Source organism: Guptibacillus hwajinpoensis, from assembly GCF_020524165.1.
GTDB classification, from domain to species: Bacteria; Bacillota; Bacilli; order Bacillales; family Guptibacillaceae; genus Guptibacillus; species Guptibacillus hwajinpoensis_D.
This window is the reverse complement of record NZ_JAIVKU010000005.1, coordinates 1-114450: the sequence shown is the minus strand read 5'-3', so window position 1 is coordinate 114450 and position 114450 is coordinate 1. Positions and strand designations below refer to the sequence as shown.

Below are 114450 nucleotides of genomic sequence, written 5' to 3'. Positions count from 1 at the left end.
AGATCCAGCTGCAGCGCCCAGACACTCGGTCACTTCGCCCTATAACTCGAACACAAAAACCGTGTTCAATTTATAGGGCTCCAGTGCCTGCCGTGTCTAAACGGGCGCTTCCGCTTTTCTTATAACCTACAAATCGTGATTGGGCAGTCTTCGCAGTGGATGGCGCAGCGGAGGAATTCGAGGTTGTGGATGGTGATTTTTCCTTGGGCGATGGAGATGATGCTGGCTTTTTTTAGTTCACTTAGGATACGGTTGACGCTTTCTCTTGTAAGACCACAGAAGTTACCTAGTTCTTGGTTTGTTAGTGGAATGTCGATGAGGATATCGTCTTGCTGATGGACGCCGTATGTATTGGATAATCGGATTAGGGTGGAGTAGAGGGCTCCTTTTTTACCGTGTAGCAATAGATCGCGGAACTTTGATTGGTTTTTCCTGAAATTTTCTCCCATGAATTTCATGAACTCGGTCGCAAGCAGGGCATCGTTTGTGAGTGTTTTTTCAAGGTGAGCTTGTTTAACGAAAGTAGCTTTTACCTCATCAACGGCCCATGCGTTAGCGGAGAAGTTAAGTTGGCCCGTGTATAGCGCGAGTTCACCGATGAGGTCCCCGGGCTGACAGATTTGAAGCGTTAGTTCTCTGCCTTCTGATGTAATTTTATTTAACCGCACGTTTCCAGTTTGAATCAGAAAAAGGCGATCTGCTTTCATTCCATCCATATAAAGTGGTTCGTCTTTTTGAAATGAAATGGACTCGCCTTCTTCCGCAATCCACATTTTCAGGGCATCAGAGTTGATCGGATCTTTTTTCATATTTAGCCTCCCTGGATCAATTTACGTACTATTATCCCACGTTACCTTTCTCCACTACAACCGTCATTTCCTTGTCGCTGACATATTCTATACAAATAGACATGAAAAAAACCGGCAATAGCCGGTTAAAAAATAAGAACGAGTGCGCCTACGATAAAGCAATAGATAGAGAAATAAATTAAATTTCCTCGCGCCATAATATTCATAAACCATTTTAATGAGTAGTAAGAAGCGGTAAGTGACAATAAAAAGGCTACGATGTATGGGATTAGCATATCACCAAATTGAAGATCACCTATGCTTAAGATCATGGAACCTACGCTTACTGGGATGAACAATAGAAAAGAAAAGCGGAGCGCTGTTTCTTGCTTCATTCCAAGTCCCATGGCGGCTACAATCGTTGCACCTGAACGACTAATCCCAGGAATCAAAGCAACAGCTTGAGCTAATCCTACAATGAATGCATCTTTGAAGTTAAGAGCGGATTCGCCTTTTGATCCTCGAAGGTTACGAATCAGCCAAAGTGCGATCCCCGTTATAATTAAGGTTGCTCCGACAACTTTAAGTCCCTTTAATTGCTCACCAATAAAATCGTCGAACATGATGCCAAGAACAGCTGCAGGAACTGTTGCAACGATCAGATATACGATGAACATGAATTCGCTTTTCGATTCTTTTTCTCGTGTAACGACATAGCGTACACCGTGAGATGTTAGACGAATGAGATCATTTCGGTAAATAAGAAGAACTGCAAGTAAAGAGGCGAAATTCATTAATATCTCGAAACTTAGCCCTTTGATTTCTAGTCCAAATAGTTTTTGTGCTATGACAAGATGTCCACTTGATGAAATCGGAATGGGTTCGGTGAAGCCTTGTAATAAACCAAGAAATGCGTATTTAAGTAATTCCAACAGTTCCATGAGTATTGTTCCTCCAGTAATTGTTACAAAATAAATTGACACATGTAACCATTAAACACCAGTCCTTCCATTTTTGTAAAGGGAAATTTTGAGTCAAGTTACATAAAAGAGTATTCGGTGATAAATGCTGATAAAGGGGGCAAATCTAGATAAGTGGAAGGAGGCAGATGTATGGGCGGAGAAAATCGTCAGTTTACACCTGGGCAAAAAGCGCCAAATAATGGTGTATACATTGAAATTGGAGAAACAGGTGGAATGGTAAAAGATCCAAAACAAATTGAGCTACGTGCCGGTGAGGCGTTTCCTGAATGTTCAAATCAAAATCGGAAGTGGTCTAGGGAACCTAAGCCGCACCATTAATTGGAATAAGAGACAACATACAAAAAAACAAGCGCCGCTAGAGGCGCTTGTTTTTACTGTTCAGCAGGATCGGAGATAAGTCCTTCTCCAACTAACATTGCTGCTACAGCTAATATCACTCCGAAAAGTGATGCGGGTCCGAATTCGTAATGGCCGCCTTGCATCGATGCAAGTACGTAGAACATCATATTACTAAGTAGAAAACCCCAAACAATTGCCCAAAGATAACGCACGAAATTCACCTCATTTGTAAACGTATTCTATCGATTATCATACCACAAAACGATCGTATTCAGCATCTATCAATTTTAATTCAGTGAATAAAATAGCCACGATAAATAAGTAGCGAATGCTGTCCAAAGAAAATAAGGAAGCAATAACCATCCAGCAAAACGGTTTTGTCTTCCAGCAAGGAAGATAAGAAGGAGCGTAGTGATTGTGATGAACAGTGCATCCATAAACGTCGCAAAAAGCGCGTGGAGATTAAATTGTAAGTAACTGAATACCTGATTCAATATGTAGTTAATCCCAAGCAGCGACATGTACTCACTATTGTGACGACCGAAGCCACGTTCTTGATAAACGATCGCTGTCGATAACGCAATGAATCCGAAGAGAATAGCCCAAATGATGCCAATCACGGAGCCATCAGGAGTCCAATCTGGCTTTGCCAGTGTACGATACCAATCCGAATCAAAGGGGAAAAGGAAACCAGAAATACTAAAGAAAAGATAAACAATAATAAAAACGAGAAAAGTTGATTTTTTCATTTTATCACCACCTCCATTTCCATACCCATATCATTCCATATTGATGCAAGGGTATAGTTAAAAAGAAGGCAACATATACTGGTTGAGGGACTTTTCTACTGTTTTGAGGAAATAAGAAAAGAAGGTGAAATTCCCGATATATAGGCACTTCACCCTTTCTTCCATATGCAACTTGCATAGGTTATACAGAAAGTGATAAAAGGGCGAGGGGAGAGTATGTGTATTCGTAAACGAGCCTATCAATTAGACGGGGAGTGGACGATCGTTCTTGTCCCTGAACGGCCTAACGGGTTTGGCGTTTTTATCATCGGGGGGTTAACGCATTTTGTAGATGCTGAAACAAGTTTTTGGTTGCAGAATCACACGCGTCACGGTATGATCACTGACTTCCTTGAAGCGGGTTACACGGTTTATACTAGTAACTTGTATGGAAGGCACTGGGGCTCACCAAAAGCTGTGAAATTGACGGAAAGAATTTATAACCTGGTTCATAAACAGGAAATTCTTAACCCAAAAATTCATGTTGTTGCCGAAGGAATGGGGGTTCTAGCTGCAGGTGCTTTTTTAAACAATCGCGAGTCTATTATTCGTTCAGCAGCGCTGTTAAACCCTTGTTTTGATGTCAAAAGTCTTGTTCACCAAGAGCAAATGAATCGGCTTTTTTATAAGAGGTTAGTCAAAGAAATGGCAAGAGCATACGAAATTGAAAATGAACAAGTGATTTCGAAAATACAGCAAAAAGAAATAATCACGTCTTTTTGTCCCATTAAAGTATGGCATCATTCGCTTAAAAGTCCCTATTCGCTAGAACAAATTCGCACCTATGAACGGGTTCAGAGGGAAGCAGGGTATCCCATTGAGCTTGCGCTTTTAAGCGACAGTTACCAATCACTCGGTAAAAAAATGATTCGCTTCTTTCAAGAGTATGAAGAGCTGTAGCGAACTATCGCTTGAGCTTTGTAATGTCCATAGCAGGATGATGTCCGTATAAGATCAGGTCTTTAAGGATTTCAGCACCAAGCATACTGTAAACCGTACCGTTCCCTCCATACCCAAGCATAAAATAGACCCCGTCGTATTTAGGGTGCTTACCGATGTACGGAAGTCCGTCTTTCGTTGAACCAAAAATAGCGCTCCATTCATAAGCAATTGACGCTTTAATGGAAGGAAACAGTTCGTGCAATTTAGTTAACAGCTGATGTCCCTTTTGTTCCAATTCTTCTTCATTGTTCAAATCTGTATCCAAGCCTCCAATAAGGATTCGGCTATCTTCAGTCGTTCTTAAATAATGATAAGGGCGAGCGGTTTCCCAAATAAGTGATCGATTGTGCCAGCCAGGAAGATGGTGAATCGGTTCTGTCGCAATCGTATAAGTGCGCTCCAATAGGGCGCCTTTTGTTTTGGCGAACTCCTGCGTACCATAGCCGGTGGCATAGATGACGTGTTTGGTGCGTATTTCTCCTTTTTCAGTCTGAAAGATAAGATCTTTCTTATTAAATTGATGAGAAAGTACTTCGGTATGTTCAAAGATGCTGACCCCGTGATCTGCTGCATGACTGGCGAGAGCCAGGGCAAATTGATAGGGGTTCACTTCTGCTTCTGTTTTTGTATAGATTCCCGCTGGTGCGGTGAATGAATAGAGGTTTTCAATGGCATGACGATCTAAATAATCAGCATTAAAACCATGCTCCTTTAAAGCTTCATACTCCTTTTTTAATTTTTTAATATCGTGTTCATCGCTTGCGAAATAAAAACTATCTTTACGCTTGAAGCTAGTCTTGTCCTTTAAAGTGGCATTGTATTTATCAAGTTCATCAATGGCTTTCAAACAAAGCTTATAGAAATAGACAGCTTTTTCTTTGCCAAACCGGTCGATAAGGTCGATTAGCATCGCATCATTCGAAAATTGGAGGAGTCCTGTGTTTGCGGAAGTACTTCCAGAGCCAATTGTTCTTTTTTCAATTAATACTGTATCAAGATGATAGTCTGCAAGCATTCTTGCCATAATCGATCCTGACATACCGCCACCAATAATTAATACGTCACATGTGGTCGCGGTTGTAAGTTCTGGGAACGTTCTTGCATTCGTCACAGTTGTTGGCCAAAATAACTGGCCATGATGAAGTTTCATGATAACGTCTCCTTTTCATTCTGCCGCGTTGATAACGTTATTAGAATGAACGCCATGCGCCAAAAGTATTCTTAATGAGTTGAGGTGGGAAGATGAAGAAAGTGTTTATTACAGGTGGCTTAGGGTTTATTGGTTATCACTTAACAGAATTTCTTCTAAACAAAGGGATAGAAATTGTAGCGATGGATGGGAAAGTTGATAAAAGAAGGAAAGCGGAGTATGAAATGAAAGAAATGATGCTTCTTCGAAATGCGAATTACAAACAAATCAATAGTCGAATCGAGGAAGCTTCCCTCGATCAACTAATGAAGGATTGTGATACGATTTTTCATCTTAGTACACCGAAGCTTCTAAATGAAAAGCGTGGCGCAAGAATGATAGAAGAAAGTCTAAAATGTACGCGAAAAGTGATGCAAGCTGCAGGTGGAAAAGTGCTTGTATATGTGTCAAGTACTGAAGTATTTGGTACACGTTATGGAAGCATTACGGAAAGGACACCACATCATCCGCGCTCCAATGCCGGAAAACTAAACTCAGAAGAAGAACGAATTGTTTTAAATCGTACGGGTGAAATCGTTAAAGTTTTGCGCCTTCCACTTGTTTATGGTCCATGGCAGCCGTCTTATTATGCTTTTCAATACTCTCTTTTACATCATAAGCTTCCAAAAAAGTATGAAGAGGAAGGAATCAATTTTCATTTTGATGCCGTTTATGTAGAAGATGTCTGTCGCGCCATTTATCAAGCAGCCACAAGGCGTGAGCACTCAGAAACGTTCAATCTAACAAGTGGGAGAGAAGGAGAATGGCAAAGTGGAGTCGAATGGTGTATAGGAGAGTCAATAGAGTTAGATGGTGATAAAAGATTACGGTGTGGCGTTTCGAATAAAGAATGTGAAAGCAAGCTTGGTTTCGCCAACATCACTTTAATTGAAGAAGGACTTCGACTACAGCGACTGCATACTCAAAAGATGATGGCATTCGATCCTTCAATCTACTTAACGTGATTTTACTGACTGAGAAGGGAAGATTCTAGATGATTGAAAAAACACTTGGAAATTATGATGTACACGATTCCTCTCATGGCCTTCAAGCTTTAAAGGAAACCCGTGAAAAACTTCTTTCAATGGTAAGTGACATTGAATTTCAGGAACTTCATTACGGATACTCAAGTTTTCCTACAGTTGGAGCCTATTTACTTCATATTGCACAAATTGAGCTTTGGTGGGTAAAAAATGCGCTTATGGGTGAAAGTGTAACGGAAGAAGAAAAAGAGCGGTACTATTTCCAAGAGAAACAAGTAATTGCTGCACCTGATGACAAAGAGCTTTCCTGGTTTTTAGCTCGTCTTGCTGAAGCGCGTGACTACATACGTGCTTATTTTAACCAACTCTCAGATGTAGAATACCGTAAGCCAGGACCGGAAATTACGATAAATGGAGAAACGCTCCGTTATTCTCCTGAATGGATTATTAGTCATCTCATTGATCACGAAGCTTACCATAGAGGACAGGCTGCAATGGTATTAAAAATGGTTTCCGGGCAGCGAGAAGCATGGGAGCATTTCAATACACCGTATTTGTCGTTATAATAGGGGATGAGCCTTTTAGGCGAAAGTGAATTAGGAGTGAATGAAATGGATCAAAACATGAAATTTATGCAAATTGCAATGAAGTATTTACCTGAGGCGAAGCAATCGCTTGGTGAACAAGACATTGAACTTGATCTTGAAAAAATGCAGCCGCTACTTCAGCTCTTTCTTAAAGCGATGGAAGATGCTTATGAGCTAGGAAAGCAGGATGCACAGGAATAAGGAGAGAATGAAATGGGCCGTAAAGCTTTCTGGATCTGGTTTGTCCCACTAGGTGGCTTATTGATAGGCATCTTGATCGGCAGTTTTAGTTTAATGGTCATCTCTGGCATCTTATTATTTATTAGTGCAGGAAGCATGCTGTTTCTTTCCAAATGAATTGAAAAGACGTGGATGCACGTCTTTTCAATTATTTTACGAATAAGTTAAGCAAAGAACCCATTTGTTTCACCATAGGCGTGATTTGTTGAACAGTATTCATCATTTTAGGAAAGTCGTATTGCCCGTTTTGTTTTTTAAAGTGATTCATAAATGGCTGACCACCCGGATATCCTTGATAAGGGCCGTATTGGTAATAAGGATGGGGATAGTAAGGCTGCCCACCAGGATAATAATTTTGTCCCTGATATGATGGATAAGGCGGATAAGCTGAGAACGGCTGTTGTTGATAAGGATGATAGCCAGGCTGTTGGTAGAAATAAGGCTGTTGTTGGTTATACGGATACATCCATCTATCCTCCTTTAATTCAAGTTAACTTATGAATAGCTTATGAATCTTATGTATAAATGGTGTGGGGAGCAGTCAGGTAGACAAACAAATTGATATGGATTAAAATTAGTACCAGCTACTAAAGATTGGTTTTAAGTAAGAAAATATCCTATAAAGGGGAAATTCAAGATGAACGCTGGTTTACTAGGTGTAGGACATTATGTACCAGAACGTGTATTGACTAACCATGATCTAGAGAAAATGGTTGATACGTCTGACGAATGGATCCGCACACGTACAGGAATCGAAGAAAGAAGAATTGCGGACGATGATATGAATACATCGGATATGGCTTATTTGGCTTCAAAAAAAGCCCTTGAAGATGCTAATATAAAAGCGGAAGAGTTAGATCTTATTTTAGTTGCGACCGTAACTCCAGACTATCCATTTCCATCTGTCGGATGTTTGCTTCAAGAGAAACTTGGTGCAACAAATGCGGCTGCAATGGATTTAAGTGCAGCATGTGCAGGTTTCATGTACGGCATGATTACAGCTGGACAGTACATTAACAATGATACTTATAAAAACATTCTTGTAGTTGGCGTTGAAAAGCTTTCTAAAATTACGGATTGGGAAGATCGAAACACAGCTGTCCTCTTTGGTGATGGGGCTGGGGCTGCAGTCGTTGGCCCTGTTACGGAAGGCAGAGGGATTCTTTCCTTTGAACTTGGGTCAGATGGTGCAGGGGCCAAGCATTTATACCAGGAGCCAAATGGTTTTATGGCCATGAACGGCAGAGAAGTGTTCAAGTTTGCAGTAAGACAAATGGGCCAATCAGCTATTAACGTGATTGATAAAGCGGGGCTAACAAAGGAAGATGTTGACTTCTTAATTCCCCATCAGGCAAACATTCGCATTATGGAAGCATCAAGGCAGCGACTTGAACTTCCAATCGAAAAAATGGCCACAACGGTGAAAAAATATGGAAATACATCTTCATCAACTATTCCAATTGCGCTATCAGAAGCGATGGAAGAAGGTCGAGTGAAGGATGATGATGTTGTTATTCTTGTAGGTTTCGGAGGCGGTTTAACTTGGGGAGCCGTTGCCCTCAAATTAGGACGTTAAAACTGTAGTATTGAAAAAGGAGCGCTGGTAGAAATGAAGAGAAGAGTTGTTATTACCGGGTTGGGGACGGTTTCCCCACTTGGCAATTCATTAGAGGAAACGTGGACAAATGTATTGAATGGTGTTTCGGGGATTAACCCCTTGACTCGTTTAGATAAAGATCAGTTTGCTGCAAAAGTATCAGGGGAAGCACTCGAATTTGATCCTGAAAAATATATGGATCGTAAAGAAGTTCGGAAAATGGACCGTTTTACACAATTTGCGGTAGCTGCTTCTCAGATGGCTGTTGAAGATGCAGGTTTGAAAATCAATGAAGAAAATGCCGATCGAGTTGGCGTTTGGATTGGATCAGGTATTGGCGGTATGGAAACGTATGAATCTCAATTCCGTACGTTTATGGATAAAGGCGCTCGTCGCGTTAGTCCATTCTTCGTTCCAATGATGATTCCAGATATGGCATCAGGACAAGTATCCATCATGCTTGGAGCAAAAGGAATTAATTCATGTACAGTTACTGCATGTGCTTCAGGAACAAACTCAATTGGAGATTCGTTTAAAGTGATTCAACGTGGTGATGCAGATGTCATGATCACTGGTGGATCTGAAGCTCCGATTACAAGCATGAGTGTCGCAGGGTTTGGCTCGATGAAGGCACTTTCGACAAATCCGGATCCAGCTTCCGCAAGTCGCCCATTTGATGCAAACCGTGACGGTTTTGTCATTGGAGAAGGTGCGGGAATTCTTGTCATTGAAAGCCTAGAATCCGCAGAAAAACGCGGCGCGAAGATTTATGCAGAAATCGTAGGATACGGTTCTACAGGTGATGCTTATCACGTTACGCAACCTGCACCTGAGGGAGAAGGTGGCGCAAGAGCTATGAAACAAGCGATTGATGATGCGGGTCTTTCTCCGTCTGATATTGGTTATATTAATGCGCACGGTACAAGTACAGATTACAACGACAAATTTGAAACTGCTGCAATTAAGTCGGTATTTGGAGAGCACGCCTATAAGCTTGCGGTTAGTTCGACTAAGTCGATGACTGGTCATTTGCTTGGTGCTGCAGGTGCTGTCGAAGGTGTCTTTTGTGCGAAAGTGTTAGAAGAAGGGATTCTTCCACCAACGATCAATTATGAAACCGCAGATCCAAACTGTGACCTTGACTATGTGCCGAACAAAGCAAGAAAAGCGGAAGTGACTGCTGTTATGAATAATTCTCTCGGTTTTGGTGGTCACAATGCAACATTGGTGTTTAAGAAATTCGAGAAGTAACGAATGTAACCTCTGGGGATGACCCAGAGGTTATTTTTTTGTTTATAGCTGAAATGTCTTTGCGACAAAACGAACACAAAGGGCATGTTCTTTTGAAATGCCTCCAGCGCTTGTCGACCCTAACCGCCCACTTTCGCTTTTCGTGTCTAGCTACGACTCGCAGAAACTGCGATATTTCACACTTTCACCAGAACACAAAGGGCGTGTTCTAGTTCAAGCGCTCCAATATCTCCGTTTCTAAACGCTCGTCTCCGCTTTTCAGTGTTCTATTAATCTTTTCTTAATAATATAGTGATTATGGAATAATTTAACTTGGTCCTGACTATACTGTTTTTACAAACAGTAGCGAAGTGAGGGGTAGCCAGATGTTGTATTTGCGAGATGTTTGGGTGAATTGGTTTGAGGGTGAAGAGAATGGGTATAACGTTTGTGATTTTCATGAATGGCGTAAAGATGATTTCATTGAACTATTGGATCAGGTGCCTGTCATTAAGGTAGAGTCTGTTTTGTATCACTATATCGAAAATGATTTAAGTGAGCTTCCAGAGAGTTTACTTAGTGATGTCTTTCAGCAAAGCTATATTCGAAAGAACAATGAACGATCCCCTTTAGAATATTGCTTCCTGGCTACGGATGGCAGAGGGGTTATCGTGATTGATACATTAGGATATAAAATTCCGATCCGCAAGAGCCGTGTGATTCCAAGACAGGAAAAGGCGGTTTATGAAATGGTTGCCGATATTGAAGCTACACGTTATCCATTTGAAACGGACCAACCGATGAAAGAGCATCATATTCTTTCTCCAGGTCCAGACATCATGATGGGACTGACACGAAAGGAAAGGCAACTAAAACAGCTCTTGTTTATGGCACTCGATCAACTTTATTCAAGTGGAAATTCAGCAGAGATTCGATATTGGTTCACTGAGTGTCAACCGAAAAAATATGTGCAGATTCAAAATATGGAAATGGACGAGGCATGGGAAGGGCTTTACAGAGAAGTGAAAGCGGGTTGGTCCGCAAAACATGAGCAAATCTGTGAACGAATCATTAAAGGGCAACCGTATTTTGAGAAAATATGGGAGCTTGAAAAAGGGACACATGTAAATTAAATAAAGAAGGCTGCCGTGGAAACGGCAGCCTTCTTTTTATTCATCTTATCTTCTTTTTCTCTCAAGACCCATCGCCCGTTCTGCTTTTACTAGCATTTTAGAGGCTTTACGGTTAGCTTTTTCAGCGCCAAGATCAAGAATATCATCTAATTCTGAAGAAGTAATTAGCTCATTGTATCGTTCTTGAATTGGTCTTAGTGTTTCAGCAATTACCTCTCCTAGCTCTGCTTTAAAATCTCCATATCCTCGTCCTTCATAAAGTGATTCAATCTCTTCAACACTTTTGCCGGAGCAAAGCGAGTAAATGGTTAACAAGTTTGAAATGGCTGGTTTTTCTTCTTTGTCATAACGGACTACGCCATCTGAATCTGTTACGGCACGCTTCACCTTTTTAACAATTGTAGAAGGCTCATCAAGCATTGAAATGAAGGCGTTTTGATTGGAATCAGATTTACTCATTTTTTTTGAAGGATCCTGAAGTGACATAATACGTGCTCCAACTTTTGGAATGCGAGCATCCGGCATCACGAAAATGTCGTTATATTTACGATTAAATCGCTCAGCAAGATTACGCGTTAGTTCGATATGTTGCTTCTGATCATCACCAACAGGAACTATTTCTGTGCCATATAGAAGAATGTCAGCAGCCATTAAAGGTGGATACGTTAGAAGTCCAGCGCTGACAGCGTCTTTGCCTGTAGACTTATCTTTAAACTGTGTCATGCGCTCAAGTTCGCCGATATAGGATACGCATTGTAGCATCCAAGCGAGTTGGGCGTGAGCAGGTACTTCAGATTGAATAAACAACGTGGATTTTTCAGGGTCAATTCCTGATGCCAGGTAAAGGGCAGCAAGGCTCCTTGAATTTTGTTTTAATGCTTGCTTTTCCTGAGGTACTGTGATCGCGTGTTGATTAACAACACAAAAGTAGCACTCATTATCGTCTTGTAAATCAGTAAAATGTTTCATTGCCCCCAAGTAGTTTCCAATTGTTAAAGTTCCACTCGGTTGAATTCCGGAAAAAATAACGCTCATTGTGTTGTGCTCCTCTCTAAAATAAATAAAATTGAATACAAAAAAGTCCATTCATCCCTTTATTGCTAGGGACGAATGGACCGTGGTGCCACCCTGCTTATCCAGTAAGACTGAATCACTTATGGTAATCAATACCGCTAGTGGTAACGTGAATGCTCACGCCAATGCCTACTTACTCGTTTCAGCAATGGGGCTCAGAAGTCCATTCCAAACTGTGTGATACCTGTTCTCACCATCCACAGGCTCTCTAGAAACACAACAATTTGTACTACTCTTCCTCATAGCCGTTCTGTATCCTTATTGTTTACTATTATAGCGTAAGGATTTGTTTTGATGCAACAAGTTAGCTACTTATAATTGCAATGGAAATCAAGATTGTCACAACCGTACAAAAACCACCGGCGATTAACAGCGGATAGGTAATTGGGTTATCATAATCTAGCTTATATTTGATCTCAGAATGATCTTCCTCAATCATTTGTCGTTTTGCAGTACTTCGAAAGTAACGTTTGAATGAGTAAACAATACCGTCGAAAAAGCCGGTTTGAATAACATGAAGAGCCGCACCAATAAGCAACATACCAAGAGCAATCATGAAGAGAATATCTGAGACAGGCTGTAAGCCAAACCCTCCATCGGATGAAATTGATAGGATCATTGAAGCAACAATGGCCAGAATAACAAGCACACCTGACTTGATTATAAGTGATTTCATAGTAACCCCCATTTTTCTTTCTATTGTTTAGTATAAAAAAAGAATGAGCCAAGAACAATATATAGCAGTGACAAATATGGAGCACATTTACATATCATTCATGTTTCAGAATATTTCGCGATATGCATACAATATACACGAACGTATACTATATACTTTCAGGTAAGGGGGCTAGATAGATTTTCATACATTTCTCTGTAAAATTTTAAAGAGTACCCGTAAACCAGAGAATTTATACCAGGACTAAAGAACTATTTTCTGTTATGCAAACGTAATGGTGACGCGGTTTTTGTAAATCAGTGTAAAAATTATGTATGCAAAATAGTTAGAAAACTTGTATAATACGAGTTGTGGGCGAAACAAATCAAAAAATATCTCGTAAATTGTTAGATAATTTGATGAATTTCGTCATGCGGATTACTAGCTTTTATAGCTACATATTTTAAGGGAGGTCACACAGCATGAAGAAATCAAGATGGACGCTTGTCCTATCTCTTGTGCTTGTTTTGAGCGTATTCCTGTCAGCTTGCGGCGGCGGCGGCTCAAACAACGGGGGGAACAGTGGCGGTGAAGGTGAAGGCGAAGGCGGTTCTGCTGAACAAGTACTTAACTTAGTAGAAACAGCAGAAATTCCTTCAATGGATACAACACAAGCTACTGATAACACATCTTTTAAAGCAATGAACCAGGTTTTCGAAGGACTTTATCGTCTTGACGAAAATAACGAGCCTACACTTGGTATGGCTGCTGAAGAACCAAAAGAAGAAGAAAAAGACGGTGAAACTGTTTACACATTCACAATCCGTGACGATGCTAAATGGTCTGACGGATCCGATGTAGTAGCAGGAGATTTCATCTATGCATGGCATAAAGCACTAAACCCAGATACAATTTCTCCTTACGCTTCTATGTTTGGTACTGCAGGAATCAAGAACGGTAATGCCATCATTACTGAAGGTGATCCTCTTTACGGTAAAGTAGAAGAGCTTGGAGCTAAAGCAGTAGATGATAAAACACTTGAAATTACTGTTGAAAATCAAGTTCCTTATTTCAAATCGTTGCTAACTTTCGCAACGTTCTATCCACAACCGGAAGCATATGCTGAAGAGCAAGGCGATAAGTTTGCTCTAGAAGCTGATACAATGCTTTACAATGGACCATTCGTATTCTCTGAGTGGAACCATGGTGAAGGCTGGACTTACGAGAAGAACACTGAATATTGGGATGCTGAAACTGTAAATCTTGAGAAAATCACTACGAAGATTGTACAAGACGTTGCAACAACAGTTAACCTTTACGAAACAGGTAAGATCGACCGTGCTGGTCTTTCAGCTGACTTCGTAGATCAATTCAAAGACAATGAAGAGTTTTCGACTCTAGTAGATCCTACAATGTACTTCATGCGTTTAAACCAAAGCAATGAAGCACTAGCTAACAAAGATATTCGTAAAGCACTATACCTTGCATATGATCGTGAAGGACTTGTAAATGTTCTTCTTAACAACGGATCTATTGCTGCTAAATATTTCGTGCCGAAAGACTTTGTAAAAGGTCCTGAAGGTGATGACTTCCGCGAATTCGCTCCAGACGGTTTCTATGCTGATCAAGGCGAAGAAGAAGCGAAAGAAGCTTGGAAAGCTGGACTTGAAGCACTAGGTACAGATTCCGTTGAACTAGAATTCCTAACGACTGATAACGAGCTTGCTGCGAAAATTGCAGAATATGCAAAAGATCAGTTTGAAACGAAGCTTGATGGTCTTACTCTAACAATCAACAAGCAACCTTGGAAGCAGTTCCTTGAGCTTGAAGATTCTGGTGACTTTGATATCTCAACTGGTGGTTGGGGACCTGACTATCCAGATCCAATGACATTCCTTTATATGTTTGAAACAGACGGTGCATACAACCGCATGGGTTACTCAAGCGAAAAGTATGACGAGCTAGTTTCAGGAGCTAAGAAAGAAACAGATGAAGCGAAGCGTTGGAAAATGATGCAAGATGCTGAGAAAGTTCTAATGGAAGAGGACGTAGCAATCGTTCCTACTTACCAAAAAGGTAACGCAATCCTTCAAAAAGATTACGTGAAGAACTATTATGTTCATTCCTTTGGTGCTGACTCATCATACAAATGGATCAAGATTGAGAAATAATTTAAGATTTTCAGGAGAGTATATGTCATCCTGACATATGCTCTCTTTTTTACCTGTAATAAGAAATATGTCGAAATGTAAGCTAGAAACGAAATAGATAGAAAATTTTTTCTAGTGAAATTCCATTTTTCGACTTATAATAAACAAGCAGGTATCTTTTGAGGAGGTTGGTTGTAGTGGGACGTTATATTGGCGGAAGAATCATCTCAATGTTGATTACCTTCCTAATTATTGCTTCGCTAACATTTTTTCTAATGAAGCTTCTCCCTGGTACACCGTTTAATAACCAGGATAAGTTAACAGAAACACAAATTGTTCAGTTAAATGATAAGTATGGTTTGAACGATCCAGTTCCTGTACAATATTTCAATTACATGAAGAATTTATTATCAGGTGATCTCGGCGTTTCCTTCCAGCAGGATGGTCGTGAAGTCTCTACTATTATTGGTGAGCGTATTGGTCCATCTGCTTATCTAGGATTACAATCCTTGGTAGTGGGTACTATTATTGGTCTTTTCCTAGGAATCATTGCAGCATTAAAACACAATTCGTTCCTTGATTATGGAACAATGGTTATTGCCGTTCTTGGTATTTCAATTCCAAACTTCGTTATCGCTGGTCTAATGCAATATTGGCTTGGTGTTAAGTGGCAGCTATTACCGGTAGCTTATTGGGATGGCTTTGCTTATACCATCATGCCAACGATTGCAATTGCTTCGATTGTTGTCGCAACGATAGCTCGTTTTATGAGAACTGAAATGTTAGAAGTTCTTGGACAGGACTATATTACAACAGCGAAGGCAAAAGGCTTAAGTAGCACAGCGGTTGTTATTAGACATACAATCCGTAATGCTTCTATACCTATCATTACCATTATGGGACCACTGGTTGTAGGTCTAATGACAGGTACTCTCGTAATTGAGCAAATTTTTGTTATTCCAGGACTTGGTGAGAAATTCGTTAACTCGATTTTAACAAATGATTTCCCAATTATAATGGGTACAACGCTATTCTTTAGTTTACTATTCATTGTTGTTATTTTATTAGTGGATATTATGTATGGCATTATTGATCCACGAATTCGTTTAGCGGGAGGTAAGGGTTAATGAGTATGAAACAAGAAAAACTACATGACATCTCAGACGACATGTTTCAACCCGCTAAAATTGATTCATCTGAAAATGAACAAATAGCTCGCGAAAGTACCGGGTTTTGGAAAGATGCATGGAGAAGATTGAAGAAAAATCCTGGTGCGATCACTGGTCTTGTCATTATAGTTGCTATCATTTTGTTAGCTATTTTCGGACCAGGAATGAATGAACACTCATATTCAGAGCAGGAGTTAACACGAGCAAAACTTCCGGCTAGAGTACCAGTTCTGGAAAATATCAGCTTTCTTGGAGTGAATGGTGTCGATATTCGCGGAACCGATCAGTATGAAGCAAAAGGCTATGAAGACGAGTATTTCTGGTTCGGTACCGATGAATTCGGACGTGACCAGTGGACTCGAGTATGGCAGGGAACGCGTATTTCACTATTCATTGCAGCAGCAGCAGCATTTATTGACTTTGTAATCGGGGTAGCTTACGGAGGAATCTCAGCTTACTACGGTGGACGAGTTGATAATATCTTACAGCGTATCATTGAAGTGTTAGTTGGTATACCAAACTTAATTTTGATTATCCTTTTTATTCTAATATTTGAACCTGGAATATTCTCAATTATCCTTGCCCTGTCTGTTACTGGATGGATAGGAATGTCACGAATTGTTCGAGGACAAGTATTAAAGCTTAAATCACAAGAATTTGTCCTTGCATCACGTACTTTAGGCGCAACGAGCGGTCGAGTCATTGGGAAACACTTAATTCCTAACGTACTTGGTCAAATCATTATTACAACAATGTTTACAATTCCGAATGCGATCTTCTTCGAGGCGTTTCTAAGCTTTATCGGTTTAGGATTACGTCCACCAGAAGCTTCGCTAGGTTCGATTATTAATAACGGATTTAAGAGTCTACAAATTTATCCGCATCTTGTGCTATGGCCTTCCATTATCATTTCATTGATTATGATTGCCTTTAACCTACTTGGTGATGGCCTGCGAGATGCATTTGATCCAAAGCTACGTAAATAGGGGGAATTCGAATGGAAAAGATTCTAGAAGTAAACGATTTGCACGTCTCCTTTGATACGTTTGCTGGAGAGGTACAAGCAGTTCGTGGAGTAAACTTCCATTTAAATAAAGGTGAAACATTAGCGATCGTAGGAGAGTCTGGTTCAGGTAAATCTGTTACATCAAAAGCAGTTATGCGCTTGATTCCAAATCCACCAGGACGCATTAAAGAAGGTGAGATCAAGTTCGGTGATCGTGACCTTGCTCAGCTGTCCGAAAAGGAAATGCAAAAAATTCGTGGATCAGAAATCTCGATGATTTTCCAGGATCCAATGACATCTCTTAACCCAACCATGACGATTGGAAAACAAATCATGGAAGGGCTAGTGAAACATCAAAATATGAGTAAGTCTGAAGCAAAAGAACGAGCAATAGAGCTTTTAAAACTTGTTGGAATTCCAAACGCTGAAGGTAGAATTAATGAGTTTCCTCACCAATTCTCTGGTGGTATGAGACAGCGTGTGGTTATTGCAATCGCCCTTGCATGTAACCCACGTGTTCTTATTGCGGATGAGCCAACAACCGCATTAGACGTAACGATCCAGGCACAAATTCTTGAACTTCTTAATGATCTTCAAGAAAAAATGGGTACATCGATTATCTTTATTACACACGACCTTGGGGTTGTTGCAAATATTGCAGATCGTGTAGCTGTAATGTATGCTGGAAAAATCGTTGAAACCGGAACAGTTGATGAAATTTTTTATAATCCTCAACATCCTTATACGTGGGGATTGCTTGGCTCAATGCCAAGCCTTGATTCAACAGACGAAGAGCTGATTGCGATTCCAGGTTCACCTCCAGATCTACTTGATCCGCCTAAAGGCGATGCTTTTGCACCGCGTAACCCTTACGCGATGAAGATTGATACCGAGATGGAGCCACCGTTGTTTAAGATTTCAGATACACATTATGCAGCAACGTGGCTATTGCACGAAAAAGCACCTAAAGTAGAACCACCTGCAGCGATCAAAAAACGGATGCAGGGTATGGCTCCAAGTGAGCCGATTATTGGCGCGAAAGATGGTGGAAAGAATGTCTAGTCAAGAGAAACTACTAGAAATTAAAAACCTGAAGCAGCATTTTAAAGTAGGTAAAAGTACTGTAAAAGCCGTTGATGGGTTAACATTTGATATTTATAAAGGTGAGACATTCGGTCTTGTTGGGGAGTCTGGTTGTGGGAAATCAACAACTGGACGTACGATTATTCGTCTTTACGATGCAACGGATGGGGAAGTTCGTTTTAATGGGGAAGATGTACATGGTAAGAAGTCTGCAAAAGAGCTTAAGAAGTTCAATCAAAAAATGCAGATGATTTTCCAGGATCCTTACGCTTCACTAAATCCGAGAATGACCGTTTCTGATATTATCGCTGAAGGTATAGATATTCACGGTCTTTCAACATCTAAAAAAGCTCGTATGGACAAAGTAGTTGAGCTACTTGAAACAGTAGGTCTAAACAAAGAGCATGCGAACCGCTATCCCCACGAATTTAGTGGTGGACAAAGACAGCGTATCGGAATCGCGCGTGCCCTTGCAGTAGATCCAGAGTTTATCATTGCGGATGAACCGATTTCAGCACTGGATGTTTCCATTCAAGCACAGGTTGTTAACTTGATGAAGAAGCTTCAACGTGAAAAAGGGTTAACGTATTTGTTTATTGCGCATGACCTTTCTATGGTGAAATACATCAGTGACCGTATTGGGGTAATGTATCGTGGGCAAATCGTAGAGCTTGCTGAAAGTGAAGAGCTTTACCGTAACCCGCTCCATCCCTATACGCAATCATTACTTTCTGCGATTCCACTTCCGGATCCAGAATATGAGCGTTCCAGAAAACGTAAAGTTTATGATCCTGAAAAACATCTTCCTAAAGATGGAGAAGAACGTGTCCTTCGTGAAGTGATGGAGGGTCACTGGATCGCATGTACAGAAGAAGAGTATCAAAAGTATCAAGTTACGGTGTAAACCGCTAAGGACCGCATTTCAATTGAAATGCGGTCCTTTTATCGTTCTTTTTTGTTTTTAAATTTTGTCACAAGATAAGCGCTATAGAGAACAACAGGGACAATAAGAAATCCTTTTATGTAAAGGGATAAGTCTTTAGGCAGCGAATAGTCTACTAATATGAGAGCACATAGAATAAAAGTAGAAACGAGTAAACTAATTTTTAATTTTGACATAAGAACTCCTTTGAATTATGCAGTCGGTCGTTATAGCTTAACGAAAATAAAGAGGAGGGAGCACATGATTTTCTACCCATTTAATCCTGAATTTGATCATAAATCACTAAAATTAATCAGGTCTGAAAATGGTGGAAGTAACGATAAGGAACCTTCACCTTATTCTACAATATACCTGTTTGAAGAAAAAGACCAAACAGTCGGTTATTTATGGTTTGAAACAGGTAAAGCACAGGTTGAATTAATGGAGTTTTATTTTAAAGGAGAAGAAGAAAAAAGGTGGGGTCTTTACGATTTTATAGTGAAGTTAGCTAAGAAACAGAATGAAGAAAGATTAAGAATGCGTATTCCAGCTACTAGCTTAGGAGAGAAATTTCTAAAAAAATGGGAAGGGAAGGTGGTGGAAAGGGATGAAAGGGAATTACGGATCGAGATCCCTTTCCTGCGCGAACTGGCATAATAAAACTTACACACTTTGCTGCCATTTCGTTTGATTGTTCAAGCTTTTTTCAACTAGCTGGTCAAGTGATGAAAGTTCTAGGCTTGCCTCTTCTTCGGACATCACTTTATAGTGGTGATTGCCACCCGGCTCTTCATCAGCTTCATCAGCCATTGCAACAACTTCTTGAAGGGCATTGCGATTGACAGTGCCAAGGAAGTAGGAATCTGTATGAAAGAGAATGGCAACGGCAATTTCTTTCGCTGCAACAGGATTTTCACCTAAACGAATCAACATTTTATGTGCTCGTTCGGCACCTTTAATTGCGTGAATGTCGTTTTGCTTATATAAGTTATAGTCCCACTTTCCATTACGGTACCACGTATAGTGGCCGATATCATGAAGCAAAGCCGCTTTGGTAGCAAGATCAGGATTTACTTCTAGTTTGTTTGCAAAATGATAAGCGTGTTTGGCCACAGTAATCGCATGAGCCAGTCCTGCTCGCTTAAGGTATTTGCGTGCAAATGGAAGTTGGAATATATCTGATAAGGTTACGTTTCTCATGGTAATGGCCTCCTAACCGACTTAAATTTATTTTTCTAATCATCATACCAGCTAGTGAAAAATAAATCAATTATGAACGTTCAAGAAAAAGACTTTAGAAATTTTACTGGAAGTTCTTTCAAAGACTGTATATTCATCTTATAATAGAGAAGGCAAACTAATAAAGGGGAGAGAAGCTGTGCGTATTTTTAAACTTGGGTTGAAAAGCCTGTTCGCGTCGGTGTTGTTATTTTCTGTGTTCGGACAAACTGTTTTGGCAGAAGATGCACGATCCGCGACAAATCTTAAAGGTTTTGAGGTAGAAAAAAAAGAATTAACACTTCCAGATCGCCTTCCAAGATTCGTTTATGATTCTGGACTCGATTTTAAGTATCCAGATGCTGTAAGAGGTATTTATGTAACAGGAAATTCCGCTGGTGGAAGTCGATTTAGTAAATTGACGAAATTTGTGAATTCAACTGACTTAAATGCGATGGTCATCGATTTTAAAGATGATTTTGGTAACCTTACATATGAACCTAAGAAGGACTCTCCATTAGCAGAATATGAGATTGGTAAACCTTATATGAAAGATCCACGCAGTGTATTGGAAGAAATGGAGAAAAACAACATTTATCCAATTGCGAGAGTCGTAGTATTTAAGGATACAGTTCTTGCAGAAGCGAGACCAGAACTTTCTTATAAAGAAGGCGGATCAATTTGGAAAAATGGACGTGGAGAAGCGTTTGTAAATCCATTTAAAGAAGAAGTTTGGGACTATAACGTGCAAATCGCAATTGAAGCTGCGAAAATGGGCTTTAAAGAAATCCAATTCGACTATGTTCGTTTCCCTGAAGGATTTGAAACACGTGAAGATACACTGGAATATACGATGGGTAAGTATGCCGATATGGACATGGACAATGTGCAGAAACGAGTTCAGGCTGTAACCGATTTTGTTGCATACGCGAATGCAAAACTTGAACAGTACGATGTTGATGTATCCGTTGATATTTTTGGATACTCAGCAACGATTCCTGAAGCGCCTGGAATTGGACAAAACTTCTCGAAAATTTCTAGCAATGTCGATGTGATTTCATCAATGATTTATCCAAGTCACTGGGGATCTTACTTTGGCATAGCTAAACCAGATCTTGAGCCTTATAACTTAGTTAACGAATATGCAAAAGTTGAGAATGAAGTGTTAGGAAAGCTTGATGATGCGCCTACAAGCCGTCCATGGATTCAGGATTTTACTGCAAGCTATTTAGGCAGCGGTAACTATCTAAACTATGGTAAAGCAGAAGTCGAAGCGCAAATTAAAGCCCTGAAAGACAATGGTATTAATGAGTTCCTTTTATGGGATGCAAGTAATAGTTATACAAAGAATGTTGATTATACACCTTAATTTATTCGTCTGAAGACCGCAAATATGGCGGTCTTTTTTCATTAAGAGTGATCTTCTAATAAAGTCTTCCAGTTTTTTTGACTGTTATGCAGTGGTTTTTGATAAGTATTCTTTTTCTTATTAAATAAGAGATGACCAAATGTGTTTAATACGATTGCCACAAAAGCAGTAAAGCTAATGATTAGAATGGCTAACAAAAGAAATTCACTATAGAAATTCATGTTCACCCTCCTTATCCATCATTTAGTTTAAGTGTACGAAATGTTTACTTATGAAAGAAGAGGGGAAAATATCGAATAGCCCGTCTAGCACTATCTTACTGGATAAATGTGTTATACTTATAGGGAAGAATTCATTATAAGGGAGTAGATCAATGAACTGGTATGAGAAGCTGAAGCAATATTTCCCCATTGAAGAGATGAAATCAAAAGAGCATATGGACTTGCTATTGGAAGAAAAGGGTGACATTTACATTAAGGACGAGGGACCGCACCATGTTCTAATGTATGCCGATCTTCCTGATTTCATATTCGTGGACTATATTTTCGTTTCCAGGGATGCCAGAGGTCAGGGGCTAGGAAAGAAATTAATTGAAAAGCTGAAAGAAAAGAAGAAGCCAATTGTCCTTGAAGTAGAGCCAGTTGATTATGAAGAAACGGATACCGAAAAAAGACAGCGCTTTTATTTGCGAGAAGGTTTCAAACATGCAAAGTCAATTGGGTATCGAAGAAGATCTCTTGCTACGAATGAGATTAATGAAATGGAGATCTTATACTGGTCACCAAGTGAAGCTGGTGAGAAAGAAATATATGAAGCCATGAAACATACGTATCAAGAGATTCACACCTATAAGGATCAACAGCTATACGGTGCATCTTATCAGCCTGTAGAAGAGGTACTAAGCCTTAAAGAAGAGAAGGAACTTATTGAAGAGTAAGAGAATGGTTTTCGATCAGGAGGGAAACTTCTTATGAAGAATCGTGAGAAGAAAAAGCAAAAGAAGCGCGAATGGTTGAAGGATTTATTGAAAAGACGCTGGAAAACCTGGAAACCGCAGTCTTCGAAAGAGCCCGCCTCAAATACGAGAACATCTGCTTAACGCTAGCAATTAAAAAAAACCGAAAGCCATTAACGGCTTTCGGTTTTTTCAATGGATTCCATTTTTTTCTCTAATCGTTTTTGACGGCGAAGGTCAATCAAGTAATACACAACGGGAATGAAAACAAGCGTAATAAAAGTAGCAACGCTTAACCCGAATACGATCACAATGGCCATAGGCTGTTGAATTTCCGTTCCTTCTCCAAAGCCTAATGATAACGGGACAAGGCCAAGAATCGTTGTTAAGGCTGTCATCAGGATTGGTCGTAAACGAATAGGACCGGCTTCTAGTATCGCTTCTCGCGTATTCATTCCTGTCTCACGAAGTTTATTAATATAATCAACGAGAACAATTGCGTTATTTACAACGATTCCAGTTAAAATTAGCATTCCAACGAGCGATCCAACTCCAAGAGGCTGGAAGGAAATGAGTAAGCCGAAAATTATACCGATGGCGGTTAACGGGACAGAGAACATGATAATGAACGGATAGAGAAAGGATTCAAATTGTCCTGCCATCACCATGTAAACAAGAACGATGGCGAGAGCGAGTGCGCCGGACAACTTAAAGAAAGCATCATTCATTTGTTCATCCTGGCCGCCAAACGTAATTTTATATGAATTACCTGGTAGTGGAACATCTTTCACGAGCTTTTCTCGAATTTCGTCGGTCACTGTTCCAAGATCTCTCCCTAACAAACTAGCCGTGATTTCAACTTGTCTCAGTCGGTCTGTACGAGTAATTTCGGAAGGACCTAGACCTCGTTCAATATCTGCTACAGCAGAGAGAGGGATTTTTTCACCAGTCTGTGTTTCAATTAAAAGACTGGAGAGCGAATCAAGTGAATCTGTATACTTATCTTCCACTGCGAGGCGAATATCGAGCTGATTACCATCTCGAGCTAGGTTGCTCGCTACAAGTCCTTTCGTGGCATTTGAAATTGCTGTTGAAATCTGAGAACTTCCAATTCCATAACTAGCTGCTTTCTCCCGATCGATCAGAATTTGAACTTCAGGATTGTTGGATTCAATACTCGAAGTTGGTTCTCTTACACCATCCACTTCTGAAATGCTCGTCATCACATCATCTGATAGCTCTTTTAAGACATCAAGGTCTGGTCCGATAATGTTAATGGAAATGGGATCAGCACTAAACCCTGAGTCACTAGCCGATACAGATATATCGGCATTAGGTATCCTTTTCAGTTCCTTTCTAATATCTTCTGCTACTTCAAGATCGGACTGATTTCGCTCATTAATAGGCACAAGAAGCACGCTATAAGTAGCTCGATTTGTCTGACTTCCCGCACCAACACTAAAATTATCGGTACCGCCTGCTGTTAAATAGGATAGGTCAACTTCAGGAATGGACTTTAACACGTTATCAATTTCTTCCGTAACATTTTCAGTTGCTTCTAATGAGCTTCCCGCAGGAAGATTCGCTGAAATGTTCACGAAACTTTGATCCTGCGCAGGTAGAAATTCAGTTCCAATAAAAGGAGCTCCTGCAGCCGAAATAGCTAAAAGCAAGACGGTAGCGCCAACCGTTTTTTTAGGATGGGTTAATGTTTTATCCAATACGCGTCTGTACCAATTGTTCACACGATCGAATTTTAATTGGAAAATGGATTTTGATTCGTTTCGATTCATTAAGAGTGAAGAGAGCAATGGAACGATAATAAGAGCTGTAAATAGTGAGGCCAATAGGGAATAGGTAACAGCAAGTGCCAGTGGCTTAAAGAGCTGAGCAGCAAGACCCGTTACAAAAACAATTGGCAGAAAGACGACAACAGTCGTGAGTGTCGAAGCGATAATGGCGCTACCCACTTCTTTCGTTCCTTCAACAGCAGCCTCCTTAAGGGATTTCCCCTCTTGCCTTAGTCGATAAATGTTCTCAAGAATAACGATCGAATTGTCGACCATCATTCCAACCCCAAGAGCCAGTCCTCCGAGTGTAAGAAGGTTGATGGTTTGACCTGAAAAGTACATTAATATGAACGCACCTACGATTGAAATCGGGATGGAAAGACCAATAATCAACGTGCTTCGTATATTTCGTAAAAACAAATAAAGCACTGCAGCAGCTAACAGACTTCCAATAATAATGTTCCACACAACCGCTCGGATTGATTGGTTGATAAATTTGGCTTGATCAAACACTGTTTTAATTTCCATGTTTTCTGGAAGGGAAGGCTCTATTTCTTCAAGCTTGTCATTGATTTGGTTAACAACCTGAACGGTATTGGCGCCTGATTGCTTCTGGATTGAAAAGCCAATTGCAGGCTCCCCGTTTAAGTAGCTTTCTTGAACAGCAGGCTTCATTTTCTCTTCAATTTCAACGAGCTGATCTAGTTTTACCGTACCGTTCTTCGTTGGCACAGCCAAGTTTTTGAGATCATCTACAGATTCAAACTCACCAGTTACCCGTAGCGGAAGATTTTTATTTTCGGTTTCGATGGATCCACTAGGTAAGTTAAGGTTTTCTGATCCGATAAGCTGTTGCAAGTTGGTCAGCGTAACCCCGTATTGACTAAGTTTATCTGGATCAGCCGTTAATCGAATTTCTTTTTCAAGCTGTCCTTCAATATTAACGGCAGCAACACCTGGAACGGAATCCAGTGATGGTTTGATTTGATCTTCAATCACTTTTTTGACAGCAGTAAGGTCTTCTTCTGATCCAGCGACACCGAGCTGCATAATTGGAATATCACTTGGATTAAATCGTAAAACTTTTGGGATGGGAACTTCAGATGGAAGAGAGTCCCGCACAGCGTCAATTTGTTCTCGCATGTTCAGGGTAGCAAAATCCATATCTGTTCCCCATTCAAAGGAGACGAGAATCAATGCTCCGCCATTTTGCGAAACAGAGGAGATGCTTTCAACATTTGGAAGAGTACCCATTACATTTTCAAGAGGAGAGGCAAGTAGATTCTCAACCTCCTCCGGTCCAGCGCCTTCATACGTAACGGTTACCGCAGCAACAGGAAACGTTAAATCCGGAAAAAGGTCGACTGGCATGTTTCGAAGTGAAACGGTTCCGATAATGAGAATGAAAATAATGACCATCCCCATGGCGATGGGGCGAAACACGGAAAGCTTAGCAATATTCATATGGACTCAACTCACTTCTGTACCTGGATTTCGGATGCCTCATTTAAGCGATCTTTCCCTTTAGTAATCACTTGATCCCCTTTTGAAAGGCCGCTTGTAATTTGGATGTTTTCGTTCGTTTCTGTGCCAAGTTCAACATTTACTTGTTTTACTTTTTTACCTTGAGGTATGTACACAAATGTTTCTTCGTCACCATAGACGATCGATTCTTTCGGTACAATGATGGCATTCTCAATGACATCCGTTTGAATAGTGGCCGTTGCTTTCATCCCGCCTTTAATTTTCAAGTCTTTATTATCAAGAGGGATTTCAATGAGAAACGAGCCCGTTTGTTCATTAGCGGTCGGGGGAATCGCATTTAATTTTCCATCAAATGTTCCGTCCACTCCATCGAACGTAATCTTTACATCTTGATCCTTTTTTAACTGCGATATTTGAAAGCTATTAACTTGAAATGTCGCTTTAATTGGATTTAAATTAACGACAACAGCAAGAGGCGTACTTGGAACAGCCGCTGCGTTTTCTTCTGCATTAATTTGAGAAACAATCCCGTTAATAGGAGATTCAATCGTTGTTGCATTTAATACATCTTGAGCTTGATTTAAACTTGCTTTTGTTTCAGAAAGCTGTGTTTCTAACTGTGTCACATTTCCAGCAGACATAGAAGGTACCTGTGTTGCTGCCTGAGATAATTGCGCTTGCTTAATCGTTACTTCAAGGCTTTCTTTTAACACATCAGCTGCCGTCACCTCTTCAGAATCCAACTCACTTAGAAGTTCTTTCGAGCGCTCAAGAGATTGATTTAATTCTGACTGAAGATTTTTCAGTTCCTGTGCACTTTTTTCAGCTTGTCCTGATAGCTCTTTCGCTTGGTTAACAGCTTTCTCCAGTTCGTTCACAGCATTTGCAAGTTGATTGACATTTTCTCTTGCTGTTGAATCGTCCAGTGCAGCGATCAAATCCCCTTTTTCAACCGTACTTCCAACGGAAACGTTAATTTCTGTTACTTTAAGGGGAGAAGGGGCAGCGAGAGGGATCGTTACACCAGGTGTAGCTTGTCCGGATAATTCAAGATCGTTTGAAAGATCTTTTTGTTCGACTGATGCCACTTCTACCGGTATTGGTTCATTCGACGTTTCTTGGTTAGTAATCTCTTCTGTTGTACAAGCGCTTGCAAAGACAAGCATACTGGCAAGAAAAACGGCCTTTTTCATATTATTCACCTCAGAATTAGTGTATCTCTTACGAATCGTATCATGTGAACAAAACTTTTTTAGCGTGAAATTTAAACATTTTTAAAACAATACAGGTTTGGATACTCGGAAATGGGGAATATAGGAGTTAGGTTTAACTAATTGTATAGCTATTGTATAGCTTTTATGTAATTTTTGTCATCCCCTATTTATTTGATAAGAATTGTAGTATAATACAAATTGTGAAAAGATAATTTTTCTAATGTGGATTTGACGTTTACTTATAGAAAGGAGCAATTCCTTATGGTAACACTCTATACATCTCCAAGCTGCACATCTTGCCGAAAAGCAAAAGCGTGGTTGCAAGAGCATGATATTCCTTTTACAGAACGAAATATTTTTTCTGAGCCTCTAACGATCGAAGAAGTGAAAGAAATTTTACGAATGACGGAAGATGGAACAGATGAAATTATATCAACTCGCTCTAAAACATTCCAGGAATTAAACTTAAATCTTGATACGGTTTCTTTGCAGGAATTGTTTGAATTGATTAGCGAGCATCCAGGGCTACTTCGCCGTCCAATTATTTTGGATGAAAAACGACTTCAAGTTGGTTATAATGAAGACGAAATTCGTCGTTTTCTACCAAGAAAAGTTCGTACATTCCAACTTCAAGAGGCACAACGTCTCGTTAACTAATAAAAAACTTCTACAGCTCAGCCTGTAGAAGTTTTTTTTGTGGCGTTTTTAGCGTTATTTAATGTAGGGTTGAAAGTATATGATGTTTCCTTTCATTTTTTTTGCGATCCATCCTCCAATAATCACAATTAAAACAAAAGCAAGTTCAGTGATCATCTCCATCGAAGGATAGGTATAGAAGAACGTTTTTAGTTCAGCCGCGCTAGTTAACATTCTGGCAGATGTAAATGCTAAAATGCCAGCACCGAGGTAAATTAATATCGGAAAATGATCAAGGGCATGCATGATCATGCGACTGCCCCATACGATAATAGGGATAGAGATCAATAATCCGAAAACGACGAGCGGTAATTTTCCTTCTGATGCGCCTGCTATTGCGAGCACATTATCAAGTCCCATGATGAGGTCCGCTACCACGATTGTACGAATCGCTCCCCAAAATGAAAACGTCGAATGAATCGTTTCACCGCTATCACTATCGATCACCAGTTTAAACGAAATGTAGAGAAGAAAGAGGCTACCGACGATTAGTAAGTAGGGGAGCATCAATAAATAGACAGCGACTATTGTTAGTGCTATTCTAAGTCCAACAGCAATCGCTGTACCCATCATAATGGCTTTGCTCCGATGAGATGGAGGGAGATTACGACAGGCTAATGCAATCACAACTGCGTTATCACCACCCAGAACAAGATCAATTCCGATAATAAAGAAAACCTGAGTAATCGTTTCTAAGTCAAACAAGGAATCCACTCCCGAGTAGCGAATTTTTAATCTCATGACAGGAGCACTTTTGGGCAAGCTATACACATAAATAAATATATCGTGTATATGGTTTAATATGAGTGAAAAAATCAAACGATTTTTTATTTCCATTCTTTGATGGTTTATCATAGAATGGTATTACAAGAGAAAAGTGGTTAATGAGAGCCGCTTAAGGGAAAGAGAAAATTAGGAGTATCCCAGAGGGAATAGCCTTCCGGTTAACTAAACAGGAGGGAGAGAGTGCACATGGAAATCGAACGCGTCAACGCGAATACACTGAAATTCTTTATTACGTATAGAGACATTGAAAATAGAGGATTCGATCGAGAAGAAATTTGGTACGACAGAGAAAGAGGAGAAGAATTGTTCTGGGAGATGATGGATGAAGCTCATCAAAGAGAACAATTTTCACTCGAGGGCCCTCTCTGGATTCAAGTTCAGGCCCTTGAAAAAGGTCTTGAAATCATTGTCACTCGTGCTCAAATGTCAAACGACGGATCAAAACTTGAACTACCGCTATCAGAAGAAAAGCAGCTTGATCTTCCGCTTGATGAGAACATGGATAAAATTCTTGATGATAAATTTGCGCTTCAGAATAATTATGAGCCAGAAGACGAGCCTGAACCTCTTGAAGGAGAAGAGCTTTCCTTTATGATCGCGTTTAGAGATTTTGAAGACGTCATTTCTTTATCGCATGGATTTGATCCAGTTGGAGTTGAAAATGGCCTGTACCATTTTGAGGATCGTTACTATCTCCACGTTGTCTTTGATGATACATTGATAGAAGAAGATCAGGACAACCGATTAAGTCAGCTGTTGGAATATGGCTATGAGACAGACCTGACCATTCACCGCATACAGGAATACGGTAAGGAGATTCTCTCTGAGGAAGCTCTAGAACAACTCCGCGGACACTTCCCACTCTTATAAATTGATGCCGATTTCCAATGGGAATCGGCCCTTTTTATCTGTCACGTTCAAAATCCAGTTGCCATACAAAGAAGGAATATGGTTCTTGAAAGCGAATAGAGGTTAAGGAACAATGGAGAGAGAGGTGTTGTGATGTTAACAGCTGAAACAATGAATGGAACACTGCTTAACCTTGCAGATCGCCAATATCATCTAAAGGAACTCATACAGCTTAAGCGATCTACTTCGTATTTTTGTCCCGGATGTCGACAGCCTGTCGTCATGAAACTAGGTAATAAGCGGACCTGGCATTTTGCTCATCAAGGATCTCCTCCTTGTGAGGCTCTTTGGGAACGCGAGTCGAATTACCATCTTACTGGAAAACAGCAGCTTTATGAATGGTTGAAAAAAGATAATGATGACGTTAAAGTAGAGCATTTCCTAACAAAAACCAATCAACGCCCCGATTTATTTCTTCCCCATTCCAAAACCGCACTCGAATTTCAATGCTCTTCCATTCAAGCCACCTTACTTTCTGAACGAACTTCTTCTTATCATGACGCGAATATCGAAGTACACTGGATATTAAGTGCAAAGCGTTTGAAACGATCATACCAATCAGTTTATACGATCTCTTCTATGGATTGGGCTTCAGCCTCTCATCAGCACCGCTTTCCAACCCTCTATTATTATTGTCCCCTTGAGCGCACGTTTGCAACTGTCCTTCTTCATCATAGTTTAACGCCAACTAAATTTATATGTTCCACTTTCTATCTCCCTACTTTAACAACTTCCTTCAATCATCTTTTTAAAAAACTCCCTGTTCTAAAAGAAACGCTTCATTCTCATCCAATTTGGCTAAAGCAAAAATTAAGCTGGCGTCAAAACCCTCATGGTGAAAAGTCCTATGCTTTTTTTTATTTACGTAAACTCTTTTATAGCAAAGGTTATTCGATCCGTTTCTTTCCTTCAGAAGCGGGAATACCATCTGAAAACAATTACTGGATTGAAACGCCTTCTTATTTATGGCAAACGTGGATTCTCATTTGCTACCTTCCCACTATTCCGTATAATCGAAGTTTCCCATTTCATTCCTTAGTCCAAGCATTTGAACGTGTGACTAAGTCCGGTTTATTTATAACGAGATCAACTCCTATGCACATAAATGGGGTAAGTGATGCCCTTCGTGGTTACGTTAAGCAATTAGTTCGGTTAAAAGTGTTAAAAGATTGGGATAATGAACGGTATGAAAAGCTTTATCAACCGTTGATTCATCGTCAGTCAGAAGAGAGCTTGCAAATGGATAGCATAATAAGTAAAAAGCTTATGTAAACCTGCAAGGTTTGTCGAGCGAAATTGTAAGCATCATATGGAGAATATGGTACGATAATGAATGTGAGGAAATCATTTGATGGAGGTGTCGATTCATGGAAGAGAATAAAAACGCTCTACCTAAACGAGACGAAATTCCGGTCGAAGATACGTGGGCATTAGAAGCGATTTATGAAAGCGATCAGCAGTGGGAAGAAGAATTTAAAGAAATTAAAGCGCTTCTTCCTGAAATGAAGCAATATAAAGGTAAACTTGCGGAGTCAGCTGATAAGCTGTATCGCGCTCTGAAACAGCAGGATGAAATTACAATGAAGCTTGGTAAGCTGTATACATACGCCCATATGCGCTATGACCAGGATACAACGAATTCGCATTACCAGGGGCTAAATGACCGAGCAGCGAATCTTGCAACGCAGGTAAGCAGTGAGTTAGCGTTTGTTGTTCCTGAAATTTTAAGCGTACCTGAAGAAACGATTAAGCAATATTTGAATGAAAAGGAAGAGCTGAAGCTTTACGAGCATGCCCTTGATGAAATTAATCGAGAGCGGCCGCACGTTCTTTCAAAAGAAGAAGAAGCGATTCTTGCAGGAGTTAGCGATGTAACAAGCAGCTCGAGCAATACGTTTGGAATGCTGAACAATGCAGATATGAAGTTTCCAACGATTAAAGATGAGAATGGGGAAGAAGTGGAAGTAACGCACGGCCGCTACATTCGTTTTCTCGAAAGCAGTGATCGTCGCGTCAGACAGGATGCATTTAAAGCTGTCTATGACACGTATGGCAAATTTAAAAATACGTTTGCCTCTACTTTAAGTGGCACAGTAAAAAAAGATAATTATTATGCAAAAGTGAGGAACTATGATTCAGCAAGACAGGCAGCGCTTGATAGTAACAATATTCCAGAAGATGTCTATGACAATCTGGTAGAAACGGTTCATAACCGCCTTGATTTACTACATCGATATGTCAACCTTCGGAAAAAAGCGCTTGGGCTTGATGAGCTTCATATGTATGATTTGTATACACCGCTTGTCCCTGAAGTGAAGATGGAAGTTTCTTACAACGAAGCGAAAGAGTATATTTTAAAGGGATTAACACCACTTGGGGAAGAATACAAAGGTATTCTTGAAGAAGGTTTTGCCAATCGCTGGGTAGATGTTCAGGAGAACGTGGGCAAACGTAGTGGAGCTTACTCTTCTGGAACTTACGGCACGCGTCCTTATATTTTGATGAACTGGCAAGATAATGTAAATAATCTCTTTACGCTAGCTCATGAGTTTGGTCACTCGGTTCATAGTTATTATACGAGAGAAAACCAGCCATATCCTTATGCCAATTATTCGATCTTTGTAGCAGAAGTCGCTTCTACGACGAACGAATCATTGTTAAACCATTATCTACTTGAAAATACTTCAGATAAAAAAGAAAAACTCTATTTATTAAACCATTATCTAGAAGGATTTAGAGGTACAGTGTTCAGACAAACGATGTTTGCTGAATTTGAGCACATGATTCATCAAAAAGCACAGGATGGTGAGCCGCTAACGCCTGATCTCCTTTCATCTCTTTACTATGACTTAAACAAGAAGTATTTTGGTGAAGATCTTGTCATTGATGAAGAGATTGCGCTAGAGTGGGCGAGAATTCCTCATTTCTATTACAACTACTACGTATTCCAGTATGCGACAGGATTCAGTGCAGCTGCGTCACTCTCAAATCAAATTCTTGAAGAAGGCGATGAGGCTGTCACGAGATATATTGATTTCTTAAAAGCAGGTAGCTCGGACTATCCAATTGAGGTATTAAAGAAAGCTGGAGTGGATATGACGTCATCTAAACCAATCAGTGATGCGTTAGATGTCTTTGAATCCATCTTAAACGAAATGGAAAATTTACTGTTCGAAGACTAATAAAAAGGCCTTCTCCACGTTGGAGAAGGCCTTTTTAGCGATTGAATCCTTTAAACTGATTACGGGAATTGAACATGCTAACGGTAAAGAGAATGGAGGCGAATAGAAGGGCTGCTCCGATTGGAATCGGAAGAAACTTAAGTAGTCCCATTATAAACATGACAAAGCTAATCACGATAAAGACAATACCAACTAAAAGATAGAAGCGCATCATTTTCCCTCCTCGTGTTATACGTATGTCATGAATTGAACGTTATACCGGGTCGTAGAAGCAAAAAAGAATGGCACCGATGTGGCACCATTCTTTTTTTAACTTATCCGTTTTTCACTGTACGCCAGAAAGAGCCGTGTTTGGCAGGAACTTTCTCAACCTTTTGCTTTAGTGCGAGCTTCTTCATCGCTGCGTCAGCTTCTTCACAGCTCATGTCATACACGACAGCGACTTCTTTTGTTGCAACGAACTGATAGCGGTCCATAAACGCATCTAAAGACGGAAGCGGTTCTGGCGTCGGCTTTGTCTTCAACATTTCTGTCAGAATTCGAACATACACCTCATACTCATATAGGCCTGTAATTTTAAGACCTTCTTCTTCAATATTTTCATTAAAAAAGACGAGCGTTGGTAGTTCATTCACTTCCATCTCAGATGAAATTTTCAAATCGCACTGAAAAGCTTTGACGGCTGCCTGTGAATGAAGGTCTTTCTTAAATTCGTGAACGTCAAGACCCGTTTCTTTTGCGGCTTGAACGAGATTTTCTTCCTTCGTCATATTTTGTTTTTGTATAAAGAGTAGTTCTCGCATTTTACGAAGGAAGTTAAAGCCAGGTAGCTTTCCCTGCAGCTCTGCTGCCTTAATCGCGATGGATGCGATATAAGGGGTATCCATAGGGTCCTCATACCATAAATCGCCGTCACAGGACATGCCAGAGCGGCTTGCAGTTCGTTCCCAGCGTTCAGCTACATCGGCGTGGGTAGTAATTCCTTCATTTTTTCGTTTGAACGAGTTAAATGTTTTAATATTGCCTCCAACAAGGTGTCGGATGCGAAACGTATGTCCATATTCAAGCTGGAGTTTTTTTATCATAGGCTCTAGACCCCAGCAGTCAGGACAGAGCGGGTCGATAAATGAATAAATTTCGATTGGTTTGCCCTTTTGAGTCTGGGCTGAACAAGCTACATCGGATTGTCCATTTGGATTGTAAGAATCGCAATAGGAACCAGTAACATTCGGCGTCAATTCGATTCTCCTTTCTCTTCCTGATCACCCGAGTTAACCATGTGATGGGCAGTGAACGTTAAACGTGTTAATAAATGTTCTCGTAACTCTTCGTCTAGTTGTACCTCATCCATCGCTTCTTGCATGCATGAAAGCCATGCAGTTGCGCGTCTCGGCGTAATTTCAAATGGGAGGTGTCTCGCTCTAAGCATAGGATGTCCATGTTCTTCTGAATATAGAGGAGGACCTCCAAGAAATTGAGTTAGGAATTGCGTTTGTTTTCGAGCTGTTTCAGTTAAATCTTCTGGAAAGATTGAGTTTAATTCGGGGTGCTTCGCAACCCGATTATAAAAAGCAGTCACAAGCTGTTCTAGCTGCGCACCGCCGATATGATCGTACATGTTTTGCTTCATAATGATTTTCCCCTTTGGCAGGTAGAACCTTATTTCAATTTCATTTTAGCAACCTCCCTACATAACAGCAAATAATCCGATTTGAAATCATTGCCATACAAAAAAAGAACAGGCTGTTTAGGCCTGTTCTTGTGAGGCGAGAAAGAAGCGTAGAATCTTGTTTTTCGCTGCTCGCTTTGGGATTTGATGCTGCTGTAGAAGGTCATTGAAAGCACGTTCTCCGGCTTCAAAGCCGCTTACTTCAAATTCAAGCTCAAAATCTTCTCGTTTCAAATATTCGCTATGATCAAGAACAAGCAGTCCTTCATCCAAAGCGAGTTCTGCGCGATGTGTTGTTAACCGTCCTAGATGGAGAAGCTTATCTTGAATACCAAGTTCTAGAAGTTGCGATCCGACTTCTCCTTCAGGTAAAGCACCATTTTTCTTAATCGCCTGAAATGTTTCAAATGAGATGGACTGATGTGTTTCAAGTAATCCTTCTTCTGCGGGTTGTTTTAACGTTAAGACGAGCGAATCTTTTTTATTTCGAACACGTAATGCAGCTCCTTTTTCTCTTATCAAAAAATCAGCTGTATCAAAATAATCATTTGTTTGTGTTTTAATGTCATTTTCTAACTGATAGGTCGTAAGCAATGAAGAATATTCTTCTTTTGTAAGCATATTTTTAAATTCAATTTCGAGTTCTTGTGCCAAATACGAGTCCTCCATTTTCATTGGATATAAAAGAATTATGGCATATGTCTTGAATCAGAACAACAACGATGAAATCCCCCATTGCATTATGATAAACTATTAGGTGATACATAATGGAAACACAGAGAGGAGAGGTATTTGTGCCACAACAATACTACATCATAACAGGGGAATTAACTGATCACACACTTACCTTTGGTTTGAATGAAAATGTGGATTTAAGCGTTTATACAGCAACAGGCAATATGCTAGTGGATTCAGACTCTTTATCATTTGTTTATTTACTTGACGGAGGAGAAGGGTATACATACATTCGATTCCAGGAAGAAGTTTGGCCAATGCTTGCAAATGTTCTTAAACAGGATGTGAGCGTCACTGTTACTTCTGAAGAAGGTTCTACATTAGAACTTGTCGATATAAAAGAGGAACTTGGCTACCTCATTGAGAATATTAAAGGTAATTCAAACTATGGAGAAGAGATGAATCAAGCTGTTGAGAAAGCCTTTCTAACAGCCTCATAATAGATATTGTCGTTGGTGGTGGTTGGATGAAAAATTGGGAAGAATTTTTAGCCCCTTATAAACAAGCAGTCAATGAGCTGAAAATAAAATTAAAAGGTCTCCGTGAGCAGTTCGAAAAAGCGGATGATCATTCTCCTGTTGAATTTGTAACGGGACGAGTGAAACCTATTTCAAGTATCCTTGATAAGGCAAAGAATAAGAAGATTTCTCTCGACCGGTTGCAAGAGGAGATGCATGACATTGCAGGGGTGCGCGTCATGTGCCAGTTTGTGGAGGATATTAATAAGGTTATCCATCACCTTCGGGGAAGAAAAGACTTTGATATCATTGAAGAGCGTGACTATGTGACGAACCAAAAAGTGAGCGGATATCGTTCTTACCATGTGGTGGTGCAATATCCGGTGCAAACGATCCATGGGGAGCAAATGCTTCTCGTTGAAATTCAAATTCGGACACTAGCGATGAACTTCTGGGCAACGATTGAGCATTCGCTTAATTATAAATACAACAAGAAAATCCCGGAGGACGTAAAGAAGCGCCTTCAGCGTGCAGCTGAAGCAGCATCTAAATTAGATGACGAAATGTCTGAAATACGCGGTGAGATTAAGGAAGCCCAAAAAGTGTTTATGCAAAAAAAAGAAAACGAACAAAAGAAAGCTGAAAACTAAAGTAGACGAGGTGCCTATAGTGAAATTTGCGGTAAAGTCCAAAGGGGATCAAACCTCCAACCAACTTCAGCAGCGGATTAAAAATTATTTGCGTGATTTTGACCTGGATTATGATGAAGCAGAACCAGATATTGTGATTTCAGTTGGTGGGGATGGAACGCTACTTCATGCTTTTCATCATTACCAGGACCGTCTTGCGGAAACAGCGTTCGTTGGTGTTCATACCGGGCACCTCGGTTTTTACGCTGATTGGACTCCGGAAGAAGTTGAAAAGCTGGTTATTCATATTGCAAGAACTCCGTTTCAGATTGTGGAATATCCATTGCTTGAAGTGACGGTTCGTTATTTGAATAGCTCGAAAGAAAATCGATATCTTGCCCTTAATGAATGTACGGTAAAGAGCGTGGAAGGGTCACTCGTCATGAATGTGGAAATTAAAGGCGATTTATTTGAAACGTTTCGTGGTGATGGACTATGCATTTCAACGCCATCTGGGAGTACTGCTTATAATAAAGCACTCGGAGGAGCAATTATTCACCCGGCGCTTCCATCGATCCAGCTTTCTGAAATGGCGTCAATTAATAATCGCGTCTTCCGTACGGTTGGCTCACCACTTGTTCTTCCTCAGCATCATACTTGTCTTTTAAGACCTGTTAACGACGCTGATTTTCAAATTACAATCGATCATCTTTTCCTCCTTCAAAAAGATGTGAAGTCGATTCAATATCGAGTGGCTGAAGAGAAAGTTCGTTTCGCACGTTTCAGGCCGTTTCCATTTTGGAAAAGGGTGAAAGAATCATTTGTGGATGAAGTTTATTAAAGGCAGACAGTACTGTTCAACATTTGAGCGGTGCTGTTTTTTTTACTAAATGAAAAATGAGGTGTGTATGATTGGCAGTTAAAATGACCTGGTTGGTTTTAAAAAAAGAAGAAGGAATGGGTTTAAGAGAATTTCTTTTAAGGGAGAAAAACATGTCTCGAAGCATGTTAACGGATATTAAATTCAAAGGAGGCGAATTATTGGTTAATGGAACCCACCATAATGTGCGCACCATTTTAAGTGAGGGGGATGTGGTCGAAGTCGTTTTTCCAGAAGAAAAGGTAAGTGAAACGATGAAACCGCGACAAATGCCGCTACGGATTTGCTATGAAGATGATCACTTTTTGCTAATTAATAAGCAAGCGAATCTTCCCACCATACCGTCTCGCCATTCGACAGAATCCCTTGCCGAGGGTGTGCTCTATTATTATGAAACAAGAAAATGGAAGAGAACCATTCACGCTGTCAATCGACTTGATCGCGATACGTCAGGCCTGGTTTTATTTGCGAAACATCGTTATGCCCACGATCTCCTTTCACAGCAGCAGAAGAGCAAAGAAATGAAGCGATCTTATCTAGCGCTTGTTCATGGTGAAGTCGAAGGACAAGGAAAGGTAGAAGCACCGATCGGAAGAAAGGACGGCAGTATTATTGAACGAACGGTTCGTCCAGATGGGCAGTACGCATTAACGGACTATCACACAATCAAACAATACAGCGGTTTCTCTCTTCTTCAACTTTCTTTACAAACAGGACGGACGCACCAAATTAGAGTGCATATGTCTCATTTAGGTCATCCACTGTTAGGAGATGATCTTTATGGGGGAACGAAGGAGCTTATCTCAAGACAGGCGTTACATAGTGCCAAGCTTGAATTTTATCATCCTTTCCTACAGAAAAAGCTCCGATTTGAAGCGGAGCTTGAGGATGATATGAGAACTCTTACTGAAATGAAGTGAATTTCTCGGCGACATAAGGCATAGAGGATGGAACCGACGTGGTTTTCAATTCCGGGTAGCTAAGCGCTGTTAATTTCCCACCAAAGACGCAGCCGGTATCAATGTTCACAGTATGATTGACCCATCTTGGTTCTAAAACGGGGGTGTGACCATAGACAATGAGGGCACTACCCTCATATTGACTTGCCCAGTCTTTCCGGATGGGCATCCCATTTGGATGGGATTCACCAGTAATGTCGCCGTAAAGAACGAATGTTTTAACCTTTTTTCCTGCTTGTCCAATGTATTTCTCTGGTATGCCAGCGTGTGCAGCAATTAATTCACCATCATCAAGGGACAAATAAAGCGGTGCATTCTCATATAAAGAAATAAACGCTTCTTTTAACGTCGTTCGCTCTTCCTTAGAGAGCGCTTCAAGCTCAGCAACCGTAGTCTCAAGGCCATGGGTTTGTTGGACGTTTCTGCCAATCAGAAAGCGATAGAATTTGTTGCAATGATTTCCAGGGCAATAGAACGCCTGACCCGTTGTCACAAGTTTTGAAACAATCTCAACAACGGCAAGGGAGTTTTTACCACGGTCTGTGATATCTCCTGGGAAAACAAGTTTTCTTCCATTAGGGTGAAGGGGAACACCATTCTTCCAATTATAGCCAAGACGCTCCGTAAGAGTCTTCATTTCATCATAACATCCATGGATATCACTAATTATGTCGAACAATTCTCTTTCCCTCCTTCTCTTTTCTAACTTTTCCCTAAAGTTAGAATGAGTATCAGCATTCACATAAAAAAATAACCTGCCCTAGGGCAGGTTATTCAAACATATACGTTTTCGTTCGTGAGCGTACATTTAATACAAGTCCAACTGCAATCATATAGGTTAAGAGGGCACTTCCTCCATAACTGACAAACGGTAATGGAATTCCTGTGATGGGGAGGATCCGAATCGTCATGCCAATATTTTGGAATACCTGGAATGTCAGCATTCCGATAACTCCTGCACAAAGGTAACTTCCAAATGACTCATTGCTTTCAAGAGCTGTATGGATCATACGGTAAATAAGCATAAAGAAAATGGAGATTGTGATGCTTGCTCCAATAAAACCAAATTCTTCACCAATAACGGCGAAAATAAAGTCGGTATGTGCTTCAGGAAAATAAACCGTTCCATCTGCGTAACCTTTTCCTTCAAGCTTACCAGAGCCAATTGCAAGAATGGCTTTCGTTGCTTGATACCCAGCGTCAGCGTATTCTTCAGGCGCTAGCCAGCCGTAAAAACGGGCAAGCTGATACTCATCAAGTAAGTAAGCTTTAAAAAAGGCAGGAAACTTAAAAAAGATAAACACTAATGCGGAAACTCCAGCAACACCTATTAAACTCAAAAGTGAAAGAAGTCTCCAACGTACACCAGATACTAGCGTAATACTAACGACAATAGCGGTAAATACCATTGCGGTCCCTAAGTCAGGCTGAGCCATAACAATAAGTAAAGGAGCTGCGGCAATGCCGAAAATCTTTGCTAATAAAATCAGGTCCGTTTGAATGGTTTTTGTTGGATGTTTTTCATGATGTGAAACAGATGCTGAAGCAATGGTGATGATTAAGAAAATTTTCATAAACTCAGATGGTTGCACACTTCCTAGACCCGGAAGGACAAACCAACTCTTAGCACCATTCCGAATTGGCGCGATTTGATAACTTCCAATAAATTCTGGACTTACTGCTAATAAAATCAGAAGAAGAATACCAAATCCGTAGAGATACCAGGAAAGCTGTCTAAAGCGATCAAAATCAATGACCAGTGTAAGAGAAAGCACGAACGTACCTACGAAATACCATGTAAGCTGTCTTCCTGCAAAGTTAAAGTTTTTTAATTCTCCGGGTAGTGAAGCCTGCGCGCTGTAAATGGCAACAGTACTGATACACATCAGAAGAAATACAAAGAACAAAAGTGTGAAATCTATTTGTTGCCATGGTGTTTGATTGTCATTGTTCATGATATAATCCTTTCTAAAGAAAAGCGTTCCTTCTTTTAATCACATTTCCTATCTTATCTGAAATCCTTCCGTTTGCAAATCGGTTCCTGTATTTATTTTTGACAAAATAACTACACACCGACTAAGATAGGAAGGTAATTTTACTTTCTTATAGCATAAGTACAGAGATACAACCGCTTAAGCAAAGCTTATCGAAACTTTACGATAAATGATATAGCCATATTTGAGCATTTGTAACTTTGTTATCAAAAAACAACAGGGAGGTGTGCAGAGTGGCTTACCAGGAGCAAGATACGCAAGCTTTGTACGACGCACTCATACATCACTTAGATCAAGAAGAAATAGACGCATTTCGTGAGTTATTTCTTGATATTCACCCATACGAACAATCACAATTTTTCTTAACAGTATCCGAACAGATCAGGCTACTCGTGTACACCTATTTATCGCCACGCGAAATGGCGGAGATTTTCCAAAACTTCGACATTGAAGAACAAGAAGAGTACATCTCAGAAATGGAACCTGCTTATGCGGCGAAGATGCTTGCTGAAATGTATGCGGATGATGCCGTTGACGTTTTAAATGAGTTAAATCCAGAACAAATCGCAAGCTACTTAACGATTATGGATGATGATGCAGCGGACGAAATTAAAGAGTTGCTTCATTATGAAGAAAAAACAGCTGGTAGTATTATGACAACCGAATTTGTGTCGATTCGCGCTCACCAAACGGTAAAGCGTGCGATGCAAATTTTAAGACAGGAAGCCCCTGAGGCTGAGACGATCTACTATATATTTGTATTAGATGAACAAAAAAGGCTCGTGGGCGTTATTTCTTTACGTGATTTAATTATTGCGGAAGAAGATACGTTAATTGAAGAAATTATGAATGAACGCGTTGTTTCCATTTCAGTTGGAGAAGATCAGGAAGAGGCCGCTAGAATTATGAGAGACTATGACTTTCTAGCCCTTCCTGTTCTTGATTTTCAAAACCATTTACTCGGAATTATTACGCACGATGATATCGTTGATGTTATTGAAGAAGAAGCATCAGAGGATTATTCAAAACTCGCGGCCATTTCAGATGATCGTTCGTTTGATCGTAACCCATTTTCATCAGCGAAAAAAAGACTTCCCTGGCTCATTATCCTTCTATTTCTTGGGATGATGACAGCAAGTTTAATTGGTCAATTTGAAGTGACGCTCGATAAAGTACCGCTTCTAGCCGTCTTTATTCCTCTTATTGCTGGTATGGCAGGGAACACTGGTACGCAGGCGCTTGCAGTTGTTGTTAGAGGACTTGCAACGGGAGATTTTGAAGAGAATAGTAAGTGGGCTCTTATTGCTCGAGAAGCAGGAACTGGTCTTATTACAGGTGCAACGTCTGGTATTCTCGTTACAATCATTATCTTTTTATGGAAAGGAACCTTTTTACTTGGCTTATTGGTTGGCTTTTCGTTATTATTTACGTTGATTGTTGCAACGCTTGCTGGTGCACTTGTCCCATTATTGATGCACAAACTGAACATCGACCCTGCCGTTGCCTCAGGGCCATTCATCACGACTATTAATGACATTATCAGTATACTTATTTATTTTGGAATGGCGACTGCATTTATGAGCCAGCTTGTCTAACGCATAAATGCAGACGTTTGAAGGAGGAAAGAAATGGAACACGGTGCATCCGTATCATCACTCGTAATTGTTGTTGTTATCGCATTTTTAATACCGTTTATCTTACACCGCTTCAGATTGAACTTCTTGCCCGTTGTAGTGGCAGAAATTATTGCTGGGATCTTTATTGGTCAGAGTGGATTTAATCTCGTTCAAGGGGATACGTGGCTTGATACGTTATCAACGCTCGGCTTTATTTTTCTTATGTTTCTAAGCGGTCTGGAAATTGATTTCACGGTTTTTGCGAATAAAAAGAAAAAAGTGAAGCTCCCGAGCGGTAAGTTTGAACCAAACCGTGTTCTTGTGTCGTTCATTGTCTTTGTTCTTGTGTTCGTTGTATCCTATCTCCTTTCTTTATTATTTGTGGTTCTGGGATACACCGACAATGCGTTCTTCATGACGCTGATTATTTCCACCATTTCACTTGGTGTTGTTGTCCCGACATTGAAGGACGCTAATATTATGAAAAGCAGCATCGGGCAAACGATTCTTCTTATTGCCGTTATTGCGGATCTTGCTACGATGATACTATTGGCCATTTTCGTTTCCCTTAATTCAGGTGGAGAAGGGAATATGTGGCTGCTTCTCATTCTTTTCGGAGCTGGGATTCTTCTTTATTTCCTTGGTGCCTATTTCAGACATCTTTCCTTTATTGAAACGATGTCAAAAGGGACGATTCAAATTGGAACAAGGGCCGTATTTACCTTAATTATTGTATTGGTAGGGATTTCTGAAACGGTTGGTGCTGAAAACATTTTAGGTGCCTTCCTTGCAGGGGCACTTGTTTCGTTACTTTCACCGAATACAGAGCTTGTGCAAAAGCTTGATTCATTTGGATATGGGTTTCTCATTCCTATCTTCTTCGTTATGGTAGGAGTCGAATTAGACATCTGGTCCCTATTCCAGGATCCTAAAGTGTTAATTCTTATTCCATTACTATTGATCGCGCTTTTTGCTTCAAAATTAGTACCAGTCGTCGTATTGAAAAAATGGTATGACACCAAAACGGTGCTTGGATCTGGTATGTTGCTAACGTCGACACTTTCACTCGTTATTGCAGCTGCTGAAATCGGTGAGCGTATTAACATTATCGATGATCAATTGTCATCAGCGTTAATTTTGGTGGCAATTATCAGCTGTATTTTAGCACCGATTCTGTTCAAGAAATTAATGCCGAAACCAGAAGAAAGTTCTCATGCAAAGAAGCTGGCGATTATTGGGGCAAACCAAATTACCTTACCGATTTCGCTTGAGCTTAATCCTGCGAACTATGAAACATCGATTTATCATACGAAGCAGGAAAAAGTGGACTCTGAGAAACAAAGTAGTCACTTTAAAGTGATCGAACTATCTGATTATAGTATCGATACCTTAAAAAATAGTTCCGTTTTTGATGCAGATATTCTCCTTATTTCTTCAGGAGATGATGAGACGAATTCAGACATTGCGGTATTTGCAAAAGAATATGGAACCGAGCGTGTCATTGCACGAATTGAACTTACTGAAATAGCGGATCAGTTAAGAGCACTAAACATTGATGTCTTCTCTGTCTTCTTCTCCACAAAAGCCCTGTTAAAAGCGCTCATTGAATCGCCGGGTGTTGTGAACATCTTTACGAGAGAAGAAAACGCGCTTTATCAAATTAATATGAACAATGTGGAATACAATGGTGTTCCTCTCCGTAGCTTCCCGTACCTTGGAGATACGATCATCGTTCGTATCTTCCGTGGGAAAGATTCGATCGTGCCACACGGGGACACAGAACTTCGTATTGGTGATCGCTTGATTGTAACAGGAAGCAGCGAGAGTGTCGATGAAGTGCGAACGTTGTTAAGCTATTAATGCTAGCCCCTTTCTCATAGTGAGAGAGGGGTTTTCTTATGTTTGTGGGATTAGAGAATAAATGTATCGGACAAGGTGATACTTTTTATCATAGGTGACAAAAAGGAGGAGAAGGAATGAATAACGAAATTCCAAAAGTCATTTGTCCCGTTTGTGGAAGGTCCACTGAAATGGAACAGTCAATCACAGCTCAGTCAAATCAGAACATCATTTTTGAATGTCCTGCATGTGGATATGAGAGACGAAATATTCAAACAAGCAAAGGGTGAAAAATCCTCATGGTGCATGTTTGTCAAACCATGTTATACTTAGGACGTGGTGCTAATAACTAATAATAAATTCGAGGAGGAGCATGGATATGAACCTGTCTCTTGAGAACCGTACATATGTTGTGATGGGCGTTGCAAATAAACGAAGCATTGCCTGGGGGATTGCACAGGCATTAAGCAGTGCCGGTGCACGATTGATCTTTACTTACGCAGGTGAGCGTCTTGAGAAAAACGTTCGAGACCTTGCAGGGACGCTGGATCGTGATGATTCCGTCATTTTACCTTGTGACATTACAAATGATGAGGAAATTGAAGCGACATTCACTCAAATTAAAGAAGAAGTCGGTGTGATTCACGGCCTTGCTCACTGTATCGCATTCGCGAAAACAGAAGAACTAAAAGGGGAGTACCTTGAAACAACGCGTGAAGGATTCTTGCTAGCGCATAACATTAGCTCATATTCCCTCACAGCTGTATCGAAAGCAGCTCGTCCACTCATGACGGAAGGTGGAAGCATCCTAACGATGACGTACCTTGGTGGCGAACGTGTTGTGAACAACTACAATGTCATGGGTGTTGCAAAAGCTTCCCTTGACGCAAGTGTGAAGTACCTTGCGAATGACCTTGGAAAAGACAACATCCGTGTGAACGCGATTTCTGCTGGACCGATCCGTACGCTTGCAGCAAAAGGAATTGGCGACTTTAATTCGGTTATTAAAGAAATTGAAGAGAAATCTCCAATGCGTCGCACGGTAACGAAGGAAGACGTAGGAAACACAGCACTATTCTTAATGAGTGATCTTTCAGGAGGAATTACTGGTGAGATGATTCATGTAGATAGCGGATATAATATTATCGCGACTTGATGATAGGAACATTTCCATAAAGAGTACCCTAACGAATGGACAGGAAAAGTCTACTTGTTAGGGTATTTTTCTTTATTATAAGGACTAAATAAATAAAAAGGCTTTATTACCTGTTAAAAAGCCGTCTCCGTTCACCTCCTCTTTGCATTTATTATACAAGGAACTAGCAAAAAGCTAGCTCTACTATAATTTTAATAGGAGGAAATATTTATGGGTTTTAGACCTATTCGTAGATCTGCATCTACAAATTCATGTCAAGCAGAAAATGTTGCAGCATTCCCAACTCCCACTTCACCAAGCTTAATCAAGGTACCCGTTGTATTAGATGCTTTTAATATCCAAATTCCGATGCATGCAAATATCGACCTGCCGGCTGATGTTCTTGAAATCAAGGATATCAAGAAAAGAGTGTTCTTAGATCAGTGTAAATTGCTTTCTAATGCGACTACCCCAACAAACCAGACAAATGATACTGGCAAATTATATATCAGTGGTTTTGTAAGAAAAAATATTAGATACGCAATTAACCCTACAGTATTTGGTGATGACAACCAATTAAACTCAGGAATTCGTTCACTTACTGTTAACGTGCCATTTGATTGTGTTGCCGATGTTGAACTTCAAACTGCACCAGTTGTAGGACCATTCTTAAATAATCGTCAAGAATGGGAGTATGCAATCTCTCGAGATCTTCCAGATGGTTATCCTGAAAAAGACTCGTTAATGGGTACAGATCTATCTCAATTCCATCAGGAAGCTACACAGTATTTCAATGAACTCCCATACTGCGAACTCAATCGTGCCCACATTCTTCAAATTGATGAATCGCTAAATCGTCAACCTGTAACGAATGCTGCTGGAGATGAAGTACTTGGAGAAGGAACATTTACTGCGATCTCTGAAAAAATGGTTCTTGATCTTGATATCACGCTGCTTCAAAAGCAAGTAGTTAACAGAAACTAAAAAAATATATTTAATAAGCTGATCCTATATAGGATCAGCTTATTAAATTGTTAGGGATTCCAACGATTATAAGTACAATAAAATGATACTCGTAAAAAAGGCAGTTGACTAAAAATTCGTCCAAACGACTGTAAGATTGAAGCATAAAATAGTATGAAAAGAATATAAAGGGGGGACAAATTGATGGAAATAGAACCAAGAATTCGAAGTGCCACTATTAACGAACTTATTCCTGAAAAAGTTCAAATCCATGCGATCGATGGAAGTGGCAAGATTGTCAAAATTCCAGTCTTACTACAGAGTATTAAAATTCAAATACCTACTCATGCAAATATAGAGTTTCCAAAAGAAGAACACGTGTTAGAGATAAAAGATATTAAAAAGCGAGTGTTTTTATCTCAATGCAAACTTTTGCATTTAGGCAATGAAGGCACACTTTTTATAAGTGGGTTCGTCCGTAAAAATATCCAATATGCCTCGAATCCCATCAGTTGTAAGCGTAATGAGATTCAAACAAATATTAAGTCACTAACGGTTAATGTTCCATTTGAATGTTATACCAAGATTGATTGTTTCTTAACCGATCCAGTTGGCCCATTTTTTAATACTAGAGAAGAGTTTAATTTTATGATTTCCACTCCGCTTCCATCTGGTTATCCAGAAAAAGACGAGTTACTTTCAGATGATTTATCTCAATTTGCCCAGCAAAGCACGCAATATTTTAATGAGATACCCTATTGCGAACTCGTGAAAGCGGAAATCATAGAAATTGATCAATCTCTTAACCGAAAACCTGGTAAGATCATTAAACCATCGCATGAAAAAGAGATCCTCTTAGAATGTACGTGTGTGGCAAAAGAAGAAGTGAGTCCAAAAAAGAGAGGGAAAAGACGTAAGAAAAAAAGGTCTTTGTTCGATGATGGCGTGACTGTTCGTGTTGAGCTCCCTAAAGAAAAAGTCGAAGTGGTTAAAGTTGAAAAAGAATGCTTGCATTGTAAACAGAAAAAACAAAAGAATGACACGTCCTTTGAGGGCATTTTCACAGAAATGTCCGAGAAAATGGTTTTAGATCTCTCAATAAATTTACTGCAAAAGCAACTTGTTAAATTACCATAAGAGAGGAATCTTTAGATTCAAGACTTTCAAGAAAAACACCTTTTCCAAAGGTGTTTTTTTCATTGAAACAGTACTAAAAATGGTTATGTGTATTCACTCATTTACCTATACCTCGTCCAAGTTCAAACATACACTACTAATAAGCTACGGTGTAGAAGCGAGGTGAGATAAATGTGCAAAAAATGCAGAAGTCTTTTTCATGATTGTCATAAAGAAGAAGAAGTAGAAATCATCTGCAAATGCCAAGTGGTTAAAAAGAAATGCGGTTGTCGAAAAAAACAGGACAAACATCTGGTTTGTAAGTGCAAAGAAGTGGATCATTGTTCTTGTTCTCATTGTCGAAAACATGACAAGCATTTTGTATGCAAATGTAAACTGGTCAAAGAAACGCATCATCAGTGTTGTTGCCATTCCTGTGATTCTAGTGAAGAATTTATTATTTGGGAGTATTAATCTTCCTCATTCCTACCTCCCATGAGAATTGCTATAAACGCCCTCCTCTCAAAATATCTACTCTATAGAGCAGACTATGTAAAAGGTCTACTCTATAGGGTGTTTTTTATGAATAAGGAAGCTAGTTATTAAGGTGGAATATATTGTTTAATAGTATCAATTTCTAGATGTAAAGCGGTAGAAAATAACCCAGGTGATAATTTGGTACATTTAGATTTAAGAATATATTTAAAGATGGTATCAATTAAGACTATATAAAAATATTCTAAAAAAAAGAAGCAAACCAACTAAAAGTTAGATTGCTTCTGGGGAAGAAGAAATAAATTTGGATTTGAGATCTCATTATTTTGCTTTAAGTGGAACGAGGGCTTTCAAATCACGACAATCAATATACAAAGTGAAGTTACTGCCGATCCCATTTGGAAAAACGCTAATTGGAGATACGAGATTACTTACTAAGAATTTTGCGCAGCAAGAACGGTCTCTAAATCCAATAAATGTGGCTTCAATAAATTCTGGGAAACCATCAATTAAAATAAAGAATCTACTTCCTTCACATTCGTTTTTTAATTTCGCACAAAGACACTTTCCACAACTGCTTCTCTTAGAATGATTTGTGCAATGATCAAATAAACTTGACATATGTTAACCTCCTTTTTTTCAATTACTATATCTTATCCTAATGAAGAGATAATGGTTTGGATGAGCACCTAAATTCTAAAGGAATATTACCAATTATATTTCATAGAGAAAGGAGTTCCATGATGGAAAAATTAAAGATCCTGTTTATAACGAGAGATTTTTCTAAGAATATTGAAAAAAGCAGTTATTATTTATCACGTGAATTAAGTAAACATACTGACTTAACACTTTGGCATAAAAGAGGGCACATACAGGCCATTCTTTCTCAATTATCACAAGAACCCGACTTTATACTTTTAAATGACTTCAAGCCAGACTACTGTCCAGAAATTAAAGGTCTTAAAAGTTTAACTGTGCCTTATGGAATAATTATGCACGACCTGCATTATAAAGTGTCACAAAGAAAGAGGTTTATTTTAAAAGAAAATATTCAACACATTTTTTCTATTTGCAGAGATTCCTTTCTAAGCTGGTATCCTGAGTTTGAAGACCGAATGGTATGGTTTCCTTTTCATGTACCAGAAGATATTTTCAGAGATTATGGTGAAAACAAAATTTATAATGTTCTAATGATGGGGGCAATGGATCCAAGATATTACCCATTACGGGTAAAGATGGAAGAAGAAATGAGGAGTGTGAATGGGTTTGTTCATCTCAAACATCCAGGGTATGGAGTTATAGATGACGGTAAGGTCTTAACAGGGGAGATTTATGCAAGAGAAATAAATCGTGCTAAACTATTTTTAACATGTGATAGTTCTTTACATTTTCCTCTATTAAAATACTTTGAAGTATTAGCTTGTAAAACTTTATTGTTAGCACCTTCAAACCAAGAACTTCAGGATCTTGGCTATAATGATGGAGAAAACTTTGTATCGATTAACGAATCCAACTTTAAAGAAAAGGCGTTTTATTATTTGAGTAATGAATTGGAAACCCAGAGGATTGTAAATAATGGATATGAAATGGTTCATAAGAATCACTCTACAGAATTGAGAGTGAAACAATTGATCACACGCGTGAAGGAAATCATAAACGATCGGTAGCTACCAATCGTTTATGATTTTTTTAATACGCAAATGTCCAATTTATTTATTATGTACTCTTTTTGAGTATTTAATGAATATGTTCAGTACTTTTTGAATGAGATTTCATATTATATTAAAGAGCTAAGACAAGATTGGATTAAGGTGATGATTTTATGAAAGTTGGTGTCATTGGGACAGGGAAAATGGGTGAAAACCACATAAGTATGTATTCAACATTAATGAATTCCTGTCAGTTGATAGGAGTATATGATATAGATTACAATAAAGCGCTTGAAATTGCTGGGAAATATAACTTAAAGGCGTATCGGGAATTGAGTGACTTATTAAATAATGTAAATGCGGTTAGTATTACCACGCCTACTCATACTCATTTTGACATTAGTATCGAATGTATAAAACATCATGTACACATTTTAGTCGAAAAGCCTATCACGACATCTCTTGAGCAAGCAAGTGAATTAATTCAACTAGCGCACGATTCTGGAGTTATCCTTCAGGTAGGTCATATTGAGATTTTTAATCCGGTCGTTAAAGAGCTTGAAAAAATACTTTCCAATGAAAAAATTCTAGCCGTTGATGTACACAGATTGAGCCAATTAGATAATCGGACGGCTAATTGGGACGTAGTCTACGATTTGATGATTCATGATATATACATTCTTCAACATCTTTTAAATAAAGAGATTCAACAGATTTTTGCTTTAGGTCAAACATACAATAATGTAATCAAGCATGCTATCGGCCTCCTGGAGTTTGAGGGCGGAATTATTTCACAGTTAACTTCAAGTCATGTTACAGAAGATAGAGTAAGATCGATGAGAATCATAACAACGAAAGCATTTATAAAGGTAGATTTTTTAGAGAAAAAAATAGAGATTTCTCGTTCTCCGAAATTTTGTTCAGATCAATTGAAATCTTATTATAATCAACAAAGTCTGGTAGAAATCATATCAATTCCAAACGGCAATGCGCTTAAATTAGAATTGCAGGATTTCATTGATTCAGTCTCAACTAATAGAGAACCAAAAGTTACCGGAGAAGACGGTCTCAATGCTCTAAAAGTAGCGGACAAGATTAGTCGATTAATCTTGAATGGCGACTCTAAATCTAAAAATCATTAGGTGGGGATAGAGATGATTGATGATTCGGTTTATATTGATACAAGCTGCAAACTAGGACGAAATATTGTCATTGAGAAAGACGTTAAAATAGGAAGTAATGTAAACATTGGCCATAATACAGTGATTTTGGAAAATACAATCATTGGAGATAATGTGCAAATTGGTTGTAATAATGTGATGGGTTGTCAACCTAGTAAGAACACAAGAATTATAAATGATGTTAAAAATCAAGATTCTCTCATTATTAAGGCAGGAAGTATTATTGGGAATGGCGTTGTACTATATGCTGGTACGACAATAGGTGAAGATGTTTTCATTGGTGATCAAGCAAGCATAAGAGAGAATAGTAACATTGGTAATTCTACCGTGATTGGTAGAAGTGCCAAAATTGAATGTAGAACAAGTGTCGGATCTATGTGCGTTATTCAAACTGGAGCATATATTACTGCCGATATGGTTCTTGAAGATAATGTATTTATTGGCCCTGAAGTGTCTACGTCAAATGATAAACACATGAGACGTTCATTAACACCTCTCAAAGGTCCTTATCTAAAAAGCGGAGCTAGTGTAGGGAATAATGCTACATTGCTTCCTGGAATAGTGATTGGAAAGGATTCGGTTATTGGTGCAGGTTCTGTTGTAACAAAGGATGTTCCGGATTCAACTGTTTTTATAGGTAATCCAGCTAAAGAAATTAATTCTATAAAGGGAAGAGGGAAGAAATGACAATCCCTTTGATCGATCTTTTATCGCAATATCGCTCGTTAGAAAGTGAGATTGACAGAGCAATTAAAAGAGTTTTAGAAAGTGGAGTATATATAAATGGTGAGGAAACAAAGTCGTTTTGCACTGAAATCTCTGACTATACAGGTGCGGATTTTGCAATTCCGACCGCAAATGGGACAGATTCTTTGATTCTTTCAATGCAAGCCTTAAACATAGGTGACGGGGATGAAGTCATTACATCCCCCTATTCTTTTTTTGCAAGTGCCGAAGCTATTGCTCGAGTAGGTGCAACTCCAGTTTTTGCAGATATAGACCCGCTAACTTACAATTTGTGCCCTGAAAAAGTCGAGAAAAAAATAACAAACAAAACGAAGGCAATCATTCCAGTTCATATTTTTGGTCAACCTGCAGAGATGGACGCATTTATTACATTAGGAAAAAAATACAATTTATTTATTATTGAAGATGCTTGTCAAGCATTAGGAGCTCGGTATAAAAATCAGCAGGCAGGAACGATTGGAGTGGCAGGTTGTATTTCATTTTTTCCTACTAAAAATCTTGGTGGTTATGGTGATGGGGGTTTAGTTCTTACGAATAATGAAGAACTTGCACAAAACGTTCAATTACTTGCATCACATGGATCTTCTGAGAAATATTATCATGAAGTAATTGGTTATAATAGCAGATTAGATGAGATACAAGCTGCTATCCTAAGAATTAAACTAAAAAAATTAGATGAGTGGAATCAAAAGAGAAGAGAAAAAGCAATGATTTACTCCAGTGCATTTAACACTTTAGAAATCACAACACCTTTTACTAAAGAATACGTACAACATGTATTTCACTTATATATTATACAATCCAAGAACAGTAAGAAATTATCCGCTTTTCTTGGCAAACGTGGGATTGCAACAGGTCATTATTATCCATGTCCACTTCATTTACAGAAGGCGTTCCGTTCTTTAGGTTATAAAAAAGGCGATTTACCAGTAGCTGAAAACCTTGCGAACCAGTCGTTAGCTTTACCCCTTTTTCCTGAATTAACAAATAATCAACAGCGAAACATTATATCTTGTATTCAAGACTTTGAAGGTTAAATTCGAGGTTATCAAAATAATATGATGAGGGTTTCATTTCGTGTTTGGATTGGAATCTAAAAAAGATTTTCTGACAGAAACACTTTGTGCCAGAAAATCTTTTTTTGTCATAATGATATTTGACTACGATCGATTAGTTGAGATTGATTTGAGGAGTAAAAGTTTTTACTGACGGTTGTAAGCATATTCCGAAATTTGTATTACTAGATTCGATCATTTGTTTAATTAATTCAGTTATATCAAAGTAGTATTCGTTATTAGATGATGTTTCAGCCTTTAAAGTCATAATGCGGCTTGAAAGTTGAGGAATGTATCCCTGAATAATCATGTTATCTGACAATTCATTAAGTAGAAAATGACAATGTATAACAGGGTTTCTCGCTACTGGTGAATTGGGTAAAGTAAGAGTTAATTTTGCTGATTTCATTTTGAAATTCTCAGTAATCATGTCTTTTTTTATAATGATGCGTTTTGGTCTTCGCTCAGATAATATGAATTTATTGGTTTGTTGTTGACTATTCATTTGATCCACAGGAACGGGGTTTTTTACTATTGATCTCGAATTTAGTTTTTTAGATTTTAGATAAGGATTAATTTTCTTCACCATTTCTTCAATTCGATGGACATAAGTATGATGCTCACGTACATACGATTTTCCTTTCGATGAAATAGCTCTCCTTTTTTTATTATGTTTAAGATAATAGTTAGCCAACTGAACGGTATCTTCTGGATTCATGCTCGTAAGGAGGTGTTCCCCTACAGTGAAATGGCGGTGAACAGCTGGAGAATCTGTGGTTAATAAAAAACTACCGCATGCCAAACTTTCGTAAGTTCTTTGTGTGAGTAGCCCATCAGCGTTCTGTATGCCAAGAACGATTTTTGAAGAACTATAAACTTTTGATATATCTTTATAATCAATTGGACCGCGCAAGCATTTTTTAGGTATTTCAAATGAAAGCTGGTTACGGTGTTCAATCCAACCAGGTCCCCATACGTTTACTTCGAAACCATTCTCAATGAGAGGATGTAGTAATTTTTTCAAAGATTTTATTCTATAAGATTCTTCTGTATCGATCCAAGGTTTGTAAGTAGCGATTAATGAAATATCAGAACTAAATTCTTCAAGTGGAATATGCGTTTTTTGCCAATCTGGATGACATGCAAAAGGCAAGTAAGATGAAGGGATTCCAATACGATGATACATTTCTACAGAATCATAATCATGGGTAAACATGTAATCTGGCTTACCAGTATTTACAATGAATTTGGACCAAGTTTCTGTGTGAAGAGGGTCTTCGAACGACCAGTGTACATAAAGAGCACCACTATTATTGCAATAATTTCTTATCGTTTTAAAATTTGACTCTGTGTGAGCATTGTTCCACCCACTAGTTAGTATGACATCAGGCTCAAACAATTCTAATTTACTTTGTAGAGAATTAGAATCTTCATATTTATCTGAAGTCCGAACTGACATCCCTGCTTTAACCAATGCGTCTGCAATCATATCAGTAAAAAGCGATTGATCTAAGTAGAACCACTTCATGCAAGATCACTCATTTCTTTTAATCAATTTTCTTTTCTTTAAAAAACGATCGGAGAAAATATCCGATCGTTTTTATGATTTTGATGGTTTCCAAGTCGTTTTCCCACAGGACTTACAACCTGATTTATGTTTAGTAGGATTGATTATGGTTTTACGAGTGCGTCTTCTTCTCTTAACTTCTCGATAAAGTGCTTGTAAATCAGCCTTTTTCATTCATATCCTCCTCATTCGAGCTTTTCCATTGAATAATACATACTATTCATGCTCGAACGTAAGGTGTTGAGATGTTTAAGGCTATCTATAAAATGGGTTAATAACTGATTTCTTAGCAGTTTCTCGATTGAATTTAAATGGATTAAAGGGTTCAGGGGTGAAAAGGGATTGTTTAGATGGAAAAGGAGATATGGTTTTATGTTCCTTACTTGAGTCGTTTGGGGAGCTCTTTCTCTGTTTAAACGAAGAATATTCATCTGGAAGAGAAGGCCACTCAGAAATGGTCGGTGCTGAAATTTGATAAGAAGAAAAGAGAGGATTAATTTTTTCAAGTACAGATGTAAGCAGATGCTCATATTGATCGATCGATAAATGATCGATCGGTGTAAAGAAGGGTTTCATATAATATTGAATGGTCAAATAAGAAAGCCACTCCATTGAAGTTTCAATATGTTCGGGGTGAATTGAACACATTAATGAAGAAAATGCATCAGGTAACCATATGTTTTTGTGAATTCTCTTTTGTAAATCTAAGCTTTTCTTGTTCATTCCTTTTAGATGATACGTTTTTTCAGGCGTAATTAATGAGAGTGGGTATTCATATTTATCGGAAATGTTGACGTAAATATTTAAATCTGTAACAGTAGCATGATCGCTCGCTTCTATACCAGTGTGAGTTAGTAATGAAAAGAAAAATAATGCTCGGTCGTTAGCATCAATATCCAAATAGACTTTTTTCGAACTTAGTGATCCTGTTAATCGATTATCTTGCAATGAAATCCCCCAATAGGGTAAAAGAATTTTAAGTGCCTCTAAGTCATTCCTATTCAGGTGACAAATCTCTTTATCTACCCACATTAAACGATTCAATTCCTTCACTCCCTTAAATTTGATATTTGCGCCTGCTATCCAAATTTGGGCCACTCCTTCTGTTGCATTTCTGTGCTAATTCCATAGTATGTAGGGAATCAACCTATCATGTGAAAGAAAGGAAGGAACGATATGGGTCACAAACCACATAAGAAACACACCGTTCCAACAGCTACGAATAGCTTGCAGGATGAGTGTATTCGCGTTCAAAAAGTATACGACTGGGTGACCGATCAGCTTTCTGTAAGAAAGACAATTAAATTTACAGATCATCAGCTAAAGAAGATCGAATGTGCTATGGAAGATCCTAGCCGCCGTCCCCTCCGTATTGTTTGTAAAACACCAGAAGCACCTCCATTGTTCCCACTCTCAGACAGTGAGCATACAGAAGATGACTTCTTCTGTGAACAAATTGGAGAAAAACGTGATGTAAGCGTAGCGATCCCTGGTGGGGGATTTGCCGATGCTCAACTCGTTGATCTTCTCTTTACAACGGATGTAAAGGTGAAGGTTGTTGACCGTCATGGTAAGGTAGTCACAGATTTGGATGTAAATGCATCTGTTCTTGAGTCATTTGTCTTGTGTTTCCCGAATGGAACAGATCTTTTCTGTCGAATTACTAAAATTGTTTGCCGCATTCCTTCAGGAACAGTACTATTAAACGCCCCAGCACCAGATTCCTTTGATCTTGAAGTCGTTTTCTGTGTTGATATTCAAGTAGAAGCAGAAGTAAAACTTGAGGTTCTTGCGAAGTTCTGTTCACCTCGTGATAATGATCTTATTGCACCTGACTCAATTGATGAATGTCCTCCTATTGAATTTCCTGAACAGTGTCCAGATATATTCCCTCGACCAAATTGTGATTGTTCACTATCTGGTGAAGCGAGTGGCGAAACGGACTCTGAAGATGAAGGTAAAGCAACATTACTTGTGAATATTTGCGATGATTGCAGCCTGTCAGGTAGTTCGATGAAACTGAATTTCCATGACACCGATTCAAGTGATGGAAAGCACGACTTTACATTCACAGCTACAAGCTTTGATCAGGATACGCTCGAATGTAAAGAGTGTGGGGATGGACTAAAGTTCATCATTGAGGGTAGCGGAGAAACCGATCGTGGTCGTAAGCTTGACTTTAAATTAGCTGTCGTTGATTCTGACGATGATCAGTGGTTTGAAGTTCACTTATTGAATCGTCGAGGAAATGTAGTATTCAATACAGGAACAGTAGAAGTTGAAGAAGGCGAATTAACAATCGATGATTGCATCTCTTTTGAAGATTTAAAGTATAAGAAACAGCCATAAATCAGTAGTGCAGGAGATCATATCCTGCACTTTTTTGTTATGAAAGAAGACCTACTACTCATACATATAGAATAAGGTTAGCTCTGGGTAGAGAGGGGGAGGATCGATGCAAGGAGAGAAGTTAAGTTACTCTCGTCTCATTTCACGTACAAAATATTTTCAAGAAAAATCATTAGAGCTTGAGAAGGAATTGATTTTTGCTAATGATCAATTGGCTTCATTAGAGAAGCAGCTCGAGTCAAGCAAAGATCACGAAAGCACGATTGCTCATCTGAAAGAAGAATTAAATCAGTTAGAAAAAAGACTAGAGACTCAAACAGAGGAATTTACGCAGATGAAAAACGAAGTGGAAGTAACGAAGGAAAGGAAGAATAGAACCGACGATTCCACTAAGATAAAGGGGTTTGAAGATCTATTAGCAGAAATGCAAATAGAGATTAATGAAAAAGACAAGCGACTTCAACATTACCAAGGGAAAATCAAGAACTTAGAAAAAAAAGCCCAGTATCTTCCTACTGAAAAGGCAGCTGAAGTGGAGGCAAAGCCAACGGGAATCGCAGATCATTTTGCGGTTAGTTATTTTAATACCTCCATTATTATTCTTGATAAACAGTCTGTCATGATTCGAGGAGATTTACAAATTGAAAATTGTGGAGGAGCCAAATTAACGAATCCACTCGTTTGTTTTCGTTTTTCACCGTCAGAAATGGCGACTTTAAAAGGGAGAATTTACCCGATTGAAGTTGCTGAAACAAAAGCGCTGGATTCAAATGATCGCGTTCACTGGGTTTTTCCAGATCATGATTGGTTAGAGAAAGCGAAAGAAAAAGGAGAGATATGGGTATCTCCATTACATCCAGTGACATTACATCCAGGTGACAAAATCGCGATTGAAAGTTTTCAAATTCCGATTAAATCTGAATTTAAAGACCCTGTTATTATTGAAGGTTTTGTGTATTTTCAAAGTAATAACTATCGAATGAAAGTATCCAATCAAATAGCCTTGAGCTACTAATATAGATGTCGCCCATACCCACTATCCTCTTCTTGCATAGGATAACGTGAAGTAAGAGGATAAAAGGGGGAGGTTTTGAAATGTCTGAAAAGAAAAGAAAGCCACAAGTCATTCATGTTGACCGAGTGATTATTAAAGCGAATGAAGTCATCATTCAAGAAGAACGAGATGAGCATAAACACAGCAAAGAGGACCGAAGAGAGAATCGTCGTGATCCCTGGGGGTTTTTTGGCTCTAACGATGTTGCTGATGAGGATAGGGAACGTGAAGGTAGAGAAGATGAGGATGAGAGCAAAGGGCGTTACTGGTTCTAAGAGCAGAGGTTATCTGCTCTTTTTTTTATTTGTTTTTCTTATCCATCTTTTGCAGAAATACCCCTTCATCCTCTTTCCATTCAAGAACTAGTACATCCTCAGGATGATCTACTTTATGCTCTTTAAGTACTTTTTGGAGCCAAACTTCGTTAAATCCTGCGTCTGTTAAATTCTCATAGTCAACTTTTCCATCCGAAATAATATCAACTGACAGATACCCCTGTTCTTTTTTTAGATTGAAATCTTCCTTTGTTGGCTGCAGGTATTGTGATTTTTTTAGAACACTAATACTCCCATTCGTTTCTAGGATGGCGAATTCAACTTCTCGAAGTGAAAAAACATCTTTTTGTCTTAATAAATTTTGCAATTGGTTAATATCGAGCTTGCTTTTTTTTAATTGATTCCGATCAATTTTTCCTTTATGAATCACAATGGAAGGGTTTCCTTCTAAAATGTTTCGAGTTCCTCGAAATTTCTGAGTAATCCATTCAACAACGTAAATTAATACGCCCCATAATAGCACAGCATATAAAATGGACTGAATGTTCACATCTTTATCGTAAATTGCATTCCCAACTAATTCTCCTAGTACGAGAGAAGAGATAAAATCAAAAGGGGTAATTTGTGTGATTTGGGTTTTGCCAAGTGCTTTCGTTAAGATCAGTAAAGCAATAAAGCCAACAAGAAGTTCCACCGTAATTGATCCAATAGCCACAGGATCACCTTCTTCTCTTCAATTTACAGTCTTTCTTAGGATGTACGGAAATGGAGATAATATCATTCATTTTCAAGTTCCAAAGACACAAAAAAGACACTGGAGTATCCAGTGTCATAAATCCTTTGTCATCGTTACGTGAGGAATTCCTGCATCCATGAATTCCTCAGAAACAATGCGATATCCAAGCTTTTCATAAAAGCCTACAGCACTTATTTGTGCATTTAGCTTTGCTCCTTTAAGGCGAAGCTGGTTAGCATGGTTTTCAATTGCGTTCATCAGAAGAAAACCAAGGCCTGTCCCCCTATAGTCATGGAGCACACAAATACGTTCAACTTTGGCCAGTTCACTTAAAACTCGAATACGACCGGCTGCAACGGGTGCATTTTGATCATAAGCGACAAAATGGATGGCCTTGTCCTCATGTTCATCGATTTCCAATTCAGCCGGTACGTTTTGTTCTTCTACGAAAACCGTATGCCTAACGTGAAAGGCATCGTTTCGTTCTTTCTCAGTTTCAACAACACGTACTTCCATTAGCGGACTTTACCAAGGTGGAACGTTTCAAATACCGTCCACATCCCATTTTCAAGTTGATAAAGAAGTTGGAAACGGTCGATCATTTCTTCATGGTTAACGTCCTTCATTTGCAAACTGCCATAGACATCAGAATGCTCATCATCTGATAGGTTCTGCGCAATCGTAATGTGTGGAACAAAGTTATAATCGCGTTCAGAGAGCGCCTCTTGAGGGTTAAGCTGTCGGTGCAGATCATCAAGAACTTCATTCTCTTTCACTTTAAAGTAGATGACGTTGTTGACAGGGTTAAAAGAACCGACTTTATAAACATGCATTGAAAAAGGTTTAGATTCATCAGAGATTTTGTGTAGAACGGGTGTCAGTTTCTCTATCTCTTCTTCTGTAGCCTCAAAGCCTTCACGTAGCGTTAAATGTGGTGGGATGAGCGCATAGTGCGGATCATATCGTTTCCGAAAGGAGTTAGCGACGTCTTGTAGTTTTTTCGATGGGAAAATTGCAATGCCGTATTTCATATTCCATTCCCTCCTGGTTGATAGTCTCGATTGCCCTTGATAGACAAGTCATATAATGTTCCATTTATAATTATACCAAAAATTCAAAAATAAGAAACGATAGACTCACTTAGAGTTTAAACATGTGGAGAAGCGAACGTTTCATATCCGGTTGCCAGTTCTTCCAGAGGTGTCCGCCTTCGAATTCATCATAGAAATAATCGAATTCTCTCTCATTAATAATCTTATTTAATGCTCGATTCGGTTCAATAAAATTCTTTGTTTTCCCATCGGTGGTCGGAACCTCTGTTTCTTCCTTCCCAATAATGTGATAGAGCGAAAGAAGTTCAGGCTCTCTAAATTCTTTTACTTGATTCATGATAGCTTCATCCACATATGGAGAGTGAAGAATCGCACGACCAAATGTACGAGGATAATCTAGAGCGGCTCGAAGTGCAACCGTAGCTGCTAAAGAATCACCGATAAGCCCCCTGCCATACCCTAGATGGTACGTGGCATATTCTTCATCTAAATAAGGAACTAGTTCATTAGCAAGAAAACGCAGGTAGTCATCACTCTGCTCCCCGTCAGGATGATATTTACGCCAGCGATCCTCTACACTTTTGTAAGGAATGCCGACAATGATCAGTTCTTCAATTTCATCATTTTCGATAAGTTCATCCGCAGTTCGCCCGAGTCGTCCTAATTTAAAGTAATCGCTACCATCATTGGCGATTAAAAAGGAGTATTTGTATAAGGGAGAATAGTTATATGGTAAGTAAACTTGAAAAGGAATTTCTTCTTTTAAATACTCGCTATAAATGGTTTCGTCTTTATATGTACCTCGATTCATTGCGATGCCTCCTATAAATTGTTGCAATTGTTAGATTGTTTGACAATGCAAAAAACATTAGTGATATAATGATTCTAACACATAAGTATTTATCGTTGACAGAGAGGGGTCTTATTATGAAGAAACGCATCCATAGTAGAGAGACAGAAGCAGCAGCAAAAGCCCTGATAAAAGAACGAGGTGTAACCATTGAGGATATTGCAGAGATTGTTTATGAAATGCAATCTCCTTATGTAGATGACCTTTCCATGGACGACTGCGTCGAAAGTGTGGAAGCCGTTTTAACGAAGCGAGAAATTCAGCACGCCGTTCTTGTTGGTGTTGAGTTGGACAAGCTAGCTGAGCAGGGGAAACTCTCCGAACCACTTCAATCCATTGTGGAATCGGATGAAGGGTTATTTGGCGTTGATGAAACGATTGCACTCGGTGCCGTATTTGGCTACGGAAGTATTGCCGTTACCACCTTTGGTCACCTCGATAAACAAAAGTTCGGTATTATTGAAAAGCTAGATACAAAAGTAGGCGAAAGCGTTCATACCTTCCTTGATGATCTCATTGCAAGCATTGCCGCCAATGCGTCGAGTCGTCTTGCACATCGCCTTCGTGATCGAGAAGAAGCGTTAGATAAAGAAGAACGTGAAAAGCGAGATAAAGAAGAACGGATTGGATAATCAGAAGGGCATCACCTTGGTGCCCTTTTTCTATTATTTTCTAAAAAAAAGATTGACAGTTATTTATCGCTTCCTGTATATTAATAGTTGTCCTTACATAAACTGATCCGTTAGCTCAGTTGGGAGAGCGCTACCTTGACAGGGTAGAGGTCGTTGGTTCGAGCCCAATACGGATCACCATACATAAAATCACCAACCCTCATTTTAGTAATGAGGGTTTTTTGTATATTTTCATGAGGATGGCATAAAATCAATCATTCGTACAAGCAATCTTGAATCATCTTACATATAGATGAGTATAAAAGAGGTGATTGATAAAGTGGACTGTCATTGTCATCAAGGATTTTCATGTTGCAGTAAAAAGGAGAAAGAACCAACACCCACTCCAACTTCAGCATGTAATATATCCTGTCCCATCTCTGGAATCATTGATCGAGCATGTAACCTAGGGGGGACACCTTATGTACTTTCTGCGCAAGCAGTCCCTATGGTCATTAATATAGAGAATACCGGCCCATCCAATGCTTTTTGTACGATCACGGCAACTCTATCTGGTCCAACTGACACAGCAGGTCCTATCACCATACTTCCAGGTGAGAAAAAGACACTTGCCAATCAGAGTGCTACTACATTAACAATCGTCTGTTCGGGAGGAAATAATAACACCTGCAGAGGAGTTTATGATGGGTGTATCGTAATTTGTTAGAGTTGGTAGGGTCCACGCTAGTAGTTCATGAAAAATTTGGTATTCCTAAGTTGAAATGAGATAGACCATTCAATGATGGTCCATCTCATTTTTAGTGAGGGAAGCTTTTAGAACATTCATCGATTAGTGAGTATATTTTTATTAAATATGTAAATAAAATAAGATAAGACCTACAATTAATGAAGGTCTCACTTTACTTGGCTATTAGTGCGGTAACGGATACCTTGGTGTAATACAGATCTCACCCTCGAGAGCTGAAGCCGGATCTGTTGGCCCTATTACTATAATCGTATCAAATCGACTAACGGTAAAGTTTACACAGCTGCCTTCATTTACATTGAATGAACTTACTACATTGTCTTGGCCGCCTCTTGAAAATTGGACAGTTATAAAACTATCTGCAGGTCCGCAAAATTTAATGAATCCTGAAGCGACAAGACTACATACAGAAACGTTCGTTTGGTATACGGTAGCCGGTGTATCATTTGTTAATGTGAAATTGCAACAAAGTTTATCCTGTACAAATTCCTTTTTGTTACAACAGCTAAATCCTCCACCTTTAGAACCACAACCACAACTTCCCATTACAAAACCTCCATTATGTTTTTGTTCACTACTTTGTAGCTACTATATAGTACATGCAGGAGGATTGCTTTTGGATTAGACGGATCGATTGGGTAACATGCCTCTTTTATCACTCATTTAAAAAACTTTTGCGCTTGTTCTTTCTTTTTTTAGTGGAAGAACACTCTTTATCGCAGTCGTTATTATGATCATCATAATCTTTCATCACATATTTTAACATCATATTGTTTTCATCTTCTTGATCCCAGTCATCAAGGTGGTTATCTTCATGTGATTGGCAACAGCAGTCATGCTGGTTTTGACACTCACTATCGTGACAAGAGCCGCAGTCACAAGTAAAACAATTCTCATGACAGTTATTCTTACAGGCGTTTTTGCAACATGCAGTAAACGAAACAACAAATTTTCCAATGCATTGGTTTTTGCTATTTCCGTTACACTCAATATCAATCGAAGCAAGATCATCTAATACGATTACACGAGTATTGTGTTTTGGAACGAAGAATCTTTTGTTTTTTCCATCACTATCTTTGACAGTTACAATTATGATTGGACTACAACCTTTATCGTAAGTAATCGTAATACTACCAAACGCACATAAATTTTTGTTTGTTTTCCATATAGTAAGCCTGTTGCAATCACAGGGCAAACAAAAATCACCTTTCACTTTATCTTGAATAAACGGTGTACACGGTTTATCCACTTTTATCCCCCTTAATCACACAAGTAATTTCCCTTACAATCAGTGTATTTAGGCAATTTTTTTTGGTATAGGTGTATGTCCATAACTTATGAATACATTCATTTAACTAAGGGGGATAACAATTAAAACAGCTACAATAAAAGGTAGAGAAGCTTAAAAGGAATTTTAAAACTCTGGCAAATGATCAAAGTTATTCTCTTTAATGCCATCAGGCTCACTACGAATAATTTCTCTGCCATATTTCTCAAAAACGTCCACCCCAGCAATCCTTCCATTCTTTGCTTCCTCGAGGGCCTGAAGATAATCAAGCTCTTCGCCAGTATTGGTTTTAAATGCAATAAGATCCCCTTCCTCATTTTTTCTAACAGCCGTAATCATTCTGTCGTTTTCATTTGGTTTTCTTGAATTTTCGTTGGCGGCATTTCGAACATAATTTTCATATACTTCGTTAAATCGGTCCATCTTTGTCACTTCCTTCTAATGATTTGCGATTTTCAGCAAGTTTGGAATCTCAAGTTCCCAGCGATTTGATATTGGATTCTTTTTTGCAGTAATTTTAATTGGAGTATGAATAACTCCAGTGTCTTTAATATAAACTTCAACCTTTGCATGAAGGTGTTGAACATAAGGTGAATCGCCACTTTTTTGAACAGTCCATTTTGGGACTGTTAGGCGGGATAGTGAATCAAAATCTTGATTTGTTAAGTCTTTTGAAAGGATTCTTCTCAATATAAATTCATCTGAATTATTTAGTGCAATCATCATAACGTCAACGAGATTTTTTGGTGTTGATGTTGATAAGTATTCATCTAGCTTACCTGAAGCTTTAAGGATCATTAACTGATGAGCAGGATCTGGAGTAGGGGTTTTATGTGTCGTGCTATTGAGAAAGTGAAGACAGAAGTGACCATTAAATCCATTATCTAATGCTCCTGCTCCATGTGGCATGCCATTCATTGAAGCAGCAATGGTTCTGCCTTCATGAAGAACAATGACAGCTCTTCGTTTCCAACTCCACTCTTTATAGATTCCCTTTAATATTTGCGTATCTTCTTTCGTTAGAGGTTGAATATCGGCATGATGACTGCCAGCTCTTCGCTGTACGCGAAATGATGCGCCACTTTCAACATCAATTATTGTAAAAATAGCTTTCCGTGGTATGATTTCATTCGCTTTCTCCCATGGTAGAAGAGAAATTTCACTGTCAATTGGTCGAAGATCATGAAAGGGCTCTACCGCAAGGGTGTTTTGAGAAAAGAAAATCACGCAGAGAAAGATTGAAAAAATCAATAATCGCTTCATTAACTCCCCCCTTGGTGTCGTTCATCGTTCTTATTTTGCTCAAGCCATTTTGAACTATTCGATTTTATAAAATGGATTAATGAAGCATACTACCTTCGAGTTCAGAAGGGGGAATGAAAATGTTTTCATTACTTTTAGCCTTATCACTTGCATATTCAGTTGGTGAAGAACAGATCATTATTGTTCATGATAGAAATCGTCCTTTAAATGTTGAAAAACAGGAGCTCTTTTCAGAAGGGATAGGGAAACCTTTTTATGATGAAGAAGAACTGAATGATTTGCTTGAAAGAGTGGATGCCTCAATTTCTAATCCACCTCAAAATGCTTTTATTGATCAACATGGATCGATTAGAGAAGGTGTGAGTGGATATCGATTAAAGCGCGAAAAGTTTCAAACGAAGATTTTAGAAACATTATATCAAAAGGGGACGACATGGGTTGAACCGGATGTCGTGATTCAATATCCAAGAGTAAATGCAGAGCTACTTGCCTCGATTCGCAGGAAGGAAGTCGGCGCGTTTGTTACGCATTTTAGAAAAAGTAACGTGGAGCGGACGTCCAATATTGTGTTAGCTGCTGATGCGATCAACAACACAGTAGTATTTCCAGGTGAAACGTTTTCATTTAATCAAACAGTCGGAAAACGTACAAAGGAAAGAGGATACTTACCGGCACCTATTATAGTCAAAGGTGAATTGTCTGAAGGGATAGGGGGAGGCATATGTCAGGTATCCTCCACGTTATTCAATGCAGTTGATTTGGCTGGCGTTCAAATTCTAGAACGTTATTCTCACAGCCGAAGTGTGCCTTACGTAAAGCCTGGACGAGATGCGACGGTTAGCTGGTACGGCCCAGATTTTTCATTTCGCAATGATCATCATCAACCATTACTCATAAGTGCTAAAGTGTTAGAAGGCTCTGTCGTTATTCGTATTTATTCATCTGAAGAGAATCAATAAAAGCGGTATCGCTCTTATACTCAAGACTTCCTAACAGCTTAATAGGCATAAATCGTTATGTTCTATACGTGTCAATGCTATAATTAGACTATTATAATCTAAAGGAGACCGCGTATGGAATATAAACAACCGGACGAAGTAAACTCTTCCATGCTTAAAAACGGCTCTAAGTTAGAAACGGAAGATCTGCATCTCGAACTAATTGAAAAGAGTCGAAAGCTTAATCATATTTTTAATCACTCAAGAGACGGGCTGACGCTTTCGGATCAAAATGGAGCTCTAATCGAAATCAATCCGGCTTGCTGTGATATTTTTGAATTGGATATGGAATCGATTCAATCTAAGAATATTGGACATCATGTTGCACCAGAAGGCATCCGTACGTTTCGAAAGATGAGAAGAGAATTAGTTGAAAAAGGACATGTCATTGAGAAACTACCTGTCATTCTAGAAAATGGCAAACGCAAATTTGTAGAGCTATCGATCACCTATAAAGCTTATCGAGATATGAATTTATCAATTATTCGAGATGTGACAGAGGAGCAAATGCTACTCACTCAGTTAGTGGAAAGCAAAGATAAGTTATCCAATATTTATGAAAATGCACTTGATGGAATACTCATTTGGAATAAAGATCGGATGATTATTGATGCAAATCCAGCAGCGTGTAAGCTTTTTAACACAAGCCTGGAAAAAATGAAAACGTATAATTTGTTTGATTTTCTTGAGGGAATCAATGTTTCGATCGGCAAAACGTTTCAGGAAAAGGTGGAACGTATTGGAGAGTTGCGAGGAGATATTCAGTTTACGATGCCGGGTGGAGAAAAGAAGCAACTCGAATTCACCACGAAAAAAAGTATGGCCGGAAATATATATCTAACGATATATCGCGACATAACCCATACGAAGCAAATGATTCAAGAGATTCAGGAAAGTGAAGAGCGCTTTCGCCAGCTATTTGAAAGGGCGCTTGATGGAATGGCCATCTTTGATCAAAATGGTTCGATTGTCAATGTAAATGGGGCCTTTTGTAACATGTTTGAAGTAGACGAAGATCACGTTATCTCAACTCATTATTCTAGTCTTGCAAACGGCTGTGATCTTATTTGGGACAATTCTACAGTGTTGGGGAGAAGTGGGGAAGGAAAAAGAGTTCGTCAAAGCACAGGTGAAGTACAATTTTTTAGTTTCACACTAAGTTATCATATCTATCCAGATCATCATCTTGTGATTATTCGAGATGTGACGGAGATCAAAAATGCTGAAGAAGATCTACGCAAGACAGAAACCACGCATGTCCTGGGTGACCTTGCTGCAAGCGTTGCGCATGAAATTCGAAATCCTTTATCTACGATTAAAGGGTTTCTTCAATTACTTGAGGGAAATGAAGCTGTAAACCAGGAGCTTCTAAATGTGGTTGGGGATGAGATGGAAGAATTAGAAGGGACCATTAACGAATTCCTCCTTCTTTCAAAACGAGAATACGTATCATATGAAGTAGTGAATTTGAACGAATTAATGGCAGAATTAGTTGAGAACTTATCTCATAAAGCGGCTGATCGGAAAATTAATATCGTAGAGATTTATCAGAACGTGAATGTCGAGTGTGTTTGTATTCGGTCTCACATGAAACAAGTCATGACGAATTTGATTAATAACGGAATTGAGTCCATGCCAAACGGTGGTCAGTTACAGACAACACTGGCTAAAGTTGAGAGTGGCGACATTATGATTGAAGTGAAGGATCATGGAGAAGGAATACCTGAGCATCTAATCAATCGATTAGGCGAACCATATTACCAAACGTCAGAAAAAGGTACAGGCCTTGGATTAATGGTAAGCTATAAAGTCATTAAAGAACACGGTGGTCGAATTGAGGTAACGAGTCGAGAAGGTAAAGGAACGGTTTTTCGTATCATGTTACCAGCTAACCAGCCATTCGTTCATACAGAGGAGGAAGAGATTTGATTGAGATACAACGTATACACCATGTTAGTTTAGCGGTTACAGACATTGAGAAGGCAAAAAGCTTTTATCAGGACATCCTATGCTTAGAAGAAATTGAACGACCTCAGTTCGGTTTTCCAGGTGCCTGGTACCAAATCGGCAATCAACAACTTCACCTTATTGTTCATCCGGAGGCAAAAACGCTACGTCAAACAAATGAATTATCCTCTAAGGAAGGCCATTTCGCTTTCCGTGTGAAGAGTTATAAGGAGACGCTTCGCTGGCTTAAAGAAAAAGGTGTAGAAATTTATGAAAACCCTACGAGTAAAAGTGGATTTGCCCAAATTTTTGTAGCTGATCCTGATGGCAATTTAATCGAACTAAATACAGAACAGTAGCAAAGAAGACGCCTCTCCTGAGGCGTCTTCTTTGCTACTGATGAGAAGAAAATTCATTGTTTTCACGTTGGGGGTTAGCGCTTTTTTTCGCTTCCTTTACAACTTCTTTTGCTTTTTGTGCACGGCGTTGGTCTTCTTTGGCTTTTTCTTCAATTTTTCTAATTTCTGCTCTCGAGTGTTCCATCTCGTTCGCCTCCTATTTATATCCAGAATAAGATAAATGTTTATTTTACGAACTTTACCTTAATTTCATAAAAGAATCAAGTGTTTTCTGTTTATTCCGACATTTTATCTGTTCTCTGAACATACAATGGAAGGAAATAAACAGAGGGGGATGTTGATGGTAGCTGTATTGTTGACAATGGTCGTACTGTTTCTCGGACTGGCTTTGTTTATAGGAGTCGTATGGAATGCCATAAAAGCCGATTCTGCAAAATCTGATTTAGAAATGATATGGGAAAAGTATGAAGATGTAATTCGTAAGGAAGATGTACTCTAGCCCACTAAAGGGCTTTTTTTTGTGGAGCTGTAAAGTATAGCTGGAATGATATAGATTCACGTGTTTTCATTCCATGCAAACGGGGTATTTTAAATAAGAATTGAGGTGAATGTCATGGGAATACGGACCAAATTAAAAAGAAATCGAACTCAGAAGAAAGGAATGCCCCCTGGGTCTCTTGTGTATATAGGAGACGATCAAACAGAAGAAGTAACAATCTCGGCTATGGCATTTGATGCGAGTGGAATGGAAGCTTTTGAAGACATAACCGTCGAAGAAGTAAAAACGATGATTGATTCTGATAAAGTAACGTGGGTTAACGTGAATGGTGTACATAATGTTCAACTGGTCGACCAAATAAGTAAGCATGTGGGGCTGCACCCGCTAACAACAGAAGATATATTAAATACGGAACATCGACCAAAAATCGATTTCTTTGAAGATCATCTATTAGCGATTGTGAAAATGCTTCATTTACCTGAAGAAAGTCCAGATCTAGATGATGAGCAGGTTAGTTTTATTTTAATGGAAAATACCGTGATCACCTTCCAGGAAAAACGAGGCGATTTATTTGATCCTGTTCGTCTCCAACTGCAGGAAAGCAAAGGGCGCATAAGGAAAAGCGGAGCTGATTTTCTTTTCTATTCATTACTCGACGTCATTTTTGACCAATACCTGATTATCATGGATGAAATGGATGATCGCATTGCTCAATTAGAAGGGATGATCATGGAAGACCCTGATAATCATTCGCTTCAAGACATTAATCAGTATAAAAACACCATTCTTCAATTAAAGAAAACTGTGTGGCCGGTCAGAGAAGTAGTAAATAAGTTAATCAATCGTAAAGTTTCTTACATTAAAGAAGATATATCTTTTTACTTACAGGATATTCATGATCATATTGTTCAAGCAAATGATATGGTGGAAACTTCAAGAGGGCAATTATATGGTTTATTAGATGTGTATTATTCAAGTTTAAGTATGAAAATGAACGAAATTATGAAAGTCTTAACGATTGTTTCCACGATTTTTATTCCATTAACGTTTATTGCAGGGATCTATGGAATGAATTTCGCCAATATGCCTGAACTAGATTGGGAGTGGAGTTATCCTGCTGTATGGATTGTCATGATCGTCATTACTGGATTAATGCTCGTTTACTTTAAACGCAAAAACTGGTTCTAGGAGGAGAAATTGATGGGAAAAGTCGCTGTTGTTACTGGTGCAGGTCATGGAATAGGGAGAGGCGTTGCGATAGCTTATAGCGAGCAGGGGTATACTGTGATCCTTGCTGATGTGAATGAAGATGGATGCAAAGAAACGAAACGTTTAATGAAAGAAGTTTCTACAGAAATCATCCTAACCGACGTGAGTAAGCCAGAGTCGATCGCCAGTCTTTTTCATAAAATAGAAGAGAGATATGAGCGGTTAGATGTTTTAATTAATAACGCAGGCTTATCAGCATTTAAGCAAATGGATGAGCTAAGCGTGGATGAATGGGACAAGGTGATCAATACAAATCTAAGAAGCGTTTTTCTTGCGTCACGTGCGGCAGCACGAGTCATGAGAAAAAATAACGGAGGATCAATCGTTAACATTGCTTCTACAAGAGCGACTATGTCAGAACCGAACAGTGAAGCATATGCTGCTACGAAGGGTGGTATTGTAGCGCTTTCACATGCGCTTGCTATTTCCCTTTCGGATGATCGCATCACCGTCAATTCAATAAGTCCTGGTTGGATTGAAGTGGAAGATTATGCTTCTCTGCGTGAAGTGGATCATGAGCAGCATCCAGCAAAAAGAGTGGGGAAGCCCTCTGATATTGGACGTGCCTGTCTCTTTCTAACAAGTGAAGAGAATAATTTTGTGACAGGTGAGAATCTTGTCGTTGATGGAGGCATGACTCGAAAAATGATTTATGAACATTAATTGAGTAACAGTTAACGGACAATCCCCATTCATGTTACTATAAGAGCAGACCTTCATTAGAGAAAATTTACAGGGCGAATCATGCTTGAGGGGACGTTTTAAATGGCAAAACATATGGAATTACCTAATTTGTATGAAACAGGAATTGAAGATCTTGTGATTTCAGCAGAAAAAGTGGCTCATGTACAGCTGACGAATCCTTTGGAACATGCGATGCTTATCTTGATCAAGTCAGGCTATTCATCGATACCCGTATTAGATACAGAATATCGGCTAAAAGGTTTGATCAGTCAGCCACTCATCCTCGATTCGATTTTAGGAATTGAGCGAATTGAATTTGAGAAATTAAGCGAATTAGTTGTTGAAGAGGTAATGAATACGGATATCCCATGTATTAATGAAAAAGATGGTTTTTTTAAAGGGTTAAAGTTAGCGATTGATCACCCGTTCCTTTGCGTTGTCGATGATGAGAATATCTTTAAAGGTATATTGACGAGAAGAGCGCTTCTAAAGTTCGTTAATCGCTATTTGCATGAATCTTCTGTTCGACAGACATAATGGTTTACCCGGTGCTTAAACCGGGCTTTTTTTACATAAGTGGAGTTGAGAAAAATGAAATCGCTAACAAATCAAATCTCATATAGCATTCGAAAAAAAGAGACAAACCGACCACTTGTTCTTGGTGCCATTATTATCGGTATGTTTATGGCAGCAATCGAAGGAACGATTGTTTCTACAGCTATGCCGGGAATCGTGGGGGACCTTGGTGGGTTTTCAACATTTAGCTGGGTGTTTTCAGCGTACTTATTAATGTCTGCGATCACCGTCCTTATTTTTGGAAAGCTTTCTGATTTATTTGGAAGAAAGCCCATTTATACGATCGGCGTCGTGATATTTTTAATCGGGTCACTTTTATGTGGGTTTGCTGAGTCGATGGAAGCGCTTATCCTTTTTAGGCTGATTCAGGGGATTGGGGCAGGAGCGGTTCAACCGATTGCTCTTACGATTGTAGGGGATATGTACACAATGGAGGAAAGAGCAAAAATTCAAGGGTATCTTGCGAGCGTATGGGGGATTTCAGCCATAGCAGGACCAGCTCTTGGCGGTGTCTTTGTTCAATACTTTGATTGGGCATGGGTCTTTTGGATGAACATCCCACTTGGTTTATTATCGCTAATTGGAATTGTTCTGCTTCTTCATGAATCCATTGATAAAGAAAGAAAATCCATTGATTACGTTGGAGCGGCGCTGTTACTTGTGTCGATCAGTGCGCTTATGGTTGTTTTGATTGAAGGGGGAGTTCATTGGGCTTGGGCTTCTTCTCCGATTGTTATCCTTGTAAGCATATCGCTTATAGCCATGGTATTCTTTTTTAAAGTAGAAAAGAAAGCGAAAGAACCTCTCATGCCACTTGGAATTTGGCGAGACCCGGTTATCGCCATTTCGAATTCGGTTACCTTTACAACCGGGATGATCTTAATTGGTGTTTCTAGTTTTCTTCCTACATTTGTACAAGGAGTAATGGAGAAATCTCCTATTGTAGCAGGCTTTACGCTTACGACCATGTCAATTGGGTGGCCAATTGCCTCAACCATTGCGGGAAAGCTTGTTATAAAGATTGGGTTTAGAATGACTTCAGTGCTGGGAGGAATATCTCTTATTAGTGGGTCTATGATCTATCTTTTGATGACTCCTTCACTAGGACCAATTTTTGCGGGCTGTGGTTCGTTTCTAGTTGGAGTCGGTATGGGCTTAACATCAACTACCTTCATCGTAGCGATCCAAAGTTCCGTTTCATGGAAGCAAAGAGGAATTGCGACCGCCTCTAACATGTTTATGAGAACACTTGGAAGTGCAGTTGGGGCGGCGCTTCTCGGAGGAATATTGAATGGTCGGCTTCAACAATACCTTATGAACCATGCTACTAATGAAGAGGTGACGATTAATACAGCCAATCAATTACTTTATGAACCAAAGCGTAACAGTCTTGATCCTGCAATACTTGATCTTCTGCAAAACGGACTAACCATCTCGTTAAAATGGGTATACGGTGGTGTAGGGGTAATGGCGCTCTTAAGCTTTTTACTCGTACTTTTTCTTCCAAAGCCTACTAAAAAAGAACGCCCGGCACAATTATAAGCCGGGCATTTCGATGCGTGTAATAAATTCAATTCGATTCTGAAATGGGTCACGAAAGCTAAAGCGTTCGAATCCTTCAATTGGTGTTTCCTCTTGGATCGAAATGTTGTGTTTCTCTAATTGTGTTTTGGCATCGTTCAGGTTTTGAATTTCGAAAGCAGGATGTCGTTTGCCTGGTACGATGCTGTCTTCAGTACCTACATGTAATTCAATATCCGCTGCTCTTAGCCAGAAGCCTCCATTCTTCTTCAAAGCTTTAGGTTTTTCAATTTCAACAAAGTTGAGGACATTGATATAAAAATCTCTCGCAGTAGTTTCAGTACCTTTCGGAATACAAATTTGAACGTGATGAAGGCGTATATAGTCGATGCTCATGTCTGTTCACTCCTAAAATTGTGTTTTGAAAATGCTGTAGCAAACCTGAAAAATAAGGAGAATTGTCATCGAACGCAGTAACCAGTTTACTTGTTTAAACGAAAGTTTATTTGCCATTCGAACTGAAATTTGAGCACCCGTTATCGATCCAGCAGCAAGTGGGAGGGCAATTCCCATAATGAGATGCCCGCTTAAAAAATAGACGACTACGGCCCCAGTACAACTTAGAAAGGTATTAAAGCGAGTTAATCCTATGGATGTAAGGTAGGAGATGCCGCTTTGCCGAAAAAGGTGCATTTGAAGTGTCGCCTGTCCAGGACCGAATGTACCGTCGTACCATCCGATTAGCCCTATAAATGGTAAAGTTTTCATAGGAACGATACGAGAAGATTGAGTGGATTGCTTTTTTTTCTTAAAGGACAGTGCTAATGCAAGTAAGAGCATTCCTCCGGCAAAAATTTGCAGGGCCTGTTCTGAAAGTGATGAGGCAAACAGGCCCCCGAGTATACCCCCGCTAAGTGCAATTGGACCCGTTTTTAATGCTTCCCTCATTGATAGCTCTTTCCGCTTCAATAATACATAAAAGCTAGAGAAGGAACTTAGCATATTTGAAAATTTGTTTGCCGAAATAATGGAGTGAACGGGAAGACCGAGTAACATCATCGCGGGAACATTAATAAGCCCCCCGCTTCCTGATAATGTACCGACAAATGTCGCAATAAGTCCTATAGCAAACAAGAAAACTGTTTCCATCTCTATCATCTCCATTTGATTGATCTCATTAATAGTATAGTCTCCTTCACTCCATAATGAAATTAGATTATAATGATGAAATACAATAAGTTTCTCTTATGGATAATGGGTTATGTAGAAAGGGGGAGTTCGATGAGCTCGGAATATCAAGTGCTATCGATCCTTGCAGAAGAAGCGAATATGCGTAGAGCAGCTGAACGGCTATATGTGTCTCAACCAGCGTTAAGTCAACGACTTCAATCAATTGAAAAGGCCTGGGGGGTTCCGATTTTTCTTCGATCTCAAAGAGGATTAACGATTACGCCTGCAGGTGAACGGATTATTGCTTTTGCTAATGAGACGATTCGTAGAGAAGAAAAAGTGTTTGAAGCATTAACGGCATTAAGTTCAGAAGTTCATGGGACGTTAAAGCTAGCCGTCGCGTCAATTATTGGCCAGTACTGGCTACCAGCTGTATTAAAGAAGTTTGTTGAACATTATCCTAGTGTGAAGATATCACTTGTTACAGGGTGGAGTAGCGATATTTTACGCTACTTGTACGAAGATGATATTCACATAGGCATCATACGTGGAAAGCCTGATTGGAGAGGGAGAAGTCAGTACTTACTTTCAGATGAGCTTTACCTAGTAGATACAGCGATACAGTCAATGGAAGAATTAAAGCAAACGGAAAAACCATTTATTCAATTTAAAAGTGATTCCACTTATTTTCAGGAAATACAAGAATGGTGGCAAACCCAGTCATTTGCACCACCTAAAAAAACAATTGTCGTCGATCAAATTGAAACATGTAAACAAATGGCTCTCAATGGGATCGGATATGCTATCTTACCTTCCATTAGCATAACTGAAAATGATAAAGAGTATTTTCGTATTCCTTTAAAAGACGGAGAAGGTTTACCTTTAAAAAGAGACACGTGGCTATTAACGAATGATACGGCCATGCAGTTGAAGCAAGTTCAAAAGTTTGTAGAATTATTAAGTGAGTAGCCTGTAAGATTAGACTTCACGTATGTGATCATGTACGATAAAATGAGTAACATGCTATTTATGATAAGCATGATGAACAAAGGAGGAATTATCCAATGAAAATGATGGATGCAAACGAAATTATTAGCTTTATTCAAAACAGCGAGAAATCTACTCCTGTTAAAGTACATATTAAAGGGAACCTTGAGGGAATTGACTTTGGTAGCAATACAAAGTCATTCATTACAGGGAATACGGGTGTTCTTTTCGGAGAGTGGAAAGATATTAAGAAAGCACTTGAGTCTGAAGCTTCCAATATTGAAGATTACGTTGTAGAAAATGATCGTCGTAATTCTGCCATTCCGATGCTTGACCTTAAAGGGATTCAAGCTCGTATTGAGCCTGGTGCAGTAATTCGCGATCAAGTGGAAATTGGCAACAATGCTGTCATCATGATGGGTGCAATGATCAATATCGGTTCCGTTGTAGGTGAAGGAACAATGATCGATATGAACGTTGTACTTGGTGGACGTGCAACGGTTGGTAAAAACTGTCATATCGGTGCTGGTTCTGTTCTTGCAGGGGTTATTGAACCGCCGTCTGCAAGCCCAGTTATTATTGAAGACGATGTCGTCATTGGTGCTAATGCTGTCGTGCTCGAGGGTGTAAAAGTAGGAAAAGGATCCGTTGTAGCCGCTGGTGCCATTGTAACGGAAGATGTTCCTGAGTATACACTTGTTGCTGGAACACCTGCACGTGTACTTAAGAAAATTGATGACCAAACTCGTTCGAAGACAGAAATCAAAAAAGAGCTTCGTCAGCTACAGAACGACTGATTCTGATGGATATCTCATCTGTTCGAAGAGATTTACATCGTATTCCTGAATTAGGTTTCCAGGAATTTAAGACGCAGCGTTATTTGCTTCATTTTATTGAAAACTTGCCACAGGACCGTCTTCAGGTGAATACCTGGAGAACGGGTATCCTTGTGCGAGTGAATGGCGATAATCCTTCAAAAACAATTGGTTATCGCACAGATATAGATGGACTTCCAATTAAGGAAGAGACAGGGTATGAGTTTGAATCGGAGCATGATGGTTATATGCATGCATGTGGTCATGATCTTCATATGACGATCGCCCTCTCAATCCTTGAATACTACGCTTCTCATCCTGTGAAAGACAATTTACTTTTCGTCTTTCAGCCGGCAGAAGAAGGTCCCGGCGGTGCACTACCAATGCTTGATAGTGAAGAGTTTAAAGCATGGAAGCCTGATCAAATGATTGCGCTCCATATTGCACCTGAATATCCGGTTGGCACGATTGCAACAAGACCTGGTTTGCTTTTTGCTAACACATCTGAGTTATTCATTGATTTAACTGGTAAAGGAGGGCATGCTGCGTATCCGCACCACACACGTGATATGGTTGTTGCAGCTAGTCATCTTGTCACCCAGTTCCAATCCATTGTAGCGAGGAATGTTGATCCACTCGATTCAGCTGTTGTGACAGTTGGGAAGATTGATGGTGGGACGAAGCAAAACATCATTGCAGAAAAAGCGAGACTAGAAGGTACGATTCGTACACTTTCGGCAACTTCAATGTCTGAAGTGAAGAACCGTATTGAAGCAATGGTAAAAGGGATTGAGGCATCTTTTGAATGTGAAGCTTCCATTGATTATGGCTCAAACTACTATCAAGTGAACAATACGCCAGCGCTCGTACAGACGTTTATGGATCAAATGACGCGGCTCTCTGACGTATCATTAGTAGAATGTCGGGAAGCCATGACTGGTGAAGATTTTGGTTATTTCTTAAAAGAAATTCCAGGATTTATGTTCTGGCTTGGTGTGAATTCTTCATCAGGTCTTCACACATCTACATTAAAACCAGATGAAGCGGCAATAGAAACGGCGTATCTTGCGCTAACATCCTATTTAAATGAAATAGCAAATTGAGTTTGTAAGCCTTCAGGTTCTATATACCTGAAGGCTTTTGTTGTTTGGCGTATAAATTAACGAACGTTGGTGAACATAGAAGGGTAGCAGTTACATAATAAAAGAGGGAAGGATTGATTAAAAATGAAACGGATTGCTGTAGAAGATACACTTTCTGATGTGGCGCAGGCTTTACAAGCAAAAGGATATGAGGTTGTATCCTTAAAGCAAGAAAGTGATGCAAACGGTTGTGATTGTTGTGTTGTTTCCGGGCAGGATCAAAATGTGATGGGGATGCAATCGGTTAGTACACAAGGTTCCGTGATTAATGCGGATGGCATGACAGCTGATCAAGTATGCCAACAGGTCGATAGTCGTTACCAATAAGAAAAAAACCCCTAATATGTGTTAGGGGTTTTTTCTTAGCTGTTTTTTTCTTTTTTTACCCAATTTCCATTGTCGTTCTTTTCATACTTTTCTTCTACAGCACTCCATGCCACTTTAAAAGCTGTTTTCTCTGAATCATATTGGTCAGAAGCAGAGTTAAAGGCTTCTTTAAAAATATCTTGAGCATGGCTAGGCAAGTTGTCTTTCACTTGATCAGGCAACTCATTTTTAGAATTGTAAGGCAAATGAATCACACTCCTTCTGTGTGATGTCATTACCCGGAGTAAAACATTGCTAAACTATTGTTCTTTCTTTTCAATAAATACTTGATGAGGGAATGGGATTTCAATACCGTTGGCGTCAAGCGCTTCTTTGATTTCTTTACGAAGCTGACGTTCTACACCCCATTGCTCCATATTCTGAGTACGGCATAGGACACGAAGTACAACATCAGATGATCCAAGACTTTGAACGCCAAGAACATCAGGCCCTTCGACAACGGCTTCATTTGTTGCAGCTACGTTGTCACAAACTTTCTGAATCACGCGAATGGCTTCGTCGATGTTATCCCCATAGGAGATTCCAATATCGACAAGGGCACGCATGTTACCACGTGAATGATTACTGAGAGAACTAATTTCACGGTTTGGCACGTAGTTTAATGTGCCATCAAAGGAACGGATGTGTGTAGTACGAAGGCCGACTTCTTCTACGATTCCACCAAAACCGCCAGCTGTGACGTAATCTCCAACATCCATCTGCTTCTCAAGAAGAATGAAGAAACCCGTTACAACGTCACTCACAAGTCCTTGTGCTCCAAAACCTACAGCTAGACCGATTATACCTGCACCAGCAATTAAAGCTTTAATATCGAAACCAAATGTTTCGAAAACAATCGCAACAGCCATAAAGAGTAGAACGTAGGTAAAAATGCTTTTTGATAAATTTTTCAGCGTATTCGCTCTTCCAGGACTCATGTTTTGTTTTTCAGATACTTGCGTAAAGGTTCTTTCAATAAATCGGTTTCCTATTGCTTTAACGATGGCGTAAATGATTAAGATCACAATAAGCTTAAGTAGAATTATTCCCGTATCCACTAAGAAACCTTCCCAATTAATGTCGTCAAATAAATTCAATAGACTTCCTCCTTTGGTCCACTATACATAAATAGGATAAGCTCACGGTCAAATTATAGCGAAAATTGTCACCACAATTCAAGTAAAGCGTTAATACGAGACGAATGAAATGTTTTTCGCTATACTAAAACTACCCTGTTTAGACCAGTGTAAACGTGGGTACGATAGTGGGGGAAGGTTAATAGTCCACATTAAATTAATTATTATTTAATATTGACTAAAAATAAAACGTGTACTATAATGTCATTTGTGGGCGAAAGCCGCAGGATATTTTCTAGGAGGGATTTACACATGGTAGAACGCATGGTAGGTAAACAAGCACCTCGCTTCGAAATGGAAGCAGTGATGACAAACAAAGAATTTGGCAAAGTAAGCCTTGAAGAAAATATGAAAAACGATAAATGGACAGTCCTTTTCTTCTATCCAATGGACTTTACATTCGTATGCCCAACTGAAATTACAGCTCTAAGCGATCGTTTCGAAGAATTCGACGATCTAGATGCAGAAGTAATCGGTGTATCAACGGATACAATTCATACACACCTTGCATGGATCAATACCGATCGTAACGACAATGGTCTAGGCGAACTTAACTATGCACTAGCTGCAGATACAAACCACAAAGTATCAAAAGAATACGGCGTATTCATTGAAGATGAAGGTGTTGCACTTCGCGGACTATTCATCATTAACCCTGAAGGTGAGCTTCAGTACTCTGTAGTGAACCATAACAATATCGGCCGTGACGTAGACGAAACACTTCGCGTCCTTCAAGCACTACAAACTGGTGGACTTTGCCCAGCTAACTGGAAGCCAGGCCAAGAAACTCTTAAATAAAATGAAGGAAACCCAGAGAGCAATGCTCTCTGGGTTTTTTTTGTGTAATCAATCCTCTTCTTTATAAAAAAACCAAACACTTTGTGAAAATCAGCTTTTCAAACCATGTTTGAAAACCGCTATAAAAACATGCGGCTTTTTGATTAGAAAAATTCCGAATTTTAGACCGAATAGGTGGTTATTTATTTCGAATTCCGATATATTATGTATATTGTCACTATTTTTTAATTACATACTGTCAGAAGGTGGTGTTGGAATGGAAACGTTTAAAAGATTAAAAGACTTCTATTGGCCGTACAAGAAACTGTTTCTTTGGTCGGTGTTTTCCCTTCTTTTTGTAACTGGTATAACTGTCTTATATCCTATGCTTCTTCAATTCACAATTGATGACGTTATCCTTAAGCAAGAATACAAATGGGTGCCTTTTCTTGCATTTGGTTTTATAGGAATCATGATTGTCAAAGGAATCGCTACATTTTTTCAACAATACTTAGGAGATCTATTTGGTGTAACAGCCGTCTATAGGTTAAGAGAAGAGCTGTATAAAAAACTGCAATACTTACCTTTTCGTTATTATGATAACGCAAAAACGGGAGACTTAATGTCACGCTTAACAGCTGATGTTGAAGGGTTTCGCTTTTTCTTATCATTTGGATTTGCTCAGGTGATCAACTTTGTTCTGATCGTCAGCTTTAGTTTAATCGTCATGTTTAGCTATTCTGTTCCGCTTGCTTTCGTTACATTAGGGATGCTTCCATTTCTCGCGATTGTCGTCTATCAGTTTGATAAGCGGGTGCACCCAGCATTCCGTGGAATTCGAAAGTCGATGGCCAGGCTAAATACGAAAGTACAAGAAAACATTAGTGGTATCAATACCGTTAAATCCTTATCGAGAGAGGACTTTGAAATCGATAAGTTTGTAAACAGCAACACGGATTATCGTGATAACTATTTAACGACTTCCTACATCTGGGCTAAATTCTTCCCGTTAATGGAGTTTATCGGAAACCTATGCGTAGTATTTCTTCTCTCGTATGGCGGTTATCTCGTCTTTCAAAATCAGCTGCAACCAGGTGAATTAGTTGCTTTCTTTAGCTTGGTCTGGTACATCATCTGGCCAATTATGAACCTTGGTTTTGTTATTAATACATTCTCGCAATCAAAAGCATCTGGTGAAAGGTTACTTGAAATTCTAGATGAGCCTGAAGATATATATGATCGTGAAGGCGCGCTAAACGTTAAACGTTTAGAAGGAAATGTTGCATTTCAAAACGTGACACATCAATATAGTTCAGATGATGATGAAGCATTGAAAAATATTACCTTTGATGCACCAAAAGGTTCGACTATTGGTTTGTTAGGCGCAACGGGTGCTGGGAAAACAACCATCACGCAATTAATTGCTCGTTTTTATGAACCAAACAGTGGTGAAGTGATGATTGATGGCCGTAATATCACTGAATATAGCTTGAAATCGCTCAGAGAAAATATCGGTGTTGTTCTCCAAGAAACATTCCTTTTCTCCTCGACCATTCGTGACAACATTGCCTACGGTGATCCTGATATTTCGTTTGAAGCGATTCAGGATGCTGCAAAGCGGGCACAGGCGCATGACTTTATTATGGAAATGCCAAACGGATACGATACCGTCTTAGGAGAGCGGGGGATGGGACTTTCTGGAGGCCAAAAGCAGCGTATTGCCATTGCTCGTGCGATTTTAACAGACCCTAGTATATTGATTCTTGATGATGCTACGAGCGCAGTGGATATGCAGACTGAGGTAAAGATTCAGAAAGCATTTGAAGAAGTGATGAAAGGTAGAACAACTTTTATCATCGCGCACAGAATTTCTTCTTTGAAACACGCAGATGAAATCCTTGTATTGAACGAAGGAGAAATTGTTGAGCGTGGGAAACACCGTGAACTAATTGAAAAGAACGGGTATTACAGAAGTATTTACGATATTCAATATCAAGATCGTAAAGAAATCATGGCCAAACAAACTGGTTGAAATGGGGTGAAGGCTTGAAGCAGAATCGAAGAGAACGATTTCATTATTCACAGGATACAGCGATTGAAAAACAGTTTAATTGGAAACAAATGTCACGTCTGCTTGGATATATGGATCCTTACAAAAAAAACTTATTACCTAAAGCAATTATTTCAATGTTACTTTCAACAGCAGTGAGATTGATCGTCCCGATTTTTATCGGGGTTCTCCTGTTTGATCATGCGATAAAGAATCAAAATCAAACGTTACTTGTTCAATTGATATTCGGGATTGCAAGTTTATATTTGCTGTCGTGGATCGCGAATACGTACCGAATCAAATGGACCAACCAACTTGGTCAATACATTATTTATGACATCAGGCAGGGGTTATTTAAGCATATTCAGCGACTTTCTCACGGATTTTTCGATAAACGCTCAGCAGGTTCAATACTTGTTCGAATCATCAATGATGTAAATTCGATGCAGGAGCTTTTTACAAGTGGTGTTATCAACTTATTAATGGATATTGTTCTATTATTAGGCATCATTGTGATCATGTTTGTGTTAAGTCCTCAGTTAACGTTAGCGATTATGATTATTTTGCCGCTTATGTTCTTAATTTCAACGAGTTTAAGGAAAAGAATCCGTCGATCATGGCAAGATGTTCGGATTAAGCAGGCGAAATTGAACTCTCATTTAAATGAAAGTATACAGGGAATTCGCGTTACCCAATCCTACACACAGGAAAATGGAAACATGGAGTTTTTCCAGGGTGTCAATCATGAGAATTATGCAAGTTGGAAAGATGCCACACAAAAGAGTGCGATTTTTAGACCATTTGTTGAAATGTCAAATGCAATTGGAACGGCTATTTTAATCTGGTTCGGCGTGTACCTCATTCAAAATGGTATGGATTATGGGGTTTTCGTTACGTTTGCTTTCTATTTAGGGATGTTTTGGGAGCCAATCTCTCGTTTAGGGCAAGTATACAACCAGCTACTCGTAGCAATGGCTTCTTCTGAAAGAATCTTTGAGTTTCTAGATGAACAACCCAATGTGCCTGAAAAGAAAAATGCCACTGAATTAAACGACATTAAAGGGGAAATTACATTTGAAAATGTTGAATTCTCCTATGATGAAAGCCGAAAAGCGCTCCATGAATTAAGCCTAACAATGAAAGCAGGGGATACAGTTGCGCTTGTTGGTCATACAGGCTCGGGAAAATCAACGATTGCAAACTTAATCAGTCGATTCTATGATCCTACCAGTGGTACTGTGCGTATCGATGGGATGGATTTAAAAGATGTGAAACTCGATAGTTTGCGAGAGAAAGTTAGTGTGGTTCTTCAAGACACATTCATTTTCTCGGGAACCATTATGGAAAACATTCGTTTTGGGCGTCCGAACGCAAGTGATGAAGAAGTAATCGAAGCAGCTAAAGCAGTAGGAGCGGACCACTTTATTCAGCGATTAAGCAATGGGTATGAAACAGAAGTAGAAGAGAGAGGGAACGTTTTATCCGTTGGTGAGAGGCAGTTATTGTCGTTTTCACGAGCATTACTCGCTGACCCACGTATTCTTATTTTAGATGAAGCTACCGCAAGCATTGATACGGAAACCGAATTGAAAATTCAAGAAGCGTTAAATGTTGTTTTAGAAGGTCGTACCGCGATAATGATTGCGCATCGACTATCGACTATTCGTGAAGCTGATAATATTATCGTTCTAGACCACGGACGGATCATCGAACAAGGGAATCATAGTGAGCTCATGACTAAAGGCGGTACCTACTATGAACTTGTTAAATCACAGTTTAATATGATGGATGCTGTTTAAAAAGAAGCCTACGCGGCTTCTTTTTTTTACAAAAGATCTCTACTTAAATGTGAACAGATTATTCACGAATGGATCATATTTCTTGATAAAAAAGATTGTGATACTTGTCACAATCTCGGGGATGATTCATAATAAAGGTGTAAACGAAAGGTTCACTGTTTTTATGTGCAATGATAAGGGAAGATGAGTAACAGATGATGAGAAACTGGTAAAAAGGGGTTGGACAATGTGGAACTAGATTCAGCGATGCTAAGTCGTCTTTTAACAAGTCTAACGTTAGGCTTTCATATTATTTTTGCGACTTTAGGTGTTGGTGTCCCGCTATTAATTAGTCTTGCTGAATGGATCGGGATTAAACGAAACGATCCCTATTACACCTTACTTGCTCGCAGGTGGGCTAGAGGGTTCGTCGTAACGGTAGCTGTAGGGGTAGTTACAGGTACTGCAATTGGGTTGCAACTTTCACTGTTATGGCCAAATTTCATGCAGTTAGCAGGTCAAGTGATTAGTTTACCGTTATTCCTTGAAACATTTGCTTTCTTCTTTGAAGCGATCTTTCTAGGAATCTATCTATATACGTGGGACAGGTTTAAAAAGCCTATCTATCACTGGTTAATTTCAATTCCAGTTGTCATTGGTTCCACATTATCAGCTGTCTTTATCTCGACCGTGAATGCTTTTATGAACTCACCACAGGGATTTGATATGGTAGATGGCGTCTTAACGAATATCCAACCATTAGCAGCGATGTTTAATCCTGCTACACCAACGAAGGTTGGTCATGTGGTTATGTCTGCGTATTTAACTTCTGCTATCGTACTGGCGGCTATTACAGCTTTTCATATGTTAAAGGGAAAGCGAAGTACGTATTATCGAAAAGCGCTTAAACTGACGATGACAGCCGGTTTTATCTTTGCAATTGGAACAGCTGTTATTGGAGATTTTTCAGGAAAGTATTTAGCTGAATATCAGCCGAGTAAGCTTGCTGCAGCGGAGTGGCACTTTGAAACTTCAGAAAATGCAGATCTCGTTGTCGGGGGTTTTCTAGATCATGATACGAATGAAGTAAAATATGGTCTCGTATTACCAAATTTCTTAAGTATTCTCGCGCATGGGAATCCGAATGCTGAAGTAATGGGACTTGATCAAGTGCCGGAAGATGAAATACCGCCTCTTTACATTCACTACTTATTTGATGGAATGGTCGGTATTGGAATGTTTTTAGCTGCTTTAACCTTCTTTTATGTTATTGCTCTTCGATTAAAACGATTTAATCCTGAAAATAAATGGTTTTTACGACTGATCGTTCTTGCTGGACCACTTTCTGTTCTTGCCATCGAATTTGGATGGATTTTCTCGGAAGTGGGCCGTCAACCGTGGATTCTTTGGGACATACTGAGGACGGGTCATGCTGCTACGTCTGCAGCTGGTGTAGGATGGATGTTTGTTCTCTTTCTTCTTTTGTATGTTGTACTTGGAACGCTTTGTGTTACGGTGCTTAGAAAAATGTTTAAAACCAACCCTGTTGAAAACGAGTTAGAAGAAATCGCTAGAACGAAATAAGGGCTTTGATTGAGAGGGGTGAAAAAATGGACATTCAATTACTAGGAATTACTGTACTGTGGGTTTTCCTTTACGGCTATCTGATTACAGCTTCAATCGATTTTGGAGCCGGATTTTTTGCTTATTACGGGGAGCTAACCGGACGCGATCATATTATTAATAAAATCATTAGCCGCTATTTATCACCTGTATGGGAAGTGACGAACGTCTTTTTTGTTTTCTTCTTCGTGGGACTTGTTGGTTTTTTCCCGGATACGGCCTACTATTATGGAACGGCTTTACTTGTACCGGGTAGCATCGCCATCATTCTACTGGCTATTCGTGGTTCATTTTATGCATTTGGTAACTATGGAGCGAAGAAAAGCCGAGTTTATACGTTTTTATATGGGGTTACGGGCTTGCTAATCCCTGCATCGCTTTCAACAGCTTTAACACTATCAGAAGGTGGTTTTATTGAAGAGGTTAACGGAGAAGTGAAGTTTCTTGCAGGAGAGCTATTCTCAAGCTTTTACTCATGGTCAGTTGTCTTGCTAGCCATTGTATCCGTGCTCTTTATTAGTGCCGCATTTCTCACATACTATGCTAGCAGGGCAAATGATGAGCCTGCGCTAGAATTGCTTAGAAAGTATGCGTTGTTTTGGAGTGCCCCAACGATTCTATCTAGTGTCCTTGTCTTCGTAGCACTTCAACAGCACAACCCTGTTCATTTCGAACGAACGCTTGATTATGCCTGGTTTTTTATTGCTTCACTCTTTTGTTTTTTAATTGCAACCTATTTAATTTTTTATCGCAAACGATATGGAATGGCTTTTATTTTCGTAATGCTTCAATTCTTTTTCGCATTCTTTGGTTACGGCATTTCTCACTTACCTTGGATTTTGTATGATCACATTACCATTTATTCAGGCTATACGAACGAAACCACTGGTGTCTATCTTGTTCTCGCCTTTATAGCCGGTCTTTGCTTACTCGTGCCTTCCCTCGTATTGTTAATGAGACTATTCTTATTTGATGCAGAGTATGTAAAGGGGAATAAGTCCTGAAGAAGACATATTGACACTGCTGATAAGAGTGGTAGGATAGATATGATAGTGCGTCAGCAACGTTGCTGGCGCTCGTTTCTTTCTGAATGAGTAGGAGGAGTGTGCGTTGAAAAAGCAATTTGCCGTTATTGGACTCGGTCGTTTTGGAGGAAGCATTTGTAAGTCATTAAGTCAGCAGGGAATGGAAGTTCTTGCCATTGATATGGATGAAGATAAAGTAAATGAGTTTTCATCTGTCGCGACACATGCTGTCATCGCTGATTCTACTGATGAAAGTGTTTTAAAAAACCTCGGTATTCGTAACTTTGATCACGTCATAGTTGCGATTGGTGATAACATTCAATCGAGTATTCTAACGACGTTAATTTTAAAGGAATTGGGCGTAAGTAAAATTACAGTAAAAGCCCAGAATGATTACCATGAAAAAGTACTAAATAAGATTGGTGCGGACAAAATTGTGCATCCAGAACGTGATATGGGAGTTCGGATTGCTCATAGTATGGTTTCAAATAGCGTATTAGACTATTTAGAGCTGTCTGATGAACATAGTATCGTGGAACTTATCGCAAACTCTAGAATGGACAATAAGACCATTATTGAACTGGATATTCGAGCAAAGTACGGCGCCAATATTGTAGCAATAAAAAAGGGTGACGAGATCATTGTCTCTCCTCAAGCAGATCAAAAGATTTCTAAAGGTGATATTCTTATTGTGATTGGTTCTGATCAGGACATTAATCGTCTGGAGCGCCAAATTTTAAATCGTGATTAGGTATTCATAAAAAAGCAGCCTGTCGAATCATCGACAGGCTGCTTTTCTTTCATCAAATTTCCATAATAATCGGAAGGATCATTGGGCGACGCTTTGTTTTTTCATATAGGAAAGGTGCAAGGGTATCTGTAATTTCATTCTTAATTTCAGACCATTGACTTGTACGCTTTTCCATCACGCCATTAAGATGTTTTGATAAGAGCTCTTGAGCATCATTAATCAAATCACCGGATTCTCTCATGTAGACAAATCCACGAGAAATGATATCAGGACCAGAAAGAATTTTAAACTCTTTCATGTTAATGGAAACAACCACAATAACAAGACCTTCTTCAGAAAGAATTTTACGATCTCTTAGAACGATGTTTCCGATGTCTCCGATACCTTTACCATCTACATAAACAGAGCCAGATGGGATTTTACCACTAATCGAAGCTTCATTTTCACTTAGTGCCAGAACTTCACCGTTATCCATGATGAAGGAATGATCTTGTGGAATGCCACAGTCCTGGGCAAGTTTTGTATGCATCTTAAGCATACGGTATTCACCATGAATTGGCATAAAGAATTTTGGTTTAATAAGACGAAGCATAAGCTTCTGTTCGTCTTGACCACCGTGACCAGAAGTATGGATATCACTTAGTTTATGGTGAATCACGTCTGCACCTGCACGAGATAGTTGGTTAATAATTCGCGATACACTTACCTGGTTTCCAGGAATAGGCGAAGAAGAGAAAACAACCGTATCTCCAGGAATAATTTGAATTTGACGGTGCGTCGCATTAGCAATTCGAGATAGAGCAGCCATCGGCTCGCCCTGGCTTCCTGTACAAAGAATCGTTACTTTGTTTTCAGGAAGACGGTTAATTTGATTTGCATCAATAAACGTATCTTTAGGTGCATTAATGTACCCAAGTTCCTGACCAATTGTAATGTTGGATTCCATGCTACGACCGAAGACAGCCACTTTTCGACCGTTTTCTACTGCCGCTTCTACAACTTGTTGAAGACGGTGAATATTTGATGCGAATGTTGCGAAAATAACACGTCCGTCCACTTTTCTAAAGATGTCCTGAATGGTTTCTCCAACGCGGCGTTCTGACATGGTAAAGCCAGGAACTTCACTGTTTGTACTATCAGATAGAAGAGCAAGTACGCCTTCTTTCCCGATCTCAGCCATCTTTGTTAAGTTCGCAGGCTCGCCTACTGGAGTGAAATCGAACTTGAAGTCACCTGTATGAACGATGTTACCAGGAGGTGTTTTAACAACAACCCCAAAGGAGTCCGGAATACTGTGAGTTGTTCTAAAGAACATAACCGATGTTTTACGGAACTTAATAATGTCTTCTTCTGTGATTTCATTTAAAGAAGCCCCTCGGAGAAGACCATGTTCTTCAAGTTTATTACGAATAAAACCTAATGCTAGCTTACCACCATAGATTGGTACATTAATTTCACGAAGTAAATAAGGGATGCCGCCTATATGATCTTCGTGTCCGTGAGTGATAAATAACCCTTTGATTTTATCCTGGTTTTTAACGAGGTAAGAATAATCAGGAATAACGTAGTCAATCCCTAACAATTCTTCTTCTGGGAATTTAATCCCAGCGTCAACAAGAATAATTTCATCCTGAAACTGAATACCGTACATGTTTTTACCGATTTCTCCGAGTCCACCTAAAGCGAACACGGCGGTTTGATGATTTTTAACAAATTTCATAGTCTATACATTCTCCAATTCAAAGTGCTCTGATTTTTTCTCAAACGCAAGGAAGTCATCTTCCACAGTTTGAATAAATTCAATATTAAGGTCGCGGTCCTTTAATTTGTAGCGAACTTCCCGTTCAGAAGTAGCCTCTACGTAAAGGCTCATTGTTCGCTCTCTTACAGGAACCTCCTTTTTTGTCTCTTGATAAAATACCTTATAAATCATTCTAAATCTCTCCTTAACTCAGACAATTTGTGTGCATCTTCGTTTATTATATAGGAAATTGGTTTCTTTTTCATGTTTCTAACCACATTTCCATAAGAAATAGGAGAATTTGCACGAATTTAAGGTTAGAAAAGGTTAATCAATGGAATATTTAGGCTGTGGAAATAGCACGTTCCTCCACGTTTTTATTAATTTGCGCTTCATTTTTCGATACATTGAGCTCATCCTTTCTTTTTTTAATGCCTATTCCTATTATTGATCACGGTGTGAAGAATTAGTTTGGAAAAAGATGGGGTGTTTTTGAGGACAGGGTATTGACTTTCATGTAACATAATGAGGAATCAGCTTAAGAGGAGGACAAGAGTTGAAGCTATATGTTGCGCTTATTTCATTAAGCTTAATATGGGGCATGTCTTTTATGTTCATTAAATTGATGGTTCCACTTGTGGGACCTTGGGGTGTTGTGTTTTTTCGCTGCTTCCTTGGTGCCGTAGCGATTTTCATTTATTTAATGGTAAGAGGGCGAATAAGGAAGTTAAAGGGAAAACTAAAGTGGAAAAGTCTTATTCTTGTAGGGATTATGAATGCGCTTATTCCCTGGGGGATGATTGCGCTTAGTGAAGAGCGCATTTCAAGTAGCCTCGCTGCTACATTAAATGCAACGACGCCATTATTTACGAGTATACTTGGAGCCGTTTTATTTGGCCGAATGTTATTTTTAAAGCAGTGGTCAGGTATTTTGGTTGGGTTTATTGGGGTTCTTTTTTTAATTGATCTTGATTTTCAATCTTTGCTACAAGGCGAGTGGAGAGGAATTGTACCGATGCTTATTGCCACTTGTTGTTATGGTTTTGCTTCTCAGTATACAAAAAAGCATTTAAAGGGTGTACCGGTTGATTTATTGTCCTTCATAACTTTAACGATTGGAGCGGCAGGAGGACTCCTAATGATGATTGTGAGTGGGGAGGGGGTTATTCAGTTTACGATGCTCCTTCAACGTGATATTCTAATATCGCTAATTGGTCTAGGTGTGCTAGGCTCGGGTGTTGCCTATTTACTCTTCTACTATATGATTCAACATGGAAGTGCAGAATTTGCAACCTTAGTCACATACCTTGTGCCAGTCACTGCCTTAATGTGGGGGAACCTTTATTTAAATGAAACAATCACGCTACCTATGATTATCGGTTTATTCTGCGTATTTACGGGTGTTTATTTATCTGGCAAGCACCAAAGAACAGAAACGAACAATATGAGAGAAATAGCCTAACGGCATGAGGTTTTGTTGAAAAAAATGGAAAAGGTGAATGAAAATGCATAATGAAAAAATTGTTTTTTTTGATATTGATGGTACACTTCTTGATCATGATAAAAAAATTCCAGCTTCAACTCGTGAATCCTTAAAAACGCTCACAGAGAATGGGGTTCATGTGGCGATTGCTACGGGTAGAGCTCCGTTTATGTTTGCCGATTTGAGAGAGGATCTTGAAATAGACACGTTTATCAGCTTTAACGGTCAATATGTAAAGCACCAGGACAAAGTCGTCGCAACAAACCCACTAAGTCGGGATGAAATCACAGCTCTTGAAGAGGAAGCAAGAAAAAATGGCCATCCGATGGTTTTCCTCGATCATGAAGCGATGATGAGTAACCATCACGATCACCCACACATTATTAAAAGCATGGATGACCTAAAAATGCATTATCCTGGATATGATCCTTCCTATTACCACGATAGAGAAATTTATCAGGCACTTCTTTTTTGTGAAAGTAAAGAAGAGACTGGTTATCGGGATGCCTATGGAAATCTGGACTTTATTCGTTGGCATGACTATTCAATGGATGTCATTCCACCTGGAGGCTCAAAAGCACGAGGGATAGAAGCGATGATTGATCATCTTGGTTTTAAACGAGAAAACACCTATGCTTTTGGAGATGCATTAAATGACATTGAAATGTTAAAGTTTGCAGGAACCGGGATTGCAATGGGGAATGGGTATGAAGCGGTGAAAGAAGTAGCTGACATCATTACGGATCCAGTCGATCAAGATGGAATTCAAAAAGGATTAAAAAAAGCAGGCTTACTATAGAAAAAAGGGGGACGCCATATGAAATGGCGTCCCCTTTTTAAACGTCTAGATCGTCTGATTCTTATCGACCTAGAGGTGTTAATTCACTTGCTTCTTCGTTATTTATACGATCGTAAAACATAATGCCATCCAGATGATCAATTTCATGTTGCACGACAATGGCAGGAAGACCCTTTAATCTTAGTTTAAGCGGATGACCTTCAGCATCAACACCCTTGACTGTAATTCGCGCATATCTTGGTACCGCTCCAGGTACTTCTCGATCTACTGATAAACAACCTTCGCCGCCATCTAGATACGTCTTTTCCACGGAATGGCTAATAATTTTTGGGTTCATAATCCCGTAGCTATATTGGGTGCCTCTATGATCAGAGACGTGTACGGCAATCATGCGTTTGCTTATACCGATTTGCGGGGCAGCAATTCCAATCCCGGAACGTAATTCATACTTTAGAGCAGTTTCAGGATCCTGGCTATTGATAAGAAATTGTAGCATCTCTTTTAAAGTTTGTTTTTCATCTTCAGTTGCAGGAAGGGAAATCTCATTTGCAACTTCAGTTAGAATCGGATCTCCTTCTCTACGGACATCTTTCATAGTTAACACGATATGATTCACTCCTATTCAAAACGGTCTATCATAAGTATATTCAACTTTTTGTAAGGGTTAAAGCATTTGCTCTTTTACTTATAGTTGATCCTGAAATGTAAACACGGAATCTGCTTTATCCTAGTGTTAAGGAGTACCTTACAATAGTGATAGTTTAGCACAACACCCTTTAACAGGAAATCCTATTCAATATCATCATGAAAGAGAACGCACTTGGGAGCTTGTAGTATACATGGCTGTTTTTTAGTCAGTTGGAAGAATGAATGATATTAGAAACTTATTCCAACGCCATGCCTTACGGATTGAAAAAGGAGTATTCTATTGAGTTCTGTATTATGGTATAGTAATCAGGGATGTAATTATTATGGAATGAATTGGATATGTGGGGGGACTTTTTTTGCTACGTAAATATCGTTTAGGAATACTTTCTCTTTTTTTCTGTTTTCTAATGGTTGGATTAGTCGGTTGTCAATTTGGCGGAAGCCCAGAAGAAAAAATGTACGACCATCTAGAAGAAGCTGTCGCTCTTGAAGATCAATTTAGAGAACAGCAAGATCCTTTAGCAAAAGCAGAAAAGAAGGAACAAGACATTTATAATGAAATTGTTGCGCTAAGTATGGAAGAATTCGACAAGATTGAAAAGCTTTCTAAAGAAGCAGAAGACAATTCAGATCAGCGACTTGAGTACTTAAAAAAGGAAAAAGAAAGCATTGATGAAGCTTATGAAGAGTTCGAAGAGGTTAAAGATTTAACAGAAGACCTTGAGACTGATGCAGCTAAGAAAGATGCGAAAAACTTGATCGACATTATGGATAAGCGTTATGAAGCGTATGGGAAGTTACATAAGGAATACAAAGCAGCTGTTGAACAAGACAAAAAGCTATATAGCTCATTACAAGACAAAGAACTGACTTTAGAACAGCTACAGGACCAAATTAAATCGGTTAATGATAAATATGGGAAAGTGGCTGAGCATAAGGAAGACTTTAATAAATATACGTCTGATTTCAATGAAGCGAAAAAAGCTTTTTATGAATCAGCTGAATTGAATGTAAATTATGGAGAATAGGAAACCGCTCATAGGAGCGGTTTTTTTTAATCCTTCAAAAATTAGTTTTCATAATCAATCCATACGTAAAGCGTCAAGCAGAATCAGCTCGATCGGTAGGTTTTTATCCGATCAAAGAAAGATCCTCCTAATCATTTACACTGATACAGTCTCTTCAAACAGAATGTAACAGTTTTAATATGATCTCTTTACATGCGATTAATAAATCAATTAATTGACTTGAAACTTACTGTATTGTAAACTTAAAAACGAACTTACTCATGAAGAGGAGCACTCCCTTAATCTTACTGATACAGACTATTATTCGCAGTAATACATAGCACTAGGGATTATTTCTTCAGAATTAAGGGTATGACATTGAGTGTTGTCTTAAGTAATGCAAATTAATGAATGGTATTTGTCATTTAATAACGTTGAAATGGACATGCTAGTGATGTCTGTAAACTGAACGACCCACTCACAATTGCAACATTTGCAATTCAATAATCTATCTCTTTATGAATGAAAGGATGAGGTGAAAGGTATGGGAACTAAAACCATCGAAAACATCGAAGGCCAATTCGAAATGTTCCAGATTCTAAATGAAAATGGCGAAATCGTTAATAAAGAAGCGATGCCTGAACTATCAGATGAGCAGCTTCAAGAATTAATGCGCCGCATGGTGTACACACGTATTCTTGATCAGCGTTCAATTTCGTTGAACCGTCAAGGACGTCTTGGCTTCTACGCACCAACTGCAGGTCAGGAAGCTTCACAGCTAGGAAGTCAATTTGCTCTAGATAAAGAGGACTGGATTCTTCCAGGTTACCGTGATGTACCACAGATCATCTGGCACGGTCTTCCATTATATAAAGCATTTTTATTCTCACGTGGTCACTATGTAGGGAACCAGGCTGACGGCCTTAACGTGTTGAGCCCTCAAATCATCATCGGTGCTCAAATTACACAAACTGCTGGTGTTGCCCTTGGACTTAAGAAAAAAGGGAAGAAAAACGTAGCAATCACTTACACTGGTGATGGCGGTGCTTCTCAAGGGGATTTCTATGAAGGAATGAACTTTGCAGGTGCTTACAGTGCTCCAGCAATTTTTGTTGTGCAAAACAACCGCTTTGCAATCTCTGTTCCAGTTGAAAAGCAATCTGCAGCGAAAACGATCGCTCAAAAAGCTGTAGCAGCTGGTATCCAGGGTGTTCAAGTAGACGGTATGGACGTTCTTGCTGTTTATAAAGCAGTTACTGACGCTCGTGAGCGCGCAATTAATGGCGAAGGTCCGACACTAATCGAAACAATGACTTACCGCTATGGTCCACATACAATGGCTGGTGACGACCCAACTCGCTACCGTTCTGAAGATCTAGATAGCGAATGGGAAAAGAAAGATCCAATCGTTCGTTTCCGCAAGTATCTTGAGAGCAAAAACCTTTGGTCTGAAGAGAAAGAAAACGAAGTAGTCGATAAAGCGAAGGAAGAAATCAAAGCAGCAATTAAGCAAGCTGATAGTACTCCTAAACAAAAAGTAACGGATCTTATTTCTAATATGTACGAAGAGCTTCCACAGAACCTTCGTGAACAATATGAAGAATATAGTGCAAAGGAGTCGAAGTAAGCTATGGCGCAAATGACAATGATTCAAGCAATCACTGATGCGATGCGTACGGAGTTGAAAAATGACGAGAACGTACTCGTGTTTGGTGAAGATGTAGGTCAAAACGGCGGCGTTTTCCGTGCGACAGAAGGACTTCAAAAGGAATTTGGCGAAGATCGCGTATTCGATACGCCGCTTGCTGAATCAGGTATCGGTGGTATGTCTATCGGACTTGCACTAACTGGATTCCGTCCAGTACCAGAAGTTCAGTTCTTTGGATTTGTATACGAAGTAATGGATGCTATTTCTGGTCAAATGGCACGCCTTCGTTACCGTTCTGGCGGCTCTTTCCACGCGCCAATCACAGTTCGTTCACCATTTGGTGGTGGCGTTAAAACACCTGAACTTCATGCGGATAGCCTTGAAGGTCTAATGGCTCAACAGCCAGGACTTAAAGTTGTAATCCCTTCAAACCCTTATGATGCAAAAGGGCTTCTAATTTCTGCGATTCGTGACAACGATCCAGTTATTTTCCTTGAGCACATGAAGCTTTATCGTTCTTTCCGTCAGGAAGTTCCTGAAGAAGAATATACAATTGAAATTGGTAAAGCTGAAGTGAAGCGTGAAGGTACTGACATTACAATCGTAACTTACGGTGCAATGGTACAAGCTTCTCTTAAAGCTGCTGAAGAACTTGAGAAAGATGGCATCAGTGCAGAAGTAATCGACCTTCGTACAGTTAGCCCGCTCGATATCGATACAATTATCGCATCTGTTGAAAAAACAAATCGCGCAATTGTTGTTCAAGAAGCACAGAAGCAAGCTGGTATTGCGGCTAACGTTGTTGCAGAAATTAACGACCGTGCAATTCTAAGTCTTGAAGCACCAGTTCTTCGTGTTGCTGCTCCAGATACTGTATTTGCATTCTCTGCAGCGGAAGATGTATGGCTTCCTGATCACACTGATATCATTGAAAAAGCAACTCAAGTTGTTAATTTCTAATTAGTTTATAAAAAAACATGAAGTGAAGCTGCGATTCGCGCTTCGCTTCAGATCTTATATGAGCAAAATTTTTCTACAATTAGGAGGCGAAGTCCCGTGGCATTTCAATTTAAGATGCCGGATATCGGTGAAGGTATCCATGAAGGCGAAATCGTAAAATGGTTTGTTAAATCCGGAGATGAAGTAAAAGAAGACGATATTCTTGCAGAAGTGCAAAACGACAAAGCTGTTGTTGAAATCCCTTCTCCAGTAGACGGAACTGTTAAAGAAGTTCACGCTGAAGAAGGTGCAACTGTTATCGTTGGAGATGTCGTTATTACTTTTGATGCAGAAGGTTATGAAGATGCTGAAGAAGAACCTGCAGCTGAACAGCCTCAAGCAGAAGAAGAAGCTCCAAAAGCAGAAGCGAAATCAGAAACGAAAGAAGATAGCGCTGGATCAAAACCGCTTCCTGAAGACGAAGAAACAGATCCAACAAAACGTGTCATCGCAATGCCTGCTGTACGTAAGTATGCTCGCGAAAACGGCGTAAGCATCTCTAAAGTATCTGGTTCAGGAAAAAATGGTCGCGTTGTGAAAGAAGACATCGACAATCACGTGAATGGTGGAGGCGAAGCAGCTTCTGAAGCTCCAGCAGCGACAGAAGAAAAAGCTGAAACGAAGCAAGAAGCTACTACATCAGCACAACCGCAAGCATCAGCACAACCAGAAACTCGTGAGAAAATGAAAGGTATGCGTAAAGCAATTGCGAAAGCGATGGTTAACTCGAAGCATACTGCACCACACGTTACTCACATGGATGAAGTTGTTGTAACTGATCTAGTTGCTCACCGTAAGAAGTTCAAACAATATGCTGCTGACAAAGATGTGAAGCTAACTTACCTTCCATACGTTGTAAAAGCTCTTGTTTCTGCACTTCGTGAATTCCCTATGTTGAATGCATCAATCGATGATTCGACAGAAGAAATTGTGCACAAGCACTATTACAACATTGGTATCGCTGCAAACACTGACGCTGGACTTGTTGTACCAGTAGTTAAAGAAGCAGACCGTAAGCCACTTCTAAATGTATCATCTGAAATTAATGAGTTGGCTAAAAAAGCTCGCGATGGTAAACTATCAGGGGACGATATGAAAGGTAGCACATGCACCATTTCTAACCTGGGTTCTGCTGGTGGTCAGTGGTTCACACCAATCATCAACAACCCGGATGCTGCTATTCTTGGTATTGGTCGTATCGAAGAGAAGCCAGTTGTTATTGACGGAGAAATCGTTGCGGCACCTGTACTTGCTCTATCAATCAGCTACGACCACAGACTTATTGATGGCGTAACAGCACAACTTGCTCTTAACCACATCAAGCGTCTGTTGAACGATCCACAACTCTTAATGATGGAGGCGTAATAACATGGTAGTAGGAGATTTTCCAATCGAATTAGACACACTTGTAGTAGGGGCTGGACCAGGTGGATACGTTGCTGCAATTCGCGCAGCACAACTTGGTCAAAAAGTGGCCATTGCTGATAAAGGTACTTTAGGCGGAGTTTGTTTAAACGTCGGCTGTATCCCTTCAAAAGCAATGATCAATGCATCTCATAAATATGAGTCTGCAAAGCATTCCGATGATATCGGAATTACAGCTGAGAACGTGAGCGTTGACATGAAAAAAGTTCAGGAGTGGAAATCTTCTGTTGTTAACAAGCTAACTGGCGGCGTTGCTGGACTTATGAAATCAAATAAAGTTGAAGTACTGAACGGTGAAGTTTATTTCGTCGATAAGAACACAGTTCGAATCATGGATGAAAAGAACTCTCAAACGTACACTTTCAACAACTGCATTATCGCAACAGGATCTCGCCCAATCGAACTACCTAGCTTCAAATGGAGCAAGCGCGTTATTTCTTCAACAGGTGCACTTGCCCTTGATGAAGTACCTAAGAAAATGGTTGTCATTGGCGGAGGTTACATTGGAATCGAGCTTGGTACTGTGTATGCAAACTTCGGTACTGAAGTAACGATCCTTGAAGGTACGAAGCAAATTCTACCTGGATTCGAAAAACAAATGAGCTCTCTTGTTTCTCGTCGTCTGAAGAAGAAAGGTAATGTTGAAATCATTACTGAAGCTCTTGCTCAAGGCGTTGAAGAAACAGATGAAGGCGTAACAGTAACAGCAGAAATCAAAGGTGAAACGAAATCGTTTGACGCTGATTATGTTCTTGTTACAGTTGGCCGTAAGCCTAACACAAATGAAATTGGTCTTGAAGAGCTTGGCGTTGAAATGACGGACAAAGGTCTTGTGAAGATCGACAAGCAGTGTCGTACGAACTTCGATAACATCTATGCGATTGGTGATATCGTAGAAGGTCCTGCACTTGCTCATAAAGCTTCTTACGAAGGTAAAGTAGCAGCAGAAGCAATCAGCGGTGAAAACTCTGTGATTGATTACCTTGCAATCCCAGCGGTTGTTTTCTCTGATCCTGAACTCGCTTCAGTTGGCTATACTGAAAAAGAAGCAAAAGATCAAGGATTCGATGTAAAAGCATCTAAATTCCCATTCGGTGCAAATGGCCGTGCGTTGTCTCTTAACGACAGTGAAGGATTTATGAAGCTGATTACTCGTAAAGAAGACGGTCTAGTGATCGGTGCACAAATTGCTGGTCCTAACGCTTCTGACATGATTGCTGAACTTGGTCTTGCAATTGAAGCTGGTATGACAGCTGAAGATATTGCTCTAACAATCCATGCTCACCCAACGCTTGGAGAGATTACAATGGAAGCTGCTGAAGTAGCTCTAGGTACTCCTATTCATATTGGTTAATTAAATAAAAAAGCTCCGAGGACAATCGTCCTCGGAGCTTTTTTATATCATTCCAGGTAAGATATGTTTTTCTTAGGGGTTTAGAGATTTTAAGCGCTAGCAGTTAAGAAAGTGAATGGAGTGATGAGACGGACATACATATTAGAATAGACGCTTATTGGTGGGGGTGCTGATCATGTATGGACGAGTTATTTTTATTCAGGGCTTGATTTGGTTGGGATACTATATGATTATTTATTTTTCACCACATGATCATGTTGATTATAAGATTGTATTATTTCTTGTTTTTTTATATCTCAATTGGACGGTTTCTTTTCAGTTATTAAAAAGGGAAAAAGAACTTCTCATTCTTCTCTTTATCACAACCTCCGGATCATTTATTATGGATATCCTTTTGATCGCCATTGGATAGAGCGTATGCGACGGTTATGAAGACGAAAAAACCGCACTACCAATTATGGTAGTGCGGTTTTTTTTATTTTAATTGATCTTTGTTAGGCGGTCTAGGCGGGATTTTTTCATCCTTAAAGGCTTTTAAGAGAGAAATAATCATACCAATTATGATAATCGCAAATGGAAATGCAGCTATGATTGACGCCGTTTGCAGGGCTCCGAGACCACCAGACCAAAGCAATACTGCTGCTGCAGAAGATTGAATCACACCCCAAGTTAATTTCACTTTAGTGGATGGATTCATGCTACCGTTGGTTGTTTGCATACCAAGCACAAACGTTGCAGAGTCAGCAGATGTAATGAAGAATGTACTGATAAGCAAAATGGCAATGATCGACATGATGGTTCCGAGTGGATACTGCTCAAGCACAGCAAATAGAGCAACTTCCATTCCTTGGTTGTTAATGATGTCATAAATACTTGTTCCAGCCATATCGAGAGAAATAGCAGATCCTCCGAATACAGAGAACCATAGAGCACCGAATATCGTTGGAACTAGAAGGACACCTAATACAAATTCTCGAATAGTTCTACCTTTTGATACACGAGCAATAAACGTTCCGACAAATGGTGCCCAGGCAATCCACCATGCCCAGTAGAAGATTGTCCAACTCTGTATCCAGGACGATCCTTCAAATGGTCTCATTCGAAGACTCATGCTAGGCAGATTTTGAATGTAGGAACCAAGCGTAGATGTAAAGAGATCCATAATAAAGTTTGTTGGTCCTGCAAAGAGCAAGAAGAACATGAGTAAAATGGCAAGTACGATATTTGTATTACTTAAGTACTTAATTCCTTTTGAAATGCCTGTTGAAGCAGAAATCATATAAAGCACTGTAACAATTAAGATAATGATCAATTGTGTTGTAAACGAATTTTCAATGCCTGTTAAATAAGAGATTCCTCCACCAATTTGTGAAGCTCCGAATCCAAGTGAAGTTGCTACACCAAATACAGTAGCAATAACAGCGATCACATCAATTAATTTACCAATTGGACCTTTTACTCGCTCACCTAGAATCGGATAGAAAATCGCACTAATTAGGCCAGGAGCACCTTTTCTAAATTTAAAAAATGCTAATGCAAGGGCTACGACTGTATATATTCCCCAAGGATGAAGTCCCCAGTGGAAGAAACTATACTGAAAAGCTAGTCGAGCAGCTTCATCAGACTGACCAGCTGCACCAGCTGGAGGATCGTAATAATGGAACATTGGTTCTGCTACACCCCAGAATACAAGTCCAATTCCCATACCAGCAGAAAATAGCATGGCAAACCACGTAATCAGATTATACTCAGGAACATCGGTTTCCTTTCCAAGTCGAAGCCTTCCGTACTTCGAAAAAATAAGATAGATCGCAAAAATAAGAAAGCCTGACGCTGCTAATAAATAAAACCATCCAAACTTCACCTGAAGAAAGCTTTGAAGTGAAGTTGTCGTTGCATCTAATGTATCTGGAGAAATGGTTCCCCAAGAAATAAAAATAAGAGACAATACGACAGAGATAATAAAGACTGCTGTAAGTTTATTCAAATTTCATCATCACCTTTCTAGATATTTTTCTTTACATTCATCCGAGAAATTCCCTATATACATAAGAAATAGAAGCTTGTGTATTCAATGTTACCTGGCGTTATGAAAACTATGCAGAAAAGTGCTCTATTCCCTATTATTAACAGGCTCATAACGGATCACGAAAAATGCCACGTTGTCTAGTATATTTGTTGAAATTAACGTTGTAAAGGAAAATACCATGTCAGATCGTTAGTCAGAATTGTAGAATAATGAATAGGAATTTGTTGGTTAATTGTTACATTCTGCTCTTCCTCCTTCTACGTAATTGGTTTATGATGGAATGAGACTACATAAGGGGAGAGAGAAATGACAAATACGTTAAAATGGATGACCTTGGCACTTCTGCTTTTTGCAGCAGCTTGCTCAACAAATGCAGGATCAGAAACCAATAGCGAAGCATCAACTAACAGTGCAAGCAATAATGAACAATTTTCAAACGAAGAAGAGGCGAACGACGACACCTCCAATGAAGAAACGGATTCAAAAGAGGCAGGTGATGGTGAAGAAGAGCAACAGAAAGAAGATGAGGCTACGGCAGCGACAGAGCCTGAATATCGATTAAATGAAGCATTTTGGGGATTTGAACCTATAAATGAAGCTCCAGCTGAAGCTGTTCTTTTAACGATCGATGATGCACCAGACAAAAATGCGGTTGAAATGGCAAAAACCTTAAAAGAACTTGATGCTCCAGCCATTTTCTTTGTCAATGGGCACTTCATTGATACAGAGGAAGAAAAAGCCAGATTAAAGGAAATACACGACATGGGCTTTGAGATTGGAAATCATACAATGACCCATGCTGATTTGAAATCCTTATCTGAAGATGAACAAAGAGAAGAGATTTTGAAGCTAAATGACATGATTGAAGAAGTAATCGGTGAAAAACCGAAGTTCTTTAGAGCGCCCTTTGGTTCAAACACTGACTTTTCTAAGTCTCTCGCTGAAGAAGAAGGCATGCTCGTGATGAACTGGACTTACGGTTATGATTGGGTGAAGGAATATCAGAATAAAGCAGCAATTGCAGACATCATGGTGAATTCACCACTTCTTCAAAATGGAGCCAACTTACTTATGCATGACCGAGATTGGACAGCGGCTGCTTTGGGTGACATTGTAAAAGGTCTACGAGACAAAGATTATGCACTGATTAATCCAGAGGAAATAGAACCACTACAAAAATAAACAGCCAATTGGCTGTTTATTTTTTCGTATATAACATTTTTCTCCCATTAAAAAGGACAAGATCAGCTTTCAATTTAGTAGCGAGAAATTTAGATAATTCATTTGCCTTTGCTTTATCTCCGTGAGTGGAATGATCGGGTAAAACAATCTGCAATGTTTTGTTCGTCATTCCTATCACGATTGTTCGATAGTCATCGTTTTTCCCTTTTAAATAAAACCAATCGCCAGACTCAGCTTTTTCAACAAGCGTATAGGGGAAAGCGAAGTGACCATACGACCAGGATAGCTGTTTACCAGTTTTTGATGTAATATCCATGTAGTAGGTTAGAAGGCTTTTAACATGATCAAGTGAAAGATCCTCATCTGTTGTCGGAGTGAGATAAGCGCTTTGTGGCATAAAAATCCTCCTTTCTTCATCCTTATAAGTGTACAATTAAAATAGTTTTCTGACAATTTCTGATTTAGAACACATATTACCTCTAAAAGAATACAATGTGATATACAATATTGTGTTGACAAAACAATTGTGACACACTATTATGGAATTAAGCGAAACGGAAGCGTTTTCAAAACTAACTTAAGGGGTGTTGAGAATGGGTATTATCATTTGCCAAACTTGCGAAAAAACGATTGATCATGTTATGGAAGAGAAGGTAAGCACGCTCTACAGCAGATGCCCGGAATGTAATAAGAAAGATAAGAAATAATTCTTAATAAACCAAAGAGGCGGCCACTTGGCCGCCTCTTATTTAATAGCTTTGTATTCTTTAATAACTCGAATAAATTTTAATTCGTCATCTTCTGGTCCTTGAACGGGAAGTCCAGCTTCGATATTTTCCTCGATGTACTTCAAATTTTCTTCCGTGATAATTTCTCCAGGGATAAAGATTGGAATACCTGGTGGGTAAACCATAACGAATTCGGCTATGACTCGTCCAGCAGACTCACTAAATGGGATGATTTCTGTTTCGGAATAAAAAGCATCCCTAGGTGACACGGCTAGCGTTGGGATATCAGGTGCATGAACATCAAACTTTTCAGTAACAATACCATCAGACTCTTTGAACGCTTCTACCATATCTTTTAAAGCGTAGACGAGAGCATCGACAGATTCTTCATCATCACCTGGCGTCACAATACAAAGTAAGTTATACAAATCTGAAAGCTCTACTTCCAGGTTTGCTTCTTTTCGTAACCATACCTCCGCCTCATAACCAGTAATGCCTAAATCATGTACAGAAATAATGAGTTTTGTTGGATCATAATCATAGGTGGCATTCGTACCGAGAATCTCATTTCCAACACAGTAGAGTGGGGAGATCTCATTAATTTGTTTACGTGCATGACCAGCTAGCTGAATGGCGTTTTCTACTAATTCGTACCCGTCCATAACGAGTCTTTTTCTTGCAACATCAAGAGAAGCCAGAAGGATATATGAAGTAGAGGTCGTTGTTAACATACTAATAATGGTTTGCACACGCTTAGCTGAAATAAGCCCTTCTTTTACGTTGAGAACAGAGCTTTGTGTCATAGAACCGCCGAGTTTATGGACGCTTGTTGCAGCCATATCAGCTCCTGCTTGCATTGCTGAAACAGGCAAGCGGTCATGGAAATGAATATGAACGCCATGCGCTTCATCAACTAAGACGGGAACATCATACTCATGTGCGATTGAAACAATCTCTTCTAAATTCGCAGAAATACCAAAATAAGTAGGATTAATGACAAGTACACCTTTAGCATCTGGGTGTTGTTCAAGTGCTTTCTTAACAGCTACTGGGGTAATACCATGCGAAATTCCGAGCTTAGGATCAATTTCAGGGTGAATAAAGACGGGCGTAGCCCCTGAGAAAATAATGGCAGACATAACCGATTTATGAACATTTCTCGGTACGATGATCTTATCCCCAGGAGAGCAAACGGTCATGACCATTGTCATGATCGCACCGCTCGTTCCTTGAACGGAGAAAAATGTAGCGTCAGCACCAAAAGCTTCTGCTGCTAGGTCCTGTGCTTGTTTAATCATGCCATGTGGATGATGAAGATCATCTAGTGGTTGGATGTTAATTAAATCAATGGATAGAGCATTATCACCGATAAATTCACGAAACTCAGGATCCATCCCATTTCCTTTTTTATGACCAGGAATATGAAATTGAATCGGATTTTTATTTGCGTGATTAACTAAACCAGTGAATAATGGTGTTTCGTTTTGTTGCAAATCAAGCACCTCTTTATTTATACTTTAGTATACTAAGCTTTTTACAATGGTTTGTGAAAAGCGAATTGGCTCTTTTAAAGCCTTGTTGAATGAGTAGCCGTTCATTGTTTCTTCATTTAAAACATTTTTCTTCCTTAAACAAACTGAGTATAATCACATGAGTACTATTTTGCAAGTTTTATTTTATTGTGAAGTGCCTTTTGAAATTCCGTAAGAGGAGATCCTTTCTATTTCTCGAAATGGATTATGAGAAGGAGAGGATAAGTGATGAAATGGAACACGCGACTGACTGAGTTGTTAGGTATTCAGAGACCAATCGTCCAGGGAGGACTAGCTTACCTTGCTTATCATGAGTTAGCTTCTGCTGTTAGCAATGCCGGGGGACTCGGTCAGCTCACAGCCATGTCTATGGAGTCAGTAAGACAGCTTAAAGAAGAGATTAATCTTACGAGAAGTCTCACCGATCAGCCGTTCGGAGTTAATTTTGCAATTGGCCAACATGGGAGACCTTTTGAACACATGCTAGAAACCGCTATTCAAGAAGGAGTGGAAATCATCTCTGTGACGGGTGGAAATCCTAAACCCGTGTTTGATCAAGTGAAGGGGACGAACATTAAAGTGCTTGTTTTAACAGCTGGTAAGCGGCAAGCCATTAAGGCAGAAGAGCTGGGCGCTGCAGCGGTTATGGTAGTTGGACAAGAAGGTGGAGGCCATCTAGGAAAGGAAGATACTGGCACAATGGTTCTCGTTCCTCAAGTCGTTGATGCGGTTTCTATTCCCGTTATTGCATCCGGAGGAATAGGAGATGGACGGGGCTTGATGGCATCCCTTGCACTTGGTGCTGAAGGAGTTGAAATGGGTACAAGATTTATCGCTACAAAAGAGTGTACTCACGCTCATAATGGTTACAAACAACGTTTGTTGCAGGGCACTGAGACGGATACCATGATCATCAAGCGAAGCCTTGGCGCACCTGCCAGAGTAATCCGTAATGAGTTTGCTGAGCAAATTACCACGATGGAAGAAAGTGGTGGCGGATATGAACTTTTAAAAGAATACATAAGCGGTGAAGCGAACAGGAAGTTTATATATGAAGGAAAAGAAGAAGAAGGTTTTGCCTGGGCAGGACAGGTGATGGGAAGGATTCATGATGTCCCTTCAGTAAGCGAGTTATTTGAACGTATGGATCAAGAAGCAAATGAAATTCGAGTAAAATGGCAGGAGTAGAAAGGAGTGATAAAATGGAAGTGAACTATCCCATTTCAATTGATTGGAGTAAAGAAGAAGTCATTAAGGTGGTACAATTTTTTGAATTAATTGAGCAAGCGTACGATCGAGGTGTTCATAAGGGCGAATTAATTAGTAGCTATCATGCCTTTAAAGATGTCGTCCCCTCTAAATCAGAAGAAAAGCAAATTTTCAAACAATTTGATAATGATACAGGATACTCTACTTATCATGTTGTGAAAGAAGCGAAACAAACCGAACGAGAAAAAGTAAAAATGACAAAATAAAAACCAGGGGAAACCCTGGTTTTTATTTTGTAGCTTGAAGTGAGAGATGGTAAAACGGCATAAGCGTCTCAAACGTTTTCTTAACCTCTTGAATAAAATGTTTCCCATCTTGCAATAAGGGGTCATCGCTCGTAAAATGACGTCCAACGAGAAATTCACCTTTCTTAACATCTCGAAACCGTGTGAGAACTTTATCAAGTTCAATCTCCGTGATCGGCTGACTTGCCGTTTTCTTGGTATGATCAGTCGAAATCCAATACGAATCAGGAATGGTCGTTTGAAGCTCATTCATATGATCTAAGAGCAATGAAGCCATTTGTGGCTTTCCAGGTAACTCGTAAATGTAGGCAAGCCATACAAACACATGATCATCGAATAAGCCAATCTGAAAGTGAGGATGCATTTTGTATCCTCGTTTGTTATGAGAAAATGCCATCCATGTATCAACTGGCGGGTTCTTTGTTCTTCTTGCATGACGAGCAATGTGAAGGTACATTTCATTACCTGCAAGAATTTTAAGGTCACTTTTTATATCTTCACTTATTGTAGCAAATTTTGGTTGAATTCGATCTTGAATGGCTTCCATTCTTGCATCAAGTCCTTCGATTTGGAAGGCGTTAAAATCGTGTTTAGTAAATCCCTTAAATGACATAATATCCTCCATTGCGACAAAATTTTATACGTTTATAGTAACATAGAACTGCATTTTATATGAAAACTGACGATTGATGTGTAACGATAGGTTTGAAAAATAAGCAAAAGAGGAAAAATAGTAACAAATAAAGAGGTTGCATAGTGAGCAAGTAAGGCATAAGATATAGTAATCAAAGCAGAAATATCAGAATATTCCGTCTTATAGGTTTCTCTGATAACCATGACTGCTTAATCGAAAAGAAGAGGGGTGTAGGTTACCATGAAACAAGTGATTCAGTCATTACAAAGAAACGAAGCAGAGAAGCGGATTCCGGTATTGAGAATGGAAATTGACTATGAGCTGGCAACGCTACACGATGCAATGACGGCTAGTGACCAAGATGAAATGACGAGATGTAAAGTAAAACTTGAAGAGCTTCGTAAAGAGATGGTTAGATTAGAAGCTTAGCGAAACGAACCTTGCAAAAAGGTTCGTTTTTTCTTCTTTTCCTGTCATAATAAGAGATAGAATGAAATTCAAGGTAAAAGGAGATCGAACCATGACACAGCAGACGAACTGGAATCAGGTATATGACGATACCATAAAATGGATTAGAGAAGCAGGTAAAGAGATCGTGTCTTCCTTTACGACATCCTTTAACATTGAGTCAAAAAGCAATCCAAACGATCTCGTTACGGATATTGATAAGCAAACCGAGAAATTTTTCATTGAGAAAATTAAAGGTACCTATCCAACTCATCGTATCATGGGGGAAGAAGGATTTGGAGATGAAGTAAAGGATTTAGATGGTGTTATCTGGTTTCTCGATCCGATCGATGGAACGATGAATTTTGTTCATCAACAAACCAATTTTGCAATATCGATCGGGATTTACGAAGATGGTGTCGGAAAACTTGCCTTTATCTATGATGTAACAAAGGACGAGCTTTATCATTGTAAGAAAGGTTCAGGCGTTTACCTGAATGAAGAGCGGATAAGGCCGCTAAAGCAGACAAATCTTTCCGAATCACTATTAGCGATAAATGCAACATGGGTAACGGAGAATCATCGCATCGATCCTCGTACTTTCTCACCCCTTCTCAAAAAAATTAGAGGAACACGATCCTATGGAAGTGCTGCGATTGAGATGGCCTACGTAGCAGCAGGACGCCTCGACGGATATGTTTCTTTACGACTTGCCCCCTGGGATTTTGCCGCAGGTAAAATGTTGATTGAGGAAGCGGGTGGTGTTTGTACAACCGTTGATAACAAAGAAATCGATTTGTTAGACAAAAACACTATCTTTGTTGGTACTCAGCTATTTCATACACAAGTTCAAAAGGATTACATTCAACCCGCTCTTGATCAAAACTTCTACTTAAGGGCACCTTCCACAAAATGAGATACGTGACGAACCAGCATTCGAATGAACGCTTTGCAGAACTCCTTTTTGAATGGACGAACGAAGATGAATCGTGGTTACTGGAAGAATTCGGTCGAATCCCGGTTGTAGAAGACATGCTTTCTTATTTGCAAACCTATAAAGGAATGGGATGTGAGTTTAGACTTTGGCTCAAAAATGGTGCACCAGTGGCCATCACAGCCGTTCTAGACCAGGCGCCATCCAATCAAAAGTCGTGGCTAGGAATGATTGTAGTCGATCCTAGGCAACGAAAAGCAGGGATAGGTCGCACCGCTATCCATTCCATATTATCTGAAAAGACAGATGTTATTTTTGCTGGTATTCCATATGACATGAATGAGTGGGGGATGTTTTTGGGGAAATGTGGATTTGAACAATACAGTGTTGAAGGTGAAGAAAAAAAGTATTTAATCCTTGTTCACCCTAATGAAGCCTAAATAAGAACAAAGGCGTTCAACTAGAACGCCTTTGTTCTTATTGTTCAGCTTTTCGTTTAATTCGAAAACCCATTCCCATAAAGAAACCTACTCCAATAAATGAAAGAAGTCCGCCGATCCAGCTTTGTTCCGCTATAGATATACCGATTGCGCACATGCTTGCAACCGCCAGAATGGCCATTAAGAGTAAAAGGAATTGATGCTTATTCATGTGAAGCGCCCCCTTTATAATACTAGTGTACAATAACGTAGTGAATGGTGAAAGAAGAGAAATTTCGCCTAAAGCGATATTTGTGTTATAATGGTCTAGTTATTGAGTTTATCGTCAGAAATAAGACGAGAATACGAGGAGAGAATAATTAATGGCAATAAGAGAAGATATTCGTAACATCGCAATCATTGCCCACGTTGACCACGGTAAAACGACGCTGGTAGACCAAATGCTTCATCAGTCTGGTACGTTTCGTGACAACGAGCAAGTAAGCGAACGTGCGATGGATTCGAATGACCTTGAAAGAGAACGCGGGATTACCATCCTAGCTAAAAATACGGCAATTAACTATGAAGACAAACGAATCAACATCATGGATACACCTGGTCACGCTGACTTTGGTGGCGAAGTTGAACGTATCATGAAAATGGTAGATGGTGTTCTTCTTGTCGTTGACGCTTATGAAGGCTGTATGCCACAAACGCGTTTCGTATTAAAGAAAGCACTTGAACAAAAATTAACACCGATTGTTGTTCTTAACAAAATTGACCGTCCAGCTGCACGTCCTGCAGAAGTGGTTGATGAAGTCATTGATCTATTTATTGATCTTGGAGCGGACGAAGATCAGCTAGACTTCCCGGTTGTTTATGCTTCAGCAATCAATGGTACAGCTAGTCTTGATCCTGAAGTACAGGATGACAATATGAAAGTTCTTATGGACACGATTATTGATAATATTCCAGCTCCTCTTGATAATAGTGACGAGCCACTTCAATTCCAGATTACGCTTCTTGACTATAACGATTATCTTGGAAGAATTGGTATCGGACGTGTGTTTAGAGGAACGATGAAAGTTGGCCAACAGGTTGCTTTAATGAAGATCGATGGTACCGTTAAACAATTTAGAGTAACAAAACTATTTGGTTTCATTGGTTTGAAGCGAGTGGAGATCGAGGAAGCAAAAGCTGGTGATCTAGTTGCCGTTTCTGGAATGGAAGAAATCAACGTTGGTGAAACAGTTTGTCCGGCGGATCATCAGGAAGCACTTCCGATTCTTCGCATTGATGAGCCAACACTTCAAATGACGTTCCTTGTGAATAACAGTCCTTTTGCAGGTAAAGAAGGAAAGTACATCACAAGTCGTAAAATTGAAGAGCGCCTAAGAGCTCAGCTTGAAACAGACGTTTCACTTCGAGTGGAAAACACAGAATCACCAGATGCATGGGTCGTATCAGGACGCGGTGAGCTTCACCTTTCAATCTTGATTGAAAACATGCGTCGTGAAGGATACGAGCTTCAAGTGTCAAAACCTGAAGTTATCGTTCGTGAAATCGATGGTGTTGCAAGTGAGCCTGTAGAGCGTGTTCAAATTGACGTACCTGAAGATTACACTGGTTCTGTTATGGAATCACTTGGAGAGCGTAAAGGTGAAATGGTCAACATGGTGAACAACGGATCAGGTCAAGTTCGTCTTGAATTTATGGTTCCTGCTCGTGGTTTGATTGGTTACTCTACTGAGTTCCTTACACAAACACGTGGATACGGGATTATCAACCATACGTTCGAATCATACATGCCTCTTATTAGCGGTCGTGTAGGCGGACGTCGTGCTGGTGTGCTTGTTTCCATGGAAAAAGGAAAAGCATCAGAATACGGTATTATGGGTGTTGAAGACCGTGGTACAATCTTCGTTGCTCCAGGTACTGAAGTATATGAAGGCATGATTGTTGGAGAGCATACGCGTGAAAATGACATTACTGTTAACATCGTTAAGGTGAAGCAGATGACTAACATGCGTTCTGCAAACAAAGATCAAACTGTTTCTATGAAGAAACCTCGCGTGCTTACGCTGGAAGAAGCACTTGAGTACTTGAACGATGATGAGTATTGCGAAGTGACTCCAGAATCAATCCGTCTTCGTAAGAAAATTCTTGATAAAAACGAACGTGAAAAGCACGCTAAAAAGAAAAAAACAGCCCAATAAGGGTGTCTGAGGCGATTCAAAAGGGGCATCCCTTTTGGATCGCTTTTTATATACTTACGAAATTCTCCTCTCTGTAGGATTTTTTTTCGAAATGCAAAGAAATCGTTTACTTTTATTTGTGATTTCATTTATTATGCTTTTATATCGGGGGTGGAAAAATGAATACGGAATCGACTATTGCACCTGAAGATTTATCTTTTTTCGCGAAGTTAGTTGGCATTGAAGATAATATGACGATGGGATTTTATTTGCTATATGCAATTATTGTTATCCTTTGTATTATCGTTTATCGTCTTGGCTTTGCCAAAAAACTACCGCTCCTTAAAAACGTCATCGTATACGCTGTTTTAGTTATTGGCTGTTTTCCATTAACCTTTTTTGGAATAGGATTGCCTGTTGCTGAAGGATTAGTGGCTTCGGCTGTCGTATTAATTATCTATAAGGTACGACTCAATCAGTCGAAGAAAAAAGAAGCCTAACGTCAAAGGAGGGAAGCTTTGAATCTTCAGGATACTATGTACAATTGGCTCAGTATTAAAGTTGTGGCCAACGAAAGGCAAGACGATCAGGCTGCCCAAGATACGTATGCATTCTTTCTTGAAATATTAACGGAAGATCATCAGGTGTCGGATTTAGATGTGGAAGTGTCACAAGAATATTACGTTGTTCGCTATCGCCAAAATGGCAAAGAAGATTCAAAGAAATTTCCTGTAGAATTGATCGAAGCATTATTAACTTCGATTGAAAATGAACCAAAATATAATCATCAGTAAAAAAAGAAAGGCGTGCTCGAGGCACGTCTTTCTTAATCGAAGGTATATTCACGCGTATAGGCAACAAACAATACCGCTGCATAAATCAAATGTCCGAGCGTCCAGTAGGTAATGGCTGTAAAATCCCATAAGCCCGGAGTTTGTTTAATTGCAAGGTATGTGAGAGGAAAGTATAGAAGAACGGTTGGTAGCGTTAGGACGTAGGCCAAAATCGCCTGTGCTTTTCGTTGTTGAGGGAAGTATCGTGAGCTTCCAATACTGTAGACGACACCAATAATCAGAGAGATGAAAAGGTGAAAAACGAATTCAATCCATTCAGGCCAATTTATTTGCCCGATAACAGGTATAAAATCAATGTTTAGAAGGAGCGTATACACAAGCTTTCCTGTTACGGCTTCGATGCCTTTTAGGAAGAACCCAAGAGCAATTCCTGAAATCGCACCAGCTAAAAGACCTGACTTGATTTTACCACTCATCGTTTGTTTCATCCTGATGAAACAGCTTGAAATTCCCCGTATCTTTTCGTTCTTTCGTGCGAGTTTCGATTCGCTCATCGCAGGTGTCACACATATAAGTGTGGATCGGTCTGTTGCGTAGTTTTTTAGCTAGCGGACTACCGCTTTCGATTTTTTCGATTTTATCACATAGGACACATTTGACACGCATTGTTAACACCTCTCATTCCATGTTGTTAGTATAGCATGAATAAACCGATCCTTTGCAGTATAATGCGTTAGATTAAAGGAATTAATTGGAGGGAATAGTTATGCCAAATAAAGTAGACGTTACGCTTTCAAATGATCTTCTAACATTGCTTAAAAGGGAGCAGTATGTTCTTCTATCGACAATTGATCACGAAACATCTGGTCCAAACGTCAGTGCCATTTCCTGGTTATATGCAGTCGATGATCAATCAATTGTATTTGCAGTCGATCAAAAATCGAGAATTGTATCCAATATAAAAGGGAATGATCAAATTTCCATCACGCTAATTGGAAATGAAAGCACATATGCGATCAATGGAAGAGCTTCTTTAATTGAAGAAAAGATGGAAAACGTTCCGCTTAAGCTGACGAAGTTTAAGCTTTCAATTAAAGAAGTGCGAGATGTCATGTTTTATGGTGCAAAAATGTCGGTTGAACCTGCTTATGAAAAAATTTATGACCCAGAAGCTGCTGCCAAGTTAGATCGTTCGGTTATGGCGGAACTAAAAAAAGACATGAGCCGGTAGGCTCATGTCTTTTTTTAGTTAGAATTGACTTACCTGTCTAAATCTTGCTTTTCCTGCTGTTGTTTTAATTCTTTCTCTTTTGTTCCAGGTAGCTGTTTATCATTTGAGCGTACCGGTTCTGGCTCTGATTTGTTTGGTGTGCTTGGGACTTCTGGCATTAATCTACCGACAATATCTGCGAGTTCTTCCATAATGCCCCCTATAGGATGTCCTCGCTTGATTTCAGTGGCCATCTGTTTTAAACGGTAAGTCGTGTCCGCATCGGCTGTTATCACAGCATTTGCCCCATAAGGATCTTTTTGTAGCGCTTCTGCGACCGTGTATTTGATTGAGCTAACACGAGAGCGATCCAGCTTTTGGTTCACATCAATGCCCACCACCGCATATTTGCCAGTAACAACCGCAGTGGCATCATTTACATCAGGAACTTGCTTTGCAACTGTAACGAGATGTTCTGCTATCTCTGTAGCTGATAAATCTTCATTCCTAGGCGTGCGCACAGACTGCTTTACATATTGCACTCGCTCCGTCTGCTCCTTTTTTTCAGCAACAGGTTCATCATTTGCCTGACATGCTACAAGAAGAAAAAGGGCGATACTCCATCGCATTTTTTTCAAATTGATTACCTCCGTCGTGAGCGATTTAGAAACAAATCACTGCAGTTTGTTAATTATTTTCTGAATAACCGTCTAACTTTATACGCTCGTTCATAGATTATAGAAAACGTAGATAGTCCCAACTGTTTTTCGTACCTGTTACAGCAATTTAAATTTGGTCAGGAGGCGAAGTGTTGGATAAGGTTTACGTCCTAGATACTAACGTGTTACTCCAGGATCCAAATGCGATTTATTCGTTTGATACGAATGAAATTGTCATTCCGGCAGTCGTATTAGAGGAAGTGGATTCAAAGAAAAGGTATATGGATGAAATTGGGAGGAATGCAAGGCAAGTTTCTCGCATGATTGATGGTTTTCGTGAAAGAGGAAAGCTTCATGAATCGATCCCTTTAGAAAATGGAGGGACGCTTCGAATCGAACTCAACCATCGATCATTTCAATATTTACAAGATAAATTTGTAGAGAAAACAAATGACAATCGAATTCTAGCTGTAGCGTTAAATTTATTTTTAGAAGAAGGGAAATTAAAATCTGGACGTACCGTTATCTTAGTAAGCAAGGATGCGTTAGTTCGTGTTAAAGCAGATGCGATGGGAATACAGGCGGAGGATTTTTTAACCGATCGAGTTGTTGAATTTAATCAAATATACACGGGATATGAAGAAAGGTATATTGATTCAGAACTATTGAATCAATTTTTTGAACAGCATTTTATTGATGCAAAGAAATTAAAGGGAAAACCTCTTTATCCTAACCAGTATGTGATTCTTAAAGACCCTATACAGGCATCCTCATCAGGAATCGGAAAAGTTGATAAAAACGGAAAAAGAATTGAAAAAACAGCGATGGAAACAGAGTATATGTGGGGAATCGGTCCTCGAAATGTTCAGCAAAGAATGGCATTAGATCTGCTTGTTCGAAATGACATTCCTCTCGTCACTTTAGTAGGGAAGGCGGGAACGGGGAAAACACTACTTGCGATGGCGGCAGGTTTAATGCAAACAGAAGATATGAATCGTTACAAGAAGCTTTTTATTGCAAGGCCAATAGTACCAGTCGGGAAAGATATTGGTTTTTTACCGGGTGAGAAAGAAGAGAAGCTACGGCCCTGGATGCAGCCTATTTATGATAATTTGGAGTACCTGTTTAATGTGAAAAAAACGGGTGAACTTGAAAAGATCCTATCGGGAATCGGTTCCATCCAAGTAGAAGCGCTGACGTATATTCGAGGGCGAAGTTTACCTGATCAATATATTATTATCGATGAAGCGCAGAATTTAACGAAGCATGAAGTGAAAACCATTCTAACGAGAGTGGGAGAAGGAAGTAAGATAGTTCTTCTCGGAGATCCACAGCAAATCGATCACCCTTATCTAGATGAATACACAAATGGACTCACTTATGTAGTAGAAAAATTTAAAGATCAGCCGCTCAGCGGACATGTTAAGCTTGAGAAAGGTGAGCGATCTCTACTTGCCCGAATTGCAGCTGATCTCCTTTAAATGACAGTAATGGCTGAAACGTTTTTAATAGGTTCTGAAGCGTTAGAACCATCTCCAAAATAGAAGTGGGTAGGTCCATCCTCCCTGAGCGGCTTTCCGTCTTTAGAAAAGCGAAGAAAGCCGTTCATCGCTTCTTCCAGTGATAAAACATGCTGTTGACCATCCCTTGATTCAAGCTGAACCCTGTCACTAGCGGGTTCTGCATTTGATAGAAACGGTTGTAACGGAATAACAAAGCTTCCAGTTAGTACGCGTTCTTTCTCGAAACGTTTAATGCTTTTGTTAACTGGAGGTTTGATCCCTGTGCGTTCTCTTTCCCACCGTTCTGCTTGAGCACGGATGTAATCGTTCTCATTCTTTTTGTTCGACTCGTCAAATTTTAAAAATTCATCTAGTTCAATCTTACGATCATCAAAAATCCATACGCTTGCATCTAAGGTAATGGCGTAATTGACTTTCCCCTTAATGGGTAGAATCGTTTCCATCTACTACACCCCGCTATCAAAATCTTTTGCAAACCAAGTATACCGGTTATGCTTGCATTTGTCACATTTGGGGAACAGTAGGGTGAGAGTCAATTTGTTTCGAGCGGGAGGATTTTATATGAGATGTCGTACAGAAGAAGAATTAATAGAGCTAGTTAGGCGTAGCAAACCTTTTACAAAGGACGGAAAAGTAGCAGACTATATTCCAGCTCTTGCAAAGGCTGAGCCTGATAAACTCGCCATTGCCATTTATTCAAAGGAAGAAGGCTGTTTGTCTGCTGGTGATGTGGCAGAAAAATTCACCCTACAAAGCATATCCAAAGTTCTTACGTTAGCTCTTGCCATTATGGATGCAGGAGAGGAGCACGTTTTTTCAAGAGTTGGAATGGAGCCAACGGGAGACCCATTTAATTCAATTGCGAAGCTTGAGACGATGGTCCCTTCAAAACCTCTTAACCCAATGATTAATGCTGGTGCATTAGTTGTGACAAATATGATTCATGGAAGCTCAGTGGAAGAAAAAGTTGGACGTATTTTGCAGTTGATTCATGACATGACGAATAACTCAAGTATCGGAATTAATATGGAAGTAGCCGATTCAGAGTATGAGTCTGCCAACCTTAATAGAGCCTTAAGCTATTTCATGAAGCAGCATGGAATCATTGACGACGACGTGGAAATGCTTCTTGAAGCCTACACGAAGCAGTGCGCGATTGAAGTGAACTGTAAAGATCTAGCAAGGATTGGGATGGTTCTGGCGAATGAAGGCAGGGATCCCGAAACAGAGCGACGTATCATTCCTAGATACATTGCGAGAATTGTCAAAACCTTTATGGTGACATGTGGTATGTACAACGCTTCAGGTGAATTTGCTATTAATGTCGCCATACCTGCGAAGAGTGGGGTTTCAGGTGGGATTTTAAGCCTCGTACCTAATGAAATGGGGATAGGTGTCTACAGTCCGCCTCTTGATGCAAAAGGAAATAGCATTGCAGGAAATAAACTTCTTGAAAATTTATCTTCACAATATGGACTAAGTATTTTCTAAACATGCATGCGTTTACCCTGCTTTTTCTTGCAATTTTTTTATATTCCTTTTATGATAATAGAAGGAATGGGAAAGGGAACGGAGGGATCAGATTTGTCAACTGGTATGGCAACAGGACATCGTGAAAAAGCATACGAGCTGTTAAAGGCCGATGCTCATAAGATCCTAAAACTTATCGAAGTTCAAATGGAAAATTTAACGATGCCTCAATGTCCTCTGTATGAAGAGGTTCTAGATACGCAAATGTTTGGTTTATCTCGCGAAATTGACTTCGCGGTTCGTCTTGGATTGGTTAATGAAGAGGATGGAAAAGAATTGCTTGAATCACTTGAGCGCCAGCTTTCAGCTCTTCATGAAGCTAGTATGAGGAAATAATGAAAGCTCAAACTATCTTGGATAGTTTGAGCTTTTTGTTTTTTTAGTTTCCCTTCTAATTGAGGAGGGAAGTCAAGTGGGCTGTTATGTTCACCTTATAACAGACACATAAATTTCCGATAATCAAAAGAAAATATGATAGAATACGAGTAGGTTATGAAAGAATTCAGAAGATTTTAGGAGTAGATACATATGAATGATTTGCTCATGGTGCTCCTGATCATTGCTCCCATCAGCTTGTTATTGCATGAAGCAGGTCATACGCTGGCAGCAAACATCTTTACTTCCGCCAGTGTTAAACTCCACCTTGGATTAGGGCCAAGGATCTTAACATGGAGACATTCAAGAGGAGAAGTAGCCGTTAACGCCTTCTATTTCATAGGAGCAATGACTATAAGCGCCCCACCTGAAAAAGCTTATGGAAAAATAGCCATTGCCATAGCGGGGCCACTCGTTAACTTAATCATTGCCGCCCTCACATTTCTCTATCCGTTCCAATCATCCATCACAGTCTGGATCCTATTCTTTAACCTATGGGTTGGAATAACCAATCTAATTCCTTTCAAACTGTTAGGAAAAGAATCAGACGGTTGGACCATCGTAAAAGCCATCATCAGAAAAACTTAATTTTTATAGGACAGGCAGGTTTCAAACAAAAACCATCGAAAACTTATACATACTTCGAAAAGCGTAGCGGGCCAGTTTAAATCCGCAGGATGTTGGAGCCCATTCATTTGAACACGGTCTTTGTGTTCGGATGAAAAGGTGAAGTGACCGAGTGTCTGGGCGCTGCAGCTAGACAAGAAAAGCGGAG

General features: G+C 39.4%; 131 protein-coding genes, 1 tRNA gene and 1 other annotated feature. Of the genes, 82 read left to right on the top strand and 50 right to left on the bottom strand.

Annotated features, from left to right (window positions below):
* Window positions 1-119 precede the first annotated feature (119 nt).
* On the bottom strand, window positions 120-809 hold the full coding sequence (locus LC090_RS13570) for a Crp/Fnr family transcriptional regulator (RefSeq protein WP_226658575.1): 690 nt from the start codon (window positions 807-809) through the stop codon (window positions 120-122).
* Window positions 810-934: 125 nt separating this feature from the next.
* Complete coding sequence (locus LC090_RS13565; protein WP_226658574.1) at window positions 935-1729, bottom strand: undecaprenyl-diphosphate phosphatase; 795 nt, start codon at window positions 1727-1729, stop codon at window positions 935-937.
* A 171-nt stretch (window positions 1730-1900) separates the two neighbouring features.
* Between LC090_RS13565 and LC090_RS13560 the strand changes: the two genes are divergently transcribed.
* Window positions 1901-2089 (top strand): YjzC family protein, encoded by a 189-nt coding sequence (locus LC090_RS13560; protein ID WP_098443110.1) that lies wholly within the window; start codon window positions 1901-1903, stop codon window positions 2087-2089.
* A 53-nt stretch (window positions 2090-2142) separates the two neighbouring features.
* On the opposite strand, the gene LC090_RS13555 is transcribed toward LC090_RS13560, so the two are convergent.
* Together LC090_RS13555 and LC090_RS13550 are read right to left on the bottom strand one after the other, a co-directional pair.
* Window positions 2143-2322, bottom strand: coding sequence for a YjzD family protein (locus LC090_RS13555; protein WP_226658573.1), 180 nt, complete (start codon window positions 2320-2322; stop codon window positions 2143-2145).
* Window positions 2323-2397: 75 nt separating this feature from the next.
* Window positions 2398-2859: a TspO/MBR family protein gene (locus LC090_RS13550; protein WP_226658572.1), complete on the bottom strand. Its 462-nt coding sequence runs from the start codon at window positions 2857-2859 to the stop codon at window positions 2398-2400.
* A gap of 216 nt (window positions 2860-3075) precedes the next feature.
* Here LC090_RS13550 and LC090_RS13545 point away from each other — a divergent pair, with 216 nt between their 5' ends.
* Complete coding sequence (locus LC090_RS13545) at window positions 3076-3798, top strand: hypothetical protein (RefSeq protein ID WP_226658571.1); 723 nt, start codon at window positions 3076-3078, stop codon at window positions 3796-3798.
* Between the two features lie 4 nt (window positions 3799-3802).
* Here LC090_RS13545 and LC090_RS13540 read toward each other — a convergent pair whose 3' ends face one another.
* Window positions 3803-4990: an NAD(P)/FAD-dependent oxidoreductase gene (locus LC090_RS13540; protein WP_226658570.1), complete on the bottom strand. Its 1188-nt coding sequence runs from the start codon at window positions 4988-4990 to the stop codon at window positions 3803-3805.
* A 92-nt stretch (window positions 4991-5082) separates the two neighbouring features.
* Here LC090_RS13540 and LC090_RS13535 point away from each other — a divergent pair, with 92 nt between their 5' ends.
* Genes LC090_RS13535 through LC090_RS13520 form a run of 4 tightly spaced genes read left to right on the top strand, consistent with a single transcriptional unit; the run spans window position 5083 to window position 6956 of the window.
* On the top strand, window positions 5083-5994 hold the full coding sequence (locus LC090_RS13535) for an NAD-dependent epimerase/dehydratase family protein (protein WP_226658569.1): 912 nt from the start codon (window positions 5083-5085) through the stop codon (window positions 5992-5994).
* A gap of 29 nt (window positions 5995-6023) precedes the next feature.
* On the top strand, window positions 6024-6578 hold the full coding sequence (locus tag LC090_RS13530; RefSeq protein ID WP_226658568.1) for a DinB family protein: 555 nt from the start codon (window positions 6024-6026) through the stop codon (window positions 6576-6578).
* A 6-nt stretch (window positions 6579-6584) separates the two neighbouring features.
* Window positions 6585-6800: a ComZ family protein gene (locus tag LC090_RS13525; protein ID WP_224594943.1), complete on the top strand. Its 216-nt coding sequence runs from the start codon at window positions 6585-6587 to the stop codon at window positions 6798-6800.
* A gap of 12 nt (window positions 6801-6812) precedes the next feature.
* Window positions 6813-6956, top strand: coding sequence for a hypothetical protein (locus LC090_RS13520; RefSeq protein WP_159782169.1), 144 nt, complete (start codon window positions 6813-6815; stop codon window positions 6954-6956).
* Window positions 6957-6987: 31 nt separating this feature from the next.
* Here the strand turns inward: LC090_RS13520 and LC090_RS13515 are convergent, their stop codons facing one another.
* Window positions 6988-7305, bottom strand: coding sequence for a YppG family protein (locus tag LC090_RS13515; RefSeq protein WP_226658567.1), 318 nt, complete (start codon window positions 7303-7305; stop codon window positions 6988-6990).
* Window positions 7306-7476: 171 nt separating this feature from the next.
* On the opposite strand from LC090_RS13515, the gene LC090_RS13510 reads away from it, so the two are divergent.
* The 3 genes from LC090_RS13510 (at window position 7477) to LC090_RS13500 (ending at window position 10799) form a co-directional block, all read left to right on the top strand.
* Window positions 7477-8415, top strand: coding sequence for a beta-ketoacyl-ACP synthase III (locus LC090_RS13510; RefSeq protein WP_226658566.1), 939 nt, complete (start codon window positions 7477-7479; stop codon window positions 8413-8415).
* A gap of 33 nt (window positions 8416-8448) precedes the next feature.
* Window positions 8449-9687, top strand: coding sequence for a beta-ketoacyl-ACP synthase II (gene fabF / locus LC090_RS13505; protein WP_226658565.1), 1239 nt, complete (start codon window positions 8449-8451; stop codon window positions 9685-9687).
* 365 nt (window positions 9688-10052) lie between these two features.
* The gene (locus LC090_RS13500) at window positions 10053-10799 is read left to right on the top strand and encodes a YjbA family protein (protein ID WP_226658564.1); all 747 of its coding nucleotides are present in this window, start codon (window positions 10053-10055) and stop codon (window positions 10797-10799) included.
* 45 nt (window positions 10800-10844) lie between these two features.
* Here LC090_RS13500 and trpS read toward each other — a convergent pair whose 3' ends face one another.
* Together trpS and LC090_RS13490 are read right to left on the bottom strand one after the other, a co-directional pair.
* Complete coding sequence (gene trpS, locus LC090_RS13495; protein ID WP_226658563.1) at window positions 10845-11834, bottom strand: tryptophan--tRNA ligase; 990 nt, start codon at window positions 11832-11834, stop codon at window positions 10845-10847.
* 64 nt (window positions 11835-11898) lie between these two features.
* Window positions 11899-12125 (bottom strand) — a binding site (T-box leader).
* A gap of 52 nt (window positions 12126-12177) precedes the next feature.
* Window positions 12178-12549, bottom strand: a complete 372-nt coding sequence (locus LC090_RS13490; protein ID WP_226658562.1) for a DUF3899 domain-containing protein — start codon at window positions 12547-12549, stop codon at window positions 12178-12180.
* Window positions 12550-13010: 461 nt separating this feature from the next.
* Here LC090_RS13490 and LC090_RS13485 point away from each other — a divergent pair, with 461 nt between their 5' ends.
* The 5 genes from LC090_RS13485 (at window position 13011) to LC090_RS13465 (ending at window position 18840) form a co-directional block, all read left to right on the top strand.
* On the top strand, window positions 13011-14699 hold the full coding sequence (locus LC090_RS13485; protein WP_226658561.1) for a peptide ABC transporter substrate-binding protein: 1689 nt from the start codon (window positions 13011-13013) through the stop codon (window positions 14697-14699).
* A 176-nt stretch (window positions 14700-14875) separates the two neighbouring features.
* Window positions 14876-15805 carry an oligopeptide ABC transporter permease gene (gene opp3b, locus LC090_RS13480; protein ID WP_369522754.1) on the top strand — a complete coding sequence of 310 codons (930 nt, stop codon included), beginning with the start codon at window positions 14876-14878 and terminating at the stop codon, window positions 15803-15805.
* A 5-nt stretch (window positions 15806-15810) separates the two neighbouring features.
* Window positions 15811-16833 (top strand): oligopeptide ABC transporter permease, encoded by a 1023-nt coding sequence (gene opp3C / locus LC090_RS13475; RefSeq protein WP_226659372.1) that lies wholly within the window; start codon window positions 15811-15813, stop codon window positions 16831-16833.
* Window positions 16834-16844: 11 nt separating this feature from the next.
* Window positions 16845-17915, top strand: coding sequence for an ABC transporter ATP-binding protein (locus tag LC090_RS13470; RefSeq protein WP_226658559.1), 1071 nt, complete (start codon window positions 16845-16847; stop codon window positions 17913-17915).
* Window positions 17908-18840 carry an ABC transporter ATP-binding protein gene (locus LC090_RS13465; RefSeq protein ID WP_226658558.1) on the top strand — a complete coding sequence of 311 codons (933 nt, stop codon included), beginning with the start codon at window positions 17908-17910 and terminating at the stop codon, window positions 18838-18840. Before LC090_RS13470 ends, LC090_RS13465 begins: the two co-directional genes overlap by 8 nt.
* Before the next feature lie 38 nt (window positions 18841-18878).
* Here LC090_RS13465 and LC090_RS13460 read toward each other — a convergent pair whose 3' ends face one another.
* Window positions 18879-19055, bottom strand: a complete 177-nt coding sequence (locus LC090_RS13460; RefSeq protein WP_226658557.1) for a hypothetical protein — start codon at window positions 19053-19055, stop codon at window positions 18879-18881.
* 64 nt (window positions 19056-19119) lie between these two features.
* On the opposite strand from LC090_RS13460, the gene LC090_RS13455 reads away from it, so the two are divergent.
* On the top strand, window positions 19120-19515 hold the full coding sequence (locus LC090_RS13455) for a GNAT family N-acetyltransferase (RefSeq protein WP_226658556.1): 396 nt from the start codon (window positions 19120-19122) through the stop codon (window positions 19513-19515).
* A gap of 6 nt (window positions 19516-19521) precedes the next feature.
* Here LC090_RS13455 and LC090_RS13450 read toward each other — a convergent pair whose 3' ends face one another.
* Window positions 19522-20058, bottom strand: coding sequence for an HD domain-containing protein (locus LC090_RS13450; RefSeq protein WP_226658555.1), 537 nt, complete (start codon window positions 20056-20058; stop codon window positions 19522-19524).
* Window positions 20059-20242: 184 nt separating this feature from the next.
* On the opposite strand from LC090_RS13450, the gene LC090_RS13445 reads away from it, so the two are divergent.
* Window positions 20243-21445, top strand: coding sequence for a putative glycoside hydrolase (locus LC090_RS13445; RefSeq protein WP_425590668.1), 1203 nt, complete (start codon window positions 20243-20245; stop codon window positions 21443-21445).
* A gap of 41 nt (window positions 21446-21486) precedes the next feature.
* On the opposite strand, the gene LC090_RS13440 is transcribed toward LC090_RS13445, so the two are convergent.
* Window positions 21487-21666, bottom strand: coding sequence for a hypothetical protein (locus LC090_RS13440; RefSeq protein ID WP_226658554.1), 180 nt, complete (start codon window positions 21664-21666; stop codon window positions 21487-21489).
* 152 nt (window positions 21667-21818) lie between these two features.
* Here LC090_RS13440 and LC090_RS13435 point away from each other — a divergent pair, with 152 nt between their 5' ends.
* Window positions 21819-22382 (top strand): GNAT family N-acetyltransferase, encoded by a 564-nt coding sequence (locus tag LC090_RS13435; RefSeq protein WP_226658553.1) that lies wholly within the window; start codon window positions 21819-21821, stop codon window positions 22380-22382.
* Window positions 22383-22415: 33 nt separating this feature from the next.
* Window positions 22416-22544 (top strand): hypothetical protein, encoded by a 129-nt coding sequence (locus tag LC090_RS21955; RefSeq protein ID WP_255462008.1) that lies wholly within the window; start codon window positions 22416-22418, stop codon window positions 22542-22544.
* Window positions 22545-22573: 29 nt separating this feature from the next.
* Here the strand turns inward: LC090_RS21955 and LC090_RS13430 are convergent, their stop codons facing one another.
* Entirely contained in the window at window positions 22574-25654 is a 3081-nt protein-coding gene (locus LC090_RS13430) for an efflux RND transporter permease subunit (RefSeq protein WP_226658552.1), read from the bottom strand.
* A gap of 11 nt (window positions 25655-25665) precedes the next feature.
* Window positions 25666-26868, bottom strand: a complete 1203-nt coding sequence (locus tag LC090_RS13425) for an efflux RND transporter periplasmic adaptor subunit (protein WP_226658551.1) — start codon at window positions 26866-26868, stop codon at window positions 25666-25668.
* Window positions 26869-27150: 282 nt separating this feature from the next.
* On the opposite strand from LC090_RS13425, the gene spxA reads away from it, so the two are divergent.
* Entirely contained in the window at window positions 27151-27546 is a 396-nt protein-coding gene (gene spxA, locus LC090_RS13420; RefSeq protein WP_098443134.1) for a transcriptional regulator SpxA, read from the top strand.
* Between the two features lie 54 nt (window positions 27547-27600).
* On the opposite strand, the gene LC090_RS13415 is transcribed toward spxA, so the two are convergent.
* Window positions 27601-28290 (bottom strand): TerC family protein, encoded by a 690-nt coding sequence (locus LC090_RS13415; protein ID WP_226658550.1) that lies wholly within the window; start codon window positions 28288-28290, stop codon window positions 27601-27603.
* Between the two features lie 267 nt (window positions 28291-28557).
* Between LC090_RS13415 and mecA the strand changes: the two genes are divergently transcribed.
* The 3 genes from mecA (at window position 28558) to pepF (ending at window position 32462) form a co-directional block, all read left to right on the top strand.
* Window positions 28558-29241: an adaptor protein MecA gene (mecA, locus tag LC090_RS13410; protein ID WP_226659370.1), complete on the top strand. Its 684-nt coding sequence runs from the start codon at window positions 28558-28560 to the stop codon at window positions 29239-29241.
* Between the two features lie 132 nt (window positions 29242-29373).
* On the top strand, window positions 29374-30552 hold the full coding sequence (locus LC090_RS13405; protein ID WP_226658549.1) for a competence protein CoiA: 1179 nt from the start codon (window positions 29374-29376) through the stop codon (window positions 30550-30552).
* Window positions 30553-30647: 95 nt separating this feature from the next.
* Entirely contained in the window at window positions 30648-32462 is a 1815-nt protein-coding gene (gene pepF / locus LC090_RS13400) for an oligoendopeptidase F (RefSeq protein WP_226658548.1), read from the top strand.
* 34 nt (window positions 32463-32496) lie between these two features.
* On the opposite strand, the gene LC090_RS13395 is transcribed toward pepF, so the two are convergent.
* The 4 genes from LC090_RS13395 to LC090_RS13380 form a co-directional block, all read right to left on the bottom strand.
* Entirely contained in the window at window positions 32497-32676 is a 180-nt protein-coding gene (locus LC090_RS13395; RefSeq protein ID WP_226658547.1) for a hypothetical protein, read from the bottom strand.
* A gap of 100 nt (window positions 32677-32776) precedes the next feature.
* A complete protein-coding gene (locus LC090_RS13390; protein WP_226659369.1) occupies window positions 32777-33604 on the bottom strand; it encodes a ClpXP adapter SpxH family protein in 828 nt (275 codons plus the stop codon).
* Between the two features lie 92 nt (window positions 33605-33696).
* Window positions 33697-34092, bottom strand: a complete 396-nt coding sequence (locus LC090_RS13385; protein WP_226658546.1) for a globin — start codon at window positions 34090-34092, stop codon at window positions 33697-33699.
* A 117-nt stretch (window positions 34093-34209) separates the two neighbouring features.
* On the bottom strand, window positions 34210-34785 hold the full coding sequence (locus tag LC090_RS13380) for a CYTH domain-containing protein (protein WP_226658545.1): 576 nt from the start codon (window positions 34783-34785) through the stop codon (window positions 34210-34212).
* Window positions 34786-34898: 113 nt separating this feature from the next.
* On the opposite strand from LC090_RS13380, the gene LC090_RS13375 reads away from it, so the two are divergent.
* From LC090_RS13375 to LC090_RS13360, 4 genes are all read left to right on the top strand, one after another.
* On the top strand, window positions 34899-35306 hold the full coding sequence (locus tag LC090_RS13375) for a hypothetical protein (protein WP_226658544.1): 408 nt from the start codon (window positions 34899-34901) through the stop codon (window positions 35304-35306).
* Window positions 35307-35332: 26 nt separating this feature from the next.
* Window positions 35333-35974 carry a GTP pyrophosphokinase gene (locus LC090_RS13370; protein WP_226658543.1) on the top strand — a complete coding sequence of 214 codons (642 nt, stop codon included), beginning with the start codon at window positions 35333-35335 and terminating at the stop codon, window positions 35972-35974.
* Between the two features lie 19 nt (window positions 35975-35993).
* A complete protein-coding gene (locus tag LC090_RS13365) occupies window positions 35994-36794 on the top strand; it encodes an NAD kinase (protein ID WP_226658542.1) in 801 nt (266 codons plus the stop codon).
* An 83-nt stretch (window positions 36795-36877) separates the two neighbouring features.
* Window positions 36878-37753: an RluA family pseudouridine synthase gene (locus LC090_RS13360; protein ID WP_226659368.1), complete on the top strand. Its 876-nt coding sequence runs from the start codon at window positions 36878-36880 to the stop codon at window positions 37751-37753.
* On the opposite strand, the gene prpE is transcribed toward LC090_RS13360, so the two are convergent.
* Together prpE and LC090_RS13350 are read right to left on the bottom strand one after the other, a co-directional pair.
* Entirely contained in the window at window positions 37737-38471 is a 735-nt protein-coding gene (prpE, locus tag LC090_RS13355; protein WP_226658541.1) for a bis(5'-nucleosyl)-tetraphosphatase PrpE, read from the bottom strand. The two genes, LC090_RS13360 and prpE, sit on opposite strands and share 17 nt — an antisense overlap.
* Before the next feature lie 91 nt (window positions 38472-38562).
* Window positions 38563-39747 (bottom strand): FtsW/RodA/SpoVE family cell cycle protein, encoded by a 1185-nt coding sequence (locus LC090_RS13350; protein ID WP_226658540.1) that lies wholly within the window; start codon window positions 39745-39747, stop codon window positions 38563-38565.
* Between the two features lie 272 nt (window positions 39748-40019).
* Here LC090_RS13350 and mgtE point away from each other — a divergent pair, with 272 nt between their 5' ends.
* The 6 genes from mgtE to LC090_RS13320 all read left to right on the top strand — a co-directional run bounded on the left by mgtE (window position 40020) and on the right by LC090_RS13320 (window position 46476).
* The gene (mgtE, locus tag LC090_RS13345; protein WP_425590660.1) at window positions 40020-41381 is read left to right on the top strand and encodes a magnesium transporter; all 1362 of its coding nucleotides are present in this window, start codon (window positions 40020-40022) and stop codon (window positions 41379-41381) included.
* A 33-nt stretch (window positions 41382-41414) separates the two neighbouring features.
* Entirely contained in the window at window positions 41415-43262 is a 1848-nt protein-coding gene (locus LC090_RS13340; protein WP_226658539.1) for a monovalent cation:proton antiporter family protein, read from the top strand.
* A gap of 116 nt (window positions 43263-43378) precedes the next feature.
* Window positions 43379-43531: a hypothetical protein gene (locus LC090_RS13335; RefSeq protein WP_226658538.1), complete on the top strand. Its 153-nt coding sequence runs from the start codon at window positions 43379-43381 to the stop codon at window positions 43529-43531.
* A gap of 89 nt (window positions 43532-43620) precedes the next feature.
* A complete protein-coding gene (fabI, locus tag LC090_RS13330; protein ID WP_226659366.1) occupies window positions 43621-44397 on the top strand; it encodes an enoyl-ACP reductase FabI in 777 nt (258 codons plus the stop codon).
* A gap of 210 nt (window positions 44398-44607) precedes the next feature.
* Complete coding sequence (locus LC090_RS13325) at window positions 44608-45360, top strand: CsxC family protein (RefSeq protein ID WP_226658537.1); 753 nt, start codon at window positions 44608-44610, stop codon at window positions 45358-45360.
* 183 nt (window positions 45361-45543) lie between these two features.
* On the top strand, window positions 45544-46476 hold the full coding sequence (locus LC090_RS13320; protein WP_226658536.1) for a CsxC family protein: 933 nt from the start codon (window positions 45544-45546) through the stop codon (window positions 46474-46476).
* 144 nt (window positions 46477-46620) lie between these two features.
* Here LC090_RS13320 and LC090_RS13315 read toward each other — a convergent pair whose 3' ends face one another.
* Window positions 46621-46887: a hypothetical protein gene (locus tag LC090_RS13315; protein WP_226658535.1), complete on the bottom strand. Its 267-nt coding sequence runs from the start codon at window positions 46885-46887 to the stop codon at window positions 46621-46623.
* 384 nt (window positions 46888-47271) lie between these two features.
* Window positions 47272-47571: a hypothetical protein gene (locus tag LC090_RS13310; protein ID WP_226658534.1), complete on the bottom strand. Its 300-nt coding sequence runs from the start codon at window positions 47569-47571 to the stop codon at window positions 47272-47274.
* Between the two features lie 122 nt (window positions 47572-47693).
* On the opposite strand from LC090_RS13310, the gene LC090_RS13305 reads away from it, so the two are divergent.
* The 4 genes from LC090_RS13305 (at window position 47694) to LC090_RS13290 (ending at window position 51564) form a co-directional block, all read left to right on the top strand.
* Complete coding sequence (locus tag LC090_RS13305) at window positions 47694-48617, top strand: glycosyltransferase (protein WP_226658533.1); 924 nt, start codon at window positions 47694-47696, stop codon at window positions 48615-48617.
* Between the two features lie 155 nt (window positions 48618-48772).
* Window positions 48773-49741: a Gfo/Idh/MocA family protein gene (locus LC090_RS13300; protein WP_226658532.1), complete on the top strand. Its 969-nt coding sequence runs from the start codon at window positions 48773-48775 to the stop codon at window positions 49739-49741.
* A 12-nt stretch (window positions 49742-49753) separates the two neighbouring features.
* Window positions 49754-50467 (top strand): N-acetyltransferase, encoded by a 714-nt coding sequence (locus LC090_RS13295; protein ID WP_226658531.1) that lies wholly within the window; start codon window positions 49754-49756, stop codon window positions 50465-50467.
* A complete protein-coding gene (locus LC090_RS13290) occupies window positions 50464-51564 on the top strand; it encodes a DegT/DnrJ/EryC1/StrS family aminotransferase (RefSeq protein ID WP_226658530.1) in 1101 nt (366 codons plus the stop codon). The genes LC090_RS13295 and LC090_RS13290 overlap by 4 nt, the downstream gene beginning before the upstream one ends.
* 133 nt (window positions 51565-51697) lie before the next feature.
* Here the strand turns inward: LC090_RS13290 and LC090_RS13285 are convergent, their stop codons facing one another.
* From LC090_RS13285 to LC090_RS13275, 3 genes are all read right to left on the bottom strand, one after another.
* On the bottom strand, window positions 51698-53110 hold the full coding sequence (locus LC090_RS13285; RefSeq protein WP_226658529.1) for a glycosyltransferase: 1413 nt from the start codon (window positions 53108-53110) through the stop codon (window positions 51698-51700).
* Window positions 53111-53182: 72 nt separating this feature from the next.
* Window positions 53183-53323, bottom strand: coding sequence for a hypothetical protein (locus LC090_RS13280; RefSeq protein WP_226658528.1), 141 nt, complete (start codon window positions 53321-53323; stop codon window positions 53183-53185).
* A gap of 81 nt (window positions 53324-53404) precedes the next feature.
* On the bottom strand, window positions 53405-54193 hold the full coding sequence (locus LC090_RS13275; protein ID WP_226658527.1) for a hypothetical protein: 789 nt from the start codon (window positions 54191-54193) through the stop codon (window positions 53405-53407).
* Between the two features lie 132 nt (window positions 54194-54325).
* Here LC090_RS13275 and LC090_RS13270 point away from each other — a divergent pair, with 132 nt between their 5' ends.
* From LC090_RS13270 to LC090_RS13260, 3 genes are all read left to right on the top strand, one after another.
* Window positions 54326-55498 carry a hypothetical protein gene (locus LC090_RS13270; protein ID WP_226658526.1) on the top strand — a complete coding sequence of 391 codons (1173 nt, stop codon included), beginning with the start codon at window positions 54326-54328 and terminating at the stop codon, window positions 55496-55498.
* 106 nt (window positions 55499-55604) lie between these two features.
* Window positions 55605-56513 (top strand): hypothetical protein, encoded by a 909-nt coding sequence (locus LC090_RS13265; protein ID WP_226658525.1) that lies wholly within the window; start codon window positions 55605-55607, stop codon window positions 56511-56513.
* Window positions 56514-56593: 80 nt separating this feature from the next.
* Entirely contained in the window at window positions 56594-56827 is a 234-nt protein-coding gene (locus tag LC090_RS13260; RefSeq protein WP_226658524.1) for a hypothetical protein, read from the top strand.
* Between the two features lie 25 nt (window positions 56828-56852).
* Here the strand turns inward: LC090_RS13260 and LC090_RS13255 are convergent, their stop codons facing one another.
* The 4 genes from LC090_RS13255 to LC090_RS13240 form a co-directional block, all read right to left on the bottom strand.
* Complete coding sequence (locus LC090_RS13255; protein WP_226658523.1) at window positions 56853-57542, bottom strand: DUF421 domain-containing protein; 690 nt, start codon at window positions 57540-57542, stop codon at window positions 56853-56855.
* 114 nt (window positions 57543-57656) lie between these two features.
* On the bottom strand, window positions 57657-58079 hold the full coding sequence (locus LC090_RS13250; protein ID WP_226658522.1) for a GNAT family N-acetyltransferase: 423 nt from the start codon (window positions 58077-58079) through the stop codon (window positions 57657-57659).
* Window positions 58079-58594, bottom strand: a complete 516-nt coding sequence (locus LC090_RS13245) for a YjcG family protein (protein ID WP_226658521.1) — start codon at window positions 58592-58594, stop codon at window positions 58079-58081. Before LC090_RS13245 ends, LC090_RS13250 begins: the two co-directional genes overlap by 1 nt.
* Before the next feature lie 109 nt (window positions 58595-58703).
* Window positions 58704-59426, bottom strand: a complete 723-nt coding sequence (locus LC090_RS13240) for an alpha/beta hydrolase (RefSeq protein ID WP_226658520.1) — start codon at window positions 59424-59426, stop codon at window positions 58704-58706.
* 116 nt (window positions 59427-59542) lie between these two features.
* Here LC090_RS13240 and LC090_RS13235 point away from each other — a divergent pair, with 116 nt between their 5' ends.
* Together LC090_RS13235 and LC090_RS13230 are read left to right on the top strand one after the other, a co-directional pair.
* Window positions 59543-60097 (top strand): phosphatidylglycerophosphatase A family protein, encoded by a 555-nt coding sequence (locus LC090_RS13235; RefSeq protein ID WP_226658519.1) that lies wholly within the window; start codon window positions 59543-59545, stop codon window positions 60095-60097.
* A 104-nt stretch (window positions 60098-60201) separates the two neighbouring features.
* A tRNA-Val gene (locus tag LC090_RS13230) sits at window positions 60202-60277 on the top strand.
* 730 nt (window positions 60278-61007) lie between these two features.
* Here LC090_RS13230 and LC090_RS13225 read toward each other — a convergent pair.
* From LC090_RS13225 to LC090_RS13210, 4 genes are all read right to left on the bottom strand, one after another.
* The gene (locus tag LC090_RS13225) at window positions 61008-61388 is read right to left on the bottom strand and encodes a DUF3992 domain-containing protein (protein WP_226658518.1); all 381 of its coding nucleotides are present in this window, start codon (window positions 61386-61388) and stop codon (window positions 61008-61010) included.
* A 109-nt stretch (window positions 61389-61497) separates the two neighbouring features.
* On the bottom strand, window positions 61498-62091 hold the full coding sequence (locus tag LC090_RS13220; RefSeq protein WP_226658517.1) for an S-Ena type endospore appendage: 594 nt from the start codon (window positions 62089-62091) through the stop codon (window positions 61498-61500).
* Window positions 62092-62256: 165 nt separating this feature from the next.
* A complete protein-coding gene (locus tag LC090_RS13215; protein WP_226658516.1) occupies window positions 62257-62553 on the bottom strand; it encodes a DUF3892 domain-containing protein in 297 nt (98 codons plus the stop codon).
* 15 nt (window positions 62554-62568) lie between these two features.
* Window positions 62569-63393: a hypothetical protein gene (locus LC090_RS13210; RefSeq protein WP_226658515.1), complete on the bottom strand. Its 825-nt coding sequence runs from the start codon at window positions 63391-63393 to the stop codon at window positions 62569-62571.
* Window positions 63394-63512: 119 nt separating this feature from the next.
* Between LC090_RS13210 and LC090_RS13205 the strand changes: the two genes are divergently transcribed.
* The 3 genes from LC090_RS13205 (at window position 63513) to LC090_RS13195 (ending at window position 66697) form a co-directional block, all read left to right on the top strand.
* Window positions 63513-64352 carry a VanW family protein gene (locus LC090_RS13205; protein ID WP_226658514.1) on the top strand — a complete coding sequence of 280 codons (840 nt, stop codon included), beginning with the start codon at window positions 63513-63515 and terminating at the stop codon, window positions 64350-64352.
* Window positions 64353-64466: 114 nt separating this feature from the next.
* Window positions 64467-66320 carry a PAS domain-containing sensor histidine kinase gene (locus LC090_RS13200; protein ID WP_226658513.1) on the top strand — a complete coding sequence of 618 codons (1854 nt, stop codon included), beginning with the start codon at window positions 64467-64469 and terminating at the stop codon, window positions 66318-66320.
* Entirely contained in the window at window positions 66317-66697 is a 381-nt protein-coding gene (locus LC090_RS13195; protein ID WP_226658512.1) for a VOC family protein, read from the top strand. Before LC090_RS13200 ends, LC090_RS13195 begins: the two co-directional genes overlap by 4 nt.
* Window positions 66698-66731: 34 nt before the next feature.
* On the opposite strand, the gene LC090_RS13190 is transcribed toward LC090_RS13195, so the two are convergent.
* On the bottom strand, window positions 66732-66881 hold the full coding sequence (locus LC090_RS13190) for a hypothetical protein (protein WP_226658511.1): 150 nt from the start codon (window positions 66879-66881) through the stop codon (window positions 66732-66734).
* Window positions 66882-67037: 156 nt separating this feature from the next.
* Here LC090_RS13190 and LC090_RS13185 point away from each other — a divergent pair, with 156 nt between their 5' ends.
* The 5 genes from LC090_RS13185 to LC090_RS13165 all read left to right on the top strand — a co-directional run bounded on the left by LC090_RS13185 (window position 67038) and on the right by LC090_RS13165 (window position 71267).
* Window positions 67038-67196, top strand: a complete 159-nt coding sequence (locus tag LC090_RS13185) for a hypothetical protein (protein WP_226658510.1) — start codon at window positions 67038-67040, stop codon at window positions 67194-67196.
* Window positions 67197-67310: 114 nt separating this feature from the next.
* Window positions 67311-68384, top strand: coding sequence for a magnesium/cobalt transporter CorA (corA, locus tag LC090_RS13180; RefSeq protein WP_226658509.1), 1074 nt, complete (start codon window positions 67311-67313; stop codon window positions 68382-68384).
* Between the two features lie 12 nt (window positions 68385-68396).
* Window positions 68397-69128 (top strand): SDR family oxidoreductase, encoded by a 732-nt coding sequence (locus LC090_RS13175; protein ID WP_226658508.1) that lies wholly within the window; start codon window positions 68397-68399, stop codon window positions 69126-69128.
* A gap of 102 nt (window positions 69129-69230) precedes the next feature.
* Window positions 69231-69686, top strand: a complete 456-nt coding sequence (cbpB, locus tag LC090_RS13170) for a cyclic-di-AMP-binding protein CbpB (RefSeq protein ID WP_226658507.1) — start codon at window positions 69231-69233, stop codon at window positions 69684-69686.
* Window positions 69687-69740: 54 nt separating this feature from the next.
* A complete protein-coding gene (locus LC090_RS13165; protein ID WP_226658506.1) occupies window positions 69741-71267 on the top strand; it encodes an MDR family MFS transporter in 1527 nt (508 codons plus the stop codon).
* Here LC090_RS13165 and LC090_RS13160 read toward each other — a convergent pair.
* Both LC090_RS13160 and LC090_RS13155 read right to left on the bottom strand, forming a co-directional pair.
* Window positions 71262-71642: a VOC family protein gene (locus LC090_RS13160; RefSeq protein WP_226658505.1), complete on the bottom strand. Its 381-nt coding sequence runs from the start codon at window positions 71640-71642 to the stop codon at window positions 71262-71264. The genes LC090_RS13165 and LC090_RS13160 overlap by 6 nt on opposite strands.
* 12 nt (window positions 71643-71654) lie before the next feature.
* On the bottom strand, window positions 71655-72395 hold the full coding sequence (locus LC090_RS13155) for a sulfite exporter TauE/SafE family protein (RefSeq protein ID WP_226658504.1): 741 nt from the start codon (window positions 72393-72395) through the stop codon (window positions 71655-71657).
* A 132-nt stretch (window positions 72396-72527) separates the two neighbouring features.
* Here LC090_RS13155 and LC090_RS13150 point away from each other — a divergent pair, with 132 nt between their 5' ends.
* The 4 genes from LC090_RS13150 (at window position 72528) to LC090_RS13135 (ending at window position 75687) form a co-directional block, all read left to right on the top strand.
* Window positions 72528-73385, top strand: a complete 858-nt coding sequence (locus LC090_RS13150) for a LysR family transcriptional regulator (RefSeq protein ID WP_226658503.1) — start codon at window positions 72528-72530, stop codon at window positions 73383-73385.
* Window positions 73386-73480: 95 nt separating this feature from the next.
* A complete protein-coding gene (gene dapD, locus LC090_RS13145; RefSeq protein WP_159782230.1) occupies window positions 73481-74200 on the top strand; it encodes a 2,3,4,5-tetrahydropyridine-2,6-dicarboxylate N-acetyltransferase in 720 nt (239 codons plus the stop codon).
* A gap of 5 nt (window positions 74201-74205) precedes the next feature.
* The gene (locus tag LC090_RS13140) at window positions 74206-75321 is read left to right on the top strand and encodes an N-acetyldiaminopimelate deacetylase (RefSeq protein ID WP_226658502.1); all 1116 of its coding nucleotides are present in this window, start codon (window positions 74206-74208) and stop codon (window positions 75319-75321) included.
* Window positions 75322-75444: 123 nt separating this feature from the next.
* A complete protein-coding gene (locus LC090_RS13135) occupies window positions 75445-75687 on the top strand; it encodes a YkuS family protein (protein WP_098443214.1) in 243 nt (80 codons plus the stop codon).
* A 35-nt stretch (window positions 75688-75722) separates the two neighbouring features.
* Here LC090_RS13135 and LC090_RS13130 read toward each other — a convergent pair whose 3' ends face one another.
* Both LC090_RS13130 and LC090_RS13125 read right to left on the bottom strand, forming a co-directional pair.
* Window positions 75723-75932 carry a ChaB family protein gene (locus tag LC090_RS13130; protein ID WP_226658501.1) on the bottom strand — a complete coding sequence of 70 codons (210 nt, stop codon included), beginning with the start codon at window positions 75930-75932 and terminating at the stop codon, window positions 75723-75725.
* A gap of 54 nt (window positions 75933-75986) precedes the next feature.
* Window positions 75987-76823 (bottom strand): mechanosensitive ion channel family protein, encoded by an 837-nt coding sequence (locus tag LC090_RS13125; RefSeq protein ID WP_226658500.1) that lies wholly within the window; start codon window positions 76821-76823, stop codon window positions 75987-75989.
* Window positions 76824-77114: 291 nt separating this feature from the next.
* Here LC090_RS13125 and LC090_RS13120 point away from each other — a divergent pair, with 291 nt between their 5' ends.
* The 6 genes from LC090_RS13120 to LC090_RS13095 all read left to right on the top strand — a co-directional run bounded on the left by LC090_RS13120 (window position 77115) and on the right by LC090_RS13095 (window position 84866).
* Complete coding sequence (locus LC090_RS13120) at window positions 77115-77660, top strand: peroxiredoxin (protein ID WP_226658499.1); 546 nt, start codon at window positions 77115-77117, stop codon at window positions 77658-77660.
* A gap of 256 nt (window positions 77661-77916) precedes the next feature.
* Entirely contained in the window at window positions 77917-79671 is a 1755-nt protein-coding gene (locus tag LC090_RS13115; protein WP_226658498.1) for an ABC transporter ATP-binding protein, read from the top strand.
* Window positions 79672-79685: 14 nt separating this feature from the next.
* Window positions 79686-81488: an ABC transporter ATP-binding protein gene (locus LC090_RS13110; protein WP_226658497.1), complete on the top strand. Its 1803-nt coding sequence runs from the start codon at window positions 79686-79688 to the stop codon at window positions 81486-81488.
* Window positions 81489-81716: 228 nt separating this feature from the next.
* Window positions 81717-83051 carry a cytochrome ubiquinol oxidase subunit I gene (locus tag LC090_RS13105; RefSeq protein WP_226658496.1) on the top strand — a complete coding sequence of 445 codons (1335 nt, stop codon included), beginning with the start codon at window positions 81717-81719 and terminating at the stop codon, window positions 83049-83051.
* A 26-nt stretch (window positions 83052-83077) separates the two neighbouring features.
* Complete coding sequence (locus tag LC090_RS13100) at window positions 83078-84094, top strand: cytochrome d ubiquinol oxidase subunit II (RefSeq protein WP_226658495.1); 1017 nt, start codon at window positions 83078-83080, stop codon at window positions 84092-84094.
* A 106-nt stretch (window positions 84095-84200) separates the two neighbouring features.
* Window positions 84201-84866: a potassium channel family protein gene (locus LC090_RS13095; protein ID WP_194221263.1), complete on the top strand. Its 666-nt coding sequence runs from the start codon at window positions 84201-84203 to the stop codon at window positions 84864-84866.
* A gap of 52 nt (window positions 84867-84918) precedes the next feature.
* Here LC090_RS13095 and rnjA read toward each other — a convergent pair whose 3' ends face one another.
* On the bottom strand, window positions 84919-86586 hold the full coding sequence (gene rnjA, locus LC090_RS13090) for a ribonuclease J1 (RefSeq protein ID WP_194221264.1): 1668 nt from the start codon (window positions 86584-86586) through the stop codon (window positions 84919-84921).
* A 3-nt stretch (window positions 86587-86589) separates the two neighbouring features.
* Entirely contained in the window at window positions 86590-86799 is a 210-nt protein-coding gene (locus tag LC090_RS13085; RefSeq protein ID WP_226658494.1) for a DNA-dependent RNA polymerase subunit epsilon, read from the bottom strand.
* Between the two features lie 364 nt (window positions 86800-87163).
* On the opposite strand from LC090_RS13085, the gene LC090_RS13080 reads away from it, so the two are divergent.
* Window positions 87164-88069: a DMT family transporter gene (locus LC090_RS13080; protein ID WP_226658493.1), complete on the top strand. Its 906-nt coding sequence runs from the start codon at window positions 87164-87166 to the stop codon at window positions 88067-88069.
* 43 nt (window positions 88070-88112) lie between these two features.
* On the top strand, window positions 88113-88889 hold the full coding sequence (locus tag LC090_RS13075) for a Cof-type HAD-IIB family hydrolase (RefSeq protein WP_226658492.1): 777 nt from the start codon (window positions 88113-88115) through the stop codon (window positions 88887-88889).
* A 61-nt stretch (window positions 88890-88950) separates the two neighbouring features.
* On the opposite strand, the gene def is transcribed toward LC090_RS13075, so the two are convergent.
* Window positions 88951-89493, bottom strand: a complete 543-nt coding sequence (def, locus tag LC090_RS13070; protein WP_226658491.1) for a peptide deformylase — start codon at window positions 89491-89493, stop codon at window positions 88951-88953.
* 400 nt (window positions 89494-89893) lie between these two features.
* On the opposite strand from def, the gene LC090_RS13065 reads away from it, so the two are divergent.
* From LC090_RS13065 to LC090_RS13040, 6 genes are all read left to right on the top strand, one after another.
* On the top strand, window positions 89894-90565 hold the full coding sequence (locus tag LC090_RS13065) for a YkyA family protein (protein ID WP_226658490.1): 672 nt from the start codon (window positions 89894-89896) through the stop codon (window positions 90563-90565).
* Between the two features lie 523 nt (window positions 90566-91088).
* Complete coding sequence (gene pdhA, locus LC090_RS13060) at window positions 91089-92171, top strand: pyruvate dehydrogenase (acetyl-transferring) E1 component subunit alpha (RefSeq protein WP_226658489.1); 1083 nt, start codon at window positions 91089-91091, stop codon at window positions 92169-92171.
* A gap of 3 nt (window positions 92172-92174) precedes the next feature.
* The gene (locus LC090_RS13055; RefSeq protein ID WP_224600264.1) at window positions 92175-93152 is read left to right on the top strand and encodes an alpha-ketoacid dehydrogenase subunit beta; all 978 of its coding nucleotides are present in this window, start codon (window positions 92175-92177) and stop codon (window positions 93150-93152) included.
* Between the two features lie 96 nt (window positions 93153-93248).
* A complete protein-coding gene (locus LC090_RS13050) occupies window positions 93249-94556 on the top strand; it encodes a dihydrolipoamide acetyltransferase family protein (RefSeq protein ID WP_226658488.1) in 1308 nt (435 codons plus the stop codon).
* Between the two features lie 4 nt (window positions 94557-94560).
* Window positions 94561-95970 carry a dihydrolipoyl dehydrogenase gene (lpdA, locus tag LC090_RS13045; protein WP_226658487.1) on the top strand — a complete coding sequence of 470 codons (1410 nt, stop codon included), beginning with the start codon at window positions 94561-94563 and terminating at the stop codon, window positions 95968-95970.
* 175 nt (window positions 95971-96145) lie between these two features.
* Window positions 96146-96382: a hypothetical protein gene (locus LC090_RS13040; protein ID WP_226658486.1), complete on the top strand. Its 237-nt coding sequence runs from the start codon at window positions 96146-96148 to the stop codon at window positions 96380-96382.
* Between the two features lie 63 nt (window positions 96383-96445).
* Here LC090_RS13040 and LC090_RS13035 read toward each other — a convergent pair whose 3' ends face one another.
* Complete coding sequence (locus LC090_RS13035; protein ID WP_226658485.1) at window positions 96446-97957, bottom strand: glycine betaine uptake BCCT transporter; 1512 nt, start codon at window positions 97955-97957, stop codon at window positions 96446-96448.
* A gap of 348 nt (window positions 97958-98305) precedes the next feature.
* On the opposite strand from LC090_RS13035, the gene LC090_RS13030 reads away from it, so the two are divergent.
* Window positions 98306-99181: a polysaccharide deacetylase family protein gene (locus tag LC090_RS13030; protein ID WP_226658484.1), complete on the top strand. Its 876-nt coding sequence runs from the start codon at window positions 98306-98308 to the stop codon at window positions 99179-99181.
* A gap of 16 nt (window positions 99182-99197) precedes the next feature.
* On the opposite strand, the gene LC090_RS13025 is transcribed toward LC090_RS13030, so the two are convergent.
* Window positions 99198-99578 (bottom strand): DUF1885 family protein, encoded by a 381-nt coding sequence (locus LC090_RS13025; protein ID WP_226658483.1) that lies wholly within the window; start codon window positions 99576-99578, stop codon window positions 99198-99200.
* A gap of 196 nt (window positions 99579-99774) precedes the next feature.
* On the opposite strand from LC090_RS13025, the gene LC090_RS13020 reads away from it, so the two are divergent.
* Window positions 99775-99888: a GapA-binding peptide SR1P gene (locus tag LC090_RS13020; RefSeq protein WP_224600258.1), complete on the top strand. Its 114-nt coding sequence runs from the start codon at window positions 99775-99777 to the stop codon at window positions 99886-99888.
* A 38-nt stretch (window positions 99889-99926) separates the two neighbouring features.
* On the opposite strand, the gene LC090_RS13015 is transcribed toward LC090_RS13020, so the two are convergent.
* Window positions 99927-101402 carry an aminotransferase class I/II-fold pyridoxal phosphate-dependent enzyme gene (locus tag LC090_RS13015; RefSeq protein ID WP_226658482.1) on the bottom strand — a complete coding sequence of 492 codons (1476 nt, stop codon included), beginning with the start codon at window positions 101400-101402 and terminating at the stop codon, window positions 99927-99929.
* Between the two features lie 267 nt (window positions 101403-101669).
* Between LC090_RS13015 and LC090_RS13010 the strand changes: the two genes are divergently transcribed.
* Together LC090_RS13010 and LC090_RS13005 are read left to right on the top strand one after the other, a co-directional pair.
* Window positions 101670-102629 (top strand): NAD(P)H-dependent flavin oxidoreductase, encoded by a 960-nt coding sequence (locus LC090_RS13010; protein WP_226659365.1) that lies wholly within the window; start codon window positions 101670-101672, stop codon window positions 102627-102629.
* 14 nt (window positions 102630-102643) lie between these two features.
* The gene (locus LC090_RS13005) at window positions 102644-102916 is read left to right on the top strand and encodes a UPF0223 family protein (RefSeq protein ID WP_255648129.1); all 273 of its coding nucleotides are present in this window, start codon (window positions 102644-102646) and stop codon (window positions 102914-102916) included.
* A gap of 22 nt (window positions 102917-102938) precedes the next feature.
* Here LC090_RS13005 and LC090_RS13000 read toward each other — a convergent pair whose 3' ends face one another.
* Window positions 102939-103568, bottom strand: coding sequence for a YktB family protein (locus tag LC090_RS13000; RefSeq protein WP_226658480.1), 630 nt, complete (start codon window positions 103566-103568; stop codon window positions 102939-102941).
* A 261-nt stretch (window positions 103569-103829) separates the two neighbouring features.
* Between LC090_RS13000 and LC090_RS12995 the strand changes: the two genes are divergently transcribed.
* The 3 genes from LC090_RS12995 to LC090_RS12985 all read left to right on the top strand — a co-directional run bounded on the left by LC090_RS12995 (window position 103830) and on the right by LC090_RS12985 (window position 105410).
* Entirely contained in the window at window positions 103830-104018 is a 189-nt protein-coding gene (locus LC090_RS12995) for a hypothetical protein (protein WP_226658479.1), read from the top strand.
* Between the two features lie 91 nt (window positions 104019-104109).
* Window positions 104110-104952: an inositol monophosphatase family protein gene (locus LC090_RS12990; RefSeq protein ID WP_226658478.1), complete on the top strand. Its 843-nt coding sequence runs from the start codon at window positions 104110-104112 to the stop codon at window positions 104950-104952.
* A gap of 5 nt (window positions 104953-104957) precedes the next feature.
* Window positions 104958-105410 carry a GNAT family N-acetyltransferase gene (locus LC090_RS12985; protein WP_226658477.1) on the top strand — a complete coding sequence of 151 codons (453 nt, stop codon included), beginning with the start codon at window positions 104958-104960 and terminating at the stop codon, window positions 105408-105410.
* 37 nt (window positions 105411-105447) lie between these two features.
* Here LC090_RS12985 and LC090_RS12980 read toward each other — a convergent pair whose 3' ends face one another.
* Entirely contained in the window at window positions 105448-105621 is a 174-nt protein-coding gene (locus LC090_RS12980; protein ID WP_098443243.1) for a DUF5325 family protein, read from the bottom strand.
* A 151-nt stretch (window positions 105622-105772) separates the two neighbouring features.
* On the opposite strand from LC090_RS12980, the gene typA reads away from it, so the two are divergent.
* From typA to LC090_RS12965, 3 genes are all read left to right on the top strand, one after another.
* Window positions 105773-107605 (top strand): translational GTPase TypA, encoded by a 1833-nt coding sequence (gene typA / locus LC090_RS12975; RefSeq protein WP_224600250.1) that lies wholly within the window; start codon window positions 105773-105775, stop codon window positions 107603-107605.
* Window positions 107606-107763: 158 nt separating this feature from the next.
* Window positions 107764-108084 carry a YlaH-like family protein gene (locus LC090_RS12970; RefSeq protein WP_226658476.1) on the top strand — a complete coding sequence of 107 codons (321 nt, stop codon included), beginning with the start codon at window positions 107764-107766 and terminating at the stop codon, window positions 108082-108084.
* An 18-nt stretch (window positions 108085-108102) separates the two neighbouring features.
* Entirely contained in the window at window positions 108103-108378 is a 276-nt protein-coding gene (locus LC090_RS12965) for a hypothetical protein (RefSeq protein WP_226658475.1), read from the top strand.
* 32 nt (window positions 108379-108410) lie between these two features.
* Here LC090_RS12965 and LC090_RS12960 read toward each other — a convergent pair whose 3' ends face one another.
* Entirely contained in the window at window positions 108411-108854 is a 444-nt protein-coding gene (locus tag LC090_RS12960) for a hypothetical protein (protein WP_226658474.1), read from the bottom strand.
* Window positions 108844-109044: a YlaI family protein gene (locus LC090_RS12955; RefSeq protein ID WP_224600246.1), complete on the bottom strand. Its 201-nt coding sequence runs from the start codon at window positions 109042-109044 to the stop codon at window positions 108844-108846. The genes LC090_RS12960 and LC090_RS12955 overlap by 11 nt, the downstream gene beginning before the upstream one ends.
* 100 nt (window positions 109045-109144) lie before the next feature.
* On the opposite strand from LC090_RS12955, the gene LC090_RS12950 reads away from it, so the two are divergent.
* Entirely contained in the window at window positions 109145-109609 is a 465-nt protein-coding gene (locus tag LC090_RS12950) for a pyridoxamine 5'-phosphate oxidase family protein (RefSeq protein WP_226658473.1), read from the top strand.
* A 29-nt stretch (window positions 109610-109638) separates the two neighbouring features.
* Here LC090_RS12950 and LC090_RS12945 read toward each other — a convergent pair whose 3' ends face one another.
* Complete coding sequence (locus LC090_RS12945; protein ID WP_226659364.1) at window positions 109639-110217, bottom strand: YhcN/YlaJ family sporulation lipoprotein; 579 nt, start codon at window positions 110215-110217, stop codon at window positions 109639-109641.
* A 182-nt stretch (window positions 110218-110399) separates the two neighbouring features.
* Between LC090_RS12945 and LC090_RS12940 the strand changes: the two genes are divergently transcribed.
* Window positions 110400-111728, top strand: a complete 1329-nt coding sequence (locus tag LC090_RS12940; RefSeq protein WP_226658472.1) for a PhoH family protein — start codon at window positions 110400-110402, stop codon at window positions 111726-111728.
* Here the strand turns inward: LC090_RS12940 and LC090_RS12935 are convergent.
* Window positions 111725-112213 carry a peptidyl-prolyl cis-trans isomerase gene (locus LC090_RS12935; protein WP_226658471.1) on the bottom strand — a complete coding sequence of 163 codons (489 nt, stop codon included), beginning with the start codon at window positions 112211-112213 and terminating at the stop codon, window positions 111725-111727. The two genes, LC090_RS12940 and LC090_RS12935, sit on opposite strands and share 4 nt — an antisense overlap.
* 118 nt (window positions 112214-112331) lie before the next feature.
* On the opposite strand from LC090_RS12935, the gene glsA reads away from it, so the two are divergent.
* From glsA to LC090_RS12920, 3 genes are all read left to right on the top strand, one after another.
* Entirely contained in the window at window positions 112332-113261 is a 930-nt protein-coding gene (gene glsA / locus LC090_RS12930) for a glutaminase A (protein WP_226658470.1), read from the top strand.
* A 105-nt stretch (window positions 113262-113366) separates the two neighbouring features.
* Window positions 113367-113636 (top strand): YlaN family protein, encoded by a 270-nt coding sequence (locus LC090_RS12925; protein WP_098445722.1) that lies wholly within the window; start codon window positions 113367-113369, stop codon window positions 113634-113636.
* A gap of 192 nt (window positions 113637-113828) precedes the next feature.
* Entirely contained in the window at window positions 113829-114263 is a 435-nt protein-coding gene (locus tag LC090_RS12920) for a site-2 protease family protein (protein ID WP_226658469.1), read from the top strand.
* Window positions 114264-114450 lie beyond the last annotated feature (187 nt).

Bases quoted from the DNA above. Each gene is read 5' to 3' on its own strand.
- LC090_RS13430 (WP_226658552.1), bottom strand. From the start codon at position 25,654: ATGAATATTGCTAAGCTTTCCGTGTTTCGCCCCATCGCCATGGGGATG.
- LC090_RS12920 (WP_226658469.1), top strand. From the start codon at position 113,829: ATGAATGATTTGCTCATGGTGCTCCTGATCATTGCTCCCATCAGCTTG.
- LC090_RS13550 (WP_226658572.1), bottom strand. From the start codon at position 2,859: ATGAAAAAATCAACTTTTCTCGTTTTTATTATTGTTTATCTTTTCTTT.
- LC090_RS13465 (WP_226658558.1), top strand. From the start codon at position 17,908: ATGTCTAGTCAAGAGAAACTACTAGAAATTAAAAACCTGAAGCAGCAT.
- LC090_RS13395 (WP_226658547.1), bottom strand. From the start codon at position 32,676: ATGATGCGCTTCTATCTTTTAGTTGGTATTGTCTTTATCGTGATTAGC.
- LC090_RS13525 (WP_224594943.1), top strand. From the start codon at position 6,585: ATGAGCCTTTTAGGCGAAAGTGAATTAGGAGTGAATGAAATGGATCAA.
- LC090_RS13225 (WP_226658518.1), bottom strand. From the start codon at position 61,388: ATGGGAAGTTGTGGTTGTGGTTCTAAAGGTGGAGGATTTAGCTGTTGT.
- spxA (WP_098443134.1), top strand. From the start codon at position 27,151: ATGGTAACACTCTATACATCTCCAAGCTGCACATCTTGCCGAAAAGCA.
- LC090_RS13490 (WP_226658562.1), bottom strand. From the start codon at position 12,549: ATGAAATCACTTATAATCAAGTCAGGTGTGCTTGTTATTCTGGCCATT.
- LC090_RS13250 (WP_226658522.1), bottom strand. From the start codon at position 58,079: ATGGAAGTACGTGTTGTTGAAACTGAGAAAGAACGAAACGATGCCTTT.
- LC090_RS13085 (WP_226658494.1), bottom strand. From the start codon at position 86,799: ATGATTTATAAGGTATTTTATCAAGAGACAAAAAAGGAGGTTCCTGTA.
- LC090_RS13140 (WP_226658502.1), top strand. From the start codon at position 74,206: ATGGATATCTCATCTGTTCGAAGAGATTTACATCGTATTCCTGAATTA.
- LC090_RS13545 (WP_226658571.1), top strand. From the start codon at position 3,076: ATGTGTATTCGTAAACGAGCCTATCAATTAGACGGGGAGTGGACGATC.
- LC090_RS13030 (WP_226658484.1), top strand. From the start codon at position 98,306: ATGACAAATACGTTAAAATGGATGACCTTGGCACTTCTGCTTTTTGCA.
- LC090_RS13210 (WP_226658515.1), bottom strand. From the start codon at position 63,393: ATGAAGCGATTATTGATTTTTTCAATCTTTCTCTGCGTGATTTTCTTT.
- LC090_RS13120 (WP_226658499.1), top strand. From the start codon at position 77,115: ATGGTAGAACGCATGGTAGGTAAACAAGCACCTCGCTTCGAAATGGAA.
- LC090_RS13215 (WP_226658516.1), bottom strand. From the start codon at position 62,553: ATGGACCGATTTAACGAAGTATATGAAAATTATGTTCGAAATGCCGCC.
- LC090_RS12950 (WP_226658473.1), top strand. From the start codon at position 109,145: ATGCCAAATAAAGTAGACGTTACGCTTTCAAATGATCTTCTAACATTG.
- glsA (WP_226658470.1), top strand. From the start codon at position 112,332: ATGAGATGTCGTACAGAAGAAGAATTAATAGAGCTAGTTAGGCGTAGC.
- LC090_RS13325 (WP_226658537.1), top strand. From the start codon at position 44,608: ATGGGTTTTAGACCTATTCGTAGATCTGCATCTACAAATTCATGTCAA.
- LC090_RS13005 (WP_255648129.1), top strand. From the start codon at position 102,644: ATGGAAGTGAACTATCCCATTTCAATTGATTGGAGTAAAGAAGAAGTC.
- LC090_RS13290 (WP_226658530.1), top strand. From the start codon at position 50,464: ATGACAATCCCTTTGATCGATCTTTTATCGCAATATCGCTCGTTAGAA.
- cbpB (WP_226658507.1), top strand. From the start codon at position 69,231: ATGGCAAAACATATGGAATTACCTAATTTGTATGAAACAGGAATTGAA.
- pepF (WP_226658548.1), top strand. From the start codon at position 30,648: ATGGAAGAGAATAAAAACGCTCTACCTAAACGAGACGAAATTCCGGTC.
- pdhA (WP_226658489.1), top strand. From the start codon at position 91,089: ATGGGAACTAAAACCATCGAAAACATCGAAGGCCAATTCGAAATGTTC.
- LC090_RS12945 (WP_226659364.1), bottom strand. From the start codon at position 110,217: ATGCGATGGAGTATCGCCCTTTTTCTTCTTGTAGCATGTCAGGCAAAT.
- LC090_RS13150 (WP_226658503.1), top strand. From the start codon at position 72,528: ATGAGCTCGGAATATCAAGTGCTATCGATCCTTGCAGAAGAAGCGAAT.
- LC090_RS13520 (WP_159782169.1), top strand. From the start codon at position 6,813: ATGGGCCGTAAAGCTTTCTGGATCTGGTTTGTCCCACTAGGTGGCTTA.
- LC090_RS13315 (WP_226658535.1), bottom strand. From the start codon at position 46,887: ATGGCAACAACACTGATGATGCGTTTCTTTGACCAGTTTACATTTGCA.
- LC090_RS13165 (WP_226658506.1), top strand. From the start codon at position 69,741: ATGAAATCGCTAACAAATCAAATCTCATATAGCATTCGAAAAAAAGAG.
- LC090_RS12935 (WP_226658471.1), bottom strand. From the start codon at position 112,213: ATGGAAACGATTCTACCCATTAAGGGGAAAGTCAATTACGCCATTACC.
- LC090_RS13055 (WP_224600264.1), top strand. From the start codon at position 92,175: ATGGCGCAAATGACAATGATTCAAGCAATCACTGATGCGATGCGTACG.
- fabF (WP_226658565.1), top strand. From the start codon at position 8,449: ATGAAGAGAAGAGTTGTTATTACCGGGTTGGGGACGGTTTCCCCACTT.
- LC090_RS12970 (WP_226658476.1), top strand. From the start codon at position 107,764: ATGAATACGGAATCGACTATTGCACCTGAAGATTTATCTTTTTTCGCG.
- LC090_RS13440 (WP_226658554.1), bottom strand. From the start codon at position 21,666: ATGAATTTCTATAGTGAATTTCTTTTGTTAGCCATTCTAATCATTAGC.
- LC090_RS13310 (WP_226658534.1), bottom strand. From the start codon at position 47,571: ATGTCAAGTTTATTTGATCATTGCACAAATCATTCTAAGAGAAGCAGT.
- LC090_RS13455 (WP_226658556.1), top strand. From the start codon at position 19,120: ATGATTTTCTACCCATTTAATCCTGAATTTGATCATAAATCACTAAAA.
- LC090_RS13370 (WP_226658543.1), top strand. From the start codon at position 35,333: ATGAAAAATTGGGAAGAATTTTTAGCCCCTTATAAACAAGCAGTCAAT.
- LC090_RS13335 (WP_226658538.1), top strand. From the start codon at position 43,379: ATGAATAACGAAATTCCAAAAGTCATTTGTCCCGTTTGTGGAAGGTCC.
- opp3C (WP_226659372.1), top strand. From the start codon at position 15,811: ATGAAACAAGAAAAACTACATGACATCTCAGACGACATGTTTCAACCC.
- LC090_RS13435 (WP_226658553.1), top strand. From the start codon at position 21,819: ATGAACTGGTATGAGAAGCTGAAGCAATATTTCCCCATTGAAGAGATG.
- LC090_RS13285 (WP_226658529.1), bottom strand. From the start codon at position 53,110: ATGAAGTGGTTCTACTTAGATCAATCGCTTTTTACTGATATGATTGCA.
- LC090_RS13020 (WP_224600258.1), top strand. From the start codon at position 99,775: ATGGGTATTATCATTTGCCAAACTTGCGAAAAAACGATTGATCATGTT.
- mecA (WP_226659370.1), top strand. From the start codon at position 28,558: ATGGAAATCGAACGCGTCAACGCGAATACACTGAAATTCTTTATTACG.
- LC090_RS13160 (WP_226658505.1), bottom strand. From the start codon at position 71,642: ATGAGCATCGACTATATACGCCTTCATCACGTTCAAATTTGTATTCCG.
- LC090_RS13405 (WP_226658549.1), top strand. From the start codon at position 29,374: ATGTTAACAGCTGAAACAATGAATGGAACACTGCTTAACCTTGCAGAT.
- LC090_RS13010 (WP_226659365.1), top strand. From the start codon at position 101,670: ATGAAATGGAACACGCGACTGACTGAGTTGTTAGGTATTCAGAGACCA.
- LC090_RS13000 (WP_226658480.1), bottom strand. From the start codon at position 103,568: ATGTCATTTAAGGGATTTACTAAACACGATTTTAACGCCTTCCAAATC.
- LC090_RS13485 (WP_226658561.1), top strand. From the start codon at position 13,011: ATGAAGAAATCAAGATGGACGCTTGTCCTATCTCTTGTGCTTGTTTTG.
- LC090_RS12925 (WP_098445722.1), top strand. From the start codon at position 113,367: ATGGCAACAGGACATCGTGAAAAAGCATACGAGCTGTTAAAGGCCGAT.
- LC090_RS13565 (WP_226658574.1), bottom strand. From the start codon at position 1,729: ATGGAACTGTTGGAATTACTTAAATACGCATTTCTTGGTTTATTACAA.
- LC090_RS13360 (WP_226659368.1), top strand. From the start codon at position 36,878: ATGACCTGGTTGGTTTTAAAAAAAGAAGAAGGAATGGGTTTAAGAGAA.
- LC090_RS13560 (WP_098443110.1), top strand. From the start codon at position 1,901: ATGGGCGGAGAAAATCGTCAGTTTACACCTGGGCAAAAAGCGCCAAAT.
- LC090_RS13450 (WP_226658555.1), bottom strand. From the start codon at position 20,058: ATGAGAAACGTAACCTTATCAGATATATTCCAACTTCCATTTGCACGC.
- corA (WP_226658509.1), top strand. From the start codon at position 67,311: ATGGGAATACGGACCAAATTAAAAAGAAATCGAACTCAGAAGAAAGGA.
- LC090_RS13190 (WP_226658511.1), bottom strand. From the start codon at position 66,881: ATGGAACACTCGAGAGCAGAAATTAGAAAAATTGAAGAAAAAGCCAAA.
- LC090_RS13115 (WP_226658498.1), top strand. From the start codon at position 77,917: ATGGAAACGTTTAAAAGATTAAAAGACTTCTATTGGCCGTACAAGAAA.
- LC090_RS13100 (WP_226658495.1), top strand. From the start codon at position 83,078: ATGGACATTCAATTACTAGGAATTACTGTACTGTGGGTTTTCCTTTAC.
- LC090_RS13530 (WP_226658568.1), top strand. From the start codon at position 6,024: ATGATTGAAAAAACACTTGGAAATTATGATGTACACGATTCCTCTCAT.
- LC090_RS13200 (WP_226658513.1), top strand. From the start codon at position 64,467: ATGGAATATAAACAACCGGACGAAGTAAACTCTTCCATGCTTAAAAAC.
- LC090_RS13235 (WP_226658519.1), top strand. From the start codon at position 59,543: ATGAAGAAACGCATCCATAGTAGAGAGACAGAAGCAGCAGCAAAAGCC.
- LC090_RS13320 (WP_226658536.1), top strand. From the start codon at position 45,544: ATGGAAATAGAACCAAGAATTCGAAGTGCCACTATTAACGAACTTATT.
- LC090_RS12990 (WP_226658478.1), top strand. From the start codon at position 104,110: ATGACACAGCAGACGAACTGGAATCAGGTATATGACGATACCATAAAA.
- LC090_RS13265 (WP_226658525.1), top strand. From the start codon at position 55,605: ATGCAAGGAGAGAAGTTAAGTTACTCTCGTCTCATTTCACGTACAAAA.
- dapD (WP_159782230.1), top strand. From the start codon at position 73,481: ATGAAAATGATGGATGCAAACGAAATTATTAGCTTTATTCAAAACAGC.
- LC090_RS13340 (WP_226658539.1), top strand. From the start codon at position 41,415: ATGGAACACGGTGCATCCGTATCATCACTCGTAATTGTTGTTGTTATC.
- LC090_RS13570 (WP_226658575.1), bottom strand. From the start codon at position 809: ATGAAAAAAGATCCGATCAACTCTGATGCCCTGAAAATGTGGATTGCG.
- LC090_RS13205 (WP_226658514.1), top strand. From the start codon at position 63,513: ATGTTTTCATTACTTTTAGCCTTATCACTTGCATATTCAGTTGGTGAA.
- LC090_RS13240 (WP_226658520.1), bottom strand. From the start codon at position 59,426: ATGAATCGAGGTACATATAAAGACGAAACCATTTATAGCGAGTATTTA.
- LC090_RS13280 (WP_226658528.1), bottom strand. From the start codon at position 53,323: ATGAAAAAGGCTGATTTACAAGCACTTTATCGAGAAGTTAAGAGAAGA.
- LC090_RS13515 (WP_226658567.1), bottom strand. From the start codon at position 7,305: ATGTATCCGTATAACCAACAACAGCCTTATTTCTACCAACAGCCTGGC.
- LC090_RS13075 (WP_226658492.1), top strand. From the start codon at position 88,113: ATGCATAATGAAAAAATTGTTTTTTTTGATATTGATGGTACACTTCTT.
- LC090_RS13040 (WP_226658486.1), top strand. From the start codon at position 96,146: ATGTATGGACGAGTTATTTTTATTCAGGGCTTGATTTGGTTGGGATAC.
- LC090_RS13510 (WP_226658566.1), top strand. From the start codon at position 7,477: ATGAACGCTGGTTTACTAGGTGTAGGACATTATGTACCAGAACGTGTA.
- LC090_RS13295 (WP_226658531.1), top strand. From the start codon at position 49,754: ATGATTGATGATTCGGTTTATATTGATACAAGCTGCAAACTAGGACGA.
- LC090_RS13270 (WP_226658526.1), top strand. From the start codon at position 54,326: ATGGGTCACAAACCACATAAGAAACACACCGTTCCAACAGCTACGAAT.
- LC090_RS13470 (WP_226658559.1), top strand. From the start codon at position 16,845: ATGGAAAAGATTCTAGAAGTAAACGATTTGCACGTCTCCTTTGATACG.
- LC090_RS21955 (WP_255462008.1), top strand. From the start codon at position 22,416: ATGAAGAATCGTGAGAAGAAAAAGCAAAAGAAGCGCGAATGGTTGAAG.
- rnjA (WP_194221264.1), bottom strand. From the start codon at position 86,586: ATGAAATTTGTTAAAAATCATCAAACCGCCGTGTTCGCTTTAGGTGGA.
- LC090_RS12995 (WP_226658479.1), top strand. From the start codon at position 103,830: ATGAAACAAGTGATTCAGTCATTACAAAGAAACGAAGCAGAGAAGCGG.
- typA (WP_224600250.1), top strand. From the start codon at position 105,773: ATGGCAATAAGAGAAGATATTCGTAACATCGCAATCATTGCCCACGTT.
- LC090_RS13535 (WP_226658569.1), top strand. From the start codon at position 5,083: ATGAAGAAAGTGTTTATTACAGGTGGCTTAGGGTTTATTGGTTATCAC.
- LC090_RS13185 (WP_226658510.1), top strand. From the start codon at position 67,038: ATGGTAGCTGTATTGTTGACAATGGTCGTACTGTTTCTCGGACTGGCT.
- LC090_RS13375 (WP_226658544.1), top strand. From the start codon at position 34,899: ATGGAAACACAGAGAGGAGAGGTATTTGTGCCACAACAATACTACATC.
- trpS (WP_226658563.1), bottom strand. From the start codon at position 11,834: ATGAGCGTTATTTTTTCCGGAATTCAACCGAGTGGAACTTTAACAATT.
- lpdA (WP_226658487.1), top strand. From the start codon at position 94,561: ATGGTAGTAGGAGATTTTCCAATCGAATTAGACACACTTGTAGTAGGG.
- LC090_RS13245 (WP_226658521.1), bottom strand. From the start codon at position 58,594: ATGAAATACGGCATTGCAATTTTCCCATCGAAAAAACTACAAGACGTC.
- LC090_RS12980 (WP_098443243.1), bottom strand. From the start codon at position 105,621: ATGAATAAGCATCAATTCCTTTTACTCTTAATGGCCATTCTGGCGGTT.
- LC090_RS13175 (WP_226658508.1), top strand. From the start codon at position 68,397: ATGGGAAAAGTCGCTGTTGTTACTGGTGCAGGTCATGGAATAGGGAGA.
- fabI (WP_226659366.1), top strand. From the start codon at position 43,621: ATGAACCTGTCTCTTGAGAACCGTACATATGTTGTGATGGGCGTTGCA.
- LC090_RS13460 (WP_226658557.1), bottom strand. From the start codon at position 19,055: ATGTCAAAATTAAAAATTAGTTTACTCGTTTCTACTTTTATTCTATGT.
- LC090_RS13425 (WP_226658551.1), bottom strand. From the start codon at position 26,868: ATGAAAAAGGCCGTTTTTCTTGCCAGTATGCTTGTCTTTGCAAGCGCT.
- LC090_RS13540 (WP_226658570.1), bottom strand. From the start codon at position 4,990: ATGAAACTTCATCATGGCCAGTTATTTTGGCCAACAACTGTGACGAAT.
- LC090_RS13155 (WP_226658504.1), bottom strand. From the start codon at position 72,395: ATGGAAACAGTTTTCTTGTTTGCTATAGGACTTATTGCGACATTTGTC.
- LC090_RS13350 (WP_226658540.1), bottom strand. From the start codon at position 39,747: ATGAACAATGACAATCAAACACCATGGCAACAAATAGATTTCACACTT.
- LC090_RS13135 (WP_098443214.1), top strand. From the start codon at position 75,445: ATGAAACGGATTGCTGTAGAAGATACACTTTCTGATGTGGCGCAGGCT.
- LC090_RS13300 (WP_226658532.1), top strand. From the start codon at position 48,773: ATGAAAGTTGGTGTCATTGGGACAGGGAAAATGGGTGAAAACCACATA.
- LC090_RS13260 (WP_226658524.1), top strand. From the start codon at position 56,594: ATGTCTGAAAAGAAAAGAAAGCCACAAGTCATTCATGTTGACCGAGTG.
- LC090_RS13025 (WP_226658483.1), bottom strand. From the start codon at position 99,578: ATGCCACAAAGCGCTTATCTCACTCCGACAACAGATGAGGATCTTTCA.
- LC090_RS13385 (WP_226658546.1), bottom strand. From the start codon at position 34,092: ATGAAGCAAAACATGTACGATCATATCGGCGGTGCGCAGCTAGAACAG.
- LC090_RS13305 (WP_226658533.1), top strand. From the start codon at position 47,694: ATGGAAAAATTAAAGATCCTGTTTATAACGAGAGATTTTTCTAAGAAT.
- LC090_RS13500 (WP_226658564.1), top strand. From the start codon at position 10,053: ATGTTGTATTTGCGAGATGTTTGGGTGAATTGGTTTGAGGGTGAAGAG.
- LC090_RS12955 (WP_224600246.1), bottom strand. From the start codon at position 109,044: ATGCGTGTCAAATGTGTCCTATGTGATAAAATCGAAAAAATCGAAAGC.
- LC090_RS12960 (WP_226658474.1), bottom strand. From the start codon at position 108,854: ATGAGTGGTAAAATCAAGTCAGGTCTTTTAGCTGGTGCGATTTCAGGA.